This is a genomic window from Clostridium sp. AM54-37XD (assembly GCF_003478225.1).
In the GTDB taxonomy this organism is placed as follows: domain Bacteria; phylum Bacillota; class Clostridia; order Lachnospirales; family Lachnospiraceae; genus Coprococcus; species Coprococcus ammoniilyticus.
In genome coordinates, this window is record NZ_QUEV01000010.1 from 1 (window position 1) to 115343 (window position 115343).

The 115343-nt window shown below is 41.5% G+C and carries 98 protein-coding genes, 1 tRNA gene, 8 pseudogenes and 1 riboswitch (1 of these 108 running past the window's edge); of the genes and pseudogenes, 13 read left to right on the forward strand and 94 right to left on the reverse strand.

What is annotated here, in order from left to right; all coding sequences use genetic code 11:
• Positions 1–427 precede the first annotated feature (427 nt).
• Positions 428–2137 carry a trypsin-like peptidase domain-containing protein gene (locus DXA07_RS09975; RefSeq protein WP_243013737.1) on the reverse strand — a complete coding sequence of 570 codons (1710 nt, stop codon included), beginning with the start codon at positions 2135–2137 and terminating at the stop codon, positions 428–430.
• 279 nt (positions 2138–2416) lie between these two features.
• Between DXA07_RS09975 and DXA07_RS09980 the strand changes: the two genes are divergently transcribed.
• Genes DXA07_RS09980 through DXA07_RS09995 form a run of 4 tightly spaced genes read left to right on the forward strand, consistent with a single transcriptional unit; the run spans position 2417 to position 5525 of the window.
• Positions 2417–2689 carry a hypothetical protein gene (locus DXA07_RS09980; RefSeq protein WP_118484460.1) on the forward strand — a complete coding sequence of 91 codons (273 nt, stop codon included), beginning with the start codon at positions 2417–2419 and terminating at the stop codon, positions 2687–2689.
• Between the two features lies 1 nt (position 2690).
• Positions 2691–3329, forward strand: coding sequence for an ATP-binding cassette domain-containing protein (locus DXA07_RS09985; RefSeq protein WP_117807431.1), 639 nt, complete (start codon positions 2691–2693; stop codon positions 3327–3329).
• A 24-nt stretch (positions 3330–3353) separates the two neighbouring features.
• Positions 3354–4472 (forward strand): ABC transporter permease, encoded by a 1119-nt coding sequence (locus tag DXA07_RS09990; RefSeq protein WP_118484462.1) that lies wholly within the window; start codon positions 3354–3356, stop codon positions 4470–4472.
• A gap of 21 nt (positions 4473–4493) precedes the next feature.
• Complete coding sequence (locus tag DXA07_RS09995; protein WP_182427457.1) at positions 4494–5525, forward strand: ABC transporter permease; 1032 nt, start codon at positions 4494–4496, stop codon at positions 5523–5525.
• A gap of 98 nt (positions 5526–5623) precedes the next feature.
• Here DXA07_RS09995 and DXA07_RS10000 read toward each other — a convergent pair whose 3' ends face one another.
• The 14 genes and pseudogenes from DXA07_RS10000 to DXA07_RS10060 all read right to left on the reverse strand — a co-directional run bounded on the left by DXA07_RS10000 (position 5624) and on the right by DXA07_RS10060 (position 17696).
• Positions 5624–6244, reverse strand: coding sequence for a YigZ family protein (locus tag DXA07_RS10000; protein WP_118484466.1), 621 nt, complete (start codon positions 6242–6244; stop codon positions 5624–5626).
• Positions 6245–6256: 12 nt separating this feature from the next.
• The gene (gene nrdR / locus DXA07_RS10005; protein WP_021943105.1) at positions 6257–6724 is read right to left on the reverse strand and encodes a transcriptional regulator NrdR; all 468 of its coding nucleotides are present in this window, start codon (positions 6722–6724) and stop codon (positions 6257–6259) included.
• Between the two features lie 56 nt (positions 6725–6780).
• Positions 6781–7029: a YlmC/YmxH family sporulation protein gene (locus tag DXA07_RS10010; RefSeq protein WP_117785395.1), complete on the reverse strand. Its 249-nt coding sequence runs from the start codon at positions 7027–7029 to the stop codon at positions 6781–6783.
• A 140-nt stretch (positions 7030–7169) separates the two neighbouring features.
• A pseudogene (locus DXA07_RS10015) lies at positions 7170–7960 on the reverse strand (RnfABCDGE type electron transport complex subunit B).
• Positions 7961–7972: 12 nt separating this feature from the next.
• Positions 7973–8548 carry an RnfABCDGE type electron transport complex subunit A gene (locus DXA07_RS10020; RefSeq protein ID WP_118484468.1) on the reverse strand — a complete coding sequence of 192 codons (576 nt, stop codon included), beginning with the start codon at positions 8546–8548 and terminating at the stop codon, positions 7973–7975.
• Between the two features lie 728 nt (positions 8549–9276).
• Positions 9277–9933 (reverse strand): annotated as a pseudogene (locus DXA07_RS13550) (electron transport complex subunit E); the annotation flags it as partial.
• Entirely contained in the window at positions 9933–10544 is a 612-nt protein-coding gene (locus DXA07_RS13555) for an RnfABCDGE type electron transport complex subunit G (RefSeq protein WP_243013754.1), read from the reverse strand. The pseudogene DXA07_RS13550 and the gene DXA07_RS13555, both read right to left, overlap by 1 nt.
• Positions 10545–10586: 42 nt before the next feature.
• A pseudogene (locus tag DXA07_RS13560) lies at positions 10587–11522 on the reverse strand (RnfABCDGE type electron transport complex subunit D); the annotation flags it as partial.
• 11 nt (positions 11523–11533) lie between these two features.
• Positions 11534–12859: an electron transport complex subunit RsxC gene (gene rsxC / locus DXA07_RS10035; protein WP_117785399.1), complete on the reverse strand. Its 1326-nt coding sequence runs from the start codon at positions 12857–12859 to the stop codon at positions 11534–11536.
• Between the two features lie 96 nt (positions 12860–12955).
• The gene (locus tag DXA07_RS10040; protein ID WP_348980819.1) at positions 12956–13393 is read right to left on the reverse strand and encodes a Gx transporter family protein; all 438 of its coding nucleotides are present in this window, start codon (positions 13391–13393) and stop codon (positions 12956–12958) included.
• 173 nt (positions 13394–13566) lie between these two features.
• A complete protein-coding gene (locus DXA07_RS10045; RefSeq protein WP_118484474.1) occupies positions 13567–13932 on the reverse strand; it encodes a NusG domain II-containing protein in 366 nt (121 codons plus the stop codon).
• Positions 13929–15029 (reverse strand): FAD:protein FMN transferase, encoded by a 1101-nt coding sequence (locus DXA07_RS10050; protein ID WP_118484476.1) that lies wholly within the window; start codon positions 15027–15029, stop codon positions 13929–13931. Before DXA07_RS10050 ends, DXA07_RS10045 begins: the two co-directional genes overlap by 4 nt.
• 162 nt (positions 15030–15191) lie before the next feature.
• Positions 15192–15830 (reverse strand): hypothetical protein, encoded by a 639-nt coding sequence (locus DXA07_RS10055; protein ID WP_118484478.1) that lies wholly within the window; start codon positions 15828–15830, stop codon positions 15192–15194.
• 78 nt (positions 15831–15908) lie between these two features.
• Positions 15909–17696, reverse strand: a complete 1788-nt coding sequence (locus DXA07_RS10060) for a hypothetical protein (RefSeq protein ID WP_118484479.1) — start codon at positions 17694–17696, stop codon at positions 15909–15911.
• Between the two features lie 236 nt (positions 17697–17932).
• Here DXA07_RS10060 and DXA07_RS10065 point away from each other — a divergent pair, with 236 nt between their 5' ends.
• The gene (locus DXA07_RS10065) at positions 17933–19864 is read left to right on the forward strand and encodes an ABC-F family ATP-binding cassette domain-containing protein (protein ID WP_118484481.1); all 1932 of its coding nucleotides are present in this window, start codon (positions 17933–17935) and stop codon (positions 19862–19864) included.
• Between the two features lie 88 nt (positions 19865–19952).
• Here DXA07_RS10065 and DXA07_RS10070 read toward each other — a convergent pair whose 3' ends face one another.
• The 5 genes and pseudogenes from DXA07_RS10070 to DXA07_RS10090 all read right to left on the reverse strand — a co-directional run bounded on the left by DXA07_RS10070 (position 19953) and on the right by DXA07_RS10090 (position 26028).
• Positions 19953–20684, reverse strand: coding sequence for a hypothetical protein (locus DXA07_RS10070; RefSeq protein ID WP_118484483.1), 732 nt, complete (start codon positions 20682–20684; stop codon positions 19953–19955).
• The gene (locus DXA07_RS10075; protein WP_118484485.1) at positions 20684–22300 is read right to left on the reverse strand and encodes a hypothetical protein; all 1617 of its coding nucleotides are present in this window, start codon (positions 22298–22300) and stop codon (positions 20684–20686) included. Before DXA07_RS10075 ends, DXA07_RS10070 begins: the two co-directional genes overlap by 1 nt.
• A pseudogene (gene metA, locus DXA07_RS10080) lies at positions 22284–23227 on the reverse strand (homoserine O-succinyltransferase). The gene DXA07_RS10075 and the pseudogene metA overlap by 17 nt, the downstream one beginning before the upstream one ends.
• A 51-nt stretch (positions 23228–23278) precedes the next feature.
• Entirely contained in the window at positions 23279–25240 is a 1962-nt protein-coding gene (ligA, locus tag DXA07_RS10085; protein ID WP_118484487.1) for an NAD-dependent DNA ligase LigA, read from the reverse strand.
• Positions 25210–26028 (reverse strand): pseudouridine synthase, encoded by an 819-nt coding sequence (locus DXA07_RS10090; RefSeq protein WP_117807448.1) that lies wholly within the window; start codon positions 26026–26028, stop codon positions 25210–25212. Before DXA07_RS10090 ends, ligA begins: the two co-directional genes overlap by 31 nt.
• Positions 26029–26293: 265 nt before the next feature.
• Between DXA07_RS10090 and DXA07_RS10095 the strand changes: the two genes are divergently transcribed.
• On the forward strand, positions 26294–26761 hold the full coding sequence (locus DXA07_RS10095; RefSeq protein WP_021944425.1) for an Lrp/AsnC family transcriptional regulator: 468 nt from the start codon (positions 26294–26296) through the stop codon (positions 26759–26761).
• Positions 26762–26948: 187 nt separating this feature from the next.
• Here DXA07_RS10095 and DXA07_RS10100 read toward each other — a convergent pair whose 3' ends face one another.
• A complete protein-coding gene (locus DXA07_RS10100) occupies positions 26949–27680 on the reverse strand; it encodes a hypothetical protein (protein WP_118484489.1) in 732 nt (243 codons plus the stop codon).
• 155 nt (positions 27681–27835) lie between these two features.
• On the opposite strand from DXA07_RS10100, the gene DXA07_RS10105 reads away from it, so the two are divergent.
• Positions 27836–27907, forward strand: a tRNA-Arg gene (locus tag DXA07_RS10105).
• A gap of 455 nt (positions 27908–28362) precedes the next feature.
• Here the strand turns inward: DXA07_RS10105 and DXA07_RS13740 are convergent.
• From DXA07_RS13740 to DXA07_RS10115, 3 genes are all read right to left on the reverse strand, one after another.
• On the reverse strand, positions 28363–28935 hold the full coding sequence (locus DXA07_RS13740; RefSeq protein ID WP_284467264.1) for an NCS2 family permease: 573 nt from the start codon (positions 28933–28935) through the stop codon (positions 28363–28365).
• On the reverse strand, positions 28929–29816 hold the full coding sequence (locus tag DXA07_RS13745) for an NCS2 family permease (protein WP_279220991.1): 888 nt from the start codon (positions 29814–29816) through the stop codon (positions 28929–28931). The genes DXA07_RS13740 and DXA07_RS13745 overlap by 7 nt, the downstream gene beginning before the upstream one ends.
• A 105-nt stretch (positions 29817–29921) precedes the next feature.
• Positions 29922–30740, reverse strand: a complete 819-nt coding sequence (locus tag DXA07_RS10115) for an HAD family hydrolase (RefSeq protein ID WP_173783376.1) — start codon at positions 30738–30740, stop codon at positions 29922–29924.
• Positions 30741–30915: 175 nt separating this feature from the next.
• On the opposite strand from DXA07_RS10115, the gene DXA07_RS10120 reads away from it, so the two are divergent.
• Entirely contained in the window at positions 30916–31494 is a 579-nt protein-coding gene (locus tag DXA07_RS10120) for a TetR/AcrR family transcriptional regulator (RefSeq protein WP_021944421.1), read from the forward strand.
• Here the strand turns inward: DXA07_RS10120 and DXA07_RS13750 are convergent.
• The 37 genes and pseudogenes from DXA07_RS13750 to leuC all read right to left on the reverse strand — a co-directional run bounded on the left by DXA07_RS13750 (position 31491) and on the right by leuC (position 70302).
• A complete protein-coding gene (locus DXA07_RS13750) occupies positions 31491–32255 on the reverse strand; it encodes an AMP-binding protein (protein ID WP_279221657.1) in 765 nt (254 codons plus the stop codon). The genes DXA07_RS10120 and DXA07_RS13750 overlap by 4 nt on opposite strands.
• 11 nt (positions 32256–32266) lie before the next feature.
• On the reverse strand, positions 32267–33034 hold the full coding sequence (locus tag DXA07_RS13755) for an AMP-binding protein (RefSeq protein ID WP_284467265.1): 768 nt from the start codon (positions 33032–33034) through the stop codon (positions 32267–32269).
• A gap of 54 nt (positions 33035–33088) precedes the next feature.
• Entirely contained in the window at positions 33089–33331 is a 243-nt protein-coding gene (locus tag DXA07_RS10130) for a phosphopantetheine-binding protein (RefSeq protein ID WP_008402883.1), read from the reverse strand.
• A 27-nt stretch (positions 33332–33358) separates the two neighbouring features.
• Positions 33359–34027 carry a condensation domain-containing protein gene (locus tag DXA07_RS13760; RefSeq protein WP_279221655.1) on the reverse strand — a complete coding sequence of 223 codons (669 nt, stop codon included), beginning with the start codon at positions 34025–34027 and terminating at the stop codon, positions 33359–33361.
• Positions 34028–34044: 17 nt separating this feature from the next.
• Positions 34045–34746, reverse strand: coding sequence for a condensation domain-containing protein (locus DXA07_RS13765; RefSeq protein WP_284467266.1), 702 nt, complete (start codon positions 34744–34746; stop codon positions 34045–34047).
• A gap of 220 nt (positions 34747–34966) precedes the next feature.
• Positions 34967–35950 (reverse strand): alpha/beta hydrolase, encoded by a 984-nt coding sequence (locus DXA07_RS10140; protein WP_243013739.1) that lies wholly within the window; start codon positions 35948–35950, stop codon positions 34967–34969.
• 105 nt (positions 35951–36055) lie between these two features.
• Positions 36056–37126: a translation elongation factor Ts gene (gene tsf / locus DXA07_RS10145; protein WP_118484493.1), complete on the reverse strand. Its 1071-nt coding sequence runs from the start codon at positions 37124–37126 to the stop codon at positions 36056–36058.
• A gap of 41 nt (positions 37127–37167) precedes the next feature.
• Positions 37168–37904 (reverse strand): annotated as a pseudogene (rpsB, locus tag DXA07_RS10150) (30S ribosomal protein S2).
• 295 nt (positions 37905–38199) lie between these two features.
• Entirely contained in the window at positions 38200–38838 is a 639-nt protein-coding gene (locus DXA07_RS13090) for a hypothetical protein (RefSeq protein ID WP_181986482.1), read from the reverse strand.
• Positions 38839–38874: 36 nt separating this feature from the next.
• Positions 38875–39987 (reverse strand): hypothetical protein, encoded by a 1113-nt coding sequence (locus tag DXA07_RS10165; RefSeq protein ID WP_117807411.1) that lies wholly within the window; start codon positions 39985–39987, stop codon positions 38875–38877.
• 24 nt (positions 39988–40011) lie between these two features.
• A complete protein-coding gene (gene codY, locus DXA07_RS10170) occupies positions 40012–40776 on the reverse strand; it encodes a GTP-sensing pleiotropic transcriptional regulator CodY (protein WP_021944414.1) in 765 nt (254 codons plus the stop codon).
• 177 nt (positions 40777–40953) lie between these two features.
• Positions 40954–43035: a type I DNA topoisomerase gene (topA, locus tag DXA07_RS10175; RefSeq protein WP_118484559.1), complete on the reverse strand. Its 2082-nt coding sequence runs from the start codon at positions 43033–43035 to the stop codon at positions 40954–40956.
• Between the two features lie 113 nt (positions 43036–43148).
• The gene (dprA, locus tag DXA07_RS10180) at positions 43149–43940 is read right to left on the reverse strand and encodes a DNA-processing protein DprA (protein ID WP_182429587.1); all 792 of its coding nucleotides are present in this window, start codon (positions 43938–43940) and stop codon (positions 43149–43151) included.
• Positions 43904–44248 (reverse strand): hypothetical protein, encoded by a 345-nt coding sequence (locus DXA07_RS10185; RefSeq protein ID WP_118484497.1) that lies wholly within the window; start codon positions 44246–44248, stop codon positions 43904–43906. The genes dprA and DXA07_RS10185 overlap by 37 nt, the downstream gene beginning before the upstream one ends.
• Positions 44238–45026, reverse strand: coding sequence for an ATP-binding protein (locus DXA07_RS14140; protein WP_348980816.1), 789 nt, complete (start codon positions 45024–45026; stop codon positions 44238–44240). The genes DXA07_RS10185 and DXA07_RS14140 overlap by 11 nt, the downstream gene beginning before the upstream one ends.
• A gap of 14 nt (positions 45027–45040) precedes the next feature.
• Positions 45041–45820: a magnesium chelatase domain-containing protein gene (locus tag DXA07_RS14145; protein ID WP_348980817.1), complete on the reverse strand. Its 780-nt coding sequence runs from the start codon at positions 45818–45820 to the stop codon at positions 45041–45043.
• 151 nt (positions 45821–45971) lie between these two features.
• Positions 45972–46934 carry a GTP-binding protein gene (locus tag DXA07_RS10195; protein WP_021944410.1) on the reverse strand — a complete coding sequence of 321 codons (963 nt, stop codon included), beginning with the start codon at positions 46932–46934 and terminating at the stop codon, positions 45972–45974.
• 9 nt (positions 46935–46943) lie between these two features.
• The gene (locus DXA07_RS10200; protein ID WP_118484499.1) at positions 46944–48113 is read right to left on the reverse strand and encodes a GTP-binding protein; all 1170 of its coding nucleotides are present in this window, start codon (positions 48111–48113) and stop codon (positions 46944–46946) included.
• A 93-nt stretch (positions 48114–48206) separates the two neighbouring features.
• The gene (locus tag DXA07_RS10205) at positions 48207–49142 is read right to left on the reverse strand and encodes a mechanosensitive ion channel family protein (protein WP_118484501.1); all 936 of its coding nucleotides are present in this window, start codon (positions 49140–49142) and stop codon (positions 48207–48209) included.
• Between the two features lie 4 nt (positions 49143–49146).
• Positions 49147–51060: an alpha amylase C-terminal domain-containing protein gene (locus tag DXA07_RS10210; RefSeq protein WP_118484503.1), complete on the reverse strand. Its 1914-nt coding sequence runs from the start codon at positions 51058–51060 to the stop codon at positions 49147–49149.
• Positions 51061–51160: 100 nt separating this feature from the next.
• Positions 51161–52399, reverse strand: a complete 1239-nt coding sequence (locus DXA07_RS10215; protein WP_118484505.1) for a DUF1015 family protein — start codon at positions 52397–52399, stop codon at positions 51161–51163.
• Between the two features lie 87 nt (positions 52400–52486).
• Entirely contained in the window at positions 52487–53053 is a 567-nt protein-coding gene (locus DXA07_RS10220) for an AAA family ATPase (RefSeq protein WP_008402902.1), read from the reverse strand.
• 98 nt (positions 53054–53151) lie between these two features.
• Positions 53152–53520 carry a hypothetical protein gene (locus DXA07_RS10225; RefSeq protein ID WP_118484507.1) on the reverse strand — a complete coding sequence of 123 codons (369 nt, stop codon included), beginning with the start codon at positions 53518–53520 and terminating at the stop codon, positions 53152–53154.
• Positions 53510–53863, reverse strand: a complete 354-nt coding sequence (locus DXA07_RS10230; RefSeq protein WP_118484509.1) for a hypothetical protein — start codon at positions 53861–53863, stop codon at positions 53510–53512. The genes DXA07_RS10225 and DXA07_RS10230 overlap by 11 nt, the downstream gene beginning before the upstream one ends.
• Positions 53856–55673 carry an aminotransferase class I/II-fold pyridoxal phosphate-dependent enzyme gene (locus tag DXA07_RS10235; protein ID WP_118484511.1) on the reverse strand — a complete coding sequence of 606 codons (1818 nt, stop codon included), beginning with the start codon at positions 55671–55673 and terminating at the stop codon, positions 53856–53858. Before DXA07_RS10235 ends, DXA07_RS10230 begins: the two co-directional genes overlap by 8 nt.
• A 14-nt stretch (positions 55674–55687) precedes the next feature.
• Positions 55688–57712 carry a membrane protein insertase YidC gene (yidC, locus tag DXA07_RS10240; RefSeq protein WP_118484513.1) on the reverse strand — a complete coding sequence of 675 codons (2025 nt, stop codon included), beginning with the start codon at positions 57710–57712 and terminating at the stop codon, positions 55688–55690.
• A 2-nt stretch (positions 57713–57714) separates the two neighbouring features.
• Positions 57715–57972, reverse strand: coding sequence for a hypothetical protein (locus DXA07_RS10245; RefSeq protein WP_021944401.1), 258 nt, complete (start codon positions 57970–57972; stop codon positions 57715–57717).
• A gap of 21 nt (positions 57973–57993) precedes the next feature.
• Positions 57994–59343 (reverse strand): hypothetical protein, encoded by a 1350-nt coding sequence (locus tag DXA07_RS10250; RefSeq protein WP_147352510.1) that lies wholly within the window; start codon positions 59341–59343, stop codon positions 57994–57996.
• Between the two features lie 2 nt (positions 59344–59345).
• The gene (locus tag DXA07_RS10255; RefSeq protein ID WP_147352511.1) at positions 59346–60050 is read right to left on the reverse strand and encodes a hypothetical protein; all 705 of its coding nucleotides are present in this window, start codon (positions 60048–60050) and stop codon (positions 59346–59348) included.
• A gap of 403 nt (positions 60051–60453) precedes the next feature.
• A complete protein-coding gene (gene asd, locus DXA07_RS10260) occupies positions 60454–61539 on the reverse strand; it encodes an aspartate-semialdehyde dehydrogenase (RefSeq protein WP_008402908.1) in 1086 nt (361 codons plus the stop codon).
• A 26-nt stretch (positions 61540–61565) separates the two neighbouring features.
• Complete coding sequence (locus DXA07_RS10265) at positions 61566–62729, reverse strand: phosphoglycerate dehydrogenase (protein WP_117821899.1); 1164 nt, start codon at positions 62727–62729, stop codon at positions 61566–61568.
• Positions 62730–62798: 69 nt separating this feature from the next.
• Complete coding sequence (gene serC, locus DXA07_RS10270; RefSeq protein ID WP_021944398.1) at positions 62799–63881, reverse strand: 3-phosphoserine/phosphohydroxythreonine transaminase; 1083 nt, start codon at positions 63879–63881, stop codon at positions 62799–62801.
• Positions 63882–63914: 33 nt separating this feature from the next.
• A pseudogene (gene ilvB, locus DXA07_RS10275) lies at positions 63915–65596 on the reverse strand (biosynthetic-type acetolactate synthase large subunit).
• Between the two features lie 25 nt (positions 65597–65621).
• Positions 65622–67297: pseudogene (gene ilvD, locus DXA07_RS10280) on the reverse strand (dihydroxy-acid dehydratase).
• Between the two features lie 14 nt (positions 67298–67311).
• Complete coding sequence (gene leuB / locus DXA07_RS10285; protein ID WP_118484518.1) at positions 67312–68397, reverse strand: 3-isopropylmalate dehydrogenase; 1086 nt, start codon at positions 68395–68397, stop codon at positions 67312–67314.
• A 136-nt stretch (positions 68398–68533) separates the two neighbouring features.
• A pseudogene (gene leuD, locus DXA07_RS10290) lies at positions 68534–69018 on the reverse strand (3-isopropylmalate dehydratase small subunit).
• An 18-nt stretch (positions 69019–69036) separates the two neighbouring features.
• A complete protein-coding gene (gene leuC, locus DXA07_RS10295) occupies positions 69037–70302 on the reverse strand; it encodes a 3-isopropylmalate dehydratase large subunit (protein WP_021944394.1) in 1266 nt (421 codons plus the stop codon).
• A gap of 165 nt (positions 70303–70467) precedes the next feature.
• Here leuC and DXA07_RS10300 point away from each other — a divergent pair, with 165 nt between their 5' ends.
• Complete coding sequence (locus DXA07_RS10300) at positions 70468–71508, forward strand: LysR family transcriptional regulator (protein WP_118484520.1); 1041 nt, start codon at positions 70468–70470, stop codon at positions 71506–71508.
• 27 nt (positions 71509–71535) lie between these two features.
• Here the strand turns inward: DXA07_RS10300 and DXA07_RS13095 are convergent, their stop codons facing one another.
• The 11 genes from DXA07_RS13095 to DXA07_RS10355 form a co-directional block, all read right to left on the reverse strand.
• Entirely contained in the window at positions 71536–71910 is a 375-nt protein-coding gene (locus tag DXA07_RS13095; protein WP_118484522.1) for a hypothetical protein, read from the reverse strand.
• Positions 71841–73220 carry a DUF6541 family protein gene (locus DXA07_RS10310; RefSeq protein WP_147352512.1) on the reverse strand — a complete coding sequence of 460 codons (1380 nt, stop codon included), beginning with the start codon at positions 73218–73220 and terminating at the stop codon, positions 71841–71843. Before DXA07_RS10310 ends, DXA07_RS13095 begins: the two co-directional genes overlap by 70 nt.
• Positions 73221–73251: 31 nt before the next feature.
• Positions 73252–74961 (reverse strand): YfhO family protein, encoded by a 1710-nt coding sequence (locus tag DXA07_RS10315; protein WP_118484526.1) that lies wholly within the window; start codon positions 74959–74961, stop codon positions 73252–73254.
• Positions 74942–75892, reverse strand: coding sequence for a YfhO family protein (locus DXA07_RS13770; protein WP_182427462.1), 951 nt, complete (start codon positions 75890–75892; stop codon positions 74942–74944). Before DXA07_RS13770 ends, DXA07_RS10315 begins: the two co-directional genes overlap by 20 nt.
• A gap of 201 nt (positions 75893–76093) precedes the next feature.
• Entirely contained in the window at positions 76094–79849 is a 3756-nt protein-coding gene (locus DXA07_RS10325; RefSeq protein ID WP_117807396.1) for a phosphoribosylformylglycinamidine synthase, read from the reverse strand.
• Between the two features lie 169 nt (positions 79850–80018).
• Positions 80019–80957, reverse strand: coding sequence for a M14 family metallopeptidase (locus tag DXA07_RS10330; protein WP_118484530.1), 939 nt, complete (start codon positions 80955–80957; stop codon positions 80019–80021).
• Positions 80950–81894 (reverse strand): M14 family metallopeptidase, encoded by a 945-nt coding sequence (locus tag DXA07_RS10335; protein WP_117785519.1) that lies wholly within the window; start codon positions 81892–81894, stop codon positions 80950–80952. The genes DXA07_RS10330 and DXA07_RS10335 overlap by 8 nt, the downstream gene beginning before the upstream one ends.
• Positions 81895–82063: 169 nt before the next feature.
• Positions 82064–82876 carry a sporulation transcription factor Spo0A gene (spo0A, locus tag DXA07_RS10340; protein WP_021944388.1) on the reverse strand — a complete coding sequence of 271 codons (813 nt, stop codon included), beginning with the start codon at positions 82874–82876 and terminating at the stop codon, positions 82064–82066.
• Positions 82877–83048: 172 nt separating this feature from the next.
• Positions 83049–83873: a sporulation transcription factor Spo0A gene (spo0A, locus tag DXA07_RS10345; protein WP_118484532.1), complete on the reverse strand. Its 825-nt coding sequence runs from the start codon at positions 83871–83873 to the stop codon at positions 83049–83051.
• Between the two features lie 232 nt (positions 83874–84105).
• The gene (locus DXA07_RS10350) at positions 84106–85218 is read right to left on the reverse strand and encodes a 4-hydroxybutyrate dehydrogenase (protein ID WP_021944386.1); all 1113 of its coding nucleotides are present in this window, start codon (positions 85216–85218) and stop codon (positions 84106–84108) included.
• Positions 85219–85321: 103 nt separating this feature from the next.
• A complete protein-coding gene (locus DXA07_RS10355; RefSeq protein ID WP_118484534.1) occupies positions 85322–86740 on the reverse strand; it encodes a DUF512 domain-containing protein in 1419 nt (472 codons plus the stop codon).
• Between the two features lie 161 nt (positions 86741–86901).
• Between DXA07_RS10355 and DXA07_RS10360 the strand changes: the two genes are divergently transcribed.
• Complete coding sequence (locus DXA07_RS10360; RefSeq protein ID WP_207663721.1) at positions 86902–87744, forward strand: M15 family metallopeptidase; 843 nt, start codon at positions 86902–86904, stop codon at positions 87742–87744.
• Between the two features lie 67 nt (positions 87745–87811).
• Here the strand turns inward: DXA07_RS10360 and DXA07_RS13100 are convergent, their stop codons facing one another.
• The 4 genes from DXA07_RS13100 to clpX form a co-directional block, all read right to left on the reverse strand.
• Positions 87812–88615 carry a hypothetical protein gene (locus tag DXA07_RS13100; RefSeq protein ID WP_182427463.1) on the reverse strand — a complete coding sequence of 268 codons (804 nt, stop codon included), beginning with the start codon at positions 88613–88615 and terminating at the stop codon, positions 87812–87814.
• A gap of 159 nt (positions 88616–88774) precedes the next feature.
• Positions 88775–90517, reverse strand: a complete 1743-nt coding sequence (locus tag DXA07_RS10370; protein WP_243013740.1) for a S8 family peptidase — start codon at positions 90515–90517, stop codon at positions 88775–88777.
• Positions 90518–90579: 62 nt separating this feature from the next.
• Positions 90580–92457: a DUF885 domain-containing protein gene (locus DXA07_RS10375; RefSeq protein ID WP_118484565.1), complete on the reverse strand. Its 1878-nt coding sequence runs from the start codon at positions 92455–92457 to the stop codon at positions 90580–90582.
• Between the two features lie 346 nt (positions 92458–92803).
• Positions 92804–94270: an ATP-dependent Clp protease ATP-binding subunit ClpX gene (clpX, locus tag DXA07_RS10380; protein WP_118484536.1), complete on the reverse strand. Its 1467-nt coding sequence runs from the start codon at positions 94268–94270 to the stop codon at positions 92804–92806.
• Positions 94271–94588: 318 nt separating this feature from the next.
• On the opposite strand from clpX, the gene DXA07_RS10385 reads away from it, so the two are divergent.
• The gene (locus tag DXA07_RS10385) at positions 94589–94927 is read left to right on the forward strand and encodes a P-II family nitrogen regulator (protein WP_008402931.1); all 339 of its coding nucleotides are present in this window, start codon (positions 94589–94591) and stop codon (positions 94925–94927) included.
• Between the two features lie 261 nt (positions 94928–95188).
• Here the strand turns inward: DXA07_RS10385 and proC are convergent, their stop codons facing one another.
• The 12 genes from proC to ribD form a co-directional block, all read right to left on the reverse strand.
• On the reverse strand, positions 95189–95983 hold the full coding sequence (gene proC / locus DXA07_RS10390) for a pyrroline-5-carboxylate reductase (protein ID WP_118484538.1): 795 nt from the start codon (positions 95981–95983) through the stop codon (positions 95189–95191).
• 80 nt (positions 95984–96063) lie between these two features.
• On the reverse strand, positions 96064–96453 hold the full coding sequence (locus DXA07_RS10395) for a DUF6465 family protein (RefSeq protein WP_117807390.1): 390 nt from the start codon (positions 96451–96453) through the stop codon (positions 96064–96066).
• Positions 96454–96706: 253 nt separating this feature from the next.
• Complete coding sequence (murF, locus tag DXA07_RS10400) at positions 96707–98074, reverse strand: UDP-N-acetylmuramoyl-tripeptide--D-alanyl-D-alanine ligase (protein WP_117807444.1); 1368 nt, start codon at positions 98072–98074, stop codon at positions 96707–96709.
• A gap of 142 nt (positions 98075–98216) precedes the next feature.
• The gene (locus DXA07_RS10405; protein ID WP_243015441.1) at positions 98217–100760 is read right to left on the reverse strand and encodes an ATP-dependent DNA helicase; all 2544 of its coding nucleotides are present in this window, start codon (positions 100758–100760) and stop codon (positions 98217–98219) included.
• Between the two features lie 32 nt (positions 100761–100792).
• Positions 100793–101335, reverse strand: coding sequence for a DJ-1 family glyoxalase III (locus tag DXA07_RS10410; protein WP_021944375.1), 543 nt, complete (start codon positions 101333–101335; stop codon positions 100793–100795).
• Positions 101336–101351: 16 nt separating this feature from the next.
• The gene (locus DXA07_RS10415) at positions 101352–101876 is read right to left on the reverse strand and encodes a CYTH domain-containing protein (RefSeq protein WP_118484542.1); all 525 of its coding nucleotides are present in this window, start codon (positions 101874–101876) and stop codon (positions 101352–101354) included.
• 24 nt (positions 101877–101900) lie between these two features.
• A complete protein-coding gene (locus DXA07_RS10420) occupies positions 101901–102713 on the reverse strand; it encodes a DUF1189 domain-containing protein (RefSeq protein ID WP_021944373.1) in 813 nt (270 codons plus the stop codon).
• Entirely contained in the window at positions 102713–103516 is an 804-nt protein-coding gene (locus DXA07_RS10425; RefSeq protein WP_118484543.1) for an HAD family hydrolase, read from the reverse strand. Before DXA07_RS10425 ends, DXA07_RS10420 begins: the two co-directional genes overlap by 1 nt.
• A gap of 121 nt (positions 103517–103637) precedes the next feature.
• Positions 103638–104099, reverse strand: a complete 462-nt coding sequence (gene ribE / locus DXA07_RS10430; protein ID WP_008402941.1) for a 6,7-dimethyl-8-ribityllumazine synthase — start codon at positions 104097–104099, stop codon at positions 103638–103640.
• Positions 104100–104199: 100 nt separating this feature from the next.
• A complete protein-coding gene (locus DXA07_RS10435) occupies positions 104200–105396 on the reverse strand; it encodes a bifunctional 3,4-dihydroxy-2-butanone-4-phosphate synthase/GTP cyclohydrolase II (protein ID WP_117821918.1) in 1197 nt (398 codons plus the stop codon).
• Between the two features lie 29 nt (positions 105397–105425).
• Entirely contained in the window at positions 105426–106082 is a 657-nt protein-coding gene (locus DXA07_RS10440) for a riboflavin synthase (RefSeq protein WP_118484545.1), read from the reverse strand.
• Between the two features lie 443 nt (positions 106083–106525).
• Positions 106526–106657: riboswitch (FMN riboswitch) on the reverse strand.
• A gap of 33 nt (positions 106658–106690) precedes the next feature.
• Positions 106691–107785, reverse strand: a complete 1095-nt coding sequence (gene ribD, locus DXA07_RS10445; RefSeq protein WP_118484547.1) for a bifunctional diaminohydroxyphosphoribosylaminopyrimidine deaminase/5-amino-6-(5-phosphoribosylamino)uracil reductase RibD — start codon at positions 107783–107785, stop codon at positions 106691–106693.
• A 123-nt stretch (positions 107786–107908) separates the two neighbouring features.
• Between ribD and DXA07_RS10450 the strand changes: the two genes are divergently transcribed.
• The gene (locus DXA07_RS10450; RefSeq protein WP_117821921.1) at positions 107909–108415 is read left to right on the forward strand and encodes a YqeG family HAD IIIA-type phosphatase; all 507 of its coding nucleotides are present in this window, start codon (positions 107909–107911) and stop codon (positions 108413–108415) included.
• Between the two features lie 136 nt (positions 108416–108551).
• Here DXA07_RS10450 and DXA07_RS13565 read toward each other — a convergent pair whose 3' ends face one another.
• The 3 genes from DXA07_RS13565 to DXA07_RS10460 all read right to left on the reverse strand — a co-directional run bounded on the left by DXA07_RS13565 (position 108552) and on the right by DXA07_RS10460 (position 112585).
• A complete protein-coding gene (locus DXA07_RS13565; RefSeq protein WP_243013742.1) occupies positions 108552–108896 on the reverse strand; it encodes a hypothetical protein in 345 nt (114 codons plus the stop codon).
• A gap of 14 nt (positions 108897–108910) precedes the next feature.
• Positions 108911–110623, reverse strand: a complete 1713-nt coding sequence (locus tag DXA07_RS10455; protein ID WP_243013743.1) for a hypothetical protein — start codon at positions 110621–110623, stop codon at positions 108911–108913.
• A 183-nt stretch (positions 110624–110806) separates the two neighbouring features.
• A complete protein-coding gene (locus DXA07_RS10460; protein ID WP_118484549.1) occupies positions 110807–112585 on the reverse strand; it encodes a DNA mismatch repair protein MutS in 1779 nt (592 codons plus the stop codon).
• Positions 112586–112877: 292 nt separating this feature from the next.
• On the opposite strand from DXA07_RS10460, the gene DXA07_RS10465 reads away from it, so the two are divergent.
• On the forward strand, positions 112878–113294 hold the full coding sequence (locus tag DXA07_RS10465; protein ID WP_118484551.1) for a hypothetical protein: 417 nt from the start codon (positions 112878–112880) through the stop codon (positions 113292–113294).
• A gap of 77 nt (positions 113295–113371) precedes the next feature.
• On the opposite strand, the gene DXA07_RS10470 is transcribed toward DXA07_RS10465, so the two are convergent.
• The 3 genes in view from DXA07_RS10470 to DXA07_RS10480 are tightly spaced (at most 6 nt apart) and all read right to left on the reverse strand, a layout consistent with a single transcriptional unit that may run on beyond the window.
• Positions 113372–114298, reverse strand: coding sequence for a hypothetical protein (locus DXA07_RS10470; RefSeq protein WP_118484553.1), 927 nt, complete (start codon positions 114296–114298; stop codon positions 113372–113374).
• Between the two features lie 6 nt (positions 114299–114304).
• Positions 114305–115195 carry a TPM domain-containing protein gene (locus tag DXA07_RS10475; protein WP_117807380.1) on the reverse strand — a complete coding sequence of 297 codons (891 nt, stop codon included), beginning with the start codon at positions 115193–115195 and terminating at the stop codon, positions 114305–114307.
• Positions 115196–115343, reverse strand: the 3' end of a protein-coding gene (locus tag DXA07_RS10480; RefSeq protein WP_117807379.1) for a hypothetical protein. It continues 839 nt past the right edge of the window; 148 of the gene's 987 nt are visible here — the last part of the coding sequence; its start codon lies off the right edge, out of view — the gene reads right to left on this strand; its stop codon occupies positions 115196–115198.

The window sequence follows — 115343 nt, forward strand, 5'->3', positions numbered from 1 at the left end:
TTTGTATCAGACTTGCGTCTGTTACGTTCTTTTTGAAATTCTTTATTTGGAATTTCAGGGTTGTCATGTTGTTAATTTTTCAAGGTTCTTTGTTGTCGAACTCATCAGCGACAACTTCTATATGTTATCACATTCAGTGTTCTTTGTCAACAACTTTTTTACTTTCTTTTTTGATGTTCTGCATGCTTTCCAGATGAGAATCATCATGAAATATGTAAGTTGTGATCTTTGTTCGTTCGGTGTTTCGTACCGCGAACAGTTGATATAATACTAAATCAGACGTCAGATGTCAACACTTTTTTGACATTTTTTGCATTTTTTTATTATGCCTGAAAAAAGCCCCAAATATGGCTGTTATACTTATATATATAACTGTCCATATTCAAGGCTTCCGTCTGATATTCTCTATCTGTATATATTAAAACTTCTAGTTATTCTGGGTCAAATCTTCTGTCTTTGCTTCCAGAGTTGCTTTTACAGTTTTCTTAACATATTCGCCTTTTTCATTTCTGTAGAATTCGATCTCGATCTCATCGCCAACCTTTCCACTTGCTATTTGGCTTTGAAGATCTGTACTGTCTGAAATATCATTTCCATCAATACCTACAATGATATCACCTGTAAGAAGTCCGCATTTCTCTGCCGGAGAACCTTCACTTACCGAATATACATATACTCCTTCCGGCATATTCAGTCCTTCTGCATATTCAGATGTGATATTTTTAACGGTTACACCAAGATAGGTTGATCCTGATTTGGTTGTACTCTTGCCTGCAAGAATATCGTTGATGATATCCTGTATATCGGATATAGGAAGTGCGTAGCCCATTCCTTCTACTGTACTGTCTACATATTTCGCTGTGTTCATACCGATCAGTTCGCCCTTCATATTTACAAGAGCACCACCACTGTTACCAGGGTTGATAGCTGCATCAGTCTGAAGAACCTTTACAGTTCCGTCATCTACACTGACTTCACGGTCAAGAGCACTGATATATCCTACTGTTACCGACTGTCCATATCCAAGCGCGTTACCAATAGCGATACATGGATCTCCGGCTCTTAAGTTCTCGGATGAACCGATTGTGATCTCTTTGATCTGACTTAATGTGTCGTCCTTGATCTTCTTTAACGGAACGGTTACAACCGCTACATCATTTGATTCGTCATAGCCTTTTACTTCTGCACCGGCTGATTCACCATCTATAAATCCTGCTGATAATTCTTTTGCATCCTTTACCACATGATAGTTCGTCAGGATATAAAGGCTTGTTTCATCTTTTCCGATTATGATACCTGAGCCTGCTCCTGACTGCTCCTGCTCATAGGTATCAAACCAGTACTGATATGTTGTTACATATGTTCCTGTTATGGATACAATGGATGGCATTACAGTTGCACTTACATCTGCTACACTGTAGTCACCGGTGCTTCCGGATGCATTTGCATCGAGCAAAGCGGAGCTTGTAGTTGTATCTGATCCGATCTGAACCGTCTGATTTTCTTTCTTTAAGAACTTATCGCTTCCATACCGGACACCCTGGAAGACACAGCCTGCAACCAGTCCGAAGACAACTGCCGCAGCTATAGTCGTTGCTACCTTCTTTCCTGTACTTCTTTCACCGTTTGTTTTCTTCATTTCTTTCTTAGCTTTTTTATCTGCTTTCTTCTTTGCCGAGCGTACCATCTTTTCCGATTTTTTCTTTTCCTTCTCAGCAGCCTTCTGCATTGCTTTATTTACATTTTCGGAATAACCATTCATATTCTGCGTGGAAGCACCTGTACCCTGTGCAGCATTTCCTGATGGATTCGTGTAAGCTGATGTATAGCCGGTCTGGCTGTTATATCCTGCATGCTGATTGCTGGAGTAAAATGCACCGCCAAAATACATATTCTGTCCCGGTGTTCCATGATACATACTACTCTGTGCATTCTGCCGGTTATATGCATTTGCGTTCTGTTCTGCACCAGTCTGTCCATATACGTTGCTGCTTCCATAGTTCTGTCCATAGGAGCTATTCTCATTCTGCATATTCATCTGTTCCGTCGTCTGTTCGGAAGCTGTCTGTGTCTGTTCCTGTGTTTGGCTTTCTGAGTCGAACTGACGATCCTGTTCTTCTCTAAAATTCTCATCCATAATCAATCATCCTTTCTTTCTATGTAACAGCAGCTTTCTTTTGTTTACTGCTCTCTTTCTTATTTACAGGTTATACTATAATCTGTAATTGTGTAAGAAGTGTGTTTTCCATGTAGAAGAAATGTGTTTTTCGTGTATAAAAATTTTGAACAACTTACATTTATTTATGCTTGACTTCATATGGAAATTGAAATACAGTTTTTTATGACAGATTACAGAATGATTTTTGTGGTATGCAATATTTTTACATATATTATATAGAAATTGAGGTTTTAACTTATGTTCCGAGTATGGGGTAAAATAATGAAGGATAACCGGCTGATAAAGGATACGGTTGTCTGTATAGATGATGCGTCTTTGACACGAACAAAAAAGGTATACAAAGCATTAGAGGAAATGTGCTATAAATTTGATCTTGCAAAACCGATCTGGCTGAAGAAAAATCAAAATGATTTTATTCTCCACGCAAGAACACGTTTCAATCATGATAATTTCGTGGAAGCGATTGAATTCGACTATCTGGATTTTCAGGTTATTGAAGAGGATTATTAATATGTTTACTGTAAATGATATTGGAAAAAATTATAAAAAGAAAATGGTACTAAATCATATCTCCCTGCAAGTTGCACCCGGTGAATGTATCGGGCTTCTGGGAATCAACGGTTCCGGAAAATCAACGCTGCTTGGTATTCTGTCCGGCGGACTCCGACAGGATCATGGCACTTATTCTTTTGACGAACCGGATAATACGGTCAGTTTTCTTCCACAGGAAAATCCACTGATTCCGGAGCTGTCCGGTCTGGATAATCTGAAGCTCTGGTACTCCGGCAGATCTGCCGAGCTAAACAGCACCTACAGCCTCTCTATCTTAAAAAAACTCGGTGTAGATGCTTTTCTTCATCAGAAGGTAAGTACAATGTCCGGTGGTATGAAGAAACGTCTGAGCCTTGCTATCTGTATGCTGGAGCGACCGGATCTTTTATTACTGGATGAACCACTTGCTGCGTTAGATCTTCTCTGTAAAAAAGGAATTCTGGACTATCTGAAGGAATATACCGGTAATGGAGGCAGCATTATCGTTGCAACACATGAAGAAGATGCGCTCTCCATCTGTAATCGCATCTATATATTAAAGGATGGTTTACTACAGGAAGCAAATGGTGCAGATTACGCAGCCATGCTTCGTGCCTGATTCAGATTGGATGTGAATGTTCTTATGTTTTTTCGATTATTTCTAACAGACCTTAAAAGAATAAAGCAGCGGTTTCTTCCGCTTGTCCTGATCACTCTCATTCTGGCGGTCGGACTCTCTGTCGTCGTTCTGCTGTCGAACCGGTTATTATATAATGAGCAGACCATCGAACCGGTCAATGTCGGGCTGGTTGCCGATGCATCTTCTCCTTATGCCAAGATGGCATATTCTATGGTAAGTGAAATGGACAGCTACCGGGCTACCTGCCATTTCATCGAGATAGCTTCCGAAGATCACGGCAGACAGATGCTTGCAAACGACCAGATCAAGGCGCTGATCATCATTCCTGATAATATCATCAACAGCATTATATACGGAGAAGACAATCCGATCACGGTCATTTATAAACAGGATGGTACTTTAGAGACATACACCCTAAATGAGGTGTTCAAATCCACCTCATCAATGCTTGCTACTGCACAGGCTGCAACTACGATCATTTATCAGGGAGCATATCAAATGGGGCTCCCGGATACTGCACTGGATCAAATTGCAACGGATGCCGATAATCTCTACATGGATTATGTTTTATCCAGAACAGAGCTTTATATCAGAGAAGACTTACAGCTTACCGGAGCTTATACCCCTTATCAGTATTATATAGTATCCGGGCTGCTGCTTCTGCTGTTCTTCAGCGGAATCGTCTTTTTATCTTTTATAAAAGGAAATTCTGATACATTACGTCTTCGTCTGAAGCTTCACGGAATCACCGGAGCGCATATTATAATCAGTCAGTATCTGACACTTACGATCACATTATTTATGATCTATACGATACTGTTCTTTAGCTGTATGACCGGAGGCACGATCGGTCATTTTGCCCCTTTGCAGTTTCATATATCGGGATTCTTTGCCGGAATACTCGCGATCCTGTTTATCGGATTCGTTATCCTGCTGATCGGGTATCTGCCAACCGGATATTCCGGGGCATGCCTGCTGTTATTTTTGACAGCTTTCTTACTGGCTTATATCGGAGGCGGTATTGTTCCGGTCAGACTTCTGCCTGACTTCATCCAGAATTTTGCTGAACATACCCCGTATTATCAACTGTTAAACCACTTATGTAATGGCTTTTACCATTAATCGATGAAAGGACAACTGCTTATGCTGTTACGTCAATACAGAATCCTGTTAAAACGGACTTCAAAAAAATTCATCAATCTTCTTCTGCTGCTGATCATTCCGTTCACGGCATTCTATATAAAAAATCTGCCGGTGGAAGAAAAAAGCACGGTATTCATCTGTGGATATTATATGGAAGAATCAAACAGTTACCTGGCACAGGTGGAGCAGGAGCTCTCCGGACATCAGGACTGCTTTACTTTCGAGAAATGCAGTTCTATGGAGGAATTAAAGGATCAGGTTGCATCCGGGCGGTATGACTGTGGATTTGCGTTTGACAATGGATTTTCTGACGCATTTATACATGATATCAAGAACTGCCACATTCGCTTATACACTTCCCCATCTTCGATGTTCCAGACAATCTTTTCCGAAACATTATTCGACCGGCTGTTGGATGCTTTCTCGCCGGCTATTGCTGCCAACTATCTGGCATCGAATTCTGCCACAAAAGACTTTTATCGGAGTTCTTTCCAGTCATATCTGGAAAATCAATACAGAAATTATATGAACAGTGATTCTGTCTTCCGGTTATCTGTCAATAATACAGGAGCCTACCATGGAACAACCGACAGCGTAGATTTGTTCCCGGTTCATGCATTTACCGGTTTTCTTCTGTTCTTATCTTCTCTGGTCGGTTTGCTGGTCTATCTGAAGGATCAGGATGACCACATCTATGACAGAGTATCCAAACGGAAAAGACTGCGTTTCTGTCTGACCGGTATTCTTGCTAATATAACACCGGTATGGCTGATCAGTGTGGTTACGCTCTACTTATATGAGCAGCCGGAAGCCATCTTGCCATTTCTGTTAAAGATGTCCGGATATGTACTGCTGTGTCTGCTATTCGCTTTTATCTGTCTGCTCATCTTCCGACATTATAAGCCGTTTGTATCGGCTCTGCCGGTTCTTGTAATCTGCACTTTGATCTTCTCGCCGATCTTCCTGCATCTGGAGGATTATGCGCCGATCCTGCGGTATCTGTCCTACCTTTTTCCGCCGACCTTTTTTTAGGGAAAACAAAAATAAGCTTGCCTGTGACGCTATATGACGCTACAGACAAGCTTATCTTTTATTATTATAAAATAATTTGCGTAAAGAGTGAGTCCCATCTATACGAATTTCTCGCCATTTTCGTCGATTACAGCGCGGGCTGCTGTTGCTTCTGTAATCTTCTTTTCGATCATAGATACATCGGAGACAGGGACTGCTGTATGGAAGGTTACGTCTGCGCCATATTCTGTATTCTCTATGCTGATCTCATTTGTTGATAAGAGATACTGTACTTTGCCGGAATCATTATAGGAGCAGGTGATATCCATAAGCTTCATGCGCTGCATCTGGTGAATGCCGGCATCTGCAAGGGCAAGCTTAGCGGCTTCTGTGTATGCCCGGACAAGCCCTCCTGTTCCAAGCAGAGTACCACCGAAATATCTTGTAACCACAATACAAATATCTGTTACCTGATTTCCCGATATCACTTCTAATATCGGTTTTCCAGCTGTTCCCTGCGGTTCTCCGTCATCTGAAAAACGATAAAGGGTATTCTCTTTTCCGATTGCAAATGCATGACAATTGTGTCGTGCATCATAATGTTTTTTCTTGACACTTTCTACAAACGCATATGCTTCTTCTTCTGAAGAAACCGGCTGTGCATAACCGATAAATCTGGATTTCTTCTCAACGATCTCATCGATGCCCGGTGTCAGTATTGTGTTATATGAATCTACCATGATTGTTCCCGTCTATTTCTTGTCAGAATTTGCAGATAATAACTTACTCAGCTCATTCATAAATGTATTCACATCTTTGAACTCTCTGTATACAGAAGCAAATCTTACATAAGCTACCTGATCCAGATCCTTGATCTTATCCATAACGATCTCACCGATTGTTGTACTCTCTACTTCTTTTGCCTCCAGATTAAAGATTTCATTCTCGATATCATCGATACACTTGGATATCTGTTCCGCAGATACCGGTCTTTTATGACAAGATCTTATGATACCGGATTCGATCTTCTTTCTGTCATAAGTCTCTCTGTTCTTATCCTTTTTGATTACGATAAGCGGGATCGTCTCAACCTTTTCATACGTCGTAAAACGTCTGCCACAGGCATCGCACTGTCTTCTTCTTCGAATCGAACAACCGTCATCCGCCGGTCTGGAATCTATAACTCTTGTATCATCAACATAACAAAATGGACATCTCATGTTTTTGCCTCCGTAAATCAGGGAAAATTATTTTATCCCCTCTATTTTCTCTGCTACTAACTTTTACATATTCGGGGTGGAATGTCAACTAAAATAATATCCGGCCCGATCTTTACTACATTACAGAAATCAATGCGATACTCCTCGCAAGATCCAAAGCACCAGAAAATTTTTCCCTGCTCTGGAACAATTATCGCCTCAATTCTTCCGGAGCAGGGATCAAATTCAATATCTGCAACAAAGCCAAGCCGCTGGCAGTCCTTGCAGTTTATTACTTCTTTTTCTTTTAATTCACAAAATCTCATCTATATTCCCTTTTCAACAAAATCCACCTTCCGTATCATAATATGAAGCAGAGAATATATTTAGACATATAAATTATCGGTTTCACCGATCTGCCTATGAATCAGTCACAGCAGTCAGATTCTGAATCCGATCACATTGATCAGCTTATGATCTTGACCGGACACTTTCTGGCACATGCGCCACAATGGTACATTTATCATAATCAATGTGTGCAAGGTTCTGATCTACCGATACCGCATCAAATTCACAGGATCTGACGCAGAGTGAACAGCCGATACACCCTGCTGAACATACTGCCTTTACTTCTTTTCCTTTTTCCTTTGAATTACATCTGACACGATGAGGGGCATCGTATGGAACCAGCTCGATCAGATGTCTTGGACAGACATCTACACACTTTCCGCACGCTTTACATTTTTCCTCATTTACAACTGCAATGCCATCTATAATATCAATCGCACCGAATTCACAAACTGTCTTGCAGGAACCATATCCTGTACAGCCATATGTACAGCCCTTTGGCCCGTTATTTGGGCTGTTTTGTGCAAGAACACAGGTCTTTGGTCCAACATAGTCATAGACATCCTTTGCCTTCTCACAGTCACCTGCGCATTTGACAAAGGCTACATACTTAGTGCTTGCTGTATTCTCTACGCCGAGTGCTGCACTGATTGCCTCTGCAACGGCTGCACCTCCAACAGGACATGCAGATGGTGGCATCTCACCCTTTGCAATGGCTGCTGCAAGACCATCACAGCCGGGATATCCACATCCACCACAGTTATTTCCGGGAAGAAGCTCCCGCACCATAACTGCCTTTTCATCTACCGGAACTTTAAACTTTTCACCAGCTACACCGAGCAGAATACCAATGATGACACCAACGCCTGCTACAACAGCAACTGCGATCAGAATTGTTGTAATATCCATAACGATCCCTCCTTATATCAATCCGGCAAAGCCAAAGAACGCTATTGCCATCAGACCTGATGTGATCAGAACGATCGGAGTACCCTTAAATGCTTCCGGAATATCACTATATTCCAACTTCTCACGGATACCTGCAAGGATCGTAATTGAGATCGCAAAACCTACTGCTGAACCAAAACCATTTACTATACTCTCAAGGATCGTATATTCATTCTGTACATTTGAAAGTGCGATACCAAGAACTGCACAGTTTGTTGTGATCAGGGGAAGGTATACTCCAAGTGACTCGTATAAAGACTTCATATTCTTCTTTAAGAACATCTCTACAAACTGTACCAGTGCCGCTATTACAAGGATGAACACGATTGTATTCAGATAATCTAATCCCAGCGGGGAAAGGATTCCATAATAAACAATACTCGTTACCGCTGAAGCGATCGTCATTACAAATACAACTGCCCCGCCCATACCGGTTGCTGTGTTTACACTCTTTGATACGCCAAGGAAAGGACACAGTCCGAGGAACTGGCTTAATATTACATTATTTACGAGGGCTGCTCCAACTGCCAATAATAAAATATGCATTATTTTCTACCTCCCCTTTTCTTATTCTTTTTATCTGTCGGTTTCTCATCAAATTCCTGATATTTGTTTACCTGATCTGCACTTGCAACATCTGGTCTTACAAGCTTTGATGTGTCAACCATATCGGATTCTTCCGATACTGCTTCCGCTTTCTCTGGCTCTGAAACCGGATTGTCTGTCTCTGAGAGAACAACTGCATGTGGTACTCTATTCAGATTCGCCGGAATATGGATTCTCGGTCTGTCAGACATCTCTTTTGCCACCTGAACCGGAGTCTGCTGTACGGTTGACGCTGGCTTTTCCTGTACCGGCTGCTGCTCTGGTTGTACTACCTGTGCTACCTGTATTTGTGGCTCCTGTGAAACCGGAGTAGTCGTAGTCTCTGATGAAGCTGCTATCTGTGGCTGCAGTGTACTCTGAGCAACAGCCTGCTGTACGACTGGTGCTGGTTGCTCTGGAACCGGCTGCTGCGCTGATTGTACCGACTGCACTTGTTGTCCGTTTTCCTGCTCTACCGGTTTCTTTGCTATCTTGTCTGGGATCACAACCTTTTTCGGCTGTGGTGCCGGTGCTGTCGGAGTCTGTGCAGCGGATGCCTTGCCGGCATTTGTCTGAACATTAACCTGAGTATCCTGCATAGCAGCCTTTCTTCCTGCACACATGATGTTTGCGCATCCCATACAGGATTCCGGCTTACAGCTTGCAGGGATCTCTTCTCCAATTGCAAGTGCCTTTGCTGCCTTCTTCGCATTTCTCTTATTGATCGTTGCAATAATAAAAGCAAGTACAAAGAATGCTCCCGGTGCAAGTACAAAGATTGTGATCGGCGTATATGCTGCAAGCACATCTCCGATTGCTTTTCCTGCTCCTGATGTCTTCTGAAGAAGGTTACCATCTCCAATGATCTGGAATCCGAATACACAGCCTTTTCCGATCAGTTCACGGAACATACCGATCAAGGTAAGACCGATCGTAAAGCCAAGTCCCATTCCAAGTCCGTCAAAGATTGACGGAAGAACTTTATTCTTCGAAGCGTAACTCTCTGCACGTCCAAGAATAATACAGTTTACTACGATCAGTGGAATATAGATTCCAAGACTGTCATTTAAGGACGGCAGGTATGCCTGCATTAAAAACTGAATAACCGTTACAAAGGAAGCAATGATAACAATATAAGATGGTATTCTGACCTTATCCGGTATCACTTTACGAAGCAGTGAGATAAACGCATTGCTCAACACCAGAATACAGGTTGTAGAAAGTCCCATACCTGCTCCGTTGATCGCTGATGATGTAACCGCAAGTGTCGGACACATACCAAGCATCTGTACGAAGGTTGGATTTTCTTTCACGATACCATTGTATAAACGTTCTGTACATTTACCCATTAGTTTGCTCCTCCTTTCAGATAATCTGCATAGGAAAGTCCCGCATTTACTGCATTCGTGACTGCATTTGTCGTGATCGTCGCACCACTTAATGCATCGATCTCCTCATCCGATGCCACACCGGATTTTGTATATTTAAACTGTGCTACATTCTTGCCTGAGAACTGTGATTTGAACTCATCAGTATCTGCCTGCATACCAAGACCTGCTGTCTCACTTAATGACAGGAAGGAGATACCATTTGTAGTTCCATCCTCTGCTACACCAAGAGCAAGCTGAAGATCTCCGCCATATGCCTCATGGGATGTAATAACAAATACATAACCAAGTGCATTTCCATCTTTGTCACAGGCAGTTACTGCCTCATCTATATCTGCCTTATAGCCTTTATCCGAAAGCCATGCAGATGCAGTCTCACTGTCGAAGCCATCTACCGTCCGGAAGGCATCCGCATCTGTAAATACTTCCCGGTATGCGTCCTCCTTTGCCTGCTGTTCCGCCTGTTCGATCGGCTTCTTTGTGATCTGCTGTACATATGCAAGCACACCGCCGGCAACAAGTGTAATGACAAGGATTGCTACCGTTGCGATGACAATTGATTTCTTATCCATCTTCTTGCTGTCTGCTGCCGAGCCGCCTTCTTCCTTCTGAAGCTCAGCGCCCTTACCAAATGACTTCGGTTGTGTAAACCGTTCGATCAACGGAACAAGAAGGTTCGAAATAATGATCGCATAGGATACACCTTCTGCCGAGCCGCCATAGATTCGGAACAGGAAGGTCAAAAGTCCAAGGATAATACCAAATACCACTTTTCCCTTCTTTGTAATAGGTGAGGTCACATAGTCGGTCGCCATAAAGAAAGCGCCTAACATCAGACCACCACCACAAAGGTGCGCTGCCAGATATAATGGTTCAAAGCCCATGCCGGATGCAAGGGAGTACAGGAATATAAATACGGAAAATGTTCCAATATAAACCAGTGGAATGATCGGGCTGATCACCTTACGAATAATCAGATATAAACCACCGATCAACAGACAGATCGCAGATGTCTCACCGATCGTACCTGCAATTCTTCCGATAAACATATCTAATACATCTACTGTTCCGCCACTCTTTAAAATCGCAAGCGGGGTCGCTGTTGTAACTCCATCATATGTAAATGTAGTCATCTTTCCCGCAAATGATATTAACAGGAAGCATCTGGCTCCAAGTGCCGGATTCATAAAGTTCTGACCCAGACCGCCAAATAACTGTTTTACTATAATAATGGCAAATGCGCTTCCGAGTATCGCCATCCATACAGGAACCTCCGGCGAAAGATTCAATGCCAGAAGCAGGCCTGTTACGACTGCACTGAAATCTTTTACTGTACTGTTTCTGTGCAGGAGCATTTCCACGCCCCATTCAAAAAAAATACAAGATGCTATACAGGTTAAGATCAGCACAAATGCTTTTGTTCCAAAATTATATACACCAAACACACTCGCCGGCAGTAATGCAATGATCACGTCCAGCATCAGGGATGATGTCGTTTTCCGATCTCTGACGTGCGGAGATGCAGAAATACTCAATGTTGTTTCTTCCATGTCTCCACCTCCTACTTCTTCTTACTTGCCAGAATACTCTTTCTGGTTCCGGCTATTGTCTGTGTCAAATGTCTCTTGGCAGGACATACATAAGAACAACAGCCACACTCACAACATTCCATGCCATCATGCTTTAAAAATGCATCTATATTGCCATGTTCTGCATATTTTGCAAGATCTGACGGAATAATTCTTCCCGGACAGACATCCACGCATCTTCCGCAACGGATACATGCAGATGGCTCCCAGTCCTGAACCTCATCATGTGTCATACAAAGAAGTGCTGACAGACCTTTTACTGCCGGAACATCGAGCGAGAACATCGCTTTACCCATCATAGGTCCACCTGCAATGATCTTCTCCGGCAGCTTGCCATCCTTAAAACCGCCTGCCGCTTCTATGATCTCCCGACAGCTTGTACCATTACGAACCAGCAGATTACATGGATTAACGATAGCATCACCTGTAACCGTTACGATTCTGGTGTACAGTGGCTTACCCTCGATCACCGCTTCATAGATGGAAACAATCGTATCTGCATTATGTACGATACAGCCCGCATCTGCAGGAAGCATCTTGGAATTCACATATCTTCCTGTCGTTGCATAAATCAACTGACGTTCCGCACCCTGTGGATATTTTGTCTTTAAAACTTTTACCTCGATCTTATCGTTATCAGCCAGATGCTCTGAGATCTTTGCAATTGCTTCCGGCTTATTGTCTTCAATCGCGATAATTCCCTTTGCCTTATCAAACAGATTTACACAGATCTGAAGTCCAAGGATCAGCTTATCTGTCTCCTCTAACATTCTTCTGTAATCAGAAGTCAGATACGGTTCACACTCCGCACCGTTTACAATGATATATTCGATATCATCTTCATTTCTCGGTGACAGCTTTACATGAGACGGAAAACCTGCACCGCCCATTCCAACAATACCTGCCTCCTTGATCATATCCTTGATGTCTTCTCTGTAAAGTGTGGAGAGATCTCGCACATTCTCGGAGAAATCAACCGTCTCAAATAAACCGTCATTTTCTATTACGATTGAATTTACTTTATTACCGCCACTTGTCATCCTCGGTTCGATCATTTTTACCGTTCCTGAGATTGAAGAATGGATATTTGCCGAAACAAATCCTCCCGCCTCTGCAATCTTCTGTCCTACCAGTACACGGTCGCCACGCTTTACGATCGGAACAGCCGGTGCACCTATATGCTGACTGAGCGGATAAACACACTCTCCCTTTGGAAGATATTCTCTGACAGGCTTGTCTTTTGTTAGATCTTTGCCTTCATATGGATGAATACCACCCGAAAAAGTTAATAAACCCATCTGCATACCTCTTTCTCTCGTTATTCTTATCAATTCATTCTCTGTTATCGAGAAAAACTAATCATATAATAATACTTCACAGGGTCAAAAACAACCCTAAAACTTGCCAATCTGGCCGCCAACCGCCCGCATGACAAATACTGCCGCAAGACCGATCAGAACTCCCGTGATCGTTCCAGAGACCAGTAAAACCGGAGCATATATCAGGATATTTTGGTTCTTTATCACCAGATATGCAACGATAAGTTGACCAACATTATGTCCGACACCTCCAAGAATACTCGTTCCCGTTGTTGAAAAAAAACCGATCTTAACAGAGATCCACATAAACAGCATGCTGACTGCTGCTCCGGCAAGACTGTATATCATAACGGTAAAATTGCCAAATAATAAAGACGACAGGAAGATACGGAGCACGGATACCAAAACCGCATCCGCAAGTCCAAGCTTGCACAGCACTACAATAGTTACAATATTGGCAAGTCCGAGCTTGATTCCCGGTACCGCGATATCGATCCGGATAAAGGATTCGATATATGAAACACCATTGCAACCGCAATAAACATTCCAAGCTGTGCTATCGTTCCTACGCTGTTATGAGTCTTTTTCTGTATCTTTCTATTTGTAGATTTTTTATTGGAATTTTTTTGTTTCTGCCCCATCTTTTCTTTCTATATATACCTTTCCTGCTATACTATGAATAGCTCTTATCGATTATCATATTCTGATTTCTGTCCATCATCACCCTCCACCTGAATCACCAGCTTATGCGGCAGGCAAACGATATTTTCTCCTGTCTTTGATATTTTCCCCATACGGATGCATACCTGATCCGGACAGTCTGCTTCTGTTACATATGCCATTCCATTCTTTATTTCCAGAATATTTATTCCTTTTGCGGTCTGAATCTCTTTCGTGGTATCTGTATTCAGATCATATCTGCCAATCTCTTTCTGGTCTTCATATATAATAACCTGACTGCCTTTTTTCTGACCCAGCCGGATAACTCCATAGCAGACGATTCCTAAAAGGATCAGTCCAAGTGCCAGAATGATGTCTCTTTTTTTTATCATTTTACTTTATAGTCTCCATTTGTTATCGTGAACTGTTTTCCTGCCTGCTCGGTCATATATATATTCTTATCCTTATCGATCAGGATCACATCTGCGTCAAAGCTTTTTACAAGCTTAAGTGCCTGATCCGCCGGAAGCAGAATACACATCGTTGATAAGGCATCACTTAATGCACCACTTTCACAGATCACTGTCGCTGATATCGTCCCAGTGTCTGCCGGGTATCCGGTCTTTGGATTTAAGATATGATGATATCTTTTTCCATCCTGAATAAAATACTTCTCATAATCTCCGGATGTTGATATATAGACCGGATGCCTGTCTGACCGGACTTCTACGGTTCCCATCATATCATTTTCATTTCCTCTCGGGTCACGAATACCGATCCGGAAACCGGAACCATCCGGCTTTGCGCCGTAGCATAAAACACTGCCGCCGACCGCCACACAAGCGCCTTCCGCCTGATTTTCTTCAAGGCTTTCTGCCACCCGGTCACAGGCAATGCCTTTTCCCATCGCACCGAAATCAAGGCTTAAGCCTGTTTCATCAAACAGCACATACCATGTTCCATCCTCTGAAAGCTCACTTACCTGTGTCAGCTCTTTTCCCTGTTCATCTACGATATGCACTTTCGAATCGTTAACTACCGAACAGGCTTCTTCTATCTTCTGAGTCTCCGGTACTTCTTTCTTCCCATCTTCGATACCCCAGCAGGACGCTAACGGACGGATCGTGAGTGCCAGCAGATCATCCCCCGCTTCGCTTACCTCCTTTTCCTGTAAGACCGCATATGCAAGGTCATAGCTTATCTCATAAGGCTCTCCTGCCTTATATTCATGATTCACACGGTATACCTCTGAGCCTTCTATCCGCCATGAGATCTGTTCACGCTCCAGTCTGCTTACACAGTCGATCACTGCATCCGCATCCTGTCTGCCCTGATCCGAATAGACCGATACCATAACTGCGGTTCCCATGGCAAATCCGGTCGTCGTATACCCTTCTTTTTTCTGATTATCCTTTCCGGTATAAAAGATAAACGCAATTACCAGCCCGATACACAATATGCCTGATAATAATGCAAGTTTATTCTTCAAAGCATTTATTCCTCCATATATAACAGCCACTACAGGCTTAAACGCACTTTGCAAACTTATTCACAGGAACATCACCCGTGTAAATAAAAAGAGCTGTTGCCAACCACGGTTCCAGCTCTCTTTTTGTCTCTGTCTGCAAAGCTCCTCGCTCCGCAGCTTTTTCTATCCTCTGTAATATTTCAGGATCGCAGCTACATCAAAATATCTGCTTCCAAAATCTTTATAAATGGCATTCTTCGTCATCGCATAGACAAATACATCACCCTGACCCTTAATTCCGTCTAAAGCAGATGGCTCGATTGCAACTGCAAACTCATCAAAGTGAAGTGCAAGTGTAAAACCCTCTGTATAATATGTATTATACAGATTCATCACTGTGAGCTCTGTCTCCGGTGTGAACGTCATATCTGAGATCGTAAGGCTGTTACCTCTTGGAATATTCATATATACCTCAGCTTTCATTTCTTTACCGAAGGAAAGCTTTACGGATACAGGATCTTCCGTCGCACGAATGCTTTTCAGAATCTCTGCCGCTTCAGCCGGTATTGCTCCCGGTGTCTTCGTGCAGTCTACAACTTCACGTCCTGCCATATATTTCTTATCCAGAATGTTGACACATTTTACAATCTTGTTGTCATTTCCCGGATTCGGTAATATGCTTGCAACCTTGTAATAGTCTTCGTTCTCTAAGATCTCCTTGAACAATAAGCTCTTAATATCATAAAACTTTGCCAGCATTACAGGCTTGTAATCCATGTACTTGATCGCTAACCGTATTTCATTTATATCTCTGATTTCCATTTGTATATTGTCTCCACTTCATTCAAATTTGTTCCGCTCAAATCATACATCCATTTTCTGATCTTTGCAACCCGGTTTTTAATGGAATTCCTGACAGACCAGTTCTCGCAGACGATATCGGAAAGCTTTCTCGTATTCCTCGTCTTCATCAACGCTGTGATTGACCTCTTCAAAACAAGCTTTTCGGATGGCCTCCTGTGTAAATATCGTAGGGCTTTCATCATCTCTGCCCCAGTAGAATACCGCGCCATCAACACTCTCATTTCCATAGATCTCCTGCATCCGGCTGATGCAGCTCTCATCTCCCAGGAACACATGACAGATACCAGCTAATGATTTACAGAGAACCTCTGCATTGATCGTATATCCGTCAAAATCCTGCGCCCAATCCGGAATCTGCTCCGGCTTATCTACAAGGATCACCGGAAGGCTTCTACCATCATGCGAAAGAAGATTTTTAAGCTGGTCCGCGGATATCGGAACCGCTTCGGTGTCTTCATCCATAAATACACCCGCATCCAGGAATCCGACCTGATTAAATATATCCCGCATAAACTTCGGTCGATTATACCGGCGCTCTCTGGAATAGATATTCTCACAGATATGACGGCAGGTCAGATACAATCCATCGCTTTCTTTTCGGAGTTCTGCAACCACATGCCAGATCATACCGGCTTCTTCATTGCTGATCGTCTGCATATCCATTAGAAAATATTCCTTCTCTGCAACAACCTTTAACTTATACCCCATCACTTCATAAGAAACAGACTCCATTTTTTTTGGCATCTGTCCGAATATCAGGGAGATATGCTGGTACGCCCATTCGTATATGATCTCACTTGCCCGGTCAAATCCGTCATCCCGTATCCGGATTCTCTGGTCAAATACCAGATCTGATACCAATGGACGGATCTCCTGCTTGATCTCTTTGTTCAGCACTCTGCCGAACTGTTCTCTATCAAGCTGTGCTGATATGAATTCATCATTTACCACTTCTTTATTGATAAGGTAGATTACCCGGTTCGGCGACAATACCTTCTGATATTTTTTATTCAGCAAAATATTTACAAGCTGCTGCTTGGATACCGCCCAAAACTTCTCTACGACCTCCGGATGTTCATCAAAATATGCACGAACCTCAGGCTTGATCTTATCCTGTGTGATCTTTAACCGGTATTTGCTTCGGATCGCATTTTCCCAGTTTTTCTTGATATACTGATCTCTTGCCAGATTATCGAAGATCTGCACGATTGACCAGTCGCACAGCTCTAGGTTTGCGATGATGCTGTTCATCATGCGGGCATCCTTTTCCTGTCCATCCCACAAACTGCTTCTGTTATCATCAAAGCCTTCATCCATTTTATACTTGTACCGCATCTCATGCTCGATCTCATGCCAGCCCTCAAACAGAACCGTTCTGAGCTGAACCTCAAAGGTCCGGTCAAATGGCTGCTCCCACAACTGATCGGATATGTTGATCAGATATTTGCTTGGGATCTTAAATACACCATTGCACTTCTGGGCTTCAAACCGGTTCTCTTCCCATGCTGTCTTTGACCAATTATCTACCATAAAGGTGTCTTCGAGCAGTGCTTCACTGATCCTGATATCTTCTGTATAAAATAAATTAATACGGATACCGATCAGATCCTGTATCTTCTTATCATCTTTTCCCGTGCCATATTTTCCTGTATCTAACTTACGCTGTAATGACGTCAGTGTCTTTACTCTCGACATACTGTGAAAATAGATTCCGGCATTTCTGAGCTTCGTCATCAACGTCTGTTCCAGCTTCGTTCTTATATCATTCAATTCCTGAATATCTTTGTCACTGATCAGTGCCAGAGACTCATTATTACGTTCCATATAACCACCTGCTTTTCAAATAACTTTCACCCGTAAAAAGCGCACAAAAATACACTATTATGATACCATTTTATTCCCTTGTCAGTCAATTTTTATGACATAACCTTTTTCTAAATTTTATGTGAAAATATTCCCTTTTTATTAAAATTCTATTTCAATGGATATTGCTTATTTCCTGACACACCGATATAATGTTATGAGATCTGACATGATATAAGAAAATAAGGAGGAATCTTATGATTCTCGATTGTCAAAATATAAGTAAAGCATTCGGAACCAACGTAATTCTCGACAATGTATCCTTTCATCTTGAAGATAAGGAAAAAATGGCGATCGTTGGTATCAATGGTGCAGGCAAAACAACATTATTAAAGATCATTATGCAGGAAGAAGAAGCAGATTCCGGACAGATTGTTTTATCAAAAGACCGTACGATCGGTTACCTTTCCCAGCATCAGGATATTTTCTATGACGATACGGTATACGGCGTGATGGAGGATGCCATGAAGCCTGTGATCGAGCTTCAGGATAAGATCCGCAAACTGGAACAGGATATGACAACACTGACCGGCGACGAACTGAAAGCCGCCCTCTCAACCTATAACCGCTATACACATGAATTTGAATATAAAAACGGATATGCCTACGAAAGTGAGATCACCGGAGTATTAAAAGGTCTCGGCTTCTCCAAAGAAGATTTCGAACGTCATACCGATACCTTATCGGGCGGACAAAAAACCCGTCTTTCACTCGGCAGACTTCTTCTTACAAAACCGGATATCATCATCTTGGATGAGCCGACCAACCATCTGGATATGGATTCGATCAGTTGGCTTGAAACCTTTCTAACCGGATATCAGGGAAGTGTGATTCTTGTCTCCCATGACCGTTACTTTCTGGATAAGATCGTAACAAAGGTCGTAGAACTTGATCGTGGACACAGCACCGTATATAACGGAAACTACACCTACTTCTCTCAAAAACGCGCCGAGATCCGGACAAATATGATGAAAGCCTACTTAAACCAGCAGGCAGATATCAAGCATCAGGAAGAAGTTATCACAAAATTAAAGCAGTTCAATCGTGAAAAATCGATCAAACGGGCAGAAAGCCGTGAAAAAATGTTAGACCGTGTGGAACGTCTGGACAAGCCAACCGAATTAAACAGTGAAATGCGGCTGACGCTGGAACCATCCGTTATCAGCGGTGAAGATGTACTTACGATCGAAGGGCTGTCCAAAGCCTTTGAACAGTATAATCTGTTTTCCGATCTGAATATGGAGATCAAACGTGGTGAGCATGTCGCCCTGATCGGCGGAAACGGAACCGGTAAGACTACGATCTTAAAGATCATCAACAAGCTTGTTCCAAAGGATGACGGAACTGTCATCTTAGGCTCCCGTGTCAAGATCGGTTACTACGATCAGGAGCATCAGGTCCTGAATATGAACAATACGGTATTTGACGAGATCAGCAACGCCTATCCCGACCTGACCAATACCAGGATCCGAAACGTTCTTGCCGCCTTTCTGTTTACCGGAGAGGATGTGTTCAAACGGATCGCAGACTTGAGCGGGGGCGAAAAAGGGCGTGTATCCCTTGCCAAAATGATGCTCTCATCTGCAAACTTCCTGATTCTCGATGAGCCGACCAACCATCTGGATATCACATCCAAGGAGATCCTTGAAGAAGCGATACGGAACTATACCGGAACAGTCCTTTATGTATCCCATGATCGATATTTTATCAATCAGACAGCAACAAGGATCATCGAATTAAAGGATAAGCAGTTAACCAATTATATTGGAAACTATGATTACTACGAAAGCCACAGAGCCCAGCCGGCTTCCACCGGAAAGCAGGCATTTGCACCAGTATCTGATACTGTCTCTCAGGAAAAACAGACAGAATCCCAGGCAAAGCTCTCTTGGAAGGAAAGCAAAGCCGAACAGGCAAGACTTCGGAAAAAAGCAAATGATCTGAAAAAGCTGGAAGACAAGATCGAACAGCTTGAAAACCGTCTGGCTGAAATTGATGAAGAATTTCTGGTTCCTGAAAATGCAACAAATGTTGCACTGTTAAATGATCTGACAAAAGAACGAAATTCTGTAGAAGAAGAATTGAACACGATGTATGAACAGTGGGAAGAATTATCTTCTGAGGAATAAACATCTAAAAAAGCATTAGATACGGACAATTTGCTGTTGTAAGTTACATACAACCATGCAATATCCGCATTCTAATGCTTTTGTATTATCAGTCGATCACATTTATGATCTTTCTTCCATATGTATATGTATTGCCGGATGCCGGAATACAATAAGTACTGTTACTGATATAGACCTGACTACTGCTTCCCATTCCACCGTGAATACACCAGTAAGTTCCATCATTATCATAATAAGCGCCCCAGTCCTTGACACAGGCTTCCGCCAACTGTTTGGAAACACCCATCCGGATCAGATATTTCTTAACCGCTGCCGCATTTTTAAACTTACCAAGAAACAGGGAAACATGGCTTGCCTCTGTCTCTCCGTTTTTATAATATACGATCACGTCTCCCGGAGTTAATGCATCATATGAGAAATCTACAATATCTGAATTCAACTGAATCGAATCCTGTTTCATCCAGCTTTTCCCATCTGACAGAACAACTTTTCCGGTCACAGTTCCGGCACCGCCCCATTCCGTTCCGGTATACATCCGATCTAACAGGATACCGCCTTTTTCCGGACTTGTATACTGAACCGCAAGTTTCTGCGATGGATCATCTCCACCAGCAAGTGCAAATGCCTGATCGACAAATACATTGCAATATATATTTGTCTTACCCAGATATGCCAGGATCACGCGCTTCATCCATGCATCCATATCCCAGTAAACAGAACCTTCCAGTCGTCTGCTATATGCACGTCCATATTTGTCAAAGTCATATAGATATCCATCCACGGACTGACTTCCAGATACACTCTGTCCCTGTTCATTCATCAGGTAATATACCGTCTTGCCATTGATCTGGACAGTAACAATCCCCGGAACGATCTGATCCAGCTTCTGTCCTTCTCTGTATATGGAATATTTTCCGGTCTTGTCATAATATATGTATTTTGATACTTTTCCGGAAGCATCCGTATAGACTGCAGTTTTTTTGTCAATGGTCTGCCAGCCTCTTCTGCCTTTATCACGCCATCTTCCGGTATATAATAATAATCCGAATGAATATTTAATAATTTATCTGTTACCTGCTGCCATCCGGAACTTCCTGCATCATAGATCCATACTGTGTTCCTGTATTTGCTCTTTGAATAGCTGGCATTAAAATACCGGTACAGACTTGTTCCATTTTTATCATAGTAAAAGGTTTTCCCTTTATTATATGGCGCCCACATACTGGAAACTTTCTTCCATCTGACTCCATTTGCCTGATACAGCACATATCCGTTTCCGGACTGTTTTCGTTTATAGAGCACTTCTCCCTTTCGGATATAATACATGGTCGTATCATTTGAGCTGTACCATCTGGTTGATGTATAATGTCTTCCATTTTTAAAATATACAAATGAGCCATCGATCTTATAAATGCCATCTGTTACAAAATTCCATTTGTTTTTACTGTAGATCTTATACATTCCGATCCGCTCGCTGTCCTTATATCCATCCAGATAATAGGTCTTTGTATTACGTGCATTTGCATTAAAATACATCATGGCATTTTTTACATTTACCCATGTATCTCTTACTGCTTTGCCATCTTCGCCAAAATAATAGCCATAACGATCAACCTTTTTATAATAGTTCCGACGGCTTACACCATCCCGCAGATAATAATATTCTCCGCCGGCCTGTTTCATTCCCTGTGCCAGTGCACCCGTTGCATCAAACCAGTACACTGTGCCTTTAACGCTGATGTAACGATCCGTTACACGCTGTTTCTTGCCATTTGTGAATGAATAACAGGCATCTCCTGAAAAGCGGAATATTGCCTTTCCATCCTTTACATATACCTGTGATCTTCCATATGGATACCAGCCGGTTTCATCCACCCGCTTTCCTTTCCGGAAGAAATAATACGTTCCCGCTACCTTCTTGATTCCTTTTACCGGTGTTCCGTCAATGTAATATATATCCTTTGAAAAACCGGTTGTCAGAATGGAATAATCGTCACTATAGTAAAAGCATTTTTCAAGAGCTGTGTTTCCGGTTTTATTTTTTGAAAACCGAAGCACGGTCTTTGTCGTTGCCGGCTTAAATTTCAATGACATCTTGCCTGTATAAGAGCTGGTATCATAGGAACCATTAAACTCACTTTTCTTAGTTACTACAACCGCCCACAGCTTCTCATCATAGCTTACAAGTGCATATTTCAGTCCGGTGCTCTCATCTACACCCATACCTTTATAGTAATCTGACTTTACTGCATAATCATATTGGAAGGAACCGTCACTGGCATTTGAAAATGTATGTGTGTTCTCGTCCTGTGATAATTCCTGTTTCTTTACTGATTCCGCAGCCTGCACATTTCCGGTATTTTTCCCGGCTCCCATAAACAATATCAACAAAGCTGCTATACATAGAAGTATTAATCGTTTATTCTGCTGTTTCATCTTTCTTTTTATCCGCCTTTTCTGTCCATAAATACGGGGTTATCTGGTATACGTAATAATTCAGCCAATTGGCATATAATGTATTAGCATGGCAGCGCAAGATTTGATCGGTGTCTTGCTTGGATCGTTGTCCGGATAATAATTTACCGGAATATCCGGATTCAGTCCCTTTGCAAGATCACGCTTATATTCTTTATCAAGCGTCAGAATATCATATTCCGGATGTCCGGTTACGAATATATTCTTTCCTTCATCGCCAATGATCAGATAAGGACCTGCCTCATCGGACTCCGCTACGATCTCCAGATGCGGATTTTTTACGATCTCATCTTTGTCTACACCTGTATATCTGGAATGCGGTACATAAAAGATATCATCAAACCCACGAACAAGCGGTGTCTTTCTGTGGAAGGTATGATGCATATAGATTCCTGATAATTTCTTATCCAGCTCATACTTCTGCACCCCATACCGATAATACAGACCTGCCTGTGCGCCCCAGCAGATATGGATCGTGGAGGTTACATTTTTCTCCGACCAGTCCATGATTTCTTTTAATTCATCCCAGTATTCTACATCTTCAAATTCCATCTTCTCGATCGGTGCTCCTGTGATAATGAATCCATCCCATTTCCGATCTTTGATGCTGGAAAAATCGGTGTAGAACCGTTCCAGATGGCCTTTGGGTGCATGCTTGGATTCATATGTCATCGTACGGATCAGGGAAATATTCACTTGAAGCGGCGTATTTGACAGACTTCTCATAAGCTGTAATTCTGCATCCTGCTTTAAAGGCATCAGGTTCAATATCAATATATCAAGCGGACGGATATCCTGACGGATGGCTCTGTCTGAACCCATCACAAAGATATTCTCATCCTCCAGTATTTTCTTTACCGGTAAATCATCGTCAACTCTAATTGGCATTTTCTATCAAGTCCTTTCTGTTCCAACTGCCATTTTTCTGTTTCTATATTATCAGGAAAACTGTTCCAGAAACTGCGCTTCTGAAATGATCGGTATTCCCAGACTCTGTGCTTTTTTATTCTTCGAAGATGTGGATGTCACATCGTTATTGACCAGATATCCGGTCTTTGAAGATACAGAACCTGCTACCTTTCCGCCCCGGTCTTCGATATACTGCTTCATCTCATCCCGGTTTGCAAATTGTACCAGACTTCCGGTTATTACAAAGGTAATACCTGCAAGCGTCTGTGGTACCGTTTCAGTCTCTGCTTCAAACTCTAATTCACGAAGCAACCTATCTATAATAGCACAATTCGACGGATTTTTAAAATATCTTACAATTTCCTCTGCGATCACTGTTCCAATTCCATCAATCTCTGTATATGCTTCTACATCCGCATGCATGATCTGATCCAGGTTATTTTTAAAATGTTTGCAGATCAGCTTCGCTGTTGCATCTCCGACCCCAGGAATTCCAAGGCCATAGACAAAACGGTTCATCGTTGTGTGTCTGGATGTATCAACAGCCTGAATCAGCTTCGCATAAGACTTCTCTCCAAAGCCTTCCATCTCAACGATCTCTTCTTCATGACGATTCAGGTGATAGAGATCATCCAGATGATCCAGATATCCCTGTTCAATAAATTTGTCTATCGTGGCTTCTGATAGGCCGTCAATATTCATAGCATTTCTGGATACAAAATGAGCAAATGATTTTAACTTCTTTGCAGGGCAGAATTCATTGGTACAATAAAGGGTCTCTACCTGATCTACACCCTCTCCCTCCGTCACGATCTTTGTCAGACCACCACAAGCAGGACAGGATTCCGGAATCGGTACATTTCCACTTCTGGTATGATTTTCGGCAATCTGCGGAATGATCATATTTGCCTTATAGACCGAGATCTCATCTCCGATCCCAAGCTGCAACGACCGAAGGATACTGACATTATGGATACTTGCACGGCTGACTGTTGTTCCTTCAAGGGACACCGGATCAAATACTGCAACCGGATTGATAAGTCCCGTTCTGGAAGGGCTCCACTCCACATACTGCAGATGGGTCACTGCCTGTTCATCCGCCCATTTGAATGCCATACTGTCTCTTGGAAACTTCGCTGTTCTACCGAGACTCTTTCCATATGCAAGATCTTCTAACACCAGTACCAGACCATCCGAAGGAAAATCGTTCTGCTCAATCTGTTCTGCAAACTTTGCTACACGCTCCGGCAGCTTATCAGCATCGATCAGATAATGCTCTACGACATCAAAGCCCTGCTGCTCCAGCCAGTCTAATTCATAGGAAAAGGAATTCTTAAAGTCCACATCTTCTCCATCCACCAGATTAAAGGCAAAGAAATGTACGTTTCTCTCTTTTGTAATGCGGTTATTCAACTGTCTGACAGAGCCGCTGCATAAGTTTCTCGGGTTTTTATATTTTGCATCTGCATCTGCGATCTGCTCATTTATCTTCTCAAAATCTGAATACTTGATAACTGCCTCTCCACGGATCGTCAGCTTACCCTTATATGGAATCTCTTTCGGAATATTTGCAAATACTCTTGCGTTGTTCGTTATAACCTCGCCCTCTAAGCCATTTCCTCTGGTTACTGCTTTTACAAGTGTGCCATTCTCATAGGTAAGGACAACGGTAAGACCATCTAACTTCCATGAGATCACACCCTGATGTGTGCCAAGCCATGCTGCCAGTGCTTCCACACTCTTGGTCTTATCCAGAGAAAGCATTGGATGCTCATGAGCCTCTTTCGGAAGCTCACTTACAATCTCATATCCGACATGAACCGTCGGACTGTTCGACATTACAATTCCTGTCTCTTTTTCAAGTTCTACCAGTTCATCATACAAGGCATCATATTCCAGATTGCTCATGATCTCGGTATCTTCCTGATAATATTTCTTTGATGCCGCATTCAGTTTTTCAACTAATTCTTTGATTCTGTCTCTCTTTTCCAACTGACATACCTCTTATTTCCAACAACATTCTGTTCATTTTTATTATCCGGCTGTGCTTCTTCCCGCTTTGTTTTTACTTCTTCTTTTCGTTCCACTAAACGTCTGAGTTCTGTTTCTTCTTCCTTTGTCAAATGGCGGTACTCACCCGGTCTCAGATTCCCCAGACGAATATTGATCACTCGAAGCCGTTTCAGATTTACGACCTTATATCCAAAATATTCGCACATTCGGCGGATCTGGCGATTCAGCCCCTGTGTAATTATGATCTTAAAGGAATAATTATCGATCTTATACAGACGACATTTTTTTGTCACCGTATCAAGAATCGGAACACCTGCCGCCATCTGTGTTAAAAATTCGTCCGTGATCGGCTTATTCACACGGACACGATATTCCTTCTCATGATTATTGACTGACTTCTGGATACTGTTTGACAGGTCTCCATCGTTTGTCAAAAGCAGTAATCCCTGTGAATCCTTATCTAATCTTCCTACATACTGCAATCGGATCGGATACTTAATATGATCAAAGATGTTATCCGGATCATCATGACTTGCCGTGCAGGTCAGTCCCAGTGGTTTATTGTATGCAAGAATAACTGTCTCTTCACGCTTTCTTACAGGCTTTCCATCGACCATTACCCTGTCATTTGCCTCTATCTTCTGTCCCATTTCCGCAGGCTTCCCATTTATTGTGATCCTGCCTTTTAATATATATTCATCTGCCGCACGTCTGGAACAAATGCCAGCTTCGCTCAGATATTTATTAATTCGAATGCCTTCTGCCATATCATGACCCTTCCTGTTCTGTCTCTCTGCTGCGACTGTTTTGCCGCTCTTTTTATCTGTTTTCTTTATAACCATATCTTTTTAATCATACCATTCTGATCATTAAAAGTAAACAATTACAACTTTTCAATTTCAGGGCTTGTTTTTTCTCTTTTTCCGACGTATAATAAGGCAAACGCAAAGGTGTGTTTCTACGGAAACGCACCTTTTTTTGTATTTAAATTTAGAAGCTGAAGTTATAACATTTTATAAAGGACGTGAATATATGGATAATATCGATAAGAAAATATTACATTTATTACAGCACAATGCCAGAACCCCTTTAAAGTATCTGGCAAATAAAGTATTTCTCTCCTCTCCTGCGGTATCCGCAAGAATCGACCGGCTGGAAAAGGCAGGTGTGATCACCGGATACCATGCAGGCATCAACCCGGAAGCTCTGGGGTATCACATTACCGCATTTATACACATGGCACTCGATCCAAAACAGAAACCAACCTTTTATCCCTTTATCGATGCCTGCCCCAATGTACTGGAATGTAATTGTGTGACCGGTGCCTACTCTATGTTGATGAAGGTTTGTTTTCCAAGCACAATGGAACTGGATTCTTTCATTGGCCAGCTACAGCGATTCGGAAATACAGAAACACAGATCGTATTCTCCACTCCTGTTCAAACTCGTGGAATCGACATCGGTATTGTATCTCCTGTAAATGAAGAAAATGCTATCTAGTATGTCTGCGGACGGTCGTCTGTAACTTCTATATTATATAAGGCAAATAATAAAACAAAAAAGTTCCGTATCAGAATTCTGTCATATCCAAAGAATTCTTTTATGGAACTTTTTATGTCTTGATATCTGCTTACAAACCTACTGCTAACTGGTTCACACATTTGCAGAATCAGCTAAAATATCCTTCCTATTGTGCATCTTCCGGTGTAGCTGCAGTATTCCCTGTTGTAGCCGGTTTGCTGATCAAATCATAAAATGCCCGGAATGTTTTATCTGTATCCAGAAGATATTCTGTATTCTCTTTTACATGAACATAGATATCCTGAATATCCTTTGATGCCTTAAAGCTGTTCAGATAAGAAAGCTGTGCATTTGACAGCTCCCCATTAGCGATCTTATACGAACCATCCTGGTCTGTTATAATATAGAAGGTCACGATATCAAGTGGCTTTGATTCTACGTCCGCAATGTCCATATAGGACAATTCAACCACAACATATTCTCCTTCTGCATAACCATCTGCCAGATAACAGGTCGTATCTTCAAAACCTTTTAGGTATTTTGCAGAGTTTTCCAATACTGACATATCATCAAACTCGGTTGGATCCGTCACCAGTGACTGTAACGTTGCCTGATCACAGGCTGCTTTTGCCGTAAGATACTTACTAACCAGATCATTGATCTCTGAAACATCACTTTTCTTATATGATGCATTCTCCGGAATCGTCAGCTCAACCGTATTATTTTCTCCCGGCACAATTTTGGGTTTTCTGATAAAAAATGCGTACACATAACAGGAACACAATAATGCAAATATCACCCAGCCGATCGCAAGCTTCATTCCAGCCCGGATCACGATCTCTCCTTCTTTTGTCTTTATATATGTATCACCAAGAAAACTGTTTTTTTTATGATTCAATTTTCCTATGCTCCTTTTCATATTTTATATCGACAAAATTCTACCATTCTGTTCTGTATTTTGCAAGTTCATCCAGGAAGTATTCATAATTCAGCGAAGAAATATAAGAAAATATTTGATTATTTCAGCGAAATATTGTATTATATATAAGGCATGCACCAGTAGCTCAGTGGATAGAGCAACGGCCTCCGGAGCCGTGTGCGGTGGTTCGATTCCACTCTGGTGCATATTTTTTATGGTTAAACGGACGAAAACGTCTGCCCTGAAAACTATGTTCTATCGCAAAACACTTGCGTTCTATTCTCACGTAACGGTACTAAACTCCTCACCTGTGGTGACTCGTCAAGGACCGACGTTCGAACAGGTTTGCTTATAGAACATAGTTTTCAGGGCAGACGTTTTCTGTCTTTGGCAGCACAACAACAAAAAAATTATTGCCTGTTTCAAAAATAAAATACCTTATTTCTTTATGAAATGATTACTTATATTATCATGTACAAAGATGTTCATGCAGTTTTCGTTGTGAGGCTTTGCACTGGCTGCTAGCATCAAGCCCATGTCTGAGTCCGAAGGACGAGTCTGGGCGACTGCTGGCTAATGAGCGTGCAAACCGAACAGAAAACGAAATGTATCTTTTACATGATAATATAAGAATCCATTTCATTAGAAATAAGATACCTTCCTACATTGTAACAAAGATGAACTTTACAACGAATAACGCTGCGATGATCGTTACAACGATATCTTTCTTCTTGTAGTTACCTGTGAATAAGGTAATCAGAACGTATGAAATTGATCCTACACCGATACCATTTGAAATAGAATAGGTTAATGGGATCATAAGGAAGGTAAGGAACGCAGGAACTGCTGAACGCATATCATCCATATCGATCTTGGCAAAGTTCTTAGCCATTAATACACCTACAAAGATCAGTGCCGGAGCTGTTGCACATGTTGGGATCACACCTGCGATTGGGCTTAAGAACAGACATACTGCGAAGCAGGCTGCTGTAACTAAACTTGCAAGACCTGTTCTACCACCTGCTGCGATACCGGATGCAGACTCAACGAAGGTTGTACATGTCGATGTACCAAGAATAGCACCTGCTGCTGTACCGATAGAATCGCACATCATACTCTTATCTAAGTTGATCGGGTCACCATTCTCATCTAACATATTTGCCTGTGATGCGGTTCCGTATAAGGTTCCGATCGTATCAAACATATCTACCAGACAGAATGCAACGATCAGCATGATACCTGAGAATACGCCACCAACATATGGCTTTCAAATGCATTTCTCCATGCATCCGCCTTGAAGCATCCAAGGAAACCGATCTCGCCAAAGTCTTTGAAAGACTGACCGATGCTGGATACATCAAAAGATGGTGTCTCCAGATTAAATACATAATAAAGAACTGTGGAAACAATGATACCGATTACGATATTTCCCTTTACATTTAACTTTGCAAGAACTGCGATCAGGATAATACCGATGATAGTTACAACCGGTGGAATAACTGCTTTCCATGCAGCTGCCGGTGTCTCTGCGCCTGAAATTGCTCCATGGAAATCAAAGATCTGTACCAGTGTATACTTATTCGCCTGTACAAGACCTGAACCCTTTAAACCAACCAATGCGATGAACAAACCGATACCGGCCGGTATTGATTTCTTCAGGCATTCCGGCATGGCTGTCGCAATGTACTTACGAAGTCCGGTTACAGACAGGATCAGAAATACGATACCTGATAACAGGATGATAACAAGACCTGACTGATAACCTTCAATCACGCTACAGCCTGCAAAGAATGCACCGGACACAAATGAGGTACAGAAGAATGAATTCAGTCCCATACCACATGCCTGTGCATACGGCATTCTGGCAAGGAATGCCATAAGAAGTGTACCGATAACAGCCACAAGAACGGATGCGATAAATACTGCATTCCAAACCCTGCCTACTTCTGCTGCGCTTGCGCCTTCTGCAACAAGCCATCCAGCCTTACCATCTGCTGCTACCTGATTTGGGTTTACCAGGACAATGTATGCCATGGCAAAAAATGTTGTGAGTCCGGCCATAATCTCTGTACGAACATTAGAACCGCGCTCTGAAATGTGGAAAAATTTATCCATATTTCCCTTCCTTTCTTTTGTTTATTCTTATTAAAAGCATTGGTTGTCTACCTGTCCCTCACTACAGATATATGCCATGCTTTATAATCAAAATTCTGTGTGCCGTTACCGCACTGTTTCTTCCAGAAATTCGGCTACACTGTCATCCAGATAATCACCGATCACAAGATCCGCCGCTTCCTTGCAACGCTCTGTCGCATTTAAAACCGCAACTCCAAGTCCGGCTTCTGCTAACATCTCACTGTCATTATCTCCATCGCCGAAAGCAATTGTTTCTTCCATTGATATTCCAAGGAATCGTAAAACTTCCTTTAACCCATTATGTTTGCCGGAATGACGATCAGATATCTCAATCAATCGCGGCGCTCCGGATGTTACATAAACAGTATGGATATTTTGCGTTAATTCATGCATGATACGGTATTTTTTCTCTGTCGGTCCTACAATTGAGATCGAATCCAACTCCGTATTATGCTGTAAAATAAACTGCCTTATATCAGGCACCGGCGTTCTGGTGCTTCTTACATAAGCACTGATATCCTCTGACTCTCCAAAATTCATTGGATTCTCATAATATATCTCAGATGTATATCCTCTACCGTCTATAAAACATTCAAAGAATACATCTTTATCCGTAACCAGATCAAATATCTGCTCCGGTACTTCCGGTCGTAATTTTAAATTATATACTGAATGATCATCTGATAAATCATAGATTGCTGCCCCATTGGATGTGATCGCATACCGGACACCCCGAATCTCCCGGATGCATTCTGGAATGGAATAAACAGATCTTCCACTTGCCGGAATAAAAATAACGTGGCTGTCTGCCAGTTTTTCAAGAACTTCCTTTGTTCTATGGGAAATCCCATCCCGTCTTAAAATCGTTCTGTCCAAATCTGAAACCACGCATCTGTACTTCATATGCTTTTCCTCTGTTTTCGAATTTACTTTCATATGTTACCATATTTCGTAAGGGAAATAAAGATATTATAAACTTTTTTACATAAATACAGAAAAAGGAGCTATTTTCATTACATTTTTACCCGGTTGTATAAAAACTGTGATAAAATAAATACACATCAGAAAGGAGACCACTATGTTGCATGAAATATCCGATGAACGCTACTGCTTTATTGAAGATACCATTTGTGATGCATTTTTATTGGTATTGAAAGAAAAAGGAATAGAAAAAATTACCGTGACCGACATCATAAAAAGAGCCGGAATTGTTCGCAGTACATTCTATAACCACTACGAAAATATTCCAGCTCTTATAACTGCTGTTGAAGATAAAACTATCCAGGATATTTTCACCCTCATGGAAGACTTTCATCCTGAAAACAATCAGGATATATGCAAATCTTTCTTTCTGACAATTTGTAATTATACCAAAACGAATCCGTTTCTGGCAAATATTCTCCGGAGTCCAAGAGGCGATGAATTCTTTGAAAAGGCTTTAACTATGTTCCATCGTTATGTAACAGATGCCACCCGGAAAACAACGCCTTCCATGCACTCCAAGGAAGAGGTCTCCTATATGATCGCATGCAGCATTGGCAGTACCTTGGGTGTTCTCCATAAATGGACAAGAGAAAATTTTGAGAGTTCCGAAGAAATCATTGCCGGGATACTGACACAGTCATTTCTCACAGGTATACTCCCTTATCTGTCTTAAAGTGCTTCATCAATCAGAACTTCCTGCCTTTTTATCTTCTTAGTTGCACTCTTGATAAATGGATATTTACGAATAATCAACCCCGTAATCCGACGATAGGTCGGCTGCGTATTATTATAACTGTCAATAAATGCCTGAAGCTCTGATCTGATTGTTTCCTCGTTCATCCGTTTTGCCGAGACAGCATCCTGATCCGGATAGATTCTTGCAATTAGGCCATTGTTCTCTCCTGTCACAATCACCTCTCCCACCAGTTTTCCAAGAGCAAGTTTATTTTCTATTTCCTCCGGTGATATATTTTCTCCGTTTGAAAGAATGATCAGATTTTTTATTCTTCCATTGATAAATAAGAATCCGTCTTTATCCAGATATCCTTTATCTCCCGTATGCAGCCATCCACCTTTTAAGGTCTCTGCAGTCTCTTCCGGCATCTGATAATAACCCTTCATAACGCTGCTGCCCCGTACCAGAATCTCGCCATCCTCAAAAGAAATCTCAACATTGGAAAGCGGTCGTCCTATAGAACCGGTCTTATGATCTTCCGGTACATTGCTGCTGATAACAGGCGAACATTCCGACATTCCATATCCCTCATAAATATTTACACCATATTCTGCAAATTTCTCAATATAAAACGGATCCAGATGTGCTCCACCTGTAAATATTGTTTTCAGCTTTCCCCCAAATGCCTTGGCTGCAACTATTTTCTTTGGGATCAACGGGTTCATTGCCGAAAGACGTTTGTAGATTGTTTCTACCATCAAAGGTACCATCAGCATAATATCAGGATGAAAGACGCCATATTTTTTACCATATGCAACAGTGAATCATTGATACATACCGTTGCTCCAAAGGAAAAACCTTTGAGCCAATCCATAACAAGGCAAAATGCATGATGAATCGGTAAAACACTTAATACTATGGTTCCGGGCTCTGCAGTATAATTAACAGATTTTACATTTTCTGCCAGATTTCTCTGTGTCAGCATAACACCTTTACTTTTTCCTGTAGTTCCGGAGGTGAAAATAATCGTAGCAATATCTTCCGGATCCGGTGCTGCAAAATCATCTGTACCGTTTATACCTGACGTCATTAATTCTGCTACAGATGCAACTTTTTTCTGATTTGTTTCGATGTTTTCTTCCTGTAATATCCAGATTTTTTTCAGTTTTGGACATTCCTCCAGTATCCGTTCCGACAAGGTCTGAATTTTAGGACTTAAAAAGAGTGCTTCCGCATCTGAACGATTCAGAAGATCTATCAAATCCTCTACCGGAAGTCCTGCATCAAGAGGAACGGCTACTGCCTGACCTGTTATAATTCCCAGATAAGCTTCTATCCATTCCACAGAACTACTACCGATCAATGCTATATGCTTTCCCTGAAAGCTTTCCTCACACAATCCTTTTCTGACAGACTTGGCATTCTCCATCAGCTCCCGGTAGCTTCTATCACAGATCTCCTTTTTCTTCAACCATTTTACTGCCTTTATTTCTGAAAACTTTTTTTCGCTTTCTTCCAAAATATCACGAATCAACATATCTTATTATACCTCCGCACATACTTACTGCGATCATATACTTATATTCTCTGATTATACAGTTTCCTGCTGTAATCGCTCTAACAGATCAAGTGCTTCTACAATTGTGAATACATGCAGTGCATCGTCTTCCTCCAGTTCAATGTCAAATGTGTCTTCGATTTCTCCCAAGAAAGACATAAAATCAAGCGAACTAAAGCCCAGATCTTCTCTGAACTTCATATCGTTTGTCATCTCCTCCGGCTTAACATCACAATACTGTGCTATGATTTTCTTAAATTGCATTTCCTGTGTCATAATAATTTCTCCTTTATATGTTTTATTTTATACCTGTTCCATGATTTCTCCGATACTCATATCAGGTTCCGCGATTCCTTTAAACAATATCCGCATCATATAGTAATATAACAATTCCATATCATGTTCTGCCAAATGTGCGGTCTGGTAATGATATGAAAAATTCATACCTCCATTATCTGTATGAGATACTGTCAGATACATTTTCTTTGTAGCTGCACCATTTGCAAACCATTTTGCATGCTGTGGAATTTGTACCAGATGAGGATTATCCAATTTTACCGGCATCGGCTGATAAGTAAGGTAACAGCTTTCATAGGCTGTATTCTTCGGTGTATGATATCGTTTCTGCATCTCCTCTCTGATCAACGCCGGATCATAGTTACTGTGCATATAGATCCGATTCTGCATATTCTGGATCTCATATGCTGCCGACAGGAAATCAGTATCTGCCGAAATCACAGTTCTACATGGAAACATAATAGTCCGACTACCACCGGAGGTCCATTCATCATGAGTAGACCGTCTTGAAATGAAGTTTTCTATCGTAATATCTTCCTGTCCATGATTCATCTTTGACAGATATGTACGAATACCAAGCAACAACAGATTTGTCATTGAAAGCTGATGGTTCATACAAAAATCTATCAGATTTTTCGTTGGCTCCGGCTCCAGTTGATAATCCTTTACTGCCACAAACAACTGATCTAATTCTATATCGGCAGCCTGAGTGTTTTATTCCTATGTAACTTTCTTGATGTTTCCAGTACATCTGAACCCTGGATATCAGAATAAAGGGGTTCCCCCCATGCATCCAGCTGATCATCCCAGAACTTTTTATCTTTGGCAAACCGTTTTTCATTATTTGCACGATTCAGATCTTTAACCAGCACTTCCTCAAAATCAGCTAACTTCTGCGGATATGGTGTATCGAATTTATAATGCGTATATAACTGCATCAGGTCATTGATCATCACAACCAGTCCACAGGAATCAATCAATCTATGATCCATATGGATGAAGAAACCATTATATCCATCCGGCAGTTTAACCATCACTACATCGCAAAGCGGAATATCATCTCCGTCAAATGTCTCATATGCCCACTGCTGCATTAGATTGTCTGCTTCTTTCATACGCATTCCTGATAAGTCTTTTAAAGGAATGTCACGGGTTTCTTTTTCAGTAAGATATTGCTTCACATCACCATTTTTATCACGTTTCGTAAAACGAATACGCATACATCCATATCTCTCATATTCCAACTGAATACATTTTTTTAAAAGTCCGAAATCCAGTTCTGCTTTTAAAGATGCCACAACACTGACACCGGACACCTGCTGTGTTTTATATTTTTTTATCCAGTCATCATGCATTTTTTGTGCTGCTGTTAAGGGATATTGTTTCATCATCATGGATAACCTCCTGTATTCTTTATTCTTTTGTGAACTTATCACATTTCATTTTTGAATTCCACCCCTTGTACAACTTAACAAACACTTTACATGAAATTGACCGAAACTTTAAAAGTAATCTATGGATCAGAATTATCCCAATATAAAAATCCCCCTTAAACAGATTCGGCATTTACCTTATCTGCTTAAGAGGGATCCTGTTACTTCCGGTGATTCTATTTTAATTATCATATTTTTCAAAAAAATCAAGCATCTTTTGTCGGTAAAGCCCCGGAGCTGCATATGGCGCACATAGATGCCGTGCTTCCGGTATAATGACCAGTTCTTTGGGAGCACTGCATAATGCATAATTATATACAGAATTCTCTGGAACTACATAGGTATCTGCTTCCCCATGAAAAAACAAAACCGGACGTTTATTTTTCTTCATTGCTTCTATCGTGTCAGCATCACTCATATGAAATCTTCCAAACATCCTGCAAAACAGATCTACACGGAACAAAAGCAGCTCTACCCAGTCCAAATGGAACCAGTTAGCTGCGATATCCTGAAGCTGACGCTTCATCGAACAAAATCCACAATCTGCAATCAAGCCTTTCACTTCTTCCGGCAGCTTATGTCCTGAAGCCATAAGCACCGCCGCAGCCCCCATGGATTCTCCATAAAGATAGATTGGGAGCTTCTCTTTGTTTCTTGCAGCAATATAATAACTCCATTGCTGTACATCCCATTGCTCTTTTGCACCAAATGTAATATATTCACCCTCGCTCAAACCGCAGCATCTCTGATCAATAAACAATAAATTACACGCATTCTCATGAAGGAAACGTGCTGTATATGCAAAATCGCCAAAGCCACTACCTTTATATCCATGACTTAACAAAACAAAACGTTTCGCTTCTTTTGTCGGAAGATAATAAGCATGCAGATACAGTCCATCTCTGCTTCTGATAAAGCAATCCTTCATCTGCTGCTCAGCACACCACAGTTTTCCTTCTTCATATTCCTTTTCGTATTTGTCTCTTGGATGATTTTTCTTTATATGAGACAGTTGAAACCATTTCTTTTTCTTCTGTCGTTTTTTTCCTTTGCAACGAACAAGCATATCAAAGAAAGACCAACCAAATGCAACAAACAGACCAAATGCACCGGCTGTTATTTCCAGTAATCTTAATATTTTCTGCTTATTCCCTGTATCATTCATAATCGTTATCTTCTCCGCTTCTTTTTCGCGTATTTGTAAAACAGCCCTTGAAAACATAATGTTTTCAAGGGCTTGAAATACTTTATTATCATTCAACAAATAAAATTATACATTCATCTGCTTAGCAACTTCTGCTGCGAAGTCTTCGTTCTTCTTCTCCATACCTTCACCAACTTCGAAGCGAACGAACTTAGCGATCTTAAGAGCAGGATTTACAGACTTCAGGTATGCTGCAACTGTCTGCTTGCCATCTTCAGCCTTAACATATACCTGATCAAGAAGACAGATTTCCTTCATCTGCTTAGAGATACGTCCTTCAACAAGTCCTGAGAAGATCTTGTTGCCTGAGATCTCTTCCTTATCAGCACAAGCGATCTCTGCTAACTGAGCCTTAGCTTCCTTTGAAAGGAAGTTCGGTAAGAAATTCATGTTTGACTTCTTCTCTTCGTAGATAGCTACATCTTCTGCGCTCCATACACCGGCTACAGCCTTCTCGATCAACTTGGAAAGAACCGGCTTTGGAAGTGAGAACGGATCATTTAATGCACTGTCAATTGTGATCTCTTTCATCTTAGCAAGCTCATCTGCTGAGATCTCGTCTCTTGAGATGTACTGTGGGTTCATAGCAGCGATCTGCATTGCAATGTTTGTAAGTGCTTCCTTAACTGCATCATCTGAAGCACCGTTACCGGCTACAAGAACACCGATTCTTCCTCCACCATGGATATAAGAAGCAACAACATCTGCTGTAACCTTCTCAAATCTTCTGATGGAGATCTTCTCACCAATCTTGAGAATCTTATCATCAAGATCAGCCTTCATATCAAGGATTGAAACAACGTCTTCGCCATCTCCAGCCTTTTCTGTATCTACTGTAAGTGCCTTATCTGCAACTGCCTGTACAAATTCCTGGAAAATTGCATTCTTTGCAACGAAGTCTGTCTCTGAGTTAACTTCAACAACTACTGCTGTATTACCATCAATTGCAACCTTAGCGATACCTTCTGCTGCAATTCTTGCTGCTTTCTTCTCAGCCTTAGCTGCACCACTCTTTTTGAGTACTTCCACAGCGGCATCCATATCGCCGTTTGTCTCTGTAAGTGCTTTCTTACAATCCATCATACCAGCACCTGTGAGTTCTCTTAACTCTTTTACCATGCTTGCTGTAATAGCCATCGTAATAACCTCCAAAATTCTAGTATTTATATTCTAAAATATTACTCTTCTACTGCTGCATCCTCATCTGCAACTTCTTCAGCATCTGTTGCATCAGCACCCTGCTGAGCTTCGATAACTGCATCTGCCATCTTTGAAACAATAGCTTTACAGCTCTGATAGCATCATCGTTACCAGGAATAACATAATCTAATTCTTCCGGATCACAGTTCGTATCAGCAATACCTACAAGCTTGATTCCAAGTGAATGAGCTTCCTGGATACAGATTCTTTCCTTCTTAGGATCTACAACGAAGATCATGTCAGGAATTTCCTTCATTTCCTTGATACCGCCAAGGTTCTTCTGAAGCTTCTCCATCTCCTTCTTGATCTGGATAACTTCCTTCTTAGGAAGAACATCAAATGTTCCGTCAGCTTCCATAGCTTCATACTTCTTAAGAGTAGCGATTCTTGTCTGGATTGTGCTGAAGTTTGTAAGCATACCGCCTAACCATCTCTCGTTTACATAGTACATACCGCAACGCTCTGCTTCACTCTTGATTGAGTCCTGAGCCTGCTTCTTTGTACCAACGAAAAGAATCTTTCCACCATTTGCTACGCAGTCACCGATTGCATTGTAAGCATCGTCAACCATTCCTACTGACTTCTGAAGGTCGATGATGTAGATACCATTACGCTCTGTGTAGATGTATGGCTTCATCTTAGGGTTCCATCTTCTTGTCTGGTGTCCGAAATGTACACCTGCTTCTAATAACTGTTTCATTGAAATAACGCTCATTTTTTCTACCTCCATGGTTATATTCTTCTGCTGATCTCTCTTTCACCGAGTCACCCGAGCTATAGGCACCACTTCAGGAATCAACCAGCATGTATATTATTTTTATGAGCCTGCTATATTCAAGCCCACACACAAAATCGATAATAACACAAAAAGAAAGTGCATGCAAGCACTTTCTTTTTATAATCTCATGTCACTTAACAGTTCCATGTCTTTTTCGCATTATGCTGGTATGTGCGAGCACATTCCAGCGCAATGCTCATTATCTCATATTTTGTTTTAATTCATGCTATAACTATCGTCCATCTCTCATAATGGTAATCATCTCATCGTAGGTTTCATCACCCTTGAATGTGAAAGTTCCACACATCAGTTTCATGGAATTACCGGAGCTTACAAGGTAATCATAGAAATCCTGTACACTGTCTACCATTCCGATATCATATAATGCCTGAGAGATTGCCTCTGCATACATACCCGGCTTGATCGTAATCGAACCACCCTTTTTCTTTTCTTCTGTAGTTGTCTCTGTCGTAGCTTCCGTAGTTGTTTCTGTCGTCGTCTCTGTCGTAGCTTCCGTAGTTGCTTCTGTTGTAGCTTCCGTGGTTGCCTTGGTTGTACTTTCGGTTGTGGCTTCCGTGGTTGCCTTGGTTGTATTTTCCGTTGTGGTTTCCTTTGTCGCCTCTGTTGTAGCTTCTGTCGTCACTTCCGTCGTTGCCTTAGCTGCATCCTCTTTTGTCGTTTCCGTTGCAGTCTCTGTCGTTTTCGCTGATTCAGTAGTTTCTTCTGATGCAACAACTTCTACCGCATCTCCTTTTGACGGATCATTCTTCTTTGTATCTGCAAAGCTTCCGGACTTAATTCCAACCATCATAACGAGCGCACCAATGATAAGTCCAAAGCCTAATCCTCTGAAAAAATATTTTTTCTTCATACTGCCGTTTCTCCTATCGTATAAAACAATTTCAATTTACTGCTTCTGATTCTCAATATTTTTAATGATCACCTTGGTTTCACCAACACCGATTCCAAGCTGGTTCGCGATCTCCATAATTCCAAATCCCTGCTTGTAAAGCTCTGCCACTTCTTCATCGATATTTTTCTCATCATCCCAGATTTCTTCCGGTGCAGGAGCTTCTTTCTTTGCCTCCTGTGCACGATTCTGATTTCTGTTTGTTCTGTTCTTCTTGCGGTTCTTCTTTCTGGAACGGTTGCCTCCCGCCGGCTGTTCTGTCTTCTGTACAGGCTCAGTACCGGTTGCTTCTACGACTGTTGTTTCTTCTGTAATTTCGGTTGCTTCTGACTCAACAGCAGGCTCTTCTGCTTTCTTAAAGGCAACAACATTGGATTTTTCTTCTGCCGCTTCTTTCTCGGCTTCCTCAGCAACAACTTCTTCTGCAACAGCTTCCTCTACTTCTTCCTTTGGTTCCTCCGCATCATCTTCTGCTGTGTTCTCTTCAACATCCTGTTCCGGTACAGTTTCGGTTATATCACCATTTGCAACTGCATCACCGGAAATAACTGTCTCCGTCTCACTTGCCTCTAATGCTCCGAGAGAATTCTCATCCGGCTCTTCTTCGATTTCTTCTGTCTGCTCATTTTCTTTGGGAGCTTCTTCTGTCTGCTTCTCTTCCGAAACAGCTTTTTCAGCCTGTTGTTCTTTTTCTTTTGCGATCTCTTCTTCGGTTTCCTTTACTTCCATTTCAAGAAGTTCTTCATAAGTAACCGCTTCCGGTTTTTTCTCTGCATCCGGATTATATTCTTCATAGGCTTCTGCAAGGCTCTGATTGATATAATCGATCATCTCCTTCTTTGCCTTTTCAGACAACTTGGATGCCCATTTTTCAATCTGTTCCTTCAGTTCCTTTTCTGTCTTCTTGCGAACATCTTCGCTGTATTCGTCTAATGATGTCTTGCTCTGCTCAAGAAGAGAATCACATAATTCCGTGATCTTTCGTTTTAATTCTTCTGAGCTTTCATTATATATCTCATCTTCCTCTTTAAAATCATGACTATCCAGAATAAAAAAGCTTACACCTACAACTGCTACGCCAACTAATAATGTTATGATTGGTAATATCATTTCTTTACTCTCCTTTGCAAAATTTTATACGGCTTTTAATTCGTCAAATACAACATCATTCAGAACCTTAATGTAAGTTCCCTTCATGCCTGAGGATCTTGCTTCTATAACACCAGCACTCTCAAACTTTCGAAGTGCATTCACGATTACGGAACGGGTAATTCCGACCCGGTCTGCAACCTTACTTGCAACAAGGATTCCCTCATTTCCATCCAGTTCTGAGAAAATATGCTTGATCGCCTGTAATTCTGAGAATGATAAAGTACTGATCGCCGAACGCACAATTGCAATCTTACGATCTTCTTCTGCATTTTCTTCATTTAAAGCCCGCATCATCTCAAGTCCTACAACCGTCGTTCCGTATTCCCCGAGAATAATATCATCAATATCATACTGTGCATCCAGCTTATACAGAAATAACGTTCCAAGCCGTTCTCCTGCTATATCGATTGGAAGCAGAAGTCCCTGATATTTCTCTATGTTATCACTGTCAAATCCGAGCGTAGTCAAATTTACATTTTCTTTTGTTGACAATACAAGGAGAAGTCTCTCATTCAGCATACTGTCGATCAAAAGACCGACCTTATCCTCGATCAGTTCATGGATCTCAGGTATATCTTCACGGTTCTTAATTCCCAGAACCTTTCCTTTTTTACTGATAACCAGTACATTTGATTTTAAAATATCACTCAAAACATCACAAATATCATTAAAAACAACCTTATGCGAATTGTTATTGTGCAATAATTTGTTGATTTTTCGTGTTTTATCTAATAATTGAACACTCATTTCTGTTCCTCCGTATGTAAAATACAAAAAAGTTGTTTTTGCATAAAAAAATCTACACTATTTGACATTCTATCACAATGGTCTGGAGATAACAATAGTCTTTCCTGTCAAACGAGAGATTTAATATTTAAAAACAACTTTTTTTATATGGCAGGCCGGACAACTTCATCCGATCACTTATGCCTGTTTTTCCTTTTCGGTATTATCTCTGGAATATCCACAGTTTTCTGCTGAACAAAGTAACTTATTACCCTTTTCAACCATATAACTGCCACATACCGGACATTTTTCCTTTGATGGTTTTGCCCATGACATAAAATCACACTCAGGAGCATTGATACATCCATAGTATCTTCTGCCCTTTCTGGTCTTCTTTATTACAATGTCACCGCCACACTTTGGGCAAGGAACTCCAGTTTTCTCAAAGAACGGCTTGGTAAACTTACATTCCGGAAATCCCGGGCATGCAAGGAATTTGCCGTGTGGACCATACTTTACGACCATATTGCGCCCGCACTCGTCACACACCTCATCCGTTACCTCATCCTCAATCTTAATGGACTGCAACTCACTCTCTGCTTTCTTAACCGCCGCATCGAGATCCGGATAGAAGTTTCTTACTACAACTTTCCATTCGATAGCACCCTCACCGATCTTATCGAGAAGGGACTCCAGATTCGCTGTAAAATTCACGTCGATAATAACCGGAAATGCCTGTTCCATAATCTGATTCACGGCTTCTCCCAATTCTGTTACATATAATTTCTTATTCTCTTTTGTTATATAACGGCGATTCTGTATCGTTGAGATCGTCGGCGCATAGGTACTTGGTCTTCCAATGCCAAGCTCCTCTAAGGTTCTTACAAGAAGGGCTTCTGTATATCTTGCCGGTGGCTGTGTAAAATGCTGCTTCTCATCAAAATCTTCTAATTTTAGCAGATCGCCTTCATTCAGATCCTTAATTCCCGCAATATGCTCACTCTTCTCGTTGTCCACATTATAAACCGTTGTAAATCCGGCAAATGCAATCTTTGACACCGAAGTCTGGAACCGATAGCCTGCCGCTTCTGCCTTTACAGTCTTAATGCTGTATACTGCCTCTGCCATCTGACTTGCAAGGAAACGATTATAGATCAACTGATACAGACGGAACTGTTCTCTGCTCAACTGATCCTTGATAACCACCGGTGACAATGTAATATCCGTCGGACGGATTGCTTCATGCGCGTCCTGGATCTTCTTACCCGGTTTGTCTGCCCGTGGTATTCCGGCTGTATAATCTTCTCCAAAATTCTTTATGATATAATCCTTGGCTGCTGCCGCCGCTTCATCTGATATTCTGGTAGAATCCGTTCTCAGATAAGAGATCAAACCGATGGAACCTCTGCCCTTGATCTCCACACCTTCATATAACTGTTGTGCGATACGCATCGTTTTGGATGTCGCAAAGTTCAGCTTGGAGGAAGCTTCCTGCTGCAACGTACTGGTTGTAAATGGAAGTGGCGCTTTCTTATGACGCTCACTGTCCTTGATCGATGCGATCTGAAAGGACTGCTTTCCGATCGTTTCTATGATATGATCCAATTCTGCTCTGGAAGATATTTCCTCCTTATCACTTCCATTTCCCATGTATTTGAATTCAATGCTTCTCTTTGCCTTTTCCGGTACCAGCATAGCAGAAAGTGTCCAGTATTCCTTTGGAATAAATTCGTTGATCTCTTTTTCTCTGTCACAGATCAGCTTCAATGCCACTGACTGTACACGTCCGGCACTTAAACCTCTCTTGATCTTTGCCCAGAGAAGCGGACTGATCTTATAACCAACCAGTCTGTCCAATACACGTCTCGCCTGCTGTGCATCCACAAGTGCCATATCAATATCGCGTGCCTGCTTAATTGAATTCTTTACTGCATTTTTCGTAATTTCATTGAAGGTAATTCGCTTGTACTTCTTATCATCCAGTTTCAGTGCTTTTGATAAATGATAGGAGATCGCTTCTCCCTCACGGTCGGGGTCAGTTGCAAGATACACCTTGTCAGCTTTCTTTACTTCTTTTCGAAGCTGTGCGAGTATATCTCCTTTTCCTCTGATCGTTATATATTTTGGTTCAAAATCATTATCAACATCAATGCCCATCTGGCTTTTAGGCAGATCACGCACATGACCATTCGACGCAATCACTTCATAATTACTGCCTAAAAACTTTTTAATCGTCTTGGCTTTCGCCGGAGACTCTACAATAACAAGATATTTAGCCATGTACTCTTTCCTTTCCTGTTCGTTTAAACGACACAAACTATACACCATTTTTCCCTGCCATGCAAGTGAATATTTTATTACAATTTTCTGAAAAAATGCCCCGGATCCTGTTTTCATCCCTGTGTAACAGCAAAATAATACCGTACCGGCTGCCGAATTATTCCTTTTCTTTCCATATCAAATAATGCTGTCAGGATTCTTGCAGGAGGCTGATCCACGCGGGCACAGATTTCCTCTATATGCAGCACTTCCCGCCCCATACAGACACATATCTTCTGTTCCAGAGCGGTAAGCCGGCTGTTCTCCCGACATTCTGCTTTCCCTGCTGCAAGGATCCTCCGTTCAAGTTTTAAATCCTCCACAATATCCTCAGGATCCGTCACAAGCATAGCCCCCTGCCGGATCAGATGATTGCAGCCCTCACTGTTTCTGTCTCCAATCCGTCCCGGAACTGCATACACCTCACGCCCCTGTTCCAGCGCCTGATCGGCGGTGATCAGAGATCCGCTTTTCTTCTGTGCTTCTACAACCAGCACCCCTTTTGCAAGTCCACTGATGATCCGGTTCCTAAGTGGAAATCTCCATGCCGCAGGCTCTATATCCAACCCATATTCTGACAGGATCACACCCTGACGCCCAATCCGTTCAAACAAATTGTAATTTTCCTTCGGATAACAGATATTGATCCCACAACCTAGTACTGCAACTGTAAATCCATTTTCTACATTGATTGCGGCACGCTGGGCGGCGCCGTCGATTCCTGCTGCAAGTCCGCTGATAATACCAGTCCGATATTCTGCAAGCACAGAAGCAAACTGCTCCGCCATCTCTTTCCCATATGCGGATGCCTTTCTTGCACCTACGATCGCTATACCGGTTCTGTCTGTTTTAGCGTCTCCACACACCCCTTTGCATACAGCAGAAACGGACAATCCGGAATTTCCCGCAGGACTTCCGGAAAATAAGGATGTCCTGGATATATATATGTAATATTCCGCTCTTTTAGTCTGTTTTTATAGACGATTATTTTCTTTTCATCCCGTGTGCACAGGATCCGTTCACTCTGTTTTTCTGTCAACGTTTCCCGAAGCACATGTTCTGGAACATTCCACAGTTCTTCAGGTCCTCCAAAATAATCAAGGATCCTGCCAAGTGCTGCATTCCCCATATCCGATATCATCCCCAGCCACAGCCTTATAAGATCATACTCCATATCTGTCCCCCCCTTTCATTCCTTTGTACTGCATATTTCCCTCTGCCTCTTCTGTAAGATTCTGATACCGGAAAAACAATGCCTCTTTTAAATGTTCCTCATGGATCCCGATACTTCCTGCCAGATCAGCGATCGTCCTTGCGATCTTAAGTACCCGGTTATAGCCTCTGGCAGAAAGTTCTGTATGTTCAAACGCTTCCCGCACCAGCTCCTGCTCTGCCCTTCCCAGGGAAATATATTGCTTTGTTCTCTTTCCATCCAGTTGGGAATTAAAATTTATCGACTCTGAACGGTAACGCTCCTTCTGTATATTCTGCGCCGCAAGCACCCTTTCCCGGATCTCAGCCGAAGTTTCTGCCCGTTTATCCTCTAACAGGTCAGAACAGTCAATCCTGCGGACATTTACGTTGATATCAATACGATCGAGCAGAGGTCTGCTAAGCCTTGCATTGTATTGTCGGATCTGCCTACAGGTACAGGTACATTTATTCAGATCCGGATACATGCCGCAGGGACAGGGATTTCGTGCCGCAACCAGCATAAATCCTGCCGGATATATATATTTACCCTGGATCCTTGCAATCGTTACTTCCCGATCTTCTAACGGCTGCCGCATTACTTCAAGAACATTTCTGCCAAATTCCGGAAGCTCATCCAGAAACAACACCCCATTATGACTGAGACTGATCTCTCCCGGCTTCGGTATTGCTCCGCCACCGGTCAGAGCAATGGCTGATACGGTATGATGCGGTGCCCGGAACGGACGCTTTGTTATCATCGCCTGTCCTTTTTTCAGCAGACCTGCACACTGTATATCTTGGTAATATCAATACTCTCCTCAAATGTCAGACGTGGAAGGATCGTTGGCAGGCATTTTGCGATCATGGACTTTCCTGAACCTGCTGCTCCTGTCATCAGAATATTGTGCATTCCGGCTGCTGCGATCTCCATTCCGCGCTTCAATATTTCCTGCCCTTTAATATCTGCAAAATCTCCCAGTTCCCCCATATCCTCCTGGTCGAGCAGAGCCTCCACATCTACAAATGCAGGCTCGATCACCGCTTTTTCATTCAGATAAGATTCCGCTTCTGACAACGTCCGGAGCGGGATCACTTCTATATTTCGGATCAGTGCCGCCTCCTCTGCATTTTCCGCCGGAACAAGACAGCGTGTGATTCCTTGTTTTACTGCATGATGAACAACCGGGAGTATTCCTGATACAGCATTGATCCTGCCATCCAGCCCCAGTTCACCCATAATCAAGGTATTTTCTATTTTATCGTTTGGAATAAGCCCCATAGATACCATAATTCCTATGGCAATGGGAAGATCGTAGGCAGTTCCTTCCTTCCGGATATCTGCCGGTGATAAATTGATCGTAATCTTTTTCGGTGGTATCTGAAATCCAGAGTTTTTGAGCGCTGTTCTCACCCGCTCTCCGGCTTCCTTTACGCATGCAGACAAAAAGCCTACCATATGAAACATTGGCAGTCCGTCATTGATATCTGTTTCCACCTGAATCAGAAGTCCCTCTACTCCAAGGACTCCTCCACTTGTTACTTTACTGTACATCTGTATCTGCTCCTTTCGACATTTCTGCCGTCTCTCCATGGAGCATGCCTGAACAGAATCAGCGAAAACAAAAAGCTGCCACCTGGCAGCTTTTTATACGCCTGCATTTATACTACCTGTATCCATACAAAAAGTCAAATGCATTTTTATATTAACTGAAGTATACAACCTCTTCTTCCGGCGGACCGGTCAGCACAACCTTCTCTGCATAGAGAACCGGACCATCTCCCTCAAAATCAGGATAGTATTCTTTCTTGATCGTTGCTGTTACATCTACCCACTGTCTGTCAATCAGATTCTTAGAGCCATCGTAATAGCATTTGAAGCCTACAAATGTAATATCCTCTACACAGCAGGTCATCGCAAAACGTCCCGGTACAAATGCATTCTTACCATACTGTTTCGGCTTGAATACCATGCCACGGAAATGGATCTTCTTACCGACATAACGATCCGGCTGATCGGAGGCATCCACATACCAGATACCAAAATCCTCATCGTTCAGCTCGATCACGTCAGCCTTTACATCGTATGGCAGATCTTCTTCGTCATTCTCATCCGGTGCGATCGAACCATCCTTCATCTCAAAGATGATCTGTGCCCGTCGGTTGACTGCTTTGATTCCTCTGCGCCATTCTGCGCGCTTGGACTTCTCATCACAACGGTTAAATACAACCATATCCGCACTGTTAACCTGATCCATCATTGTTGCTTTCATATTCTGCTGATATACATCATATGTCTCAGCATTTACAAAGGATAATACCTGGACAACGGTCCATCCTTTCGGCACACGGATATCAAAGATCTTGTCCAGCTTCCACATACCATTGTATTCGATCATAACCTGCTCCGGCTGATATTTGTCCTGCAGATCTAACAGATGCTCTGTGTTCAACTGATCTTCTTCTATGAATTCCAGAAAAATATTTTTCTTTTTCAGGTCTTTCTCATCGTACTCTTCTTCACCGTCTTCGCATACAAGAAGCAGTGTCTTGGCGCCTCCGGTGAATTCCCGGTCTAATAATGTCTCCTTCACAAATGTAGTTTTACCACTGTCAAGGAAGCCCATAAATACATAAACCGGAATCTCTGTTTCCTGTTGTCTTGCCATCATTTTCTCCTATACCTCAAACAGCTCTGCAAGCTTGTCTTCTGCCAGTTTGCTTCCGATCACACATAACTTACCTGTGATATCCGGATTTCCCTTACGGATCTCATACTCACCCGGTACAAGATCAAAGTATAACCAGTCTGTACCATCACTTGGAACGATACCCTTTGCACGAAGGATAATACCATATTCCTCTGTATTAGCAAGCTCATCCAGAGTCTCTTTTAACTTATCTTCATTAAACTTATGTGGAGTTTCCTTACCCCAGCTTGTAAATACCTCATCTGCATGGTGGTGATGGTGATGATCGTGATCATGACAGCCACAACTACATTCGTCGTCATGGTCATGATGATGCTGTTCATGATCGTGGTCATGGCAGCCACAGCCACATTCGTCGTCATGGTCGTGATGATGATGTTCATGATCGTGGTCATGATCGCCACAGCCACATTCATCGTCATGGTCGTGATGATGATGTTCATGATCATGACAGCCACAGCCACATTCGTCATCATGGTCGTGATGAAAGTGGTGATGCTCATGCTCATCTTCATCCTCAAATAAAGCGTCCTTAACGGTTTTATGATTCTGCATAGCTTCTTTGATCTTAGAACCGTCAATATCATCCCATGGAGTCGTGATGATCGTAGCATCTGCATTGTGCTCACGGATCATGGCAACTGCCTTTTCGATCTTATCCTGGGAAGCTGTCTGTGTTCTGCTCAGTACGATCGTATTTGCACTTTCGATCTGATTATTGAAGAATTCACCAAAGTTCTTCATGTAAATCTTGCATTTGGATACATCTGCAACTGTTGTATAGCTGTCAAGCTGTACTTCAACTTCTTCTGCAACATCCTTTACAGCCTTGATAACATCTGAAAGCTTACCAACACCGGATGGCTCGATAATGATTCTGTCCGGTGCATATTCTGTAATAACCTTCTTTAAAGCCGTACCAAAATCTCCAACTAAGGAGCAGCAGATACAACCGGAATTCATCTCAGTGATCTGTACACCGGCATCCTTTAAGAATCCGCCATCAATACCGATCTCGCCAAATTCATTCTCAATCAGCACAAGCTTCTCGCCCTTAAAACCTTCTTCGATCAGCTTCTTGATCAGAGTTGTTTTTCCGGCACCTAAGAAACCGGAAATAATATCAATCTTTGTCATTTCTAAATCACTCCTAATTTATTAAATGTACGGATAATTGTGTGATAGTAAACTCATCACACAATTATCTAGTTTTCATATCACAACCGATTATTATACTCGATTATCTGTTTTTTTGCAAGAATCGAGGTTGACATCCAGTTTATTGTATGGGATAACGATGCCATTTTCATCAAATGCTTTCTTGATATTCCATCTTGCCGACCAGAGTGCATCCCAGTACTGGTCGATCTTTGCATAGAACCGAACACTGACCACAATGCTGCTATCTGCGAATTCATCAATGAAGAAATCCACGACTTCATCCTCCAGATATCCCGGAACTGTCTTTACCGCATCCAGTACCACACGCTTTACCTTATCCAGATCTTCATCGTAACCGATACCGAGCTTGATCTCTGCCCGCCTCTTATCATGTAAAGTAACATTCACCAGTGACGTATTCGATATGCTTCCATTTGGTATGACTACGGAACGATTATCGATCGTCTTAAGCTTTGTATAGAATATATCGATTGATACAACCTCGCCTTCACATTTGGTATTATTCTCGATAATATAGTCACCTACATGAAATGGTTTCAATATCAGGATCAGCACACCACCGGCAAGATTGGACAGGCTGCCCTGCAACGCAAGACCGATCGTCACACCCGCCGTTCCAAGCAATGTGACAAATGAAGTAACCTGAAAACCGACAATGGATGCCGCCGTTATCAATATTATAAAATTCATCAGAATACGGATGGCAGACAGTAAAAATCCTGCGACACTGACATCCATATTGGAACGGTCAAAGGTTCTCTTTATCAGCTTGATGATCCATTTCACAACCCGAAATCCGATCACCATAAAGATAACCGCCACTACCAGGCTTCCAACCTTTGACATGCACCAATCCAGCAGATCTGTCATATACTGTCTGAGCAATCCAGCTTTTTGTTCTGCATCCTGTACGATCTCCGATGCCGTTTCTGATGCTGACTCTGTAGTATCTGCCAGCTTCTCCGTCAATGCTATACCTATCACTTAATTATTTCACCTTCTTAAATACTGTGATTGAAAGTGCAGGGAGAACAATCTCGATATCACCGTCCTTCGTCACCTTCTGCTGTCTATTGTTATTACCTTCTCCACCATACTTTGCCGCATCACTGGAGAAGATCTCTTTATAAGTTCCCGGAGCTCCGGTCTGTAATACATAGCTCTTCTGATCTGAAGTTCCAAAGTTCGCAGCTACATAACAGACAGAACCCTTGCTGTCTGTTCTTGTGAAGCATACAGTATGTGGCTCCTGCTCTCCTGCAAATACAAATGGAAGTTTGTCTGCTTCATAAAACGCCGGTTCTGCAAGATATAAAGCATTCAGATCCTTTACATACTTCTGAAGATATTTATTTGCTTCAAACTCCAGAACGCTCCAATCAATAACATGATAGCCATCAAAGCCGCCAAACATTCCAATCTCCTGTCCCATAAACATCAGTTTTTTACCGGGAAGGAACATATTCAAGCCATAAAATATACGAAGATCTGCATATTTGTCTTCATAGCCACCCGGCATCTTCTCTATAAAACTTCCCTGACCATATGCCACTTGATCATGTGATAATGCACTTACCTCCTGATGCTCGGATATAAATCCGGTTACAGAAGATACATAGTCTACAAAGTTCTCTCTGCGATCTGGCGCAGTCTTCATATACTCTGTAAGCTTTGAAACGCCCGTTGTGTTCCATGTAAGATCCACCATAACATCCGCATATCTGTCTCCGGTCACCTTTCGGAAGGAACGGATCAGCTCTTTATTATCCAGACGGATGCCATCCAGATGATACGCTTCCAACCAGTAAGTCATACAGTCAATATCCATCACAGGCACCATATCAAGGATCACACCAATACCTTTTGCATGCAGATAATCAACCATTGCCATGAAATCAGTTGGAGAACCAAATCTGGACGTTGGTGCATAGATACCCGTCGTATCATATCCCCATGTATCCTCACCGGAATATTCCATGATCGGCATAAGCTCGATGTAATTATACTTCATGCTCTTTACATAAGCTGCGATTTCTTTTGCAAATGCCTGATAGGAAAGCCGTTCTCCATCTTTGTCGGTCTTAAATGTCTGCATATGTACCTCATAGATATTCACAGGTTCCATGCTGATATTCTTCTTTTTCCGCTCTGTCATATATGCTGCATCCATCCATTCATATGTCAGCTCTATAAATAAGGACGCATTGCCCGGAACCGGTTCAAATGCTGTTGCATATGGATCGGAGAAAATATCGGTTTCTCCATTTTCATATAATACTTCAAATTTATATCTGGTCTGGTTAATGTCATATGGTATAAACAGTTCAAACAGATCGGTATACTCGATCTTCCGCATCTGGTTCACTCTGCCGTCCCAGTTATTGAAATCTCCGACCACGCTGGCTCTGACGCAGCCCGGAACCTGAATACAGAATGCCACTCCTTCTGTGCCATCAAAGTTCAGCTTTCTGGCTCCAAACAATTCTTTGATCCGGAAGCCTGATTCCACGTCATCTTCTCCATTTACCACCTGCATTACTTTTTCAAGATCCGCAGAATAGGAAAAGCTGTATGCATCCTTTATCAGACTGACTTCATCTGCTTCTTCTCCGTCTGCATCCCATACCTTCCGGACAATCTTTAGCAGATATGCAAATGGCTGCCGGTTCTCAATCTTTACTGTAAAAAATCCATCGGCGTATTCTACATGCATCGGATATTCTGTCTGATCCTTTTCATCCACTACATAAACTTCTGCTGCATCCGGCAGAAATGCATTTACATATACATCAGCCAGACAGGCATGCATACCAAGTATGTGATGTGGATTGCCATGTCTCGCCCCCGTGATCGCCATAACCTCATCCTGATTCAGAACGAAAATCTCTGTGTTCTTTGTCATAACCCATTCTCCTCATGTGTATTCTTTTCTATATGCAAAATACGAAATACCTGCACCGTTTCCCTGTTCAATTTTCTCATTTGCATATGACTGTTCATCTTTATTCGTTTATCTTGTGGATAAAGATTCCGCTTCGAAGCTTTGGTTCAAACCATGTAGACTTCGGCGGCATCAGTTTGCCTGCATCCGCAATATCAAATAATTCTGTAATGGAAGTCGGATACATGGAAAATGCTACCTTCTTTCCTCCATCCACCAGTCGTTCCAGCTCGGAAAGTCCACGGATACCACCGACAAACTGGATCCGTTTGTCCGTTCTCGGATCTCCAATGCCAAGCATCGGTGCCAGAACATTTTCCTGAAGCACAGATACATCCAGACAGCCGACAACATCCTCCGGAACTACTCCGTCCTTTACCGTTAACTGATACCATCTGCCATCCATATACATGCCAAAGCTGCCTTTCTTCCCCGGTGAAACAGCCGCATCACATGCTTTTACTTCAAATTTGTCTTCCAGTTTCTTTAAAAATTCATCATCAGTCATACCGTTCAGATCATTTACAACACGGTTATATGGAAGGATCATCAACTGATCATGCGGAAACAGAACGGACAGAAAATAATTAAATTCTTCCTCTCCGGTATAATCCGGATGCTGTTCTCTCATATGGAGGCCTGCTTTTACAGCAGAAGCAGAACGATGATGTCCGTCTGCTATGTAAATCTCGTTGATACCTGCAAATGCTTCCTGAATTATCTGAATATCATCTGCTTCATCAATGATCCATACATTATGTGTGATACCATCCGGTGAAGTAAAGCCATATAACTTTTCTCCTGTCTTTACCCGGTCAATGATCTGATTTACAATATCAATTGAACGATAGGCAAGGAAGATTGGTCCGGTCTGCGCACCACAGGCTTCTACATGGCGGATACGATCCTGTTCTTTGTCTTCTCTGGTATTCTCGTGTTTCTTGATCACACCATTCACATAGTCATCAATCGAAGCACAGGCAACCAGACCTGTCTGATGACGTCCATCCATGATCAATTCATATATGTAGTATACCGGCTTTTCTTCCTCAATATAAGTACCATCCTCCATCATCTCATGCAGAAGATCTCCTGCCTTCTTATACACTTCCGGTGCATAGGTATCCACACTGTCATCAAATGATGTCTCTGCACGATCTACCTTTAAAAATGACATCGGTTCCCGGCGTACTTCTTCACAGGCTTCTTTTCTGCTATACACATCATATGGTAATGCTGCCACTCTGTCGCAGATATCCGGTCTTGGTCTGAATGCTTTAAAGCATCTGATTGCTGCCATGTTCTGTTCCTCCTGATCTCTGTTTGTCTATATAAATATTGCAACAGAAAACATTGCTGATTCCTGTTGCAATACTCAAAATCACTATCAACCTCTGATTGCCTTAACAACCTTTTCTATAGATGCCTTAAATTCTTCATCGGAAGAATTCTCAAATATAAAGAGCTCTTTGATATTTGTTGGCGGATTGAAGTTCTGACTGTTGATATATTCATCCCAGTGCTCCAATTTCCAGGTATCTCTGTCTGATGCACGCTTGATCATTCTTTCGTGGCAGACATCTTTTCTGGTATTTACCCAGATCACAAAGAGTTCTGCACCTTTTTCTGCAAGCTTTGCACGGAGATTGTCAAGATATTCGTCATCTCTGATCTCATCTGTGAATGGTGCATTTATAAGAACTGTATCATTGTATTCCAGTGCTTCAAATGCAAGATCCAGTACACAATAATATTCGTAGTCGCGGATATTTTTCTGGAAGAAATCGGATGAACGGTTATATTCCTCACCAGCCACTACAAAGATCTGCTTTGAAAGAACAATTAATGTATCCTTATCCAGATATACACAATTTGGCAGTGCCTTTGCCACCTGTTTGGAAATAAATGTCTTTCCACAGGCTGGTGGTGATGTAACTAAAATTAATTTCTTCATGTGTGTGCCTCCATTTTTCTCATTATCTCAATCCTGTTTGATTTTAGCACAATTGTATGATGGTAGCAAGAATTTGTTAGCGAATTTGGTGTTATTTCTTATTTCTTAATAATTAATACATTGTACATAAATTGACTATTCCAGTAATATGGATTTTCAACAGATGTAAATATCAATTCACAACCATGCTTTTGTGAAAACATTTCAAACATGGATTTTGAAATAAATAACTTATCAAGATTTTTATATTTTTCATCATAATTCTGTATTTTAGCTCTTCTATACTGCATGCAGGCATCTTCCAGCTCTTTATCAAATATCTCTGTGATCAGCACAGCCTTATGCGCTTTTTCATACATCTTCTCCAGAACATCAGATACATATGTTTCATCTGGAAAATATGCAAATACAGAATCAGCCATCACAACATCAAATTTTTCATCTGTTGAAATATGGTCAGCTTCCATACATGCTATCTCCGCTTCTTTTAATACAATTTTTGCAATTTCTGGAATAATCAATTCCACCAACCTTTTTATTCTGTCTGGAAAATAAATATAAGGTTGCTCCTGCTCCGCATCCTACTTCAAAAATGCTGTTCCACAGACCAACATGCATATCCAGAAGTGCACATTCTTCTTCCCAGCTATTATAAAATGCATTATAATATGCATCTGCCGAATCTCCCAGATCCACATCAAATCCATCAATTCGTTTCAGCTCCCGCCAGATTGCTTTAGGATCTTCAAGCGACTGCAAAAAACGTTCATCCGCTTCTCTTCTATTCCAGATTGCTTTCCAGTTATTCAATATATTCACCTCCAAATTTTTCCAACAATTCAATCAGATGCATATTCTCTTCATCCGTCCGAACTGCAAGTCTGATCATTTCCTTTTGGTTATTTAATTTCTCATTCAGCACTTTGATCAAAATATTATTTTCCAGTAAAAATGATGCAAGTTTCCTGCTTTTCACTCCATCTGAAAGTTCACACATAACATAATTTGCCTGCGATGGATATACCTTCATATATGGGATTTTTTCCAGCTCTTTCCTGAAAATCTCACGGGACTTTCTAAGACGATCCAGTGACAGTCTGTAATCCTCCTTGTACTTTTCTATGATCTGTAAAAAGAATTCTGCATAAGAATTAATATTCCAGATTGGCAGTTTGCGCTGGATCTGATCAAGTTTTTCACTGTTTTTTCCAGCTAATATTCCCAGTCTGCAGCCCGGAACCCCATATGATTTTGAAATACTTTTTATTACATAAAACTCATCATACAGTTCCAGATACGAATCAGCTATACAAGATTCTGCCTCATCCGAAAAATCCGAAAAACTCTCATCTAATATAAGACATATCTTTTTCTTCTTACACCAATGGATCAATTCATATATTTCTCTGGAATCAATATAATTCCCACTAGGATTATCCGGATTTATCAGCACAAGCATTTGAATATGCTTCTGTTCAAAATAATCCTGAATGTCCTGTCCAGAATATGAAAAATCCATTTTTCTGGTATCCATAATAACTCTTTGTTCCTGCTTACAGCAATTTATATATTCCTCAAATGTCGGAGTCACAAAACCTATTTTTCCATTCGTTTCCTGCATCATTTCACGAATTAATTCCGCTGCTCCATTACCAACTATAATTTTCTTATCTGATATGCCAAACAGTTTGCCTGCCAATAACCGTATCACTCTTGCACCAGAGGGATACTGCATGATCAGCCGGTCACTGTTGGCACGGATTTCTTCCAACATGTGTTCTGTTGGGAAATACGGATTTACAAGATAGCAATAATCAACCAATTTAGGATATCTCCAAAAACCACCATATCTGGCAGTTATTTTTTTATACTGTTCCTCTGTATTATCTGTAAACAGGCTTTCTGCAATATCCAGATCCTGAATATCATCAATCTCATACCAGCGCTGACCGTTAAGCCGTCTGGCCTGCAGCTCTTTCGTGTCAAGCATTGCGATCAGGCGGATAACAGACTCATAATATTCATTATTTCCCATTGCCATTGCATACGCCTTTAGAAAAGGCACATATGTATACTTGGAAAAATGTCTGCTGAATTTATATATATTCACTGTCTTATAGTATTGATCCGCATTTACAAAATGAAGATTTTTTTTTGCGACCATATCCACAATACAGTCATTCTCATCCAAAAGCATACATGTACCATCCATCCAGCTTTCAAACCGATCAACAAGTGCAAGGTTCTCTCTTGGATCACATAATATCAGATCTATTACCGTTTCATCAAAAATCAGATCTGATTCCAGCAAGAGGGTGTCTTCTTCCTCCAGAAAAGTGGCTGTTAAAGACAGGGAATAAATATTATTTGTTTTATCATATATTGGATTTTCCACAAATATGATCGGTGTATGTATTGTTAATGACGCAATATATTCCTTTAATGTCTCTTCCTGATACCCTGTCACTATAATGATCCTTGACAGGTCTTTTCTGTCAAGGATCTTCAGCATTCTTTCAATCAGAGACATTCCATTTACTTCAACCATACATTTAGTCTTATTCTTTGTAATATTCTTTAATCGTTTCCCCATTCCTGCCGCTAATATTATACCCTGCATTCTCCTACCCCTCTCTATTCCATAAGCCGTTTCATAATATATTTTCCACTTAATATCCGGCTCTTTCCGATATTAAAAATATGTTTCTCTCTGGCATCCGCAATCTGCTTTCTATACATGTCCTTTTGCTTTAACATATCTGTAGATATTTCAAGTATATTATCAATATCATTTACAGATATCGCCTTTCCAATCACATTTCGCAATGTCACATTAATTGGCTTCTGCTCAATCTTATCATATTCAGGATTCATGATTTTCATTGGCGTATCAATAAACAGCACTGGTTTCAATGTTGTAAATGCATATTCAAATGATATATCTGACCAGTCTGTTATCAGCAGATCAGCATCCATAACCGTACTGTTAGAAGAAAAGTCCGTCTGTATAGTTATATTATCATCCTTTGCATATCGCTCCTGCATTTCCACAAACCGTTCCATCTGATGTCTCACCTGCTGCGGATGCGGCCGTACAATGACCTCATATGGTGTATTCTTATATTTATCTAATATCTGCTCAATACACAGATCAATAATATTTTCCGGCTGCCACGATGGTGCGATCAGTATCTTTTTCTTTTCATTTTCTTTTCTGTTTTCAATCTGATACTGCTCGATCATCTGATCCAGTAACGCATATCCTGTCTCAACCAGAGTTTTAGGCTGTGTCACATACAGTGCTTCCATTTGCTGTATTTCACGTACCGAATCGATTCCTACACAAAAAACCGTGTCATAATAATCTAATGCACCTTTCCGTAATGTAAGTGCATTACTTCCCATCCCATGTGCTACATAAATATATTCAATATCTGATCTTACCTTGGAACGCTTGATATGATATTTTTCCAGATCTGGCATCGTCATCAGACAGATATCACAATCCAATTTCATAAACAAAGGAATCAGATACTTGTCCTGTGCTATATAATATGCCCGGACTGCCGACTGCTCCTGCTTCAGGATCGGATCCTCCGGATCACTGGTAACATAATCCATTTTATAATCAGACCGTTCAGCCAGATACTCTATGATCGGCTGATAATATTTATAAAAGCCCCGGCCCTCTGCATAAAATACAATTCTCTTTTCAGTCTTCTCAAACCGATGATAATCCTGTTTCTCTGTTCTCCCATACTTTTTTCGTATCTTTTCTTTTTCCTCTGCTGTTTCATTCAAGATCCGTATGTAATCCATATCAATATATTTTTCAGGCGGCATCACAATATTTACCAGATACATGGATGGAATTGCGAACAAATTTCCAAAGATCCAATATACCCCGACTCCAGCCGGAACAAGGAACGCAAAATATGTGGAAAATGCTATCATAAATACCGTCATTCCTATTTTATTCCATTTTCCGGCATATAACTGCAGCACATTTATTTTATTTTGAACAACACACATGAGCCATGCGCTCACACCCGATAAAACAGGAATCAAAACCAGTTTATTATGTAATGATAATTGTGGTTTCTCCGATAAATTAAATCCGATAAAATTCATATCAAAATCTGATATCTTTTCTATCAGTCCCATAAGGTTTTCAGGCACACCGCTAATACCATTCTGTATTTCATGGATCATTGTCAACTGGTAAGAATTATCCTGCAGTGTCCATCCAAGCCCCTCAAACCATTTTTGCAGCATAGCGATATCGGGGTCCTGTATCCGCAGGATATATGAAAGCGGGCAATACATAACACCCACCAATCCAAGAACGATCAGAATCTGGATCAGCAGTGGTATCATATCCAGTAATGGATGATATTGCATTTTTTTATATAATTCCAGTTGTGCATCTGCATACCGATCTTTATCATCCACATATTTTACTTTTAAAGCATCAAGTTCCGGACGCATCTGTGCCATTTTTATCGAATTTTTCTGTGTAATCAATGAAATAGGAAATAATACAAATTTTGTAAAAATCGTAAACACGATAATCGACAATCCATAATTATTTACAAAAACATAGCACCATCTCATTATAATCCCGAAAAAATCCGAAACATAATTAATTATCTGATTCACTTCTATTCCTCATCATCTAACAAATCATCTGCAGTAACAATTTTCTTTTCTTCATTTCTTGTCTTTTTTACGGGCTGTTCTTCTGTTTTTCCTTTTTTTAATGCTCTTTTTATTTTACTGAATGCAATTCCTGCTACCGCACCTGCTGCGATCACTACTCCGGCAATTATCTGGATCAGATAACTTGTCGTCGCCGGATCAATATATAATTTCATTGTTGGAAATTCCTGTACTAATAAATTCATTTCATTAAACATCATACTATCTCCTTTTCTTGTTTTTTAATACCAGAAATCGATCAACGGTATCTTCTGCTTCGGTTTTGCACCTGCATATTTCCTTAATTCATCCTTGTCTCCCTGATATGTATACTTATACAAACAAGCATAATTTGCTGAATCATTTTTCAGAAGATCAGATATATTTTCCTTGTACTGTCGTATATATACACTTCTTGACCGATTTTCATCCGCTTCATAATCATAAATGGTTTTATCTTTGCTTTCACCTGTAATAAGCTTCATGATCGTTGGCATAAACTCTTCCGCACTTACCGGAGAACTGCAAACTGCAAGCCTGTCATTCTTTTTATAGGGTTCTTTGATAAAGAAAATAGGCTGAATACCATCTACCGTCATGATTTTTCCATGATCTGCCGTTATTATGATCGTTGAATTATCATAAACTCCCATATTTTTCAATTCATCAAGAAAAACGTACACATCATTTAGATTATCGTAAGCCGCTTCTGGCAGATTTTTTCCCTTTCCATCCCCATAATCATGCATTCCGCTAAAATGGTAAATTGTAAATGTTCCAGAACTGCTGTTATATTCTAGTCCCTGTGTCTGTAATTTTAAATAAAAATCATCATCCAGGTCCGGCGAATCTTCCCCTCCGCCGGAAGAACTGACCGCACCATCAAAATCACTGGTAACAACTAAAGAAAATCTCTTTAATGCCAGCGGCAATACTTTATACATTGCCCCCTTTATAATATTTTTCCGGACTGCGTGGTAATCGACTAAGATCTCACCATCTGCATTTTCCTGTACATTATCATAATATTCATATAGATTCTTTGCATTAAGAAAACTAACTGTTGCTTTATCCGTATATATATTACAAGAATACTGTTGTTCTTTTAGTGTATTATAAAATTCGACAGTCTTTTCTGAATGAAATGCTTCTTTAGAATATTCCCGACAAGGAATCGTATTATCAAATTCCTGTCCCGTTAACAGATAATTCATTGCCAGCGCTGTTCCGTCATATTTGCTGTCATAATTATCATAATATGTAAAATCATGCAGCGGCTCTAACGCATCCGGATATTGCTCTGTCATTTCGTCAATAAAATCATTGCTGTATGTATCAAGAACAAATACAAAAATATTTTTTTCTTCCGATACTGTATATTCATTTTTACCTGAAACATAGTAATTTGTAATCTCTGCTTCTGAAGTATTCCTATAACCTCCAGATTTTATAACCAGATATATAGTTGCCGATATCTGAATACATAATAAACACACTGCTACATATTTCAAAATACTGAAGAATTTATTTTTAAATTTTGCAAACAAAATAACCGGAACTACAATACAGATTCCCCATACAATTCCGGTCATGATCATCTTACCGGAATAATCACTCCATTTAATTGCATAAGCTTCGTAATACCAAGGTCACGATCAAATATCATAACCTGAATATAGGAAGCTACCGCTAATCCCCACAAACAACAACTGATAATCTTTGTTACATTCGTTTTCAATAAACTGACCAGAACAGATATGATAACGGATAAGAAAAAAGACTGCACGATCATACTACCCCAGAAATCAGATAAGTTAAATTCCAAGGTCTTTCGATTGGTATAATAAAATTCCAGTGTATTCTCTATAAATACCCAAAACATCAACAAAAACAGGGAAAGGAAGATATTAAAAAATCTTTTTATAATTCTTTTATATCGAACAACCTGTACTTTTCGGTTTTCTGCTGTTTCTGTAAACAGCCAGTATAACATTCCCGGATTTTTATCAACTGCTCCAAAGGTAAACAAACATAATAAAACAAGCCAGATGATCAATAATAAAGCAAACAGCCAATTTGAAAAATATTGAAAATCATCTGATCTTGCAACGATCATACATATAATAAAGGCAAAGAAGCCTGCAATATTCTGAAGCATATGCATTTCCCAAATGGATTCCCGCAGCTTTTTCATCACCATAAAGAAAGCATTTACCAGATATGACATAATAAAGAATCCCCCGCTGATCCCCCATTCGCCATTTGGAAGATATAACAGGATCAACATTCCCCAAAACATAAACGAACTCATCACTTGTTCATGCCAGTTCTTCAGCACTTTAATTACCCGATTATCTCTTCCAATATGATTGAAAAGGAATGGTAATCCTATTTGAAGAATAACCATGAAAAGAACAATTAGCAGATACAGTATTTTTACACGGCATTTACCAACAAGCACATAGTAAAACAATCCAGTCACATCATACAAATATAAAAAATACGAAAATAACATACATGGATTATTTTCCTTTCTTTTCCATATATAACGAAACACTGTAAGAAAAATAACACATATAATAAACCAGACCCCCAGCATTTTATCCTCCTCATACAAATCTTGCATTATGTTATGAAAGAAAAGAGGCTCTTTTTGTATATTCTAAAAGAACCTCCTTTTTTCAACTTATTGCTATGAACATTTATTTCTTTGTGATATATCCCTGTGCTTTTAATAACTCTGCGCAAAGGACAGCACCACCTGCTGCACCTCTGACTGTATTATGGGATAAACCAACAAACTTCCAGTCATATACAGTGTCTTCACGAAGACGACCAACGCTGATTCCCATACCATGTTCAAAGTCAACATCCATTGATACCTGTGGACGATTGTCTTCTTCCAGATACTGGATGAACTGCTTTGGTGCGCTTGGAAGCTCAAGCTCCTGAGGAACGCCCTTATATGATACCAACTTTTCGATCAACTGTTCCTTTGTAGGATTCTTCTTGAACTTAACAAATACAGCTGCTGTATGTCCGTTTAATACAGGAACACGGATACACTGACATGTGATAACCGGTGTTGTTGCAGGAACGATCACTCCATCCTCGATCTTACCCCAGATACGAAGTGGTTCCTTCTCTGACTTTTCTTCTTCTCCACCGATATATGGAATGATATTTCCAACCATTTCCGGCCAGTCCTTAAAGGTCTTACCTGCACCTGAGATTGCCTGATATGTGGTAGCAACCACCTCATATGGCTCAAACTCTTTCCATGCTGTAAGAACCGGTGCATAAGACTGGATGGAGCAGTTTGGTTTTACTGCTACAAAGCCTCTGGTTGTTCCAAGTCTCTTCTTCTGGAAATCAATGACCTTCATATGCTCCGGATTGATCTCAGGTACTACCATAGGAACATCCGGTGTCCAGCGATGTGCTGAGTTGTTGGATACTACAGGAGTCTCTGTCTTTGCATATGCTTCTTCAATCGCCTTGATCTCTTCCTTTGACATATCAACTGCACTGAATACAAAATCTACAGTTGCAGCAACCTGTTCTACTTCATTTACATTATGAACGATGAGCTTCTTAACGCCCTCCGGCATCGGAGTATCCATCTTCCATCTATCGCCGACTGCCTCTTCATATGTCTTTCCGGCACTTCTTGGGCTTGCAGCCACTGTTACAACCTCAAACCATGGATGATTCTCTAATAATGCTATAAATCTCTGTCCCACCATACCGGTAGCACCAAGAATACCAACTTTCAGTTTATCACTCATTTTTACTAATCTCCTAATCTTTTTTCTTAGATCGCGCGAACCTTGATAACACCATCAATTGCAAGCAATGCATTGATATCGTCTTCTGTAGGAACCTTATCAATGTCAAGGATTGAGTATGCATATTCACCCTTTGCCTGACTGATCATTCCCGATACATTTCCGCCCTGCTTTGCAAATACGCCTGTAAACTGTGTCAGCATGTTAGGAATATTCTTATGGCAGATTGTAACTCTGGCAGTATCACCACATACGCCCATATTTACATTTGGATAATTTACGGAGTTCTTGATATTACCATTCTCCATAAAGTCTGTGATTTCTTTACATGCCATGATCGCACAGTTATCTTCAGATTCTTCTGTGGAGGCACCAAGATGTGGTAATGCAATTACATTTTCTGTACCTGCGATTGCCGGATTAGGGAAATCTGTTACATATTTTGCTACCTTGCCGCTTGCAAGTGCTGCCTTGATATCTTCATCATTTACAAGAACATCTCTTGCAAAGTTCAGGATTCTGACACCATCCTTCATCATGGCAAATGCATCTGCATTCAACATTCCCTTTGTTGCAGGAAGTGCTGGAACATGGATCGTGATATAATCACATTCCTTATAGATATCTTCTACATTTGTAATATGTTTGATGTATTTGGATAAGCCCCATGCTGCATCAACGGATACAAACGGATCATAACCATATACTTCCATTCCAAGTCTGACTGCGATATTTGCTACCTTGGCACCGATCGCACCAAGACCGATAACGCCGAGCTTCTTGCCGGCGATCTCATTACCTGCATACTGCTTTTTCTGCTTCTCAACTGCTTTTGCAAGGTTCTCGTCAGAAGCATTGTCCTTTACCCAGTTGTATCCGCCCATCAGATCACGGGAAGCAAGAAGCAGACCTGCTACAACCAGTTCCTTAACACCATTTGCATTTGCACCTGGAGTATTGAATACTACAACGCCCTTTTCTGCGCATTTATCAAGTGGAATATTATTTACACCTGCACCTGCTCTTGCAACACACAGGAGTTTGTCTGAAAGTTCCAGATCATGCATGGATGCACTTCTTACCAGGACCGCATCTGCGTCTGCATAATTATCCGTTATTTCATATGTATCCGGTAACAGCTTCATGCCACATGCAGCGATCGGATTTAAACAATTCACTTTAACTGCCATTTTTATTTAACTCTCCTTTATATCCGCCTCCGCATGCAATCCCAAAGGACTGCATGCAGAATGCTCTTATTATGAATTCTTCTCTTCGAAATCCTTCATGAATTCTACTAATTTCTCAACACCTTCGATCGGCATTGCATTGTAGATCGATGCTCTCATGCCGCCAACCGTTCTGTGTCCCTTCAGATTTACAAAACCAGCTTCTGTTGCAGCCTTTACGAACTTGGCATCTAATTCTTCATCACCTGTAACAAATGGAACATTCATTAAAGAACGATCCTCTTTTACTACAGTTCCCTTAAACATCTTGGAGCTGTCTAAGAAATTGTAAAGGATTGCTGCCTTCTTCTCATTGTGCTCCTTCATAGCTGCAAGACCACCCATCTCTTTTACCCATTTGAATACCTTGCCACAAATATAGATACCGTAGCATGGTGGTGTATTGTAAAGAGAATCTGCATCTGCCTGTGTCTTATACTTTAACATGGTTGGTGTAAATGGCATAACGTCATCACGGATCAGATCTTCACGGATGATCGCAACTACTACACCGGCCGGACCTACGTTCTTCTGTACGCCAAAGTAGATCACACCATAGTCAGATACATTGACCGGCTGAGACAGAATGTCGGATGACATATCTGCTACCAGAATCTTACCCTTTGTATTTGGAAGCTTGTGATATGTAGTTCCATAGATTGTATTGTTGTGACAGATATATACATAATCTGCATCCTCATCAATCGGAAGATCAGAACAATCCGGGATATAGGAGAATGTCTTATCTGCTGATGAAGCAACAGCATTTACCTTTCCATATTTTTTAGCTTCTTCGTATGCTTTCTTTGCCCACTGACCTGTGATGATGTAATCCGCTACACCATTCTTCATAAGGTTCATAGGTATCGCAGCGAACTGCTGGGAAGCACCGCCCTGTAAGAATAATACTTTGTAATTATCAGGGATTTCCATGATATCGCGAAGATCCTGTTCTGCCTCTTTGATGATCGTATCGAATGCTTTCGATCGATGACTCATCTCCATAACACTCATGCCTGTTCCTCTGTAGTCAAGCATTTCTTCTGCTGCTTCTCTTAATACAGATTCAGGAAGCATGGATGGACCTGCTGAAAAGTTAAATACTCTTGCCATTTTTTATCTCCTTCTTTTTTAATATTGTTATTTTTAATTATCAAGATCTTTGTCTGTGAAACAGGTGTCGATTGCAGCACCTGGAGCTACCATAGGCCATACCTTATCATCGGAATCGATCATAACATCCAGTACGGTCGGACCATCTGCTGTCAATGCCTTCTTAAACTCTGTTTCAAACTCTTCGATCGATGTGATCTTACTTGCATTTGCCCCAAGTGCTTTTGATACTGCTACAAAATCAACAGAATCATCTAATACTGTATTCGAATACCGCTGTCCGTAGAACAGATTCTGCCACTGTCTTACCATTCCGAGAACGTGATTATTTAATACCACCTGAATGATAGGTACTTTATAACGGGCTGCTGTCGCAATCTCGTTCATATTCATACGGAAGCATCCGTCTCCTGCGATATTTACTACAGTCTTATCCGGTCTGCCATATTTTGCGCCGATAGCTGCACCGACACCGTATCCCATAGTACCAAGTCCGCCTGATGAAAGGAAAGTTCTTGGCTCCTTATAAGTGTAATTCTGTGCCGCCCACATCTGGTGCTGACCTACATCAGTAGTGATTATAGCATTTCCTTCGGTAATTTCATAGATTTTTTTGATAGTTGCCGGTCCATTTAAGTGATTCATGTCGTATGTGACCGGATTTTTCTCTGTTAAATCCTTGATTTCTGCCATCCAGGAACGATTTGACTGAGTTGGAAGTTTACTGTTTAATATCGTCAGAACTTCTTTAGCATCACCCACAATGCTTGCATTTGCCGGAATATTCTTATCGATCTCGGCTGCATCGATATCAATATGAATGATCTTTGCATTTGGTGCGAACTTGGAAGCATTTCCGATTACACGGTCGGAGAAACGTGCTCCTACCACGATCACAAGGTCGGATCTGGATACTCCAAGATTCGATACCTTGGTTCCGTGCATTCCGATCATGCCGGTATAACGCTCGCTTGTACCATCATATGCGCCCTTTCCCATAAGTGTATCACATACAGGTGCATCTACCTTCTCGGCAAATTCTTTTAATTCTTCGGAAGCTCCTGAATGATCACTCCGCCGCCTGCCATGATATATGGTCTTCTGGATACTTTGATCATCTCGATCACTTTATTTATATCTTCTTCCCGGATTGTATCTGTCTTACGCTCGATCACTGCCGGTTCTTCATATGTATACTCTGCCTCTGCAGCCGTAACATCCTTTGTAATATCAACAAGGACAGGACCTGGTCTTCCACTCTTTGCGATCTTAAATGCACGTCGGATCGTCGGTGCCAGATCTTCTACATTTTTTACGATAAAGCTATGCTTTGTGATCGGCATTACAACACCTGCAATGTCGATCTCCTGAAAGCTGTCCTTACCAAGCATATTTACTCCGACATTTGCGGTGATCGCAACCATCGGAACGGAATCCATATATGCAGTTGCAATTCCCGTTACAAGGTTTGTTGCACCGGGACCGGATGTAGCCATACAGACACCGACCTTACCTGTTGCTCTTGCATATCCGTCAGCGGCATGTGCTGCCCCCTGCTCATGTGATGTAAGTACATGCGTGATCTCTTCCTGATGCTTATATAAGGCATCATAGACATTTAAGATTGCGCCCCCCGGATACCCGAACACAATATCAACACCCTGTTCTTTTAAACATTCAATTACTATCTCAGAACCTGATATCTTCTTTGCCATTTTCCTTTTGCTCCTTTAATACTCTCTACTTATCAGCCTTTGGTACCTCTAAGATTGCTCCACGATTTCCTGATGTTACCATAGCGGCATATCTTGCAAGATAACCGGTTGTTACCTTCGGTGTTCTTGGCTTCCATGCAGCCTTTCTCTGTGCAAGCACATCATCCGGTACATCTAACGTGATCGTAGTATTGTTAATATCGATCTTGATGATATCTCCCTCTTCTACGAGTGCGATCGGACCGCCAACTGCTGCTTCCGGTGAAACATGTCCGATGGATGCGCCACGGCTGGCTCCTGAGAATCTTCCGTCTGTGATCAGGGCTACCGATGAGCCAAGTCCCATACCGGCGATCGCTGATGTCGGATTTAACATCTCACGCATACCGGGACCTCCCTTTGGTCCTTCATAACGGATAACAACGACATCACCAGATACGATCTTACCGCCCTTGATTGCTGCGATTGCATCTTCTTCACAGTCAAATACTCTTGCAGGTCCTTCATGCACCATCATCTCAGGCACAACAGCGGAACGCTTTACAACAGAACCGTCCGGTGCAAGATTTCCCTTTAATACTGCAAGACCACCAGTCTTACTATATGGATTATCCAGTGTACGGATAACTTCCGGATTCTTATTTGCTACGCCGTCAACAGCTTCACCGATCGTCTTACCGGTTACTGTCATACAGGCTTCATTTAACAGACCTGCGGATTTTAATTCATTCATAACAGCGTATACGCCACCAGCTTCATTCAGATCTTCCATATAAGTAGGACCTGCAGGAGCCAGATGACATAAGTTTGGTGTCTTGGCACTGATCTCATTTGCATAGGAAATATCAAAGTCAAACCCGATCTCATGTGCGATAGCCGGAATATGAAGCATGGAGTTGGTAGAACATCCAAGCGCCATATCAACGGTTAATGCTTGATGATTGCTTCTTTTGTAATGATATCTCTTGGTCTGATATTCTTTCTGTACATATCCATAACAGCCATACCTGCATGCTTTGCAAGCTTCAGACGCTCAGAATACACCGCAGGTATCGTTCCGTTTCCAGGAAGTCCCATACCAAGTGCTTCTGTTAAGCAGTTCATGGAATTCGCTGTATACATACCGGAACAGGAACCGCAGGTAGGACATGCCTTACATTCAAATTCATTTACATCTTCTGCTGTCATGGTTCCTGCCGAATAAGAACCAACAGCCTCAAACATACTGGAAAGACTGGTCTTATGACCTTTTACATGACCTGCAAGCATTGGGCCACCGGATACAAATACGGTAGGTACATTTACTCTTGCTGCAGCCATTAACAGACCAGGTACATTCTTATCACAGTTCGGGATCATAACCAGTGCATCAAACTGATGTGCAGTTGCCATTGCTTCTGTAGAATCAGCGATCAGATCTCTGGTTACTAATGAATATTTCATACCGATATGTCCCATAGCGATACCATCACAGACTGCAATTGCCGGGAACATGACAGGTGTACCACCAGCCATAGCAACTCCCATCTTAACTGCCTGTGCGATCTTATCCAGATTCATATGTCCCGGAACGATCTCATTGTAAGAACATACAATACCTACCAGCGGACGTTTCATTTCTTCCTTTGTCATACCGAGTGCATTAAACAGGGAACGATGTGGCGCCTGCTGCATTCCGACTTTTACATTATCACTCTTCATATCTATACTCTCCTTTATTTTATGCGTTCTGCAATTAAATCTCCCATTTCAGAACAGCTTACCGGTGTCATTCCTTCCGAAATGATATCACATGTTCTGTAACCATCTACCAGTACCTGTTTTACAGCCTGCTCTACTGCATCTGCTTCCTTATCCAAGTCAAATGTGAAGCGAAGCATCATAGCTGCCGACAGGATCGTTGCGATAGGATTGGCCTTGTTCTGTCCTGCAATATCCGGTGCTGATCCGCCGCTTGGCTCATACATACCAAACTTCGTCTCATTTAAGGATGCAGACGGAAGCATACCGATCGAACCTGTGATCATGGATGCCTCATCGGAAAGGATGTCACCGAACATATTCTCTGTTAATACAACATCAAACTGTGCAGGATCCTTTACAAGCTGCATTGCGCAGTTATCAACTAACATATGCTCATAGCTTACTTCCGGATAATCCTTTGCCACTTCTTCTACGATCTTTCTCCATAATCTGGAAGAATCCAGAACATTTGCCTTATCTACAGATGTAACTTTCTTTCTTCTCTTCATTGCGATATCAAAACCCTTGATCGCAATACGACGGATCTCGTTCTCATTATATACAAGGTTATCATGTGCAGTTAACACACCATCGATCTCCTCTGTACTTCTTGTTCCAAAATACAGGCCACCTGTCAGTTCACGCATGATCATCATGTCAAATCCACGATCTGCGATCTCTTCCTTTAACGGACAGGCACTCTTTAACTCCTCATAAAGATTTGCCGGTCTTAAGTTTGCAAATAATCCAAGCTCCTTACGGATCTTAAGAAGTCCTGCTTCCGGTCTTAAATTTGGAGGAAGCTTATACCATGGCGAGGTAGAAGTATTTCCACCAATGGAGCCTAACAATACGGCATCCTTTGATTTTGCTACTGCTACTGCCTCATCTGTAAGCGGCACTCCGGTTGCGTCGATCGAGCATCCACCCATCAGGATCTGCTCATAATCAAATGTATGACCATATACTTCACCGACTTTATCCAGAACCTTCATTGCTTCTGTTACGATCTCAGGGCCAATACCGTCACCCTTGATCACTGCTAAATTACATTTCATCTTTTATTCCTGCCTTTCTTTACCAAGTAATGCAACCTCGCCTTTCGGCTCGGTTTGTGCTGCGCACTATACATTTGAATAACTCCTATGCTGTATGCAAGCAAGCTTGCATAGCATAGAGTTATTCAAATGTGCATTACTTGTTGTTAATGTAGTTAATCAGACCTTCATTCTTAATGATCTCCTGCATGAATGGAGGAAATGCCTGCCCCTTATACCGGGTATCCTTTGTCTTATCGTAGATGATACCACTGTCAAAATCGATCTCTACTTCATCACCGTCCTCGATACCTTCTGCTGCTTCCGGACACTCAATGATCGGAAGTCCGATATTGATCGAGTTACGATAGAAAATTCTTGCAAATGTATCTGCGATAACACAGCTTACACCGGATGCTTTAATCGCGATCGGTGCATGCTCTCTGGAGGAACCACAGCCAAAGTTCTTCTTTGCCACAATGATATCTCCTGCTTTTACGTTGTTTACAAATTCCTTATCTATGTCTTCCATACAGTGTTTTGCAGCTCCGCAGGATCTGATGAATTCAGATATCTTGCAGGGATAATAACATCTGTATCTACGTTGTCACCATATTTGTGTACTGTACCATATGCTTTCATTCTGCGTACCCTCCTTAATTATAATCCAAGTTCTTCCGGACTGCTGATCTTGCCTGTGATCGCTGATGCTGCTGCAACAGCCGGGCTTGCCAGATATACTTCTGAATCAACATGACCCATACGTCCTACAAAGTTACGGTTGGTTGTGGATACGGCTTTTTCTCCTGCTGCCATAACACCCATATGTCCACCAAGACATGGTCCACAGGTAGGAGTGGAAACTACAGCGCCTGCCTTTACAAATATCGTCATGAGTCCTTCTTCGATACACTGTAAGTATACTTCCTGTGTTCCGGGGATCACGATGACACGAACACCCTGTGCTACCTGTCTGCCCTTGATGATATCTGCTGCAATACGCATATCGGAAATACGTCCATTTGTACAGGATCCGATCACAACCTGATCGATCTTGATATCGCCAACTTCATCAATTGTCTTTGTATTCTCCGGCAGATGTGGAAATGCAACTGTTGGACGAAGTGTAGAAAGATCAATCGTATACTCTTCATCATAAACTGCATCTGCATCTGCTTCATACTTCTTGTAAGCCTTTGTGGAATGTTCCTTCATGTATGCTTCTGTTAATTCATCCACCGGAAAGATTCCGTTCTTGGCACCTGCTTCGATTGCCATATTTGCGATAGTAAAACGATCATCCATGGTCAGGTTCTTAATACCGTCACCAACAAATTCCATAGATTTGTATAATGCGCCGTCTACACCGATCATACCAATGATGTGAAGGATAACATCCTTACCGCTGACCCAAGGTGCTTTCTCTCCTACAATATTAAACTTGATCGCAGATGGTACCTTAAACCATGCTTTGCCTGTCACCATACCGGCTGCCATATCAGTACTTCCAACACCGGTTGAAAATGCACCAAGTGCACCATATGTACATGTATGAGAATCTGCACCGATACAGGTCTCGCCTGCAACAATCAGTCCCTGCTCCGGTAACAGAGCGTGCTCAATACCCATAGAACCTACATCAAAAAAATTCTTGATCTGGTTCTCTGCCGAGAATTCTCTGACACATTTACAATGCTCTGCACTCTTAATATCCTTATTCGGTGTAAAGTGATCCATTACAAGTGCAATCTTATTCTTATCAAATACTTCTTTCTTATTGAATTTGTCCATCTCATGAATTGCTACAGGTGTTGTAACATCATTTCCAAGTACAAGGTCCAAATCTGCCTCAATCAACTGTCCGGCTTCCACGCTGTCAAGTCCTGCATGTGCAGCTAAAATCTTCTGAGTCATTGTCATACCCATGTGCTTTGTCCTCCTGATCCTAAATCTTATTTTGTAAATAACTGTCGCTATTTCACGCATTTTGTTATTGAATATTTTTATTGATTTTACCACACCGACTGGTATAATTACAATATATAATAGTAATACATTGTATAACTTGTATTTATATATTGGAGGGACGCCATGATCAATAATCTGAATTATTATAATGTGTTTTACACAGTTGCTAAAACCGGCAGCATCAGCCGTGCCGCAAACCAGCTTTATATCAGCCAGCCCGCAGTCAGCAAGGCGATCAGCAATCTGGAAGAAAGCATAGGGATTGCACTCTTTGTCCGCAATTCCAGGGGCGTTGCCCTGACCGAAGAGGGGACGATCCTGTATGACTATATCGAACGCGCGCTGGATAACATTGTAAAGGGAGAAGAAAGTCTGAAAAAATACAACGAACTTGGGATTGGTCATATCCGTATCGGTGTCAGCACCTCTCTCTGCAAGCATATCCTGTTGGACTACTTGAAGCCCTTCATCAAAGATAACCCGAATATCAAGGTCAGCATCGACTGCCACTCTACCAAAAATACGATCCGGCTCTTAAAAAATGAAGAAATCGACATCGGTCTGATCTGCGAAACGGAACTACCTAAAAATATCACTTATTCCCATGTACGCTCCATCCATGATATTTTCGTGGCAAATAGTGATTATATCGATAATTTTCCATACCGGGAAACAGAAGCCGGTCTGGAAGCAGGCGAAGGAACCGCCGATATACAACCGGAAACTACCGGCTATCCGGTATTTCCCGGCTCGATCATAGGGAACCTGATCCCGCTTATGAATGTACAGCAGTCCGTTTTGGATTCTGAAGTCCTGACCGAAGATCATATCCGGGATATCTTCCGCCACTCTACACTTATGATGTTAGAGGAGGCAAATGTAACCAGAACCCATGTCGATAACTATCTGAATGAACATTCATTCCACTGTAACCAGCTTCTTGAGATCAATAACATGGATCTCCTGCTTGACTTCGCAGCGATCGGTATGGGAATCGCCAGTGTTGTCCGGGAATTCTCTGAAAGCTACCTGAAGGATGGACGTATCGTAGAAATCCCCCTTCCAACACCTATTCCAAAAAGAAGTGTCGGCTTCGCCTATCTGCAAAACCGACACCAGTCAAAAGCGTTATGTACTTTTTTAGATTATTGTAATATTTCGTGATTTCATCACTTAATACATTCCACAAAATCAGATGTATTGTGTGTCTGTATTTTCCCGTCCACTTTTATGCTTTGTAAGGAACTGGATCACACCAAAAGCAACGATAAGCAACAGACTAAGCAGAGATATCCATTTCGATACTGTCTGCATTATGGTTTTTCCGTACCAGACACAAATCGTTCCGCTTTTCCCATTCAGTTCCAGTCTGACCAGTCCGGTATCCGGATCTTTGGAAACCGGAAGCAGTTCCTGACTGCCGGCCGGATCGGCTACAGTTGCTTCATATCCTTTGTAGTAATATTTCGGAACAACACAACTGTCATAAGTACCATTTACATCAAAGGAATAGCTTCCATCTGAATGATATTCACCTGTCTCCGTCTTCTCATTCTCTCCATACAACCATATCGTTCCACTGTTATCACTGAACACTGTCTGTCCTCTGTCTGCTTCTGATGGCAGCCATTCACAAAAGCCGATCTCATTTGTATTTGCCGGTGTCTCGATATAGTCATATGAATAATCCATGTGCCGAGGATCTCCACCTGCCATACGACACTCAGATTAAAGACACCGACCAATACGCAGAGCACAAAACACAGTTTGCAGTTTTTCTCGGATAAAAGACTGTGTTTGTATAATGCATATAACTGGTTTCCGATTCCAAATGCTACAAAAAATTCTGTGAACATATTCAGTCTCCATGGAAACTGCAGACTGATAAGCGGTGTTTTATCTATTAATTTCCATGGGAACAACCGTGTTTCTATGAGTAACAAACCAACTGCAAGGCAAAGGCACAGAATTGCCTTTTTATTTTTTATCTGTGACCGTAGTCCAAGCATTACCAGTAACAGGAAAATACCAAGCTCTGCAAAGGAAACTGACAGTCTTCCACTTACAATACCAAGCATCGTCATCATCTCATCCTGTGTCTCAAATGCCGGATTCGTACTGACATAAAATGTTCCATCCGCAAATTGTTCCAATACCGGAATCCAGTAAAATGCAGTCAGCAGTACACAACCTAAAATCTCAGCCAGCACGCCCAGAATATGCTTTTTATCCCATACCTTTCGGATACAGATCAGCACCCATACCACAGCGATTCCAACACATAACACGAAGCTGATCGTGTGACAGAGCAGCAAACCGGAAAATACCAGACATAACAACCCTTTTCTCCGTTCTTCCCGTTCTGTATAATCATACAATGCCAGAAATACCAGAGGAATGAATGCCATAGCGACAACTTCTCCCATTGCCGACCGTCTGTATATATCTTCCAAATGATAATGTCCCATTGTATAAAGTACCATCGTAACAAGCCCCACAAAATGACTTTTTCCAATTACTTTTCCTGCCCGGTATGATGTATAACAGGTCAGTAACAGCAACAGGAAAATATATCCCTTCATGGCTCCTGCCGGTGACAGTCCCATAAAACGAAGCAGGATTGCAGGAAGCAGCAGGATATCCGGATAAAAGATTCCTGCTCCATAACCATACCCCTCCAGCAGTTTATCATAAATATATGCAGGGAAACCCTGTCCGGTCTTTATTGCATGATAAACACTTTCTATTCTCAGAATATGAAAAGTCATATCGTCTCCCTGCGGAAGCAGTTTCCCCATACATGGTATCATGCACAGCAGACTGACAACCAGCATTATAACCAGCCATTCCATTCGTTCTCTTCTGCTTTTCTCCATAAGATCATTAATCAAAAATAGAAGAATTTAATTAATTTTCTACTCTTGTTTTTCCTTCCTTAATTATTTGAAGTTTTCTGGTATTCAACCATATAATAAACGCTGTACACAGCAATCCTAATATACTACAGATAATTCCGGCTTTTAGTCCATATGGAAAGTAAGTAATACGAATATCATGTTCTCCTGCCTGCATCTCTATACCGATTAGCGCTTTTCCGATTGGGACCACTGATTCTCTTTTACCATCTACATATATCTGAAATCCCTTGTAATATGGAATTGAGGTATATAAAATGCCATCTTCTTTTGCCGATATGTGTCCCTCAATCCGTGTATCATCCAAACGAGACACTTCTAATTTCTGCGCCCTTAATTGAGTCAAAGAAGTCTGCATGAGAACATCATCCAAGCTATAAAAATTAATCATCGTTTCCCCTTTGACTCCAGGACTCGCAAGTGTATATACAAGAAGACTCACCTTCTGTCCTTTTTTCAAATTACCAAGGTCAAGGATCTCGCCATTTGATGGATATGTATCAAGTGTACTATATTCTTTTCCATCAATATATACATTTGTCATAACTCTATATGCATCACTTAAGTGTACATACAAATGTATATCTTCTGGAATAGTAATTCCTAATGACAGATTCATTACAGAATCATTCAAAGCTGTTGATAAATATGGGAATAAATTACCTTGTTGTTTAAATGGCAGGCAATAATTTCCTGAAATCTCTATAGACGGAATGGTAACCTCTGTAAACAAATCAGTCTTTTCCCCTAAGGCACTGCTCATAAAAGCATTCTGTACTTCAAATGCATTTCCATTCATCCAATCATTCAATTCAAGTTCATAAGAACACATAAATCCAAGTCCGGCTAAATAATCATTTTCCATTAATTGAAGTACATCCGAAGTCTGCTGATAATCATTATATATTTTCTTTTGTTCTTTACTGGTATATCCACCATAATGCGCTGGTGAATCCGTTAAAACATTTCGTACATTAAACATAGCTGCAGTTACAGGTGTTGTTCCACGATATACATAACATCCACCATTATCCTGATAAGAGAGTCCTAACCTTCGAAACAGCCACACCATTTCTGTATTTTTCATTGACGAAAACAAATTTGTATCTGAATCAATCATATTGTTTGTTGAAAATACCCAGCTTGTCTTTCTCTCTCCCGCCTGCAATTTAATTGCTTTATAATCGTCTTCCCATTCCGATGCAGCAATATTAGGAAGAACTCTTATATCTACCTTTGAGTTATCATTGATCAAAAACGAGTTTCCCATAACTTCAAGCAAACATAAAACAATTACATTTATAAGCATACTTTTCCCTGTTATGCTATTTCTTTCATACAAAAATAAACATATTAAACTGTAAACAAGGATCAGAATTGTTCCCATGTAACATATAATATTTTGTACATCATTATTCCATATAAATGCACAAATTGTTAAACCCATCAGAATGATTGCAACTATTGACATTCTAATAATTCCAAGTTTTTTTAATTTACAAACCTGTTCAAATGCAGATATTATAATAAATACTGTAAGTAAAAAAACATCTCTATTGGATATACTATGCGGATATGAAAAACCATGCATCACATAGATCAATCCCGAAACACACAGGGAAGCCGCCAGAAACAGCAATATCACACAGCGGCGTATACGATTGCCAGGCGTTATCTCCGCATTAAGCAGATAGCAGACCATCAGTACCACAATACGAGTTAACTGTAAACAAATCGTGTCCAGCTATATCCAATGCATGTCCCCAGAAAAAGCTCTGAATAAAGTTTCCTATATTTCCAATCGTGTTCCATGTATAAGAGGATGCATTTGTAAAATTATCATTTCTGGAACGTACTAATATGTAACACGGAATTAATACTGCTGCTGCCGCAAGTGCAGCACAGACAGATACCAGAAACCATTTGACAAAGCATTTCATCCATGCTTTGCATCCTCCCCGGTTCTGATCAATAAACCAGAAGAAGGATAACAGACAGACAAACCATGCAAAATAAAAATTCACAACAAATACAAGTATCATGGTTACGATATACAATCTGTAATCTTGTTTTCTGACAATTTTCTCAATTCCAAGCATAACAAAAGGAACCAATACCAGGCTGGTAAGCCACATCAGATTATACTGATAGGCTAAAATATAATTGCACATTGCATAAACAATGGAAAATACAAATGTTACTCCATCATTTATCCTTCCATGCTCCATAGAATTAATATATGTATGTCTAAAATAATACAATGCAGAAACAGCACACATACCAATTTCCACTGCCATGGTTACGATCATGCCCAGTTCCATACTGTATCTGCCAAAACAAAGCGTGATCAGGTTGAATGGGCTCATCAGATAATACATCATATTGCAATAAAAATCATAACCCATTCCACCATTCCAACTAAAAAGCAGTGACTGGCCGTTTTTTAACCGGTCATATAATTCTTTAAAAAAAGAAAGGTACTGATCTTTGGCATCCCCAAGTAAAATAGAATTATCACCAAATGGATAACATTTTCCAATCAACATATGTACCAGAAGTCCGATAACCGGTACACAGAATGCAAGAACATAAAGTCCCCAACTTCTTTTTTTCCCTTTCTCTTTTTTGTCCATAGTTCCAATCTCCTTTATATTTATACCTAAATCTGTAAAAATTCTTTTTCTCATTTTTCTGACTACATCATGAATCTGTCAAAACCTCATGATTATACAAGTCTTTAACAAATAATAAAGCCCGCATAATCCTCTCTCAGCCACCAAACGGTTATGCCTCAATCCTATCATGCGGGCTTTTATTTATGATCTATTATTCTCTTACTTGAAGTAATCTACACCACTTTCAAAGATCTTCTGGTTCTGGTCGCCATAGATATTGACTGCAACCGCACGACCGGTACGCTCTGAATGTCCCATCTTACCAAGTACACGACCATCCGGGCTTGTGATACCTTCGATCGCATAGTAAGAACCATTGACATTGTAGTACTCATCCATTGTCGGGTTACCATTCATATCAACATACTGTGTTGCAACCTGACCATTTTCAAACAGCTTCTCGCACCATTCCTTGCTTGCAACAAATCTTCCCTCACCATGTGAGATTGGAATTGTGTATACGCCGCCAAGTTCAGCTTCCTTTAACCATGGGGACTTGTTTGTTACCACCTTGGTATAAACCATCTTGGACTGATGACGACCGATACTGTTGATCGTCAATGTAGGTGAATCATCTGTCTGTGGACGGATCTCACCGTAAGGAACCAGTCCGAGCTTGATCAGTGCCTGGAATCCGTTACAGATACCAAGTGCAAGACCATCTCTCTGCTGTAACAGCTTCATAACCTCGTCTGCGATCTTCGCATTACGGAATGCTGTTGCGATAAACTTACCGGAACCATCCGGTTCATCACCTGCGGAGAAGCCACCCGGGAACATGATGATCTGTGACTGGCTGATTGCCTTTGTAAATGCATCTACAGAATCACGAATGCCCTGTGCTGTCATGTTGCGGAATACGATCGTCTCAACCTCTGCACCTGCACGTTCAAATGCCTTTGCAGAATCATATTCACAGTTTGTACCCGGGAATACAGGAATGAATACCTTTGGCTTTGCAACCTTATTCTTTGCTGTATATACGGTCTTTGCATCAAAAAGACCGGTCTCGATCTTCTTCTGTTCTACACCTGACTCTGTCGGGAATACCTTCTCCAGTGTCTTTGTCCATGCAGCAAGTGCTTCATCCATTGTAACTGTTACATCACCATAGGTGAATGCTGCACTGTTATTTACAGTACCGATCTTCTTAACCGGAATACCAAGTGTATTTACATTCTCCGGCTTCACTTCAAGGATGATTGAACCATAATCCTTGGAAACCAGTTCTCTCTTTGTAATACAGGTATCAATATCTACACCCAGTTTATTACCAAATGCCATCTTGCTGACAGCTTCGATCATACCACCAAATCCTACAGCGTAAGCAGATTCTACCTTGTCTGCAAGGATTGCCTGATGTAACAGATCGTACATGGCAAGTACATTCTGATATACCGGGATATCATTTTCATCTTTTTCTATATCAAGCTTAACAAGCACATTGCCTGCTTTCTTAAGCTCCGGTGTTACTACGTTCATGTAACTTGCAACATCAACTGCAAAGGAAACCAGTGTCGGAGGAACATCGATATCATTGAAGGTTCCTGACATACTGTCTTTACCCCCGATAGATGGAAGTCCAAGTCCGACCTGAACATCATATGCACCAAGCAGGGCTGCAAATGGCTGACCCCATCTGTATGGATCTGTTCCGAGTCTCTTGAAATACTCCTGGAAAGTCAGACGGATCTTTGAAACATCACCACCGGCTGCTGCGATCTTTGCTGCAGATGTTACAACTGCATATACAGAACCATGATATGGGCTCCAGCTTGACAGATATGGATCAAATCCATAACTCATCATTGTGATCGTATCGGTCTTACCCTTCATAACAGGAAGCTTTGCGATCATTGTCTGTGTCGGTGTAAGCTGATACTTTCCACCATATGGCATCGTTACTGTGCCTGCTCCGATTGAGCTGTCGAACATCTCAACAAGGCCCTTCTGTGAGCATACATTCAGATCTGACAATGTGTCGATCCATGCTTTCTTTACATCTTCCGGTTCTTTTACAGAATCGAAATAATTATCTGCCTTTGCAGGAATCTCTACCTTAACATCTGTTTCCTGATGTGCGCCGTTTGTATCAAGGAATGCACGGGAGATATTTACGATCTCTTTTCCTCTCCATGTCAGAACCAGTCTTGGTTCTTCTGTTACTTCTGCTACAACAACGGCTTCCAGATTCTCTTCATCCGCATACTTAAGCATCGTATCTACATCTTTTGGATCTACTACGATAGCCATACGCTCCTGAGATTCTGAAATAGCAAGCTCTGTTCCATCCAGACCTGCATATTTCTTTGGAACCTTGTCCAGATCTACAACCAGACCAGGTGCAAGTTCTCCGATCGCTACGGATACACCGCCGGCACCAAAGTCATTACATTTCTTTATGATAGAAGCAACTTCTTCTCTTCTGAACAGTCGCTGGATCTTTCTCTCTGTTGGAGGATTACCCTTCTGTACTTCTGCACCACAGGTCTCAAGAGACTGGCTGTTATGTGCCTTGGATGATCCGGTTGCTCCACCACAACCGTCACGACCGGTACGTCCGCCGAGAAGGATGATCTTATCTCCCGGATCAGAATTCAGACGTTTTACCGCACGTCTTGGAGCTGCACCCATAACTGCTCCGATCTCCATTCTCTTTGCTACATAATCCGGATGATATATTTCATTTACAAGTCCTGTTGCAAGACCGATCTGGTTACCATATGAGCTGTAACCTGCTGCTGCGGTCGTAACGATCTTTCTCTGTGGAAGCTTTCCAGGAAGAGTATCCTTTAAAGACTTTGTAGGATCTGCTGCTCCGGTTACTCGCATAGCCTGATATACATATCCTCTACCTGACAACGGATCACGGATCGCACCACCAAGACAAGTAGCAGCACCACCAAACGGTTCGATCTCAGTTGGGTGGTTATGTGTCTCATTCTTGAAGAATACGAGCCATTCCTCTGTCTCACCGTCTACTTCTACAGGAACGATGATACTGCAGGCATTGATCTCATCGGATACTTCCATATCGTCTAATTTGCCTGCTGCCTTTAACTGCTTCATACCCATAAGGGCTATATCCATCAGACAGATGAACTTATCATCTCTGTCCTTATACATTTCTTTCATCTCTGCCCGGTAAGCATCAAATGTCTTCTCAAGCATATCCTTATAATCACCATCATCAAATTCAACATTTGTAAGCTCTGTTGAGAATGTGGTATGACGGCAATGATCAGACCAGTATGTATCCAGCACACGGATCTCTGTCATAGATGGATCACGCTTCTCTTCACCCTTGAAATACTTCTGGATATGAAGGAAATCCTTAAATGTCATCGCAAGTCCGAGGGAATCATATAACTCCTTTAACTTGTCCTCAGCCATATCCTTAAAACCATCAAAGATAATAACATCGGCCGGTTCATCATACTCGGTAACAAGTGTCTCAGGGATCTCCATACCACAGGCTCTGGAATCTACCGGGTTGATACAGTATTCCATAACTGCTTTTAACTGCTCATCCGTTACATTACCGGATAAAATATATGTTGTGGCTGTCTTTATGATAGGATCTTCATCTTCATTTAAAAGCTTAACACACTGTTCTGCTGAATCTGCTCTCTGATCGAACTGTCCCGGAAGGAACTCAACAGAAAATACCTTATCTGTATCTGCCATTGGAAGATTATCTCCCTCGTAGATCATATCGATCGGTGGCTCTGAAAATACTGTAACCAGTGCTTTTTTGTATGTTTCTTCAGACAGATTCTCAATATCGTAACGAACCAGTACTCTTACATACTCGGCATCGATATTCAGATAGTTCTTGATCTCGTCATGAAGTTCCTTTGCCTTAACTGCATAGTCAGGCTTCTTTTCAACATAAACTCTCTTAACTGTGCTCATAAAAACCTCCATTTTTATCATATGTTTTTTCCCATATTTCGGGAATTCATATTATTACAAGCGTTTCACAACGCCTATGATACCACTTTTGAAATTCATTGAATAGCTTTTTTCAGCTTTTCTTTTTAAATTGTTGCTGTTTACCGAATAAACCTCAAAACAGCCATCTTTAATTGTGCAGTCTGCGGATAAGCTTGAATACCACTGAATTCTGATAGATCATCGGTGCATTCTGCGCATAGAAAATAATTCCATCTGTCGGTGCGTAAATATCGGCTGCGATCTCTCCGGTCATCGGATTTATAACATTTGCAATAACATTTCCCCGAACCACTTCATCTCCCGGACTTACAAACCGCTTTAAAAAACCACCGGATTTATCTGACTTTACAGACAGCAGTTCCTCCTCATCAAGAACAGTCGATATATAACCTGCATGACAGTTGTACCGGATGATTCCCATTCTGGTCAGGAATCGGAGTACCGCTGAAACCGCATGTGCTGCACTCTCACTGTCAATCTTCTCCGTCACACCGGAATACACAGAAAACGCCTCGGTTCCTCCGATCTGCCAGTTATAATTTAAAGTTGCCTTATCATATGCCCTCGGTTCTGCTGTCAGAACATAAGGAAGACCAAACAGATTGGCCAGACTGGTACTCTGCTTTCCAGTCTCCATCATTCTGACATGCGGGATAAATTCTCCATCCATATAAAAGCTTGCAAACTGTATTCCATACGCATAATCTTTTACATGATCCATAACCGCTGCCGCTATCCTGCTGGTCGCCTGTCCTTCCGGATTTCCCGGAAAAGCACGGTTCACATCAGAATTATCAGAGATCCAGTATTTCTTACCGACATTAAAGGAACTGTAATTTAAGGATGGAATCAGCAGTATCTGTTTTCCCGATACGATTGCTCCTCTTGTCTCAAGTTCACTTAATTTTTTTGACAGCAGGGAGCAGATGTATAACTGCTGGAATTCATTTCCGCGCATAGCGCCCATGATACATGCCGCCTTTTCTCCTGTTCCGAAGCTGAAGCCTTTAATGGAATATTCTCCACGATAGGCGGTGTTCATCGTATATATAATCTCTTTACGCATTATTTGTCACACCTCCAAATATTCTGGCAACCAGCGAACCTTCCTCGATCACCGGATAAGCACGAAGTGAGAATACCACGCCTCTTCTTGGTGACAGGATCGTCTCTTCGACAGAACCGGTCAGTACATTGACGATCTGTCCGATCACATCTCCCTTTTCAACTACGCCTGAGTGCTTTACCTTTGGTATAAAGATTCCACTGCTCTCCGCATTCACAAAAGAGACATCCGTATCTCTGGCGATCTTCGGCATATGTGTATTATAAGCACAGCCATCCCAGATTCCCATATATTCCATCAATGAAAACAGGCCCTCAACAATCTGATCTGCATAGTCGTAATCGATCATAAGTGCGACACCGGATTCTACGACCATACTCTTAACTCCGATCTCATTTAACGAGTATGCAAGGCTTCCTTCCATAACGGTAGAGGATGGATGCACCCATACAACATCGGTATTCATTCTTGCAGCATATGGCAGGATATCATCTGCAATGTCCGAATTTACCCGTACCTGTGGCAGCTCTTTTAAATATACACTGCTGGAATGCAGATCGACGCAGATATCTGAACCTTTAATATCCTGCAGCACAAGTGCCGCCGTATACTCCCCGACCGTTCCTTCTGTAGAACCCGGAAACAATGTGTTCATATCAATATCAAACACGGGAACATCTCTCACCTGTGCTTCTAAGCCCATTGGATTAATAAACGGATATATGTCCACGATTCCTTTTAATTTATCAAAATCCTTTTTGATCCGTCGGATCACCTCATAGCAGATATACTGTCCTGCCACTTCATCTCCATGTACACCGGATACAATACTTAATCTTTTTTCTTTTCCTGTGGCAAAATCGGGAGCCAGACGATTTTTCTTTACCCGCATTACCTCATCGATCAGCATATCTGCTGACGCTACTGTTTCTATCATTTCTTCTTCCTTTACAGCAAAAAACAGAGCCCCCATGGCGCTCTGTTTTGTTTTTTTATTTATTAGGATCCCTGTCTTATACAGGATTTCCATTTTTTATTTCAGCACCTTATCTATTATACACGTTTCTCTCATTATACGTCAACAAACAAGGAACTTTTTATACACATCATGCTCTTTTTCGATATTCGATCCGGAGCTTATCTGCGATCAGTGCAATAAATTCTGAATTCGTTGGTTTTCCTTTACCAGCATTCACCGTATATCCAAAAATATCATTGATCACATCGATCTGTCCTCTGCTCCATGCAACCTCGATCGCATGACGAATCGCACGTTCTACGCTGGATGATGTCGTTTTATATTTCTTTGCAATCGTCGGATATAAAAGCTTCGTTATGTAATTCAACATATTGACATCGTTTACTGCCATAATGATTCCTTCACGAATATATTGATAACCCTTTATATTAGCCGGAATTCCTATATCCCTGATAATATCCGTTACATCACTCTCAATATTATTCGCTGCACCAGACAGTCCCTCTCTATTCTGGATGCAGATCAGATCTTTTGAGATCTCAGTCTGTACCTCTTTTCTTCTGTTGTAAATCTGATGAATTCTTGCAATGAGCTGCTCAGAATTATATGGTTTCAATACATAAAAAGATGCCCCCAGTTCGAACGCGCACCGTATCAGTCTCTGCGAACCAACCGATGTTACAATGACAAATAATGTATCTGGGCATTCGCCTGATTCCCGGATCTGTTCCATTACCCCTAATCCATCCAGAACCGGAAGACAGATATCTAAAAGTACAACATCTGGCTGATATTTTTTTATTGATTCGATCGCACTCTCCCCATCACTTACCTTATCAAGAACCCTCATCCCTGTTCTTGTGTTCGCTGCTGTAAGCTGACGTGCTATTAATTCACAGTCGCTATCAGCAATAATAATACTGATTTCTTGATTGTTCATTATTCAATCCCCCTTAATCTTTTTTGTTTGAAAAATCGACTGTTTCTAAAGTATATTTGTGATTTCGACAAATGTCAAGAACTTACCAGGTTCACAGAACCCCCTCTGATAAGTGAATTTTTATCCATTTTTCGACATATTTCGTCGTCACCTGATGGAATGCACCATATTTCTAAGAAATACTTTGCAGGGAATACTCCGTTTTCTGAAGCATACTGCGATTATCCAGTCGAATTTTGTCTGCAATCAATGCAATAAATTCCGAATTTGTCGGTTTGCCCTTTCCCGCATGGATCGTATATCCAAATAATTCATTGATCGTATCCATACTGCCTCTACCCCAGGCAACCTCGATTGCATGACGGATCGCACGTTCCACTCTGGAGGCTGTCGTTCCATATTCCTCTGCAATCGATGGGTACAACTGCTTTGTAATTGAATTCAGGATGTCCATATCGTGAACTGCCATCAGGATCGCACTGCGAAGATACTGATATCCTTTTATATGTGCAGGGACGCCAATCTCATGTATGATATCAGTCACTACAGCTTCCAGCATGGTTCCATCCGAACCTGTTTCCACCAATTTCTGATAATTATCATTTCTTTTAGCCTTCATAACATCCTCAATAATCTCCCGGATCTTTCGTTCATCATATGGCACATCAAGAATTCGCAATACAAGGCGGTCTGCGATCTTATAGTAGATGAAGTCCAGATATTCTTTATGTGTTTTCGATCCGCACAGAAGAATCCTTGTATTCTTCAGATTCTTATAGTGCATGATTTCTTCTGTTATCTCCAGTATATCTTTGCCCGGCAAAACCTCATCCATGATCACAACATCCGGTTCCCGTTCCAGAATCTTCTTCACGGCTTCCTGTCCACTGTCACATATCCCCGAAACTTCATACCCCGGAATCGACTTCACGATAGATACAAGCTGTTCCACTTCTCTTTTGTCGCGCTTTACTATCATTATTTTTACATAATTCATAATGTCCCTCCTGCTCTTCTGCCTTGGACAACATTATATCTCTATGATACCTGCTTTGGAATATACTTCTCTCCGCAAGTTGCGACAGCTTTTCGCCTCTGTGGAACAATTTTGTACCATCTCGACATTTTCCAAGCAGAACTCCGTAGAATTATGTCTGATCTGTGTAATAAAAAAGAAGATGATGTTCCATCTTCCTTTTTTCTCTATGCCCGCCTAGGCTCCGTCCGGATTAAAAGAGTTCTTTATATATCTTGTAAACTCTGTCCCGGTCAAGTTCTACAAAGTTATTCGCCATCAGACGGCCCTGATTCGTCATAACGGAATCGGTAAATTCGACAAGATCCTGCTCCGTTACCCCATATTCATGCAATGCTTTCTTTGGAATCAGAATATTTAAAAGATCCTCCAGAGACTCATAGACATTTTCGACATCACAGCCAAGGATATCTGCAATAAATGCATTTAATTTTGCAATTTCTCCATCCTGTCTGATCTCCATATAATTCTTCATGACTCCGGTAAACATGGCATAGTTCGATTCTCCATGCGCAACATGATAGGTTGCTCCAAGCGGATAGCTTAAGGCATGTACTGCCGCACAGCCAGCATTGCCAAATGCGATTCCGGCGTAGTTTGAAGCTACAAGGAAACGGTCTAACAATGGAATTCTTGCCTCCGGTCCTTTCTCACGGATCTCCATATATCCATGAAGGATCATATCGATCGCCTTATAGCCAAACATACGTGTATATTCATTTCCTTTCGGAGACAAACTGGACTCTACAGCATGGACAAGGGCATCGATCGAACTGGTTGCAAAGAAGCGGAACGGAAGGCCCTTTAACAGCTCCGGTATCAGGACCGCAGAATCTCCATACATCTCATCGACTGCCAGTCCCTTTTTCGTTCCCCTGCTGTTTAATGCAAGGATCGCTATATTTGTTACCTCTGAACCGGTTCCACAGGTAGTTGGGACCAGTACCAGTTCTTTATCTTTTTCTATCGGAAGCTTGCCATCATACAGATCAAGAATCGGGGATACATACTTTAATGCAAACAGCTTTGAAATATCAATTACCGTTCCTCCACCGATTGCTATAATTCTTTTATGTTCACCCTTTATATCCTTATAAATTGCCTCCGCCATATCATCTGAAGGCTCACCTGCACCATATTTTTCCTGAAAGATAACATCACATTCCAGATCCATCTTTCCAAAAAACGGTTCATAGATATATTCATTTGTAATTACCAGATCACCTTTTTCGATATGGAATTCATCAGCAAATTCCTTACATGTGTCATACTTATAAATCGTTGGTTTGAGCATTAACTGTTTCATACGTATCCTCCATTCATTTTCTCTGATATTTCTGTACCAAAATTTTTGCTCACATTGTACCACTATAGAATGAAATTACAATTACCCAAAAAGAGCATCTTTTTTACTCTTCTGTATCATCAAATGCCTGAATATATCCAACGGTTTCATTGTTTCGATCCATCGAATAGGAAGGATCGATGACTGCCTGTATAAAATCTGCACCTCCGGATTCGATCGGTACCACCTTTAAGCCCAACTGCTTCTCTACCTGTGCAACTGTCATATCATCTAAAAATACCTGTTCTCCCATTCGCAGCATATTCGATGGAATGAGCAGCGCTTCTCCCAGATCATCTCCTGCTGCCTGCCGCTCTTTTAACTGGGTCGTCAGATCAATGCCTGTGATCAGTCCGGATACTGTGATTGTTTCTCCAAAGAAGTCATTCCGGATGCAATATACACGGATCGTAAGTCCTGGATATGCCTGCATCAGCCTTGCTGCAAAGTCTACAACCGTACTATATGTCAGTTTTCCGGTTGCCATACAGATCGTACGGCGGAATGTTCCTTTCTGTTCCTGATATTCCGGTGAAGCCAGCAGCTCCTGATAGGCTTCATCAAATTCCTCTAAAAACAAACGCATCATTCCAACGCCATTTTCAAGCTGGATATAACCATCATAGCGTTCTGCTTCCGGAAATTCCCGTCCGGCCGTTATATACCACTCATCACTTGCATGAATAAAATGAAGCGAATACCTTTCATAGAATTTTTTCTGATAACTCTCGATCAGATCGATAACCTGTCCCGCTTCTTCCTTTGTAAATAATTCTAATGGGTACAAACCTTTTCGGAATTTCGTAAGTCCGGCAGGAACAACGGATACACTCCGCATAAATGGCAGATACTTTCCAAGATCCCGGATACTCCGTTCCAACTCTGCCCCGTCATTTACACGCTTGCAGAGAACGATCTGCCCATTCATCTCTACATGCCCTTCAAAAAGACGATCCAGATATTTCAGCCGGTCACCTGCAAAACGATTATGCAACATCTTGCAGCGAAGCTCCGGATTGGTCGTCTGAACCGATATATTGATCGGTGCAAGCTGCATCTTGATGATACGATCCACATCCTCATCTGTCATATTTGTAAGCGTGATATAATTGCCCTGCAAAAAAGACAACCGGGAATCATCATCCTTAAAATAAAGTGTCTCTCTCATCCCCGGCGGCATCTGATCAATAAAACAGAACATGCATTTATTGGTACAGGAACGATAATCGCTCATAAGACCGTTTTCAAATTCCATCCCAAGATCATCATCATAATCCTTCTCGATCTCAAGCAGCCATTCTTCTCCATATGATTTACGGATCAACACCTCTATATATTCATCTTTGATCATATAACGATAATCAAATACATCTTTTATTTCTTTATCGTTGATTGCAAGCAGATAATCACCCGGTTCTATTTCCATCTCTTCTGCAATGGAGCCCGGATAGACTACCGTAATTAAATGTTCTATTTTCTTCACAGTTATTCCTCATCATTTTCTAATGTATCTTCCCCATTATACCATTGCAAAATAAAAAAGAAAGATGATAAATATGCAAAAACGATGCTTTTTTGAGAATTTTTGTATGCTTCTGTGGCGTATCCTTCTGTACATAAACAAAAGACAAAGGAGCGAACATCATGTTGCATATATTTGGAACTGTAATTAAGAAAAAGAAGGTCATAATTCTGGGGATCATCTATATACTGTTACTGATACTTGTAATCCTTGCAGGAAAGGCAAAAAAAATGAAACTTCAGGAACAGGTCTCCCAGTCAGACTCCAGTCCCATCACAACAGAACAGATTTCTGTCTCCGAAGATTCCACCGAGAAAACCAAAGCATCCTCCGGCAGCTATTCTTCCTTTGATACTGCATCCGTTTTACAAACGCTTGCCTCCGCAACAGAAGCAAAAAACAACGGGCTGCTGACACTGGTCAATATGTCTCATACCCTGCCAGCCGACTGGACCGTTGATCTGGTCGAACTGCGAAACGATCAGTCGATCGACCGCCGTGCTTATGACGGGCTTCAAAAAATGATGGACGATGCAAGAGCCGAAGGTCTTGACCCTCTGATCTGCTCTTCCTACCGTACAAATGAAACACAGGAACGGCTCTATACAAATAAAAAGAATTCTTATCTGGAGCAGGGTTACAGCGAAGATGATGCTACAGCCCTTGCTGCTACCTGGGTTGCCTATCCCGGTACCAGCGAACACCAGCTCGGCCTTACCGTTGATATCTGTTCCATTGGCAACCAGGAGCTGGATTCCTCCCAGGAAGATACCGCCACCCAGCAATGGCTGATGGCAAACTGTTATAAATACGGCTTCATCCTCCGTTATCCGGCAGATAAATCCGATATAACAGAAATCTCTTATGAACCCTGGCATTACCGCTATGTTGGTGTTGAAGCTGCTACAGAAATGTACCAGAAGCATCTTTGTTTAGAGGAATATCTGGAACAGCATACCAATTAAAAAAGCAGTTCAGTCTCCGGTGCTCTGTTCTTCACCATCCAGACTGGACTGCTTTTTATTTATATTCTTATTCTGCCGGAATAAATGGAAGGTCGATCGGTTGATCTGCTTTTGTGGATGGATCCGTTGTAGCTTCTGTCGTAGCCTCCGTTGTCTTCTCTTCCGTCGTTTTCTCTTCCGTTGTACGCTCTTCTGTCGTCTTTTCTTCGGTTGTCTTTTCCTCGGTCGTACGTTCTTCCGTCGTCTTTTCCTCAGTCGTCTTCTCTTCGGTTGTCTCCTCCTCGGTTGTCTTCTCTTCTGTCGTCTTTTCTTCCGTTGACGGCTCTTCGGTTACGATCGGCTTCTGTTCCTCGGTCGTTACAACCGGAAGTTCATCTTCGGTTCCCGCTGCCGTTGTTACCTCATACGTCGTAGAGGCTTCCGTAGAGTAAGATGTGTGTGAATCATAGGTATTATATTCCGATGTTACTTCTATTTCTTCTTCATTCTCGGAATCGTCATTAATATTTGTAGTTGGCAAAGGCTCTTCTGTAACAATATTTACTTTCTTCTCCTCAGTAGAACTCTCTTCCTGTTGCGTCTCCTGCTTTGCCTTTTCATATTTTGCTTTATTTGTCTGAAAGAACACACCAAAGAAGGTATATTCACATATGATAAGTACAGCAAGCACTGCAACTATGATCTTCAGTATATTATCCTTCCTCCAGAACCGTTTCTTTGCAGGAACTTCATCCGTTTCCGGAACATCTGTCTGATCTGTCTCTTCCGGCTCGGTTTCATCTATATCTTCTGTCTCTATGATCCCACTTACTTCATCTATATCTTCTGTTTCAAATATTTCTGAGTTATCCGTATGAATCTTTTTATCCATATGTACCTCCGACTATTATTATCCATTCTGGCACATTTTATACATGCCCTTTACCTGTTGGTTACAAACACGTCTTATAGTATAATACACCGCACAAAATCTGTAAAATCATTTTACGAAAAATTATAAATCTTTTACATTTTTGTTACATTTGCAGTGTCAGGTCCGGAGCGAATCAAAGGTATTATACACATTCAGGATTCCATAGCCCCACTCCGGGTTCGGATATTCCCTTGCAAACAGATATCCCTCTGTATCGTTCATGACATATGAAAACGGACTTCCTGCCGTTCCCGGACGAACTGCTCCCCGAATAAAATAATTACGGATCTGATTTCCATTTACAAACCGTGCCAGATCCCGGTCTCTTGCCCATTGCAGGATTAATGCCGCACACCCGGCACAATGCGCTGCTGCAACAGAAGTACCCGTTTTCCTGACAAATGTTCCTGCTCTGCCCGGACCATATACATCAACACCCGGAGCAACAAAATCCGGCTTGATATCATCTGCCGCCGTATATCCCCTGCTTCCATCCAGAAACAGTGTATCCGAATAATGATCATATGCCCCCACTCCCATCGGAACTACTCCTGTAGCCGGATTCACAAGCGTTGTTTCAGGCGTTGGTCTTATAAACCGGGTATCCGGGGAAAGAAATGCCGTGATCGGCAGCCATGCATGAAAGGTCTTCTCCGTATCACCGCTTCCATATACCCGGATCCGCCACAGACCATTTGGCGGATCAAAAAAGCGCATCATGATCAGTTCTTCTCCCGACTGATCCTCCACAAGAAAATAATCGATATATATGATCCCACCACCAAAAACCGGACGTATGACTTCACTTTTATCAAAGCGGGGAGTAATCTGACTTACAAACTCCCCACCCGGAATCTCAAATGCCACAGAATATGTATTGGGAACCGCTCCCCAGATTTCAAGTGTAAAGCTGTTATTTCCCGTAACATTAATCTCCATTTCCGTATAAGTGCTTCCCCCTTCGATTCTGCCTCTGAAATGATGCCCTGCAATTCCCTCATTTCCTGCCGGAACGGACACAGCGACTCCGGTCATGATACCAACATTTGAAAGCAGTGCTTCTAATGCAGAAGAACCAGTATGGCTCCCACTGTTCGAACCAACTCCAATCAGGATCGATATATTTTTCCGAAGTCTGCTTGCCTGTCTCCGCAGAAATGCTACCCCCATCATAATATCATTTTCCTGATATGCTTCTACGTCCTCCGGCACACCATATAATCCTCGCAGATTATTCTTTGCCTGCTTTAATTTTACAATCACATATTCTGCTTCCGGCGCCACTCCTGTGAAATCAGCTGTCCGTTTTCCTGCTGCAATCCCTGCAAGAAAGGTTCCATGTCCATTTGCATCTGTCAGGATATCCGCTTCATTTCGTATGGCTTCATTAATATCCTCCTGCTGATATACCGTTCCATATCCGGGATTTTCTTCCTGATCTGACGGTCCCGGCACGGACTGATCCCATGCTGCAATAATTCTTGTATTTCCGGCAGCATCCAGAAACAGATCATTCCGAATATCAATCCCGGTATCAATAATTCCGATCAGAATTCCCTTTCCGGTAAGTCCAAGGATCGATTCCTGCTGTATATTCACAGCTCCGACTGCTTCTACACTACTGGTATCCATCAGCCCATACAATTTGGGGAAAAGTGTATATTCCAGTCTGGAAAAGATCTGCATATAATCCTCCGGCTTCTCCCTGTATAAAACAGCAAACCGCTCATCAATAAAGAGCAGGCAGCCGTTTTCTCTGTAAATATCTAAAACAGCTTCCCGCTCTTCGTTGTATTCAATCAGATAGTCTGCATAATCTTCCCTGTACGCTACATTTTCACATTCCATTTTGATTCCCATCGTATGCTTTTCGTATACAGTCTATTCCGTCTGATTTCTTTCTATACCTTTTTTTGCACCTGTTATATGATCGGCCCCTGCAGCTTCTTATCCACTTGTTCCTTCAGTATATCAAACTGACATGGACCTGTTTCCAGAATAATCGTGTTAAATGTTTTCAGGTCAAAGTCATCTCCCATTTTCTCTTCTGCATAATCCCGCAGTTCTTTCATTTCATAATATCCGGTCGAATAACTCTGATATACTGCCGGATCTCCGACCATTGTCGTGTACAGCTCCTGTGCAGCACTGCCATCCATTCCATTCTTTGTCAGATAATCGGCTGTATCCTGCAACGTCCATCCCTCATAATTGATTCCCAGATCCACTCTTCCCATCATAAGATAACTCATCTCATCATTCAACTGGTAAAGGGCTGCAATGGTGTCTCCATATTCCGGTTCCTCATACTCATAGTAATATAAAGAATCATAACATGCATACATCGCCCAGCCTTCTTTATATCCTAAGAAGTTCATCAAAGTCCGGACCGGCTCTGGATCCGTTGACATATAATAAGCATTTTGCAGCATATGACCCGGATATCCCTCATGTGCCAGTGTCGTCCACATGCCATCCGTATGCAGACCATTCACCCGGATCAGATTATTATCCGGATCATCGATTGCCGGCGCCATATAATAAGCCAGTACATCATCCATGATCGTTTCGAGGTTCTTATCCAGCGCCTCTGCCTTATAGTTTATCGTTCCTGCATCCGGATAATGCTCTGATGCCGTTTCCATCATTTTATCGACCATTTCCGAAGCTGTCATCTGATCGGTTTCCGCAAATATTGAATCATAATTGGCAGCAAAATATTCATATGCCGCCTGATTTCCCAAATAATACTGATATAACGATACCATGAGTTTTTGAAGCTCTGTATCCAGCATATCGATTACCTCTTCCGGCGATTTGGCTGTTCCTGCAAAATTTTTCAGCAGATATTCATAATATTCCTTGCCACCATCATAGTTGCAGATACCACCATCATTGGTTCCGGTTCCCTTCAGACCGGAAAGCACCTCTGCAACATTCTCAAATGCCGGAAGCAGGAAATTCTCAACTGCCTGCTTATTAGCCTCCTTATATTCTGCCTTTTCCTCATCCGTCAGAAAGTCAAGCGCATCGATATTATCATTAAATGTTGTTACCATAAAATGATTTTCCTTATCTGCAACAAAATCCTGGCACTGACTGATGACTTTATCACAGACTGCATCACTCATAAAATAACCCTTTTCTGACTTTTCCCGTTCAAAATCCAGATACTCTGCAAAATAATCCGGAATCTGACCAATCAGTTCGATATAGCGTTCCACATCTTCCTTGTCATCAAACCGGTAATCTGTGAAATTCGTTGCAATATTGGCCTGAAGTCCACGCATCGGGGAAAATGGCTCATACAGATATACATTATCAAAAATTCCCGCAGACACTTCAAAATACTCATCCAGTACATCATAGGTCAGCTTCTGATCCTCTGTCAGGCAGGAACGGTCAATAGCATCCAGCTTCTTTACCCAGCCTTCAAACTCTTCTTTATCCTGTTCGATCTCCTCTGCTGTCATTCCCGGATCTCCCAGTGTGACCTCCGGTTCTTCCAGACCGTAATCCGCACCATCCTTGATCGTATAATTATAAGTCAGCGTGTCGTCCGTAACAACATCCTTAAAATAATCATCCAGATACTGTTCAAATTCCTGCTGCTCCTTCAGCGCATCCTCGGAGAAAGACTCCTGCGCCCTCTCTGTATTTTCCGTTGTATCGTTTTTGTCATTCAGATGTCTGCGCTCTCCCTGTGTCTCCCCACAGGCAGATAATCCAACCGCAAGAGAAATGCAGATAGCTGCAGCCATTACATTTTTACAGGTTCGTAATAATCTCTTTTTAAACATGCCCTGCTCCTTTTCGCTTTTTTTCATAGTATCACAGGATTCTGCGACCATCAAGGACTACCTTGATACAAGACTGCGGTATCAGCATCGGAAGAGTCCCTGATCATCTTTCTGCAATACATCTGTATTTTTCTTTTATCTTACCCAGAGATAACCATTTACATACTGGTGCCGCTGCAATACAACACATTCAAAAATTCCGGTAATGTTCCATTTCTGCTCTGCAATACCATCTCACGATCTAAAAATTATGATCCAATATAATAAAGGCTTAAAGACCGTATATTTTCTGTATACAATCTTTAAACCTTATTAATTACAGTATTTTTTCTTATTGCATCAATTATTATGATTGTTTTGTCGCACAGGCCTCGATCTGCATCGGCTCTACACCACGAAGCTCGATGATCGGATTGCCCTTGCCATTTACATAATCTCCGGTTATGATCACCCTGCCAATGCTATCATCTCTTGGGATCTGATACATGATATCCAGCATGAATTCCTCAATGATCGCCCGAAGCGCTCTTGCTCCTGTATTCTTTTCAAGTGCTTTTTCTGCGATCGCTTCATATGCAGAATCATCAAACTGAAGATCTACCTCATCCAGTGCCAGCAGCTTCTTATACTGTTTCAGGATTGCATTCTTCGGTTCCTTTAAGATCTTGATATACATATCCTTATCTAACGCATCCAATGTGAATAAGACAGGCAGTCTTCCAAGAAATTCCGGTATCATACCGAATTCCCTGAGATCCTCGTTGGTCACCTTCTTTAAGATATTCGGATCCTTGTCGTATTTGTCCTTCAGATCTGCGCGGAAACCGATCGAGGACTGTTTATTCAATCTTGCTTTAATGATATCTTCGATTGCCGGGAATGCCCCGCCACAAATAAATAAAATATTCTTTGTATTGACCGTTGTCATAGGAACCATTGCATTCTTGCTTCCGGAACCAACCGGAACCTCAACATCTGCGCCCTCCAACAGCTTTAACAAGCCCTGCTGAACGGATTCTCCACTCACATCACGGCTGTTGCTGTTCTGCTTCTTTGCGATCTTATCGATCTCATCGATAAATACGATTCCCTTTTCTGCTTTTTCAACATCATTATCAGCGGCTGCCAACAGCTTTGACAATACGCTTTCTACGTCATCACCGATATAACCGGCTTCCGTAAGTGTGGTCGCATCTGTGATCGCAAGCGGTACATTCAACAGCTTTGCGATCGTTTTTACAATATAAGTCTTACCACAGCCTGTCGGCCCTACCATCAGCATATTGGATTTCTCAATCTCGATATCATCCATGGAATCTGTCAGTACACGCTTATAATGGTTATATACTGCAACAGACATTACCTTCTTGGCATATTCCTGACCGATCACATATTCATCTAACATTGCTTTGATCTTATGCGGTGCAGGGATCGTTGCAAGTGTCATTTCCTGCTCTTTTTTCCTCGGCTTTGCCGCTTTCTTCTTCACCTTCTGTTTATCCGGTATATCATTCATTCCCATCAGTCTGCTCATATCAATATTTCCCATATTGGAAAGATTGGAGAGATCCAGGAACTGCATTCCGCCAAATCCGCCCTGATTCAGATTATCAAAGGTCTTCTGCATACAGTCTGCACAGATATGTATATTGCCCGGCATATCGATCAGCTTTCCGGCAACACTTTCCGGTCTTCTGCAGAGATAACAATATTTCTCGTATTCATCCTCATGCTTATCTTCTGTTTTATGATCATCAGCCACCGTCTGACTGGTCAGTTCTTTATTTTCATCATCATTTCTATAATCAGACATTTTCATCCTCCATACTTTTGTTTCCTGTCTAAAACAGCTATCTATATTAAATGATATAACTCTGCTACATGATACCACAGATTCCACCCATATGAAAACAGTATTATTTCTGGTAAAACGGTTAAATTTTTCTAAATAATTTTCTTATTGCCACCCTCGATTAATTAAATTAAGTACAGCTACTCTCATTCCTCCCTGTTTTCCTGTTCTTTCTTCAGATAATATACAAAATCTCCCATTCTGTTCCACTTGTAGAAATGAAACCGAGAATATGGTATCATATCTTTAGTTATATATGTATAGAATGGAGGGTTATACATGAAGAAATTATCAATTATTGTCCGTTCTGAAAAACTGGATGATGTAAAAGCCATTCTGGACGAATGCGGATCCACCGGTGCTACTGTATCAAATATTATGGGATATGGTAATCAGAAGGGTTATAAAACAACATACCGTGGAAGTGAATATGTGGTCAACCTGATTCCGAAGATCAAGATTGAAACCATCGTCAAGGATGATGTTGCCGATAACATCATCTTTAAGGTATGTGAAAAGATATCAACCGGAAAAGTCGGTGACGGCAAGATCTTCGTCTATGATGTTGCCGATGTCATCCGTATCCGTACCGGCGAACACGGTGACACCGCCTTATAACATCTACCTGTCATACAAATAAATCCGCTGTGCTATACCACACCTGTTATTACGCAAAACACTTTCGTTCTAGTCCTCGAGCAGCGGTACATAAAGCTGCAAAAGACGCAGCTTAAGTACCGGCCTCGGACAAGGGTTGCTTCATAACAGTGTAATATAGCACAGCGGATTTGTTTGTATGACAGCTACGTAAGAATCAAATGCAAGTGTTCTGCGAAATAAAGTTATAGCTACCACAAGCACAGGCTTTTATAGCGGCTGTTATATTCCGCGAGCTTTGCGGACACAGGCTTTCATTGCTTCGATCACGGAGGAACGGAAGCCTTTTTCTTCTAAAACGCGAACAGCTTCTATCGTTGTTCCGCCAGGTGAGCAGACCTGATCCTTTAATTCACCCGGATGTTTTCCCGTTTCAAGTACCATCTTTGCACTTCCAAGCACGGACTGTGCTGCAAATTTATATGCCTGTGCTCTTGGCATACCATCTGCCACTGCTCCATCTGCCATAGCTTCGATCAATATATAAATATATGCCGGAGAACTTCCGCTGACCGATACACATACATCCATCAGATTTTCCGGTATTGTCTCTACTTCACCAAAGCTTCCAAGAATCTGAAGAACTGTTGCATAATCTTCATCGGTAACATATTCATTCCGACATGCTCCTGTCATACCCTCACCAACCAGTGCCGGTGTATTTGGCATTGTCCGGACAAGCCTCACACCTCCTTCAAACTGTTCCTGTAACCAGTCTAATGTTTTTCCCGGTGCTATACTGATCACAATCTGCTCTTTACGGACTACGTCCTTTATCTGAGCGATCACCTCCGGATAATACTGTGGTTTTACCGCCAGAACCAGAATATCACTGTTTTCTGTTACCTCCAGATTATCGGTTGATACCTTTACTCCAAGCTCTTTCTGAACTCTGTCAAGTGTCGCTTTCGTCTTTGCAGATGCTATGATATTCTCTGCATCTATGATCTGCTTTCTGATAATTCCCTTTATGATCGCTGTTGCCATATTGCCACAGCCAATAAAACCAATCTTCATATTTCACTTCTTCCTTTCTAATTATACAGAAAAAGCAGCATCCTTATGTTAAGAACGCTGCCCTTCCAACTATTTATAGATTAAAGACTGTAAGAACCTGATTCTCCATCAGCTGTATAGTATACCATACCTGTTTCTGGCTGGTAATATACGTTCAATTCCTTAACTGCCTTATTGCCAAGTGCTTCTTTTGCTTTTGCTACAATGTCAGAAACATTGATCTGTCCATTGTTATATTCAACAAAAACTGTCTCTGTTGTCTTAGCTGCTGGCTTCTTTGCTGCCGGCTTTTTAGCTGCTGGCTTTTTCTCTTCTTTTACTTCTGCCTTTACTGGCTCAGCCTTTACTGCTGCTTTTACTTCTTTAGCAGCTTCAGCTTTCTTTACAGCTTCAGCTTTAGCAACAACGCTTTCTACTGTTGCCTTTTTTGCAACAACCTTTTTTGCATCTTCAGTCTTCTTAGTAGCCATGATTAACACCCTCCGTTTTAAAACTAATTTCTATCACTTTACTTATGTAACAATTCATGTATGTATTCTTTATTCAAGCTAGGATTGATATTACTCCATTTTCCTTTTTTTTTCAATACAAGTACTGTTTTTTCTCCGTTTTGTACCACAGAGTGTTTTTTTTCATGAAAATCAAAGTCATTTTAGACAAACAAAACTACCAAATTTTATGAAATTTGGTAGTTTATATGGTTGTTTTGTATAATTTGCATAATTAATTCGTAAGAATTTTGACAATTTCGTCCATTTTCATGCCGTGTGATCCCTTGATCAAAACAACATCCTCTGGTCTCATAATAGCCATCAGATAAAGTGCCACTTCTTCATTATCCATAAATGAAAATGTTTTTGCATACTTTGTGTCGCAGACATCCAGTGCCTTTTTAATCTCCAAAGCTTCCTTTCCGACTACCACAACCTCATCGATCTTCTTGTCCCGCAGGTATTCTCCGATCTGATAGTGATAGCTGGCACTGTCAGCTCCCAGCTCAAACATATCTCCCAGTACTGCGATCTTTTTTCCCTCGCAGTCCATATCACAAAGCACATCAATGCTTGCCTTCATGGAATCCGGGCTTGCATTATAGGTATCATCGAGGATCGTGTATCGATTCTCCATATGGATGAGTCTCTGTCTCTGTCCTTCAAAATGTTCAAAGGCTTTTGCTGAAATTGTTATCGGAATTCCCATCTGATATGCAACTGCAATACCTGCCAGTGCATTTCTCACGTTATGTTTTCCGAGGATATCCATGGTAACATGAACGGTCTCACCATTATGAGTACAATCAAATTCCATGCCCTGCTCTCCACATTTTACATTGGACCCCTGAAAATCACAAATTTTATCTATACCAAAAGTAAGTGTCCGACATGGCATATCCGCTTTTATCTCACGCAGTAATGGATCATCTCCATTTAACAGCAACAGGCCGTCCTTATTCATATGATTGATAATAGACAGCTTCTCTTTTCTGATATTCTCCTGAGTTTTCATAAATTCAATATGTGCAACACCGATAATCGTCACCACACAGATCGATGGCTTTACAATCTCAGACAATATCTCCATCTGACCAGGTTCACTGATCCCCATCTCGATCACCGCTGCATCATATCCATCTGTCATTCTGGAAAGTGTCATCGGTACACCAATCTGTGAATTTTCATTTCCATTTGTCTGAAAACAGCGTTTTGCTGTGCTGACAGCCGCTGCGATCATCTCTCTGGTCGTTGTCTTTCCTACACTTCCTGTCACTCCGATATACGGAATATCATACCGGTCACGGATATCCATTCCAATTGCCTGAAGTGCTTTCATCGTGTCATCAACACGGATAAACGGCTTCTCTGAAATAACAACATTATCATGCTCCGATGTCAGAGTTGCAGACGCTTTCTCCATAGCGGATTCAATAAAACGATGTCCATCAACTTTATTACCCAACAGAGGAATAAACAAATCTCCCGGCTGTGCTTTTCTGGAATCAATACACAGGCCTGTGATCGGTGTATCTTCATCGCCGCAAAGCAGGAAACCTCCTGTTGCTTTCACAATATCTTTTACTGTAATATTTTTCATTTTTCCTCTATCTGCCTTTCCAGAACAGTTCCATAATTTTATATAAAAGCATGCACTGCATGCAGGCTGTAAAAAATGCCTGCGTCCATTCTATCACATGTATATGCGAATTTCCAGTATTCTTGTATATATATTCCCGTTTTCAGGAAAGATTAAGATTCGACCAGAACTGTTCTATGCTCCGCGAAATCTGATCAAAATTTCCAAAGACCGCATCCTGCCACTCCACCGGAAATAACGAATTATATTCCCCGGTTCCAAATCGTTCATCTAGCAACAGGATCACTCCGGCATCCGCTTCTGTCCGGATCACGCGTCCGGCTGACTGAAATACTTTATTAATGCCCGGATACAGGTATGCATATTTAAAACCATCAACCGATGAGCCAGCATATGCCTCCATACTCTTTCTGGCATTAAAATAGTCCATCATGATCTTTCTCTCATTGCACACCTGCGGAAGTCCCGGACCTACTACAACCGATCCGATCAGCCGTTCTCCGGTCAGATCAATCCCCTCAGAGAAGATCCCGCCCATGATACAAAAGGCAACCACATTTCTTTTCGCTGAAAAATGATCCAAAAATGCTTCCCGGTCTGCCTCCTTCATGTTCTGTTCCTGACAGAGCAGTTCCATGCCAGAACAATCACCCTCTATCATCTGCTCATAGACCTCCTGAAGCATCTTATAGGATGGCAGAAACACCATATAATTTCCGGAATGTACGTTAAACAACTGCCTGATATATTCAGCCACGCGCTTATACTCCTTTACAGACCGTCTGGTATATTTCGTAGATACATCCACACCAACCATGATCTGTCGTTTCTCCGGATCAAACGGAGAAGGAATATAGATAGCCTGATCGGTCACCGTATCGGACAGCATCTCCATGTAATATTTTACCGGCAGGATCGTTGCCGAAAAGAAAACAGTCGATACACCCTTATCCAGGCAAAGCTTCAGATTATTCGCCGGATGGACGCAATATAACCGAACCATAAATCTGCCATCCGACTTAAGCTCATCATAGATCACATAGCTGTCATCGATCAGATCCGCAATATTTAAAAATGTCGTAAGTGCAAAATAAAACTCCAGTATCTCCTTACGTTCCGGGATCTGTTTGTAATCTTCTAAAAAAGCCTCCATCGTCGTATGAAGATGCAGCAGCTTCAGATATAGAACCCCGATATCATTTAAGATCTGATATCCATGCTCCGGACATTTTTTCTTCAATTCCAGAAGCTCCCGGTTGCAGGATTCCAGACTCCGTGCCAGTTTTTTGCTGTACGGCATTACCAGCCTCTTTACAGCAAGGAAATCTTCTTTATACAGCGTGGCACTGTACATGGACGATGCCCGGTCCACCAGATTGTGTGCTTCATCTACCAGAAATACATACCGTCCTGTATCATATGCTGTCTGTGAAAAGAACCGCTTCAGATTCACTCTCGGATCAAACACATAGTTATAATCTCCAATAATAGCATCTGCAAACAAGCTTGCATCCAGTCCCAGCTCAAAAGGACAGACCTGATACCTTTCCGCATAAGCCCGGATGATCTCCCGATCCATTTTTTCCTCCTGAGTGATCAATTCAAATAATGCATCATTAACCCGGTCAAAATGTCCTTTCGCATAAGGGCAGTGCTCTGCATCACATTCCATCGTCTCATTCAAACATATCTTCTCTTTGGCAGTCAACATAACGGAAGAAAACTTCACTCCACGTTCCCGCAGCAATGTAAGTGCCTGATCCGGCACGGTTCCGGCGATCGTCTTTGCGGTCAGATAAAAGATTTTCGATACCAGCCCGGTTGCAAATGCCTTAACGGAAGGAAACATCGCTGCCATCGTTTTCCCGATTCCGGTTGGAGCCTGCACAAACAATCTGCGCTCCCCTTCAATCGCCTTATACACACAGGCAGCCATCTGCTTTTGTCCTTTCCGATATTCATATGGAAATTCCAGCTCTGCAATTGACGCATCTCTGCTTCTTGCATGTGATACAGCATGATCAACCCATTTCATCATCTCATCCACTGTATCATGAAACCATTTCTCAAGAAATGAACAAGAAAATGCATAAAAAAATTGTTTTACTTCTTCACTTTCCAGATTCACATATGTGATCTGTACATTGATCCGATCCAAAGACTGCTCTTTTGCATAAATATAGGCATAGCACATCGCCTGTGCTACATGAACTGTTTCCGGCACTTCGATATCAGCAAGTTTTCTGTATACACCTTTAATCTCGTCGATCGTAACATCTGCAGACTCATCCATTTCCTGTATCTGACTAATCGTTCCGGCAGAATTTTGTTCCATGAAGTCTTCATCGACTTCCGGATCCAGACACTCCGTTTTTTTGAGCAGCAGCCGATTCCAATATCTGTCCTCTACCCGGATCACCTGCCGCTCAATTTCCTTCTTCTTCCTGCTTCGGTTCTTTTCACCCCTCAGATCTATGATCCCATCTGCTCTGCCCTCTACCGTAACATCCAGATCATGAATTCCTTTCTTCATCGTGATCTTTAAAGGAACTTCTGCATCATAATAAGACCCTGCCATTTTCTGAAGCTTCCGATGCATCTTACTTCCTGCATTCATCGCTTCCTTTGACAGAGTCCCATTACTGCTGCTTGTAATATCGCCGCATCTGTATATAAATTCTACCATATGCCTGACCGAAACTTTAAATTCCATAATTCTTATTTGTAAACAATAGCTGCTGCCAGCTTCTCTGATGTATCCTGATCTGTCAGGATCTCAACCAGCTTCAGGCCAAAATCAATAGCTGTTCCCATACCTCGGCTTGTAATTACCTTACCGTCTGTTACTACACTGTCATATAATACTTCCGCACAATGAAGTCCCGCCTCCATTCCCGGATAGCAGGTAGCCTTCTTATCCTTTAAGATGCCAAATGCTCCAAAAGCAGTAGGTGCTGCACAGATTGCTGCAACATATCTTCCTGCTTCATACTGTCCGCATACAAGATTCTTTACCTTCTCATTTGCGATCAGATTCGTCACACCTGGCATACCACCTGGAAGTACGATCATATCTGCATCATCTGCAAGTTCACTGATTTTCTCATCCATCTTTACTGTGATTCCATGTGAACCTGTAACCGTATCCTGATCGTCTGCTGCCACCATAAGGCAGTCAACCTTTGCACGTCTTAACAGATCTACAACGGTCAATGCTTCTACTTCTTCATATCCTGTTTCAAATAACATTCTGACTTTCATGCTTCTGCCTCCATTCTTAATGTCCGAAAACTCTTGCCATAAATACAAGTCTCTGTTCTTCATTCATACTGCTTAATGCGCTGTTATGATACGCTCCATCCATAGATACATCTCTAGTAAACCAAGCCGGTGCTGCGAAATTATCTGCATCTTCCTTTGTCCCAAATTCGACTTCTGCATAGATCAGCCCCTGATACAGCCCCTCAAAGACATCCAGTTCAATCTTAAGTCCTGCATCCTTTTCCTTATCGCCGGTTGTTCCCTCTGTATCCGTAAGCGGGATGATATACCGACGTTTCGTCACCAGATTTCCATCAACCTTACCAAGCAACCGTTTATAATCCGTCTCATTCATCGGAAGCTCGAATTCCTGTCGTTCCAGCAATCCGCTTGACTTTACTGTAAGAATATATTGTTCATCTGCCTTTCGGATACGGATGACGGGGCTGGTCGAGATATACCCCTGCTCCAGTTCCTTATATGGATACGCTTCCAGTGAAAACGGTATCTCTTTTATCAGATATTTTCTTTCGATCTCCATAAAAGCCTCCTTTTATATCGCCCTTTATAACCAATCCTCCGGTGGTGCTGTTGTTCCCACATGACTTGCGATACCTCTGTTTATCATGGAAAATGCCAGAATCAGAGTGATCACAAACATGATCGATGATGGAATCAGGAAGTCCAGACAGGTATTCACGGATGTCAGCAGCATCGGTAAAGTCAGTCCGTAAAGACATACCCGGAATACATTTCCATAGGACAGCCCTGTATGAAGACCTTTCGCAAGTGTCCGTGCAACGATCGAAAATACAAGTGCAAGGAAGATCATCTTTATTACACTTCCGAACATAATTGCAATGTACATAATGACAATAGCCACATAGAACGCCGGCACTGCGGATGCAAGCTGATCATTGTTAAACCCATCATAGAATAATTTGTCGAGATCCATCGTTGAATATTCATACGTCTGTCCGCCGTTTATCATTCCCATGACTACATTCTCTTTGCCAAATGCAATATACACGCCATTTGTCTTGATATCATCAAGTGTAATTCTGTCATAATCCGTATTCATATATATCGTTGCATTTCCAATATCCAGTGACATCTCTGATTCTGCCGTAAGCTTACCATCCTCGATCACAAACTGCGGAACCTTATTCGTGATCAGGTTATTTAACCCTCCCACATGCATGATAAAGGTAATGACACCGATTCCAAACTCGATAAAGGTCAGAATAAAAGCGATCAATATCATAAATCCTACCGTCTTGCTCGCTTTTAACTTCGTCAGATGCTTATAATTTTTCGGGCTGGATACCGCGATAGCTAACTGATCGACCATCGTTACTTTTGAATATTCTTCGTCCATTAGATAATCTCCATTTTTTTCATAGCTTTATAGATTCCGTCTTCTCTGACATCATCCGTTACAAGACGGACTTTCTTTCTCAGATACTCCGGACCTTTTTTCATTATAATACTATTTGGCACATATGCCAACATAGGTTCATCATTACTTCCGTCTCCAAATGCATAGGCATTTTCTAATGGCAGGTCAAAATAATCAAGCAGATACCGGATACCGGTTGCCTTCGTATATCCCTTTGGCACAACCTCACAAAAATTTCCCTCTCTCTGGATATACATATAATCTTTTTCCAGATATTTCTTAAATGCTTCCAGATACGGAGTATCTGCATCATACCATGCACAAAACTTATCAAAGATCTGATCGTTTGCCGGATCATCATTCTCCATATAGGTGCTGGTCGCTTTAAAATAACTGATTAGTTCTTTTAAATGCTCATTATCGGAAAAAGCAGCGCTGGTAAACACCTTGTCCGCATGTTCGTATACGGCATCCATTTTATATTCCCGACATTTCCGAATCACACCTGCACAGACCTCATATGGTGTATCATGATGAAACAATGTCTCTCCATTATAAACAATATGCGTTCCGCAGCCGCAGACAAAGCCATCAAAGCCTGCGCTTCTGATCTCTTCTGTCACATTGCAGAATACTCTTCCCGTATTGATAAATGCCAGGTGTCCGTTCTCTCTTGCCTTTTGTATTACTTCTTTTGCACTGTCCGGAAAATACCGTTTTCCATCATCCGTGATCAAAGTTCCGTCGATATCAAAAAAGAGAATCTTTCTTGTCTTATTCATGTCTATTTCCTCCGTTTATTATCGCATAAGAACAAAAACGCTCCACGCAGTATGAATACATTCAGGGTTCTATGACCTTTGCATCATAAAACCCTGAACCCTCGTTTATGCTATGCAATTTTTATAACTGCTTCATCAAGTCAATCATCTCAAGTGCGCCCATTGCACAATCGTAACCCTTGTTACCTGCCTTTGTTCCGGCACGCTCGATTGCCTGCTCAATATTCTCTGTTGTTACAACACCGAACATAACAGGAATACCGGATTCAAGTGAAACAGATGCGATTCCCTTGGATACTTCATTACATACATAATCATAATGACTGGTTGCTCCACGGATAACTGCTCCAAGGCAGATCACTGCATCATATTTTCCTGACATCGCCATCTTCTTGGCTACAACCGGAATCTCAAATGCTCCCGGGACCCATGCAACAGATATGTCATCCGGATTTACGCTGTGACGTAATAATGCATCCTCTGCACCGCTTACCAGTTTTGATACGATAAATTCATTAAATCTTGCTGCTACAATACCGATCTTGGCACCATTTGCTACGATCATTCCTTCAATCTTCTTCATTTTATTATCCTCCTGTTATTGATTCGATCTCAATATTTACAATTGCTTATTCTCTGTTACCACTAAATCATTATGCATATAATTCCCAGTCCATATGGCTTTACAGATCAAGTATATGACCCATCTTTTCTTTCTTTGTCTTCAGATAAAATGCATCAAATTTGCCCGGCTGCATCTGGATCGGTACTCGTTCCACAATCTCAAGATTGTATCCTGACAAACCATATACCTTTAATGGATTGTTCGTAAGCAGTCTCATCTTTCTGACACCAAGGTCTACTAAGATCTGTGTTCCAATCGTGTAATCTCTTGCATCTTCAGGGAAGCCAAGCTTCAGATTTGCCTCTACGGTATCTAAACCCTGATCCTGTAACTGATATGCTTTGATCTTATTGATCAGACCGATCCCACGTCCTTCCTGTCTCATGTACAGAAGCACGCCTCTGCCTTCCTTTGCGATCATCTTCATCGCTGCATCATACTGCTGGCCACAGTCACAACGGGCTGAACCAAGTGCATCTCCGGTCAGACATTCGGAATGAACTCTGCATAATACCGGCTCGCCATCCGTGATATCACCCTTTACCAGTGCCACATGATGTTCGCCATTTAATTTATTGATATATCCATAGATCGTGAACTCCCCATATCTGGTTGGCATCTTTGCCTTTGCTACACATTCTACAAATACTTCATGTTCCTTACGATACTGAACTAACTTTTCGATCGTGGAGATCTTCAGGTTATGCTCCTTGGCAAATGCAAGCAGATCATCTTTTCTTGCCATTGTACCATCATCCTTCATGATCTCACAGCACAGACCACATGGCTTCAAGCCTGCAAGTCTGCACAGATCAACCGTTGCCTCTGTATGTCCGCCTCGTTCAATCACTCCGCCCGGAACAGCGCGTAATGGGAACATATGACCCGGTCTGCGGAAATCCTCCGGCTTTGCAGCTTCTTCTACGAACTTTCTGGCTGTAATGCCACGCTCATACGCTGAGATTCCGGTTGTAGTGCTTACATGATCAACAGAAACTGTAAATGCAGTACAATGATTATCTGTATTTGTGATGCACATCTGCGGAAGATTTAATTTCTCCACATAAGAATCATCCATCGGCATACAGATCAGACCTCTTGCATATTTTGCCATAAAGTTCACATTCTCCGTGGTCGCGAATTCAGATGCGCAAATGACATCTCCTTCGTTCTCTCTGTCTTCGTTATCGAGCATAACGACCACCTTACCGGCTGCCAGATCTACTAATACTTCTTCTATACTGTTTAATTCCATCTGTCTTTACCTCCATAGGAACATTTATTTTATAAGAATCCATTTTCTGCCAGAAAATTCATATCTACTTTTTTCCCTGCATCCGGTTCTTCTTTGTCTTTAAAATGGAGCAGCTTATCTACATATTTGCCAATCACATCGTTTTCCAGATTGACCACTGCTCCGGTCTGCCTGCGGATCAGCGTTGTCTCCTCCGCCGTATGTGGGATGATCGAAACCTTGAAGCAGCAATCATCGACATAAGCAACCGTCAGGCTGATTCCATCGATCGTAATCGATCCCTTCTCGATGATATACTTTAACAGCTTTTTATCACATGTTATTGTCACCCAGATTGCATTTTCTTCTCTAGTGTACTCTGTGATCACCCCGGTTCCGTCGATATGTCCGGATACGATATGTCCACCAAATCTTCCATCTGCCGCCATCGCCCGTTCCAGATTTACCCTGCTGCCGGAGCTTAAGGTTCCGAGATTGCTTCTTCTTATCGTCTCTGCCATCACATCTGCCGTAAACAAATGCCCCGACATTCCTGTGATCGTCAGGCATACCCCATTGACAGCTATGCTGTCACCGATCTCGCTTCCCTGCAGAACCTTATCTGCCTCTATGGTCAGGCGACCGGATGATGTGCCTTTTTCTATCTTCTTAATCGTGCCTGTCTCTTCCACAATGCCTGTGAACATGACTGCCTCCTTTTCGGGGACGTTTTTTTGCAAACAGTCATTTCGTCACCCCATTGACTCTTGTTCCGTAAAACGCTTGCGCTCTATTTTCATGTAACGGTACTAAACTCACTGCCCTTTGCAGTTCGTTAAGGACCGACATGAAAAAAGGTTTACTACACAAGATCAATGGAGTAACAAACTGACTATTTACAAAAAAACTGTCAACCTAATTAATTAACAACTTACTCGTTGAATTACTTCTTTTAACATGTTAAGTTCCTATATAACTTAACATAAAAAAAGCCAGAGAACTATGTCTCCGGCGGGTTATTTGTTATGAAATGTTGCTGCAGATTTCTTTAATATTTTTTCATTCAACAGCATATTGTAAAACATTCAACTACACATTCCATCATGTCCGTATTCATGTTTTAATTTCAATTTGCTATTGAAATTCTCTCTGCATTCTTCTTTCATCCAGACTTTACTGTCGGCTTTGGATTCTCACCAAATCATGCCTTACGGCTCGCGGGCTCACATAGATTACTATGTATACCGCCGGTGGGGAAATGAGCCCCGCCCTGAAGACTTCAACATGGTTATATTGGCACAGTTTGTTATGTTTGTCAAGCTGTTATCTGAAAATACTGAAGCATAATATCTGCTCCAAACCTCTGAATGGAACCAAGCGCAAACGGATAGGCTTCTGCCGGTGATTCTACTCCCACACCACCGACCGGCGTATAGCCTGCACTTCCACCAAAAATCTTCGGTGCTATATAGACATCGACCTCTTTTACAATGCCTGCTTTTAATGCACTTTCATTTAAAGTGCCTCCACCTTCAAGCAGAATTCCGTCTATATTTCTTGCTCCGAGCTGTTTCATCAGTTCCTGCAGATCCACATGACCATCCACACTCTCCGTCTCGATGATCTCAACACCTGCCCCGATCAGCTTCTGCTTCTTATCTGCCTGATCCTCTGACTGTATGGTTGCAAGAATCGTCGGTACTTCCGATGCTGTTCTAACGATCTGGGAATCCATTGAAATCCGAAGTCTGCTGTCGCAGATAATTCGAACCGGATTTCTTCCTCCCTCTATCCTGCAGGTAAGCGACGGATCATCTTTTATCACCGTCTCGCTTCCGACCATGATACCTGTAAGTGCATTTCTCTGCTCCATTACATGGGCTCTTGCTTCTTCGCCGGTGATCCATTTACTCTTTCCACTGTATGTTGCAATCTTCCCATCCATAGTCATTGCATATTTCATTACGACATATGGTGTCTTATTTACAATATAATGGAAAAATACCGGATTCAGGCTGTCACATTCTTCTTTTAATACATGTGTGATAACTTCAATTCCTGCATCCCGTAGTATCTGATATCCCTTTCCAGATACAAGCGCATTCGGGTCATCTGATCCGACATAGACTCTGCTGATCTTATGCTCGATGATCGCATTCACGCACGGAGGCTGTTTGCCATAGTGGCAGCAGGGCTCCAGCGTCACATACATTTCCGCGCCCGCTGCGTCCTCTGTCAAATGTGCAAATGCATCCCTCTCCGCATGAAGCTCTCCGTATCTTCTGTGATATCCCTCACCAATAATCCGCCCATTCTTTACGATCACTGCTCCAACCAGCGGATTCGGATTTACCGCTCCGATTCCTTTTTTTGCCAATTCAATGGCTCTCCTCATATATGTTTCCTGCATACTGTCTAACCTCGTATTTCCTATCTGACAATTATCTGTTTCTTATATACTTCCTGTATATTTCTTGACAAATCCGTTTTACACTATTTATAATTTTACTATCTTATACTATTGGAGTTTAACATGTTTCAGAAATTTTATCCATCAGAATATTATACATCAACCTATGTCATTGATTTTGCCGAATATTATAAAAAGGGCTATCGCGGCATCTTATTTGACATCGACAATACCCTTGTTCCCCATAATGCTCCGGCAACAGAAGAAGCAATCAGACTGATCCAGAAGTTAAAAGAGATCGGATTTGGTATCTGTCTGGTATCCAATAACAAAGAGCCCAGAGTTGCGGAATTCAACAAGCCTTTGGATGTAAAGTACATCTATAAAGCCGGAAAGCCCAAACGCACCGGTTACCAGAAGGCCATGCAGCTTCTTGGTACTGATACAGCAAATACCCTCTTTGTCGGCGATCAGTTGTTTACAGATCTCTGGGGCGCAAATAACACCGGTATCACTTCACTGTTAGTGATGCCCATCGACAAAAAAGAAGAGATCCAAATTGTCCTGAAGCGGATCCCTGAAAAATGGATTTTGCATTCCTACCTGAAAAAACATCAGATTGTACGGTAAATCAGGCAGGCTTGTTCCATAATAATAGTATCAGTTCTCATTTTTCTAACAATAAAGAGGTATACATTTCAGATCTAAGTTTTTCATCTGGAATGTATACCTCTTTTTATTTGCTCTTATTGTCTAAGCTTTTATACTAAACTAACATATCCATATTCAGACGTTTGATTACCTGGAAGGATTTTGCACGAAGCTCTTCTGCATCAAACTGTGACAGCATGGTATCTTTGTCCCACTTTGTCTTCATCAGTGCATTTAACAGATCTTCGATATACGCCTTTACATATTTTACATTTTCTTCCGACTTGTCTTTCAGAAGAACTACGATGTTATCAATTGCTTCAATCACACCGGACTCCTGCTGCTTTACAGGTGCCTGACCTGATTCATCAGATAACTCGATAACCTTACCTGTCTTGGTAATGATTACCTTCTTATTCGGAGAGCTTGCAGCCTTTGAAGTTCCCTTCTTGTCAAGCATTCTGTGAATTACTTTTACAAGACATGCAACAGCATAAGTTGCTTCTTCTGCAGTTGGCTTCTCAAGGCCTTATCATTATGCTGATTCCATAACCATTCAGACTTACACAACATTTCTTCTACAGATGCATCACGCAGTAATCTTGCAAGATCTGCATCAGCCGCTGAGCCTTTGTTCTTTCCGAAGAAACCACCACCGGATGTCTGTGTCTCCTGACCGTACTTTGCAGGCAATACAATCTTTGCATAAGTTTCCTGTAAATACTTCTTTGCCGTATTCAAATCATATCCTGAGCTGATGATCTGCAGCTTACCACCGCCAAGTCCATTAACGATCATATCTTCAGCAGCCATAAATAACAGGTGCTTCTGTCTGTCGTCGATCATCTTCTTGATCTCGTAGTTGGTCTTGCTCTTCTCAAGGATTGAATTCTTACGAACCTTAAATGCCTTGATCTTTTCCTTTACACTGAAGAACTGCTTCAGAAGATTTGGATTTGCATTTACATAATTATTGATCCATGTTAATTCAATGTACTGATGCTCGATCTTATTTGAAATCTCATATACATTGTATCCGTCAAATACAACATTTAATGTTGTATAGAGAAGTTCAAGCATCTCATACTTTTCTTCCCATGAACGTGTTGACATATCCTGATTTACGATTGCCTTGATACCACATTCGTAGAATACAAGGTTATATTCATACAGACCTTCAAAGATATTTGTCTTGCCATTCAACTGGGAACCGGTTCCAAGTGTCTGAAGATTCTTCTTCATCTCCGGTTCATCCTCGATATATTTGTATACCTTCTTGATAAATCCTGAAACCTCAGCAAGAAGAGTATCGATCCTCTTGTTGTAAATCTCCTGCTTGGAGATAGCAGATACAACGCTTCTGGACAGTACACTTGTACTCTGTGCACTGTTACAGTTACGAATCAGCTCCTTGAAATTCTCATATACCGCAAGATTGTCAATTGGAATGTATTCTGCATTTAATCCGTAGAATTCAAATGCTTTTCCATAATTCTTGTCATTGATATATGCATTAAACAAACCAATGCTGAACTGAATCTTATAATCATTTCCAACATGTGGATCTTCCACTACATAGTCAAAGAGAACTTCCAGATTGTTAATGTATGCATCTGATTTTGCTGATGAAAGTGGGAGTCCCATCTCCATTACAACATTGATCAGATCCAGATATCCCATCACTGCCTTATCAAAGTTCTTTGGTCTGTCGTCATCCTCTAAGATCTGATAACTTACATTGATAAGTAATGGTGCGATACGCTCACCGATCAGCCGCATAGCCTCCGGGAACTTCTCTGTCTGATACAGATAGATCAGCCAAATGCTGTATCTGTAAATACCAGTTGCACTGATAGGCGCATCGATGTCTGATGGATCAATATCACCATAAATAAATTTGAATAATGGCTCTATCCACTCTTCAATCTCATAACGTCCGGTTGCCTTAATATTAAAATCAACGAATTCAGCAAGCTCATATAACTTTGTACACTGAGCCTTTACTTCATCATCAACCATCATGGATGATAAATCAAAATTACTGTCTTTCAGATAATCAATAACAAGTGCATAAAAACCGTCCTCAACCTGCTCGTTCAAAAATCTGATCAGTAATCCTTTGTTATTGGATGCTGCTATGGATAGAACATTATTATCATTGTCTGATGCAATGTTAGCTGGTAGCATATTCTATTCCTCCTTTTTTGTCTATTCTTTGTATGCTTTCGATAAAATTTCCTTCATATTTATAACTATATCACAAAACATTTTACTCTTCAATCAGTTTTTGGTAATTTCTACAAATCGTCATTGTGCATAATTGCTGAAAATACAAATCCTATGAATTGAAAATCGTTTTGTCAGTATTTACTAATCAAGTCCTGCCATATGAAGGATTGCCATCGCATTTGTCGTTGTACATCTGCCATCCTTCTTCTTATAATCAAACTTTAACTGATCACCTTCATAGTACTCCTCAAAATGATAATTTGCTGCCGGCGCCCCGCTCTCACTCTTCAGCTCACACAGTTCAAAATCGTGCGTAGATACAAGTGTCATGGAATGATCATCCGACAGCTTTCGGATCACCTGGGTTGCTCCTACAATACGGTCTGCCGAATTTGTACCTTTAAATATCTCATCGATCAGACATAACATCGGCATTTCATTCTTCTTATATTCAACCATCGACTTGATCCGGAGTATCTCTGCATAAAAGGTTGATATACCATTACTGACATCATCCGTCACGCGCATGGATGTAAATATCTTCATGTAATCTGCATGCATTTTCTCTGCGCATACCGGAGCTCCGGCATATGCAAGGATCAGGTTGATGCCAAGGGTTCGTAAAAATGTTGTCTTGCCGGACATGTTAGAACCGGTAATGATCGTAGCTCCCCCTTTAAAGGCTGCATCATTTGGAACTACCTTCGACGGATCGATCAACGGGTGACGCAGATTTTCTGCTGATACTTCTACTTTCTCATGTCTTGTCACCTCCGGATAGGACACCTCTCTGGTACGGGCAAGTACTGCAAAGGATAACAATTCCTCCATTCTTGAAATCGCATGGATCCAGTCCTTCACCTGACTGCCATACTGGTCTCTCCACTTATCCATCATAATTCCAAGATGAAAATCCCATAAAAACAATCCACATAATACCTGATGTACGATTGGATTATAACGGATATTGAATGCTGCGCTGATACGCTCCAGCTTCTTTACAGCATTCAGTGCTCCGGAATCTGTAGAGATTGTATTCTTGATATCATTCAACAACTCTGAATCAAATGTTTCACCGGAGACCAGTTCAAACATCCGGATATAGTCATTGATCACATATCCAAATGAGATCATCGGCATAACCGCCTGTCCTGCAACACCTGATGTGATCCATGCAAACAGCAAAACTACAAAAAAGGAGATCAGGGAATATCCCAGATTGACTTTTCCCAGAATACCCAGAATTAGAAGCACGATCGTTATCAACGGAAGCAGAAAACGAAGCACTTGGAAAATCTCCGGTATATGATCATCACTGGTACAATAGGCAACAAATTCATCGGATGAATATTTTTTCTTCTTTCCGGTTTCTGACTTCACACACAATGTCTCAAAGTCCATGGAGAAGTCATGCTTCTCTGCAAGCTCCTGTATCGCGATCTGACGTTTCGTTCTGTCCTCTGCCGCAAATTCAGGCTGTCTTAACGTTTCAGCAAGCATCTGCCTGCCATCCTCTGTTCCTGCCACACAGATAAACTGATAGATGGAATTCTTTCCCATAATATCCAGATCCTTTGCTACAAGATCATCATCGGTCAGATACTCGGAGCCATCTTCTGCGAACCCCTTCCAACTATCATCATAACGTTTCATATACCGCTCATATACGATCACCTTTGCTTTCGTATATTCCAGTTCCTCATTCAGCTTACCATGCCGGAACACCAGCAGTACAAAAATAACGACAGCCACGATACCTACTGCAAGAAACGGTATATTGGAATCATATAGTCCGACGATCAGTCCGCCCAGCATCACAAGGAACATCAGGAACCGGATTGTCCCAATATTGGAATAACTATGTTCCAGCTCCTTCTGTCTCTTTTTTAAATCTTCTAACTCTGTCTTAAATCGACCCATTTTCCTTCCCCCTCTGATCTCTGCTATTTTTATTTGTTCTTAATTTTATCTTCATATATGTCCTTTCAATCCTCTTCCAGGAAAATCCTCACGCTGATCAATATACGATCATATATCTTTCAAAACTATAGCATACTTCATCTTATCAGGCAAATGTTAAAAGTTCGTGAAATCTGCCTGCATTTCCTTTTTGTTTATCATTGTTTTCTTGCTTTTTCCGTGTATACATATTAAAATTATGGAAACGTTATTTATAACGACTTTACATCATATATAAAGGAGATTATGTATTATGGGAAAAGGTAAATTATTCAAAGCCGCTGCTACGATCGCTGCGATCGGCGGTGTTTGCTATGTATTCCGGGATAAGATTAAAAATTCTACTGTATACCAGTCATTGGATATGGATGACAAGGTAGAGAAAGTAAAAAATACGATCAAAGAAAAAATGCCTGCAAAGGAAGAACCGGAGCGTAATTATTTCTCTTTAGATGATGCTCCTGTGGAAGGAACAATCGATCAGCAGTCAGAAAACACCTCTGACATTTCGGCAGATAATGCCAAACCGGAGGGAACAGAACATTCCACTGAAGAAGCAGCCACTGTTACAGAAGAAATTGAAAGCCCGATTCTTTATGAAAATGAAGGCTTATCCGATGTATCAGAGGATCTCGATGTGATCGAAGAACAGGACAAACTGGATGTATAAGCACATCACCAAATGATTGCTTTGCAGTATAGCTATTAAAAAACGGGGCAGACCCAGTAACACTCCACTGTGTTATCCTATCTGTCCCGTTTTTTCTTTTGTATATATGGCAATATTGTATCCAGGATCTTCTCATCATGAAAATCATGCTCAAATATTGTACCATTTGCATTTGAAATGATCAGCTTGTACACATCCCGCGGCGGCATCCATGGCAGTATTTTCTTTGTTTCCTTATGCCGGGAAACCACATCGATATCCCGCAGCACAATGATATCCGTCCGGAATGGGCTCCAGATTACCAGATATTTTCTGGTCACATAACAATTTCCTGTTTCATAAACCAGTGCATCATGCAACTGACGGTTAATATCTCCTGTTAACAGCTTCTTGTCACGATATCCTTTCATCTGACGGATCTGTGGATGCTTCCATGGATAAAACCAGTATACAATTCCCTCAATGATCGATAATATAATCACTGCAAATGCAATGATCAACGCTACCTTTACGATCATATAAAATGTCTTTGGATAATCCACCTCACTGATCAGATAATCGTATGTGATAGTCTCTAACTGCTGCTGTTCGATTCCTACACTCTCCGCACATTCTGACAATATATAGTTATATGCCGCAGGATCCTTCTTCAACTGTCCCTGCACCAGATAATCACAGATGATCGTCTCATCACTGTCAAGCAGAACAACCATAAATTTACCATTTACCCAGACATAATAATAACCGCCTACCCGTTCTCCATCTATCTCATAATCGTATCCCATATAGGTCAGCTTCTGAAACCGCATTTCTACATTAGTGGTGCCTGCGTCATATAAGACTCCTAATTGCTGCGGATCATCCACATGATAAAAATCCAGATTATTCAACAGATGAAAATGCCGCATACCGCCAACGATCAGCAACATGATCACGATCGTAGGCAGTAATGACATTCCTGTATTCTTTAATAATAATATATTTAACTTCTTGTTCTCTAGCATTTCGTTTTAAAAATGGCTTCCGCCACCACCGTGGCTGCCGCCTCCTCCACCGCTGCTGCCGCCTCCGCCGCTGCTGGATGATTCGATCTTAACACTGGTAACTTCCTTGCGGACAAATATATCCCTTCTGTCCAGTACCTGCACATTTCCATTTACATATGTATTCAGATTAGTTGTCGTTTCGCCTGCCTTCTTTGACATATTCGTTATAAAGAATATAGCTCCACAGATCAGCACCAGAATCACAATATAAAATGGGGGAATCTTCAGACCGCCACCACTGGAGCTCTTCATACACTGTACCGCCCCCTGGATCATAGTTGCAAACCCCTTCTCTGCATCCTCTCTCAGGTACTTGCCACCTTTCTCTGTTAGGCTGGATGCTTTGGAATCACTGATCCTTGCTCTGACTCTTGTTCCTGTTGTGCTCATCCATACATCACCAGCTTCATAATTTGCAGCTATAATGATGCTGTCGCTTGGTACATAGCCATCGCTGGTGCTCCGGTTACTTTGTGGGTTGTATTCCCAGTTTTCCCAACCAAAGCGTTCCTGCTCACTAAAACTCTTGGCAACTGTCTTGATTGCCTCAAATTCTTCATAATAAGTATCGTCCATATAAGTACCGAACATACTCTGTGCCTGTGCATTATCGATCGTCATTACAACGATATCCATGCCTGTTTTGTCTTCCCATTTTGCAATCTTTTTTTCCAGTGACCGTTCCTCATTGCCTGTCAGTTTATCTGCATAATCAAACACACGCTGATCTGTCCTGCATTCCGTATTACTCCGTGCATCATGCTTCAGATTGCTGTTTGAAACGATCAGTCCCATGATCATAAATACAATACCGATCGCAAATAATATAAGAACTGTTATCCTGAATTTTTTCATTTACAACACCTCCAGAAGCATAGCAATTCCACTGGCACAAGCCGCAACCGATGCAGCAAATGCTGCTGTCAGTCCGATTGCACGGCTGACACTTCTTGGCGGAGTTCCAACACACTTTCCAGTCTGACCATTTACATAAAACATGTAA

Excerpts from the sequence above, each read along its gene's own strand:
- DXA07_RS10045 (WP_118484474.1), bottom strand. The coding sequence starts at position 13,932 with ATGATAAAAAAAAGAGACATCATTCTGGCACTTGGACTGATCCTTTTA.
- DXA07_RS10350 (WP_021944386.1), bottom strand. The coding sequence starts at position 85,218 with ATGAAACAGTTAATGCTCAAACCAACGATTTATAAGTATGACACATGT.
- serC (WP_021944398.1), bottom strand. The coding sequence starts at position 63,881 with ATGGCAAGAGTATTTAACTTTTCAGCAGGTCCATCCATGCTTCCTGAA.
- spo0A (WP_021944388.1), bottom strand. The coding sequence starts at position 82,876 with ATGAACAATCAAGAAATCAGTATTATTATTGCTGATAGCGACTGTGAA.
- DXA07_RS10185 (WP_118484497.1), bottom strand. The coding sequence starts at position 44,248 with ATGGAGTATGATCTTATAAGGCTGTGGCTGGGGATGATATCGGATATG.
- DXA07_RS10095 (WP_021944425.1), top strand. The coding sequence starts at position 26,294 with ATGGATAATATCGATAAGAAAATATTACATTTATTACAGCACAATGCC.
- DXA07_RS10310 (WP_147352512.1), bottom strand. The coding sequence starts at position 73,220 with ATGGAGAAAAGCAGAAGAGAACGAATGGAATGGCTGGTTATAATGCTG.
- DXA07_RS10460 (WP_118484549.1), bottom strand. The coding sequence starts at position 112,585 with ATGGGTCGATTTAAGACAGAGTTAGAAGATTTAAAAAAGAGACAGAAG.
- DXA07_RS10195 (WP_021944410.1), bottom strand. The coding sequence starts at position 46,934 with ATGGCAAGACAACAGGAAACAGAGATTCCGGTTTATGTATTTATGGGC.
- DXA07_RS13765 (WP_284467266.1), bottom strand. The coding sequence starts at position 34,746 with ATGATGATGAAACAATATCCCTTAACAGCAGCACAAAAAATGCATGAT.
- DXA07_RS13100 (WP_182427463.1), bottom strand. The coding sequence starts at position 88,615 with ATGGATAAAAAGATTCATACGGATAACTCAGAAATATTTGAAACAGAA.
- DXA07_RS14140 (WP_348980816.1), bottom strand. The coding sequence starts at position 45,026 with ATGATAACAAAGCGTCCGTTCCGGGCACCGCATCATACCGTATCAGCC.
- DXA07_RS10000 (WP_118484466.1), bottom strand. The coding sequence starts at position 6,244 with ATGGTAGATTCATATAACACAATACTGACACCGGGCATCGATGAGATC.
- DXA07_RS10415 (WP_118484542.1), bottom strand. The coding sequence starts at position 101,876 with ATGGAGATCGAAAGAAAATATCTGATAAAAGAGATACCGTTTTCACTG.
- DXA07_RS10385 (WP_008402931.1), top strand. The coding sequence starts at position 94,589 with ATGAAGAAATTATCAATTATTGTCCGTTCTGAAAAACTGGATGATGTA.
- DXA07_RS10140 (WP_243013739.1), bottom strand. The coding sequence starts at position 35,950 with ATGAATGATACAGGGAATAAGCAGAAAATATTAAGATTACTGGAAATA.
- DXA07_RS09990 (WP_118484462.1), top strand. The coding sequence starts at position 3,354 with ATGTTTTTTCGATTATTTCTAACAGACCTTAAAAGAATAAAGCAGCGG.
- DXA07_RS13770 (WP_182427462.1), bottom strand. The coding sequence starts at position 75,892 with ATGGACAAAAAAGAGAAAGGGAAAAAAAGAAGTTGGGGACTTTATGTT.
- DXA07_RS10455 (WP_243013743.1), bottom strand. The coding sequence starts at position 110,623 with ATGCTACCAGCTAACATTGCATCAGACAATGATAATAATGTTCTATCC.
- DXA07_RS10395 (WP_117807390.1), bottom strand. The coding sequence starts at position 96,453 with ATGGCTACTAAGAAGACTGAAGATGCAAAAAAGGTTGTTGCAAAAAAG.
- leuB (WP_118484518.1), bottom strand. The coding sequence starts at position 68,397 with ATGAAATGTAATTTAGCAGTGATCAAGGGTGACGGTATTGGCCCTGAG.
- murF (WP_117807444.1), bottom strand. The coding sequence starts at position 98,074 with ATGAAAAATATTACAGTAAAAGATATTGTGAAAGCAACAGGAGGTTTC.
- DXA07_RS10090 (WP_117807448.1), bottom strand. The coding sequence starts at position 26,028 with ATGGCAGAAGGCATTCGAATTAATAAATATCTGAGCGAAGCTGGCATT.
- DXA07_RS10315 (WP_118484526.1), bottom strand. The coding sequence starts at position 74,961 with ATGGTCTGCTATCTGCTTAATGCGGAGATAACGCCTGGCAATCGTATA.
- rsxC (WP_117785399.1), bottom strand. The coding sequence starts at position 12,859 with ATGGGTTTATTAACTTTTTCGGGTGGTATTCATCCATATGAAGGCAAA.
- tsf (WP_118484493.1), bottom strand. The coding sequence starts at position 37,126 with ATGGCTATTACAGCAAGCATGGTAAAAGAGTTAAGAGAACTCACAGGT.
- DXA07_RS13740 (WP_284467264.1), bottom strand. The coding sequence starts at position 28,935 with ATGCTGATCGTTGCATTCTGTCTGGTAGATATGTTTGATACGATCGGA.
- DXA07_RS10420 (WP_021944373.1), bottom strand. The coding sequence starts at position 102,713 with ATGGACGAAGAATATTCAAAAGTAACGATGGTCGATCAGTTAGCTATC.
- proC (WP_118484538.1), bottom strand. The coding sequence starts at position 95,983 with ATGAAGATTGGTTTTATTGGCTGTGGCAATATGGCAACAGCGATCATA.
- DXA07_RS10435 (WP_117821918.1), bottom strand. The coding sequence starts at position 105,396 with ATGGAATTAAACAGTATAGAAGAAGTATTAGTAGATCTGGCAGCCGGT.
- DXA07_RS10330 (WP_118484530.1), bottom strand. The coding sequence starts at position 80,957 with ATGCGTAAAGAGATTATATATACGATGAACACCGCCTATCGTGGAGAA.
- DXA07_RS10245 (WP_021944401.1), bottom strand. The coding sequence starts at position 57,972 with ATGATGTTTAATGAAATGAATTTATTAGTACAGGAATTTCCAACAATG.
- DXA07_RS10470 (WP_118484553.1), bottom strand. The coding sequence starts at position 114,298 with ATGCTAGAGAACAAGAAGTTAAATATATTATTATTAAAGAATACAGGA.
- topA (WP_118484559.1), bottom strand. The coding sequence starts at position 43,035 with ATGGCTAAATATCTTGTTATTGTAGAGTCTCCGGCGAAAGCCAAGACG.
- DXA07_RS10010 (WP_117785395.1), bottom strand. The coding sequence starts at position 7,029 with ATGAGATTTTGTGAATTAAAAGAAAAAGAAGTAATAAACTGCAAGGAC.
- DXA07_RS10360 (WP_207663721.1), top strand. The coding sequence starts at position 86,902 with ATGTTGCATATATTTGGAACTGTAATTAAGAAAAAGAAGGTCATAATT.
- DXA07_RS10235 (WP_118484511.1), bottom strand. The coding sequence starts at position 55,673 with ATGCAGGGTATAATATTAGCGGCAGGAATGGGGAAACGATTAAAGAAT.
- DXA07_RS10255 (WP_147352511.1), bottom strand. The coding sequence starts at position 60,050 with ATGTTTTGGGGAATGTTGATCCTGTTATATCTTCCAAATGGCGAATGG.
- ribE (WP_008402941.1), bottom strand. The coding sequence starts at position 104,099 with ATGAAGAAGATTGAAGGAATGATCGTAGCAAATGGTGCCAAGATCGGT.
- DXA07_RS10075 (WP_118484485.1), bottom strand. The coding sequence starts at position 22,300 with ATGAAACAGCAGAATAAACGATTAATACTTCTATGTATAGCAGCTTTG.
- DXA07_RS10475 (WP_117807380.1), bottom strand. The coding sequence starts at position 115,195 with ATGAAAAAATTCAGGATAACAGTTCTTATATTATTTGCGATCGGTATT.
- DXA07_RS09975 (WP_243013737.1), bottom strand. The coding sequence starts at position 2,137 with ATGGATGAGAATTTTAGAGAAGAACAGGATCGTCAGTTCGACTCAGAA.
- leuC (WP_021944394.1), bottom strand. The coding sequence starts at position 70,302 with ATGGGTATGACAATGACTCAGAAGATTTTAGCTGCACATGCAGGACTT.
- DXA07_RS13750 (WP_279221657.1), bottom strand. The coding sequence starts at position 32,255 with ATGGTAGAAACAATCTACAAACGTCTTTCGGCAATGAACCCGTTGATC.
- DXA07_RS09985 (WP_117807431.1), top strand. The coding sequence starts at position 2,691 with ATGTTTACTGTAAATGATATTGGAAAAAATTATAAAAAGAAAATGGTA.
- DXA07_RS10300 (WP_118484520.1), top strand. The coding sequence starts at position 70,468 with ATGATCAATAATCTGAATTATTATAATGTGTTTTACACAGTTGCTAAA.
- DXA07_RS10115 (WP_173783376.1), bottom strand. The coding sequence starts at position 30,740 with ATGAAGTACAGATGCGTGGTTTCAGATTTGGACAGAACGATTTTAAGA.
- DXA07_RS10070 (WP_118484483.1), bottom strand. The coding sequence starts at position 20,684 with ATGAATGAACAGGGACAGAGTGTATCTGGAAGTCAGTCCGTGGATGGA.
- DXA07_RS13090 (WP_181986482.1), bottom strand. The coding sequence starts at position 38,838 with ATGAAGAAAAAATATTTTTTCAGAGGATTAGGCTTTGGACTTATCATT.
- DXA07_RS10250 (WP_147352510.1), bottom strand. The coding sequence starts at position 59,343 with ATGACCGGAATTGTATGGGGAATCTGTATTGTAGTTCCGGTTATTTTG.
- DXA07_RS10120 (WP_021944421.1), top strand. The coding sequence starts at position 30,916 with ATGTTGCATGAAATATCCGATGAACGCTACTGCTTTATTGAAGATACC.
- DXA07_RS10375 (WP_118484565.1), bottom strand. The coding sequence starts at position 92,457 with ATGTTTAAAAAGAGATTATTACGAACCTGTAAAAATGTAATGGCTGCA.
- clpX (WP_118484536.1), bottom strand. The coding sequence starts at position 94,270 with ATGTCTGATTATAGAAATGATGATGAAAATAAAGAACTGACCAGTCAG.
- DXA07_RS10335 (WP_117785519.1), bottom strand. The coding sequence starts at position 81,894 with ATGATAGAAACAGTAGCGTCAGCAGATATGCTGATCGATGAGGTAATG.
- DXA07_RS13745 (WP_279220991.1), bottom strand. The coding sequence starts at position 29,816 with ATGGATAAATTTTTCCACATTTCAGAGCGCGGTTCTAATGTTCGTACA.
- DXA07_RS13565 (WP_243013742.1), bottom strand. The coding sequence starts at position 108,896 with ATGCTTGACAAGAAGGGAACTTCAAAGGCTGCAAGCTCTCCGAATAAG.
- DXA07_RS10410 (WP_021944375.1), bottom strand. The coding sequence starts at position 101,335 with ATGAAAGTCAGAATGTTATTTGAAACAGGATATGAAGAAGTAGAAGCA.
- DXA07_RS14145 (WP_348980817.1), bottom strand. The coding sequence starts at position 45,820 with ATGTACAGTAAAGTAACAAGTGGAGGAGTCCTTGGAGTAGAGGGACTT.
- DXA07_RS10440 (WP_118484545.1), bottom strand. The coding sequence starts at position 106,082 with ATGTTCACAGGCATTGTGGAAGAGACAGGCACGATTAAGAAGATAGAA.
- DXA07_RS10405 (WP_243015441.1), bottom strand. The coding sequence starts at position 100,760 with ATGGTAGAATTTATATACAGATGCGGCGATATTACAAGCAGCAGTAAT.
- DXA07_RS10220 (WP_008402902.1), bottom strand. The coding sequence starts at position 53,053 with ATGAAGAAATTAATTTTAGTTACATCACCACCAGCCTGTGGAAAGACA.
- DXA07_RS13755 (WP_284467265.1), bottom strand. The coding sequence starts at position 33,034 with ATGTTGATTCGTGATATTTTGGAAGAAAGCGAAAAAAAGTTTTCAGAA.
- DXA07_RS09995 (WP_182427457.1), top strand. The coding sequence starts at position 4,494 with ATGCTGTTACGTCAATACAGAATCCTGTTAAAACGGACTTCAAAAAAA.
- DXA07_RS10465 (WP_118484551.1), top strand. The coding sequence starts at position 112,878 with ATGGGAAAAGGTAAATTATTCAAAGCCGCTGCTACGATCGCTGCGATC.
- DXA07_RS10060 (WP_118484479.1), bottom strand. The coding sequence starts at position 17,696 with ATGGAACGTAATAATGAGTCTCTGGCACTGATCAGTGACAAAGATATT.
- DXA07_RS10210 (WP_118484503.1), bottom strand. The coding sequence starts at position 51,060 with ATGACAAAGAACACAGAGATTTTCGTTCTGAATCAGGATGAGGTTATG.
- DXA07_RS10325 (WP_117807396.1), bottom strand. The coding sequence starts at position 79,849 with ATGAGCACAGTTAAGAGAGTTTATGTTGAAAAGAAGCCTGACTATGCA.
- spo0A (WP_118484532.1), bottom strand. The coding sequence starts at position 83,873 with ATGAATTATGTAAAAATAATGATAGTAAAGCGCGACAAAAGAGAAGTG.
- DXA07_RS10065 (WP_118484481.1), top strand. The coding sequence starts at position 17,933 with ATGATTCTCGATTGTCAAAATATAAGTAAAGCATTCGGAACCAACGTA.
- DXA07_RS10200 (WP_118484499.1), bottom strand. The coding sequence starts at position 48,113 with ATGACAAAGATTGATATTATTTCCGGTTTCTTAGGTGCCGGAAAAACA.
- DXA07_RS10370 (WP_243013740.1), bottom strand. The coding sequence starts at position 90,517 with ATGGGAATCAAAATGGAATGTGAAAATGTAGCGTACAGGGAAGATTAT.
- DXA07_RS10215 (WP_118484505.1), bottom strand. The coding sequence starts at position 52,399 with ATGGCAGCAATCAGATGCTTTAAAGCATTCAGACCAAGACCGGATATC.
- DXA07_RS10055 (WP_118484478.1), bottom strand. The coding sequence starts at position 15,830 with ATGGAAATCAGAGATATAAATGAAATACGGTTAGCGATCAAGTACATG.
- DXA07_RS10165 (WP_117807411.1), bottom strand. The coding sequence starts at position 39,987 with ATGATATTACCAATCATAACATTATTAGTTGGCGTAGCAGTTGTAGGT.
- DXA07_RS10450 (WP_117821921.1), top strand. The coding sequence starts at position 107,909 with ATGTTTCAGAAATTTTATCCATCAGAATATTATACATCAACCTATGTC.
- nrdR (WP_021943105.1), bottom strand. The coding sequence starts at position 6,724 with ATGAGATGTCCATTTTGTTATGTTGATGATACAAGAGTTATAGATTCC.
- asd (WP_008402908.1), bottom strand. The coding sequence starts at position 61,539 with ATGAGTGATAAACTGAAAGTTGGTATTCTTGGTGCTACCGGTATGGTG.
- DXA07_RS09980 (WP_118484460.1), top strand. The coding sequence starts at position 2,417 with ATGTTCCGAGTATGGGGTAAAATAATGAAGGATAACCGGCTGATAAAG.
- DXA07_RS10130 (WP_008402883.1), bottom strand. The coding sequence starts at position 33,331 with ATGACACAGGAAATGCAATTTAAGAAAATCATAGCACAGTATTGTGAT.
- DXA07_RS10225 (WP_118484507.1), bottom strand. The coding sequence starts at position 53,520 with ATGGAAGCTGACCATATTTCAACAGATGAAAAATTTGATGTTGTGATG.
- DXA07_RS13555 (WP_243013754.1), bottom strand. The coding sequence starts at position 10,544 with ATGGATAAGAAATCAATTGTCATCGCAACGGTAGCAATCCTTGTCATT.
- ribD (WP_118484547.1), bottom strand. The coding sequence starts at position 107,785 with ATGCAGGAAACATATATGAGGAGAGCCATTGAATTGGCAAAAAAAGGA.
- DXA07_RS10425 (WP_118484543.1), bottom strand. The coding sequence starts at position 103,516 with ATGAATAAGACAAGAAAGATTCTCTTTTTTGATATCGACGGAACTTTG.
- codY (WP_021944414.1), bottom strand. The coding sequence starts at position 40,776 with ATGAGTGTTCAATTATTAGATAAAACACGAAAAATCAACAAATTATTG.
- DXA07_RS10265 (WP_117821899.1), bottom strand. The coding sequence starts at position 62,729 with ATGGCAGTTAAAGTGAATTGTTTAAATCCGATCGCTGCATGTGGCATG.